The organism is Parvularcula marina, assembly GCF_003399445.1.
Lineage (GTDB): Bacteria > Pseudomonadota > Alphaproteobacteria > Caulobacterales > Parvularculaceae > Parvularcula > Parvularcula marina.
Window position 1 is genome coordinate 57,672 of record NZ_QUQO01000002.1, and the last position, 112,757, is coordinate 170,428.

At 59.9% G+C, this 112,757-nt stretch carries 109 protein-coding genes and 2 tRNA genes (2 of these 111 cut by a window edge); 71 read left to right on the forward strand and 40 right to left on the reverse strand.

What is annotated here, in order from left to right; all coding sequences use genetic code 11:
* Together DX908_RS14160 and DX908_RS14165 are read right to left on the reverse strand one after the other, a co-directional pair.
* On the reverse strand, window positions 1-517 hold the 5' portion of the coding sequence (locus tag DX908_RS14160; RefSeq protein ID WP_116393148.1) for a CHASE2 domain-containing protein. 1,709 nt of this gene lie to the left of the window's left edge; only the first 517 of its 2,226 coding nucleotides appear in the window; its start codon is at window positions 515-517; its stop codon lies off the left edge, out of view.
* Window positions 518-2,761 (reverse strand): FecR domain-containing protein, encoded by a 2,244-nt coding sequence (locus DX908_RS14165; RefSeq protein WP_116393149.1) that lies wholly within the window; start codon window positions 2,759-2,761, stop codon window positions 518-520. It lies immediately after the preceding gene.
* Window positions 2,762-2,989: 228 nt separating this feature from the next.
* Here DX908_RS14165 and DX908_RS14170 point away from each other — a divergent pair, with 228 nt between their 5' ends.
* From DX908_RS14170 to ccoS, 11 genes are all read left to right on the forward strand, one after another.
* A complete protein-coding gene (locus DX908_RS14170) occupies window positions 2,990-4,495 on the forward strand; it encodes a ShlB/FhaC/HecB family hemolysin secretion/activation protein (protein WP_116393150.1) in 1,506 nt (501 codons plus the stop codon).
* Between the two features lie 99 nt (window positions 4,496-4,594).
* Window positions 4,595-5,944 carry an oxygen-independent coproporphyrinogen III oxidase gene (hemN, locus tag DX908_RS14175; protein ID WP_116393151.1) on the forward strand — a complete coding sequence of 450 codons (1,350 nt, stop codon included), beginning with the start codon at window positions 4,595-4,597 and terminating at the stop codon, window positions 5,942-5,944.
* 171 nt (window positions 5,945-6,115) lie between these two features.
* On the forward strand, window positions 6,116-6,703 hold the full coding sequence (locus tag DX908_RS14180; RefSeq protein ID WP_158548824.1) for a cyclic nucleotide-binding domain-containing protein: 588 nt from the start codon (window positions 6,116-6,118) through the stop codon (window positions 6,701-6,703).
* A 381-nt stretch (window positions 6,704-7,084) separates the two neighbouring features.
* A complete protein-coding gene (ccoN, locus tag DX908_RS14185; RefSeq protein WP_233508725.1) occupies window positions 7,085-8,758 on the forward strand; it encodes a cytochrome-c oxidase, cbb3-type subunit I in 1,674 nt (557 codons plus the stop codon).
* Between the two features lie 16 nt (window positions 8,759-8,774).
* The gene (ccoO, locus tag DX908_RS14190) at window positions 8,775-9,509 is read left to right on the forward strand and encodes a cytochrome-c oxidase, cbb3-type subunit II (protein ID WP_116393153.1); all 735 of its coding nucleotides are present in this window, start codon (window positions 8,775-8,777) and stop codon (window positions 9,507-9,509) included.
* A gap of 5 nt (window positions 9,510-9,514) precedes the next feature.
* The gene (locus DX908_RS16820; RefSeq protein WP_116393476.1) at window positions 9,515-9,679 is read left to right on the forward strand and encodes a cbb3-type cytochrome c oxidase subunit 3; all 165 of its coding nucleotides are present in this window, start codon (window positions 9,515-9,517) and stop codon (window positions 9,677-9,679) included.
* Complete coding sequence (gene ccoP, locus DX908_RS14200) at window positions 9,666-10,592, forward strand: cytochrome-c oxidase, cbb3-type subunit III (RefSeq protein WP_116393154.1); 927 nt, start codon at window positions 9,666-9,668, stop codon at window positions 10,590-10,592. Before DX908_RS16820 ends, ccoP begins: the two co-directional genes overlap by 14 nt.
* A 30-nt stretch (window positions 10,593-10,622) precedes the next feature.
* Window positions 10,623-12,047: a cytochrome c oxidase accessory protein CcoG gene (gene ccoG / locus DX908_RS14205; RefSeq protein WP_158548826.1), complete on the forward strand. Its 1,425-nt coding sequence runs from the start codon at window positions 10,623-10,625 to the stop codon at window positions 12,045-12,047.
* A 23-nt stretch (window positions 12,048-12,070) separates the two neighbouring features.
* Window positions 12,071-12,571, forward strand: a complete 501-nt coding sequence (locus DX908_RS14210) for a FixH family protein (RefSeq protein WP_158548828.1) — start codon at window positions 12,071-12,073, stop codon at window positions 12,569-12,571.
* On the forward strand, window positions 12,568-14,790 hold the full coding sequence (locus DX908_RS14215; protein WP_116393157.1) for a heavy metal translocating P-type ATPase: 2,223 nt from the start codon (window positions 12,568-12,570) through the stop codon (window positions 14,788-14,790). The genes DX908_RS14210 and DX908_RS14215 overlap by 4 nt, the downstream gene beginning before the upstream one ends.
* Entirely contained in the window at window positions 14,787-14,975 is a 189-nt protein-coding gene (gene ccoS / locus DX908_RS14220) for a cbb3-type cytochrome oxidase assembly protein CcoS (protein ID WP_116393158.1), read from the forward strand. Before DX908_RS14215 ends, ccoS begins: the two co-directional genes overlap by 4 nt.
* Here ccoS and DX908_RS14225 read toward each other — a convergent pair.
* On the reverse strand, window positions 14,951-15,739 hold the full coding sequence (locus tag DX908_RS14225; protein WP_158548830.1) for a DUF2189 domain-containing protein: 789 nt from the start codon (window positions 15,737-15,739) through the stop codon (window positions 14,951-14,953). The two genes, ccoS and DX908_RS14225, sit on opposite strands and share 25 nt — an antisense overlap.
* A gap of 141 nt (window positions 15,740-15,880) precedes the next feature.
* On the opposite strand from DX908_RS14225, the gene DX908_RS14230 reads away from it, so the two are divergent.
* Both DX908_RS14230 and DX908_RS14235 read left to right on the forward strand, forming a co-directional pair.
* A complete protein-coding gene (locus DX908_RS14230) occupies window positions 15,881-16,531 on the forward strand; it encodes an OmpW/AlkL family protein (protein WP_116393160.1) in 651 nt (216 codons plus the stop codon).
* 131 nt (window positions 16,532-16,662) lie between these two features.
* The gene (locus DX908_RS14235; protein WP_116393161.1) at window positions 16,663-16,920 is read left to right on the forward strand and encodes a DUF6356 family protein; all 258 of its coding nucleotides are present in this window, start codon (window positions 16,663-16,665) and stop codon (window positions 16,918-16,920) included.
* A gap of 6 nt (window positions 16,921-16,926) precedes the next feature.
* On the opposite strand, the gene DX908_RS14240 is transcribed toward DX908_RS14235, so the two are convergent.
* Both DX908_RS14240 and DX908_RS14245 read right to left on the reverse strand, forming a co-directional pair.
* On the reverse strand, window positions 16,927-17,403 hold the full coding sequence (locus DX908_RS14240; RefSeq protein WP_116393162.1) for an Lrp/AsnC family transcriptional regulator: 477 nt from the start codon (window positions 17,401-17,403) through the stop codon (window positions 16,927-16,929).
* Window positions 17,404-17,461: 58 nt separating this feature from the next.
* Window positions 17,462-18,739: a serine hydrolase gene (locus DX908_RS14245; RefSeq protein WP_158548832.1), complete on the reverse strand. Its 1,278-nt coding sequence runs from the start codon at window positions 18,737-18,739 to the stop codon at window positions 17,462-17,464.
* 438 nt (window positions 18,740-19,177) lie between these two features.
* On the opposite strand from DX908_RS14245, the gene DX908_RS14250 reads away from it, so the two are divergent.
* The 13 genes from DX908_RS14250 to DX908_RS14305 all read left to right on the forward strand — a co-directional run bounded on the left by DX908_RS14250 (window position 19,178) and on the right by DX908_RS14305 (window position 30,137).
* Window positions 19,178-19,621 (forward strand): phasin family protein, encoded by a 444-nt coding sequence (locus DX908_RS14250; RefSeq protein WP_116393164.1) that lies wholly within the window; start codon window positions 19,178-19,180, stop codon window positions 19,619-19,621.
* Window positions 19,622-19,801: 180 nt separating this feature from the next.
* Complete coding sequence (gene clpS / locus DX908_RS14255; RefSeq protein ID WP_116393477.1) at window positions 19,802-20,137, forward strand: ATP-dependent Clp protease adapter ClpS; 336 nt, start codon at window positions 19,802-19,804, stop codon at window positions 20,135-20,137.
* Window positions 20,137-22,476 carry an ATP-dependent Clp protease ATP-binding subunit ClpA gene (clpA, locus tag DX908_RS14260; RefSeq protein ID WP_116393478.1) on the forward strand — a complete coding sequence of 780 codons (2,340 nt, stop codon included), beginning with the start codon at window positions 20,137-20,139 and terminating at the stop codon, window positions 22,474-22,476. Before clpS ends, clpA begins: the two co-directional genes overlap by 1 nt.
* Window positions 22,477-22,988: 512 nt before the next feature.
* Window positions 22,989-23,123, forward strand: coding sequence for a hypothetical protein (locus DX908_RS16690; protein WP_267895872.1), 135 nt, complete (start codon window positions 22,989-22,991; stop codon window positions 23,121-23,123).
* Window positions 23,120-23,959, forward strand: coding sequence for a hypothetical protein (locus DX908_RS14270; protein ID WP_116393166.1), 840 nt, complete (start codon window positions 23,120-23,122; stop codon window positions 23,957-23,959). Before DX908_RS16690 ends, DX908_RS14270 begins: the two co-directional genes overlap by 4 nt.
* A 109-nt stretch (window positions 23,960-24,068) precedes the next feature.
* Window positions 24,069-24,596, forward strand: coding sequence for a GNAT family N-acetyltransferase (locus DX908_RS14275; protein WP_116393167.1), 528 nt, complete (start codon window positions 24,069-24,071; stop codon window positions 24,594-24,596).
* Window positions 24,597-24,630: 34 nt separating this feature from the next.
* Entirely contained in the window at window positions 24,631-25,356 is a 726-nt protein-coding gene (locus DX908_RS14280; RefSeq protein ID WP_116393168.1) for a hypothetical protein, read from the forward strand.
* Window positions 25,357-25,422: 66 nt separating this feature from the next.
* Window positions 25,423-25,593, forward strand: coding sequence for a hypothetical protein (locus tag DX908_RS16360; RefSeq protein ID WP_158548834.1), 171 nt, complete (start codon window positions 25,423-25,425; stop codon window positions 25,591-25,593).
* An 84-nt stretch (window positions 25,594-25,677) separates the two neighbouring features.
* Window positions 25,678-25,917, forward strand: a complete 240-nt coding sequence (locus DX908_RS14285) for a GlsB/YeaQ/YmgE family stress response membrane protein (protein WP_116393169.1) — start codon at window positions 25,678-25,680, stop codon at window positions 25,915-25,917.
* A 212-nt stretch (window positions 25,918-26,129) separates the two neighbouring features.
* Window positions 26,130-27,296: a 3-oxoacyl-[acyl-carrier-protein] synthase III C-terminal domain-containing protein gene (locus DX908_RS14290; protein ID WP_233508728.1), complete on the forward strand. Its 1,167-nt coding sequence runs from the start codon at window positions 26,130-26,132 to the stop codon at window positions 27,294-27,296.
* Window positions 27,297-27,308: 12 nt separating this feature from the next.
* Window positions 27,309-27,998: an iron-containing redox enzyme family protein gene (locus tag DX908_RS14295; RefSeq protein ID WP_116393171.1), complete on the forward strand. Its 690-nt coding sequence runs from the start codon at window positions 27,309-27,311 to the stop codon at window positions 27,996-27,998.
* Window positions 27,991-28,896, forward strand: coding sequence for a DUF6999 family protein (locus tag DX908_RS14300; protein WP_116393172.1), 906 nt, complete (start codon window positions 27,991-27,993; stop codon window positions 28,894-28,896). Before DX908_RS14295 ends, DX908_RS14300 begins: the two co-directional genes overlap by 8 nt.
* A 113-nt stretch (window positions 28,897-29,009) precedes the next feature.
* Window positions 29,010-30,137 (forward strand): CAP domain-containing protein, encoded by a 1,128-nt coding sequence (locus DX908_RS14305; protein ID WP_116393173.1) that lies wholly within the window; start codon window positions 29,010-29,012, stop codon window positions 30,135-30,137.
* Here DX908_RS14305 and murD read toward each other — a convergent pair.
* From murD to DX908_RS14330, 4 genes are all read right to left on the reverse strand, one after another.
* Complete coding sequence (gene murD / locus DX908_RS14310) at window positions 30,134-31,435, reverse strand: UDP-N-acetylmuramoyl-L-alanine--D-glutamate ligase (protein WP_116393174.1); 1,302 nt, start codon at window positions 31,433-31,435, stop codon at window positions 30,134-30,136. The two genes, DX908_RS14305 and murD, sit on opposite strands and share 4 nt — an antisense overlap.
* Window positions 31,432-32,775: a MurL-like N-terminal domain-containing gene (locus DX908_RS14315; protein ID WP_116393175.1), complete on the reverse strand. Its 1,344-nt coding sequence runs from the start codon at window positions 32,773-32,775 to the stop codon at window positions 31,432-31,434. Before DX908_RS14315 ends, murD begins: the two co-directional genes overlap by 4 nt.
* A gap of 42 nt (window positions 32,776-32,817) precedes the next feature.
* Window positions 32,818-33,432 (reverse strand): helix-turn-helix domain-containing protein, encoded by a 615-nt coding sequence (locus tag DX908_RS14320; protein WP_116393176.1) that lies wholly within the window; start codon window positions 33,430-33,432, stop codon window positions 32,818-32,820.
* A 436-nt stretch (window positions 33,433-33,868) separates the two neighbouring features.
* Entirely contained in the window at window positions 33,869-34,555 is a 687-nt protein-coding gene (locus DX908_RS14330) for an HAD-IA family hydrolase (protein WP_116393178.1), read from the reverse strand.
* Window positions 34,556-34,709: 154 nt separating this feature from the next.
* Between DX908_RS14330 and glmU the strand changes: the two genes are divergently transcribed.
* The 4 genes from glmU (at window position 34,710) to DX908_RS14350 (ending at window position 39,936) form a co-directional block, all read left to right on the forward strand.
* Window positions 34,710-36,062: a bifunctional UDP-N-acetylglucosamine diphosphorylase/glucosamine-1-phosphate N-acetyltransferase GlmU gene (gene glmU / locus DX908_RS14335; protein WP_116393179.1), complete on the forward strand. Its 1,353-nt coding sequence runs from the start codon at window positions 34,710-34,712 to the stop codon at window positions 36,060-36,062.
* 9 nt (window positions 36,063-36,071) lie between these two features.
* On the forward strand, window positions 36,072-37,901 hold the full coding sequence (gene glmS, locus DX908_RS14340) for a glutamine--fructose-6-phosphate transaminase (isomerizing) (protein ID WP_116393180.1): 1,830 nt from the start codon (window positions 36,072-36,074) through the stop codon (window positions 37,899-37,901).
* A gap of 109 nt (window positions 37,902-38,010) precedes the next feature.
* Window positions 38,011-38,982 carry a UDP-3-O-acyl-N-acetylglucosamine deacetylase gene (lpxC, locus tag DX908_RS14345; RefSeq protein ID WP_199564764.1) on the forward strand — a complete coding sequence of 324 codons (972 nt, stop codon included), beginning with the start codon at window positions 38,011-38,013 and terminating at the stop codon, window positions 38,980-38,982.
* Window positions 38,983-39,090: 108 nt separating this feature from the next.
* Entirely contained in the window at window positions 39,091-39,936 is an 846-nt protein-coding gene (locus DX908_RS14350) for an outer membrane protein assembly factor BamD (protein ID WP_116393181.1), read from the forward strand.
* A 43-nt stretch (window positions 39,937-39,979) separates the two neighbouring features.
* Here DX908_RS14350 and purS read toward each other — a convergent pair whose 3' ends face one another.
* Both purS and purC read right to left on the reverse strand, forming a co-directional pair.
* Complete coding sequence (purS, locus tag DX908_RS14355; RefSeq protein ID WP_116393182.1) at window positions 39,980-40,222, reverse strand: phosphoribosylformylglycinamidine synthase subunit PurS; 243 nt, start codon at window positions 40,220-40,222, stop codon at window positions 39,980-39,982.
* The gene (gene purC, locus DX908_RS14360) at window positions 40,219-41,007 is read right to left on the reverse strand and encodes a phosphoribosylaminoimidazolesuccinocarboxamide synthase (protein WP_116393183.1); all 789 of its coding nucleotides are present in this window, start codon (window positions 41,005-41,007) and stop codon (window positions 40,219-40,221) included. The genes purS and purC overlap by 4 nt, the downstream gene beginning before the upstream one ends.
* A gap of 180 nt (window positions 41,008-41,187) precedes the next feature.
* On the opposite strand from purC, the gene DX908_RS14365 reads away from it, so the two are divergent.
* The 3 genes from DX908_RS14365 to DX908_RS14375 all read left to right on the forward strand — a co-directional run bounded on the left by DX908_RS14365 (window position 41,188) and on the right by DX908_RS14375 (window position 43,934).
* Window positions 41,188-41,511, forward strand: coding sequence for a DUF1476 domain-containing protein (locus DX908_RS14365; RefSeq protein WP_116393184.1), 324 nt, complete (start codon window positions 41,188-41,190; stop codon window positions 41,509-41,511).
* Window positions 41,508-42,266 carry an SDR family oxidoreductase gene (locus tag DX908_RS14370; protein WP_116393185.1) on the forward strand — a complete coding sequence of 253 codons (759 nt, stop codon included), beginning with the start codon at window positions 41,508-41,510 and terminating at the stop codon, window positions 42,264-42,266. Before DX908_RS14365 ends, DX908_RS14370 begins: the two co-directional genes overlap by 4 nt.
* 213 nt (window positions 42,267-42,479) lie before the next feature.
* Entirely contained in the window at window positions 42,480-43,934 is a 1,455-nt protein-coding gene (locus tag DX908_RS14375) for a TadE/TadG family type IV pilus assembly protein (RefSeq protein ID WP_116393186.1), read from the forward strand.
* Window positions 43,935-43,965: 31 nt separating this feature from the next.
* Here DX908_RS14375 and purB read toward each other — a convergent pair whose 3' ends face one another.
* Window positions 43,966-45,270 (reverse strand): adenylosuccinate lyase, encoded by a 1,305-nt coding sequence (purB, locus tag DX908_RS14380; RefSeq protein WP_116393187.1) that lies wholly within the window; start codon window positions 45,268-45,270, stop codon window positions 43,966-43,968.
* A gap of 71 nt (window positions 45,271-45,341) precedes the next feature.
* Between purB and DX908_RS14385 the strand changes: the two genes are divergently transcribed.
* A complete protein-coding gene (locus tag DX908_RS14385; RefSeq protein WP_116393188.1) occupies window positions 45,342-45,725 on the forward strand; it encodes a YkgJ family cysteine cluster protein in 384 nt (127 codons plus the stop codon).
* On the opposite strand, the gene DX908_RS14390 is transcribed toward DX908_RS14385, so the two are convergent.
* Entirely contained in the window at window positions 45,722-46,813 is a 1,092-nt protein-coding gene (locus tag DX908_RS14390; RefSeq protein WP_116393189.1) for a lysozyme, read from the reverse strand. The two genes, DX908_RS14385 and DX908_RS14390, sit on opposite strands and share 4 nt — an antisense overlap.
* A 309-nt stretch (window positions 46,814-47,122) precedes the next feature.
* Here DX908_RS14390 and dksA point away from each other — a divergent pair, with 309 nt between their 5' ends.
* Entirely contained in the window at window positions 47,123-47,488 is a 366-nt protein-coding gene (gene dksA, locus DX908_RS14395) for an RNA polymerase-binding protein DksA (protein WP_116393190.1), read from the forward strand.
* Here dksA and DX908_RS14400 read toward each other — a convergent pair.
* Window positions 47,485-49,644 carry a glycosyltransferase gene (locus tag DX908_RS14400; RefSeq protein ID WP_116393191.1) on the reverse strand — a complete coding sequence of 720 codons (2,160 nt, stop codon included), beginning with the start codon at window positions 49,642-49,644 and terminating at the stop codon, window positions 47,485-47,487. The two genes, dksA and DX908_RS14400, sit on opposite strands and share 4 nt — an antisense overlap.
* A 173-nt stretch (window positions 49,645-49,817) precedes the next feature.
* Here DX908_RS14400 and DX908_RS14405 point away from each other — a divergent pair, with 173 nt between their 5' ends.
* The 12 genes from DX908_RS14405 to DX908_RS14460 all read left to right on the forward strand — a co-directional run bounded on the left by DX908_RS14405 (window position 49,818) and on the right by DX908_RS14460 (window position 64,557).
* Complete coding sequence (locus DX908_RS14405) at window positions 49,818-50,687, forward strand: sugar transferase (protein WP_158548839.1); 870 nt, start codon at window positions 49,818-49,820, stop codon at window positions 50,685-50,687.
* A gap of 38 nt (window positions 50,688-50,725) precedes the next feature.
* Entirely contained in the window at window positions 50,726-53,251 is a 2,526-nt protein-coding gene (locus DX908_RS14410) for a tetratricopeptide repeat protein (RefSeq protein WP_158548841.1), read from the forward strand.
* 158 nt (window positions 53,252-53,409) lie between these two features.
* Window positions 53,410-54,042 carry an XrtA/PEP-CTERM system exopolysaccharide export protein gene (locus DX908_RS14415; protein WP_233508730.1) on the forward strand — a complete coding sequence of 211 codons (633 nt, stop codon included), beginning with the start codon at window positions 53,410-53,412 and terminating at the stop codon, window positions 54,040-54,042.
* A 35-nt stretch (window positions 54,043-54,077) separates the two neighbouring features.
* Window positions 54,078-55,601 carry an XrtA system polysaccharide chain length determinant gene (locus DX908_RS14420; RefSeq protein WP_116393195.1) on the forward strand — a complete coding sequence of 508 codons (1,524 nt, stop codon included), beginning with the start codon at window positions 54,078-54,080 and terminating at the stop codon, window positions 55,599-55,601.
* A gap of 16 nt (window positions 55,602-55,617) precedes the next feature.
* The gene (locus DX908_RS14425) at window positions 55,618-56,484 is read left to right on the forward strand and encodes a P-loop NTPase family protein (RefSeq protein ID WP_158548843.1); all 867 of its coding nucleotides are present in this window, start codon (window positions 55,618-55,620) and stop codon (window positions 56,482-56,484) included.
* 2 nt (window positions 56,485-56,486) lie between these two features.
* Window positions 56,487-58,322: a porin family protein gene (locus DX908_RS14430; protein WP_116393197.1), complete on the forward strand. Its 1,836-nt coding sequence runs from the start codon at window positions 56,487-56,489 to the stop codon at window positions 58,320-58,322.
* Window positions 58,323-58,340: 18 nt separating this feature from the next.
* On the forward strand, window positions 58,341-59,759 hold the full coding sequence (locus tag DX908_RS14435; RefSeq protein ID WP_158548845.1) for an AAA family ATPase: 1,419 nt from the start codon (window positions 58,341-58,343) through the stop codon (window positions 59,757-59,759).
* Window positions 59,760-59,781: 22 nt separating this feature from the next.
* On the forward strand, window positions 59,782-60,612 hold the full coding sequence (locus tag DX908_RS14440) for an XrtA system polysaccharide deacetylase (RefSeq protein WP_116393199.1): 831 nt from the start codon (window positions 59,782-59,784) through the stop codon (window positions 60,610-60,612).
* Complete coding sequence (locus tag DX908_RS14445) at window positions 60,609-61,649, forward strand: FemAB family XrtA/PEP-CTERM system-associated protein (protein ID WP_116393200.1); 1,041 nt, start codon at window positions 60,609-60,611, stop codon at window positions 61,647-61,649. The genes DX908_RS14440 and DX908_RS14445 overlap by 4 nt, the downstream gene beginning before the upstream one ends.
* Window positions 61,646-62,848, forward strand: coding sequence for a TIGR03087 family PEP-CTERM/XrtA system glycosyltransferase (locus DX908_RS14450; protein ID WP_116393201.1), 1,203 nt, complete (start codon window positions 61,646-61,648; stop codon window positions 62,846-62,848). Before DX908_RS14445 ends, DX908_RS14450 begins: the two co-directional genes overlap by 4 nt.
* 76 nt (window positions 62,849-62,924) lie before the next feature.
* Complete coding sequence (locus DX908_RS14455) at window positions 62,925-63,398, forward strand: hypothetical protein (RefSeq protein ID WP_116393202.1); 474 nt, start codon at window positions 62,925-62,927, stop codon at window positions 63,396-63,398.
* A gap of 148 nt (window positions 63,399-63,546) precedes the next feature.
* Window positions 63,547-64,557 (forward strand): hypothetical protein, encoded by a 1,011-nt coding sequence (locus tag DX908_RS14460; RefSeq protein ID WP_116393203.1) that lies wholly within the window; start codon window positions 63,547-63,549, stop codon window positions 64,555-64,557.
* A 9-nt stretch (window positions 64,558-64,566) separates the two neighbouring features.
* Here the strand turns inward: DX908_RS14460 and hemF are convergent, their stop codons facing one another.
* Entirely contained in the window at window positions 64,567-65,448 is an 882-nt protein-coding gene (gene hemF, locus DX908_RS14465; RefSeq protein ID WP_116393480.1) for an oxygen-dependent coproporphyrinogen oxidase, read from the reverse strand.
* 120 nt (window positions 65,449-65,568) lie between these two features.
* Here hemF and DX908_RS14470 point away from each other — a divergent pair, with 120 nt between their 5' ends.
* On the forward strand, window positions 65,569-66,612 hold the full coding sequence (locus DX908_RS14470; protein WP_116393204.1) for an NAD(P)-dependent alcohol dehydrogenase: 1,044 nt from the start codon (window positions 65,569-65,571) through the stop codon (window positions 66,610-66,612).
* 4 nt (window positions 66,613-66,616) lie between these two features.
* On the opposite strand, the gene DX908_RS14475 is transcribed toward DX908_RS14470, so the two are convergent.
* Window positions 66,617-67,009 (reverse strand): tRNA (cytidine(34)-2'-O)-methyltransferase, encoded by a 393-nt coding sequence (locus DX908_RS14475; protein WP_233508740.1) that lies wholly within the window; start codon window positions 67,007-67,009, stop codon window positions 66,617-66,619.
* Window positions 67,010-67,222: 213 nt separating this feature from the next.
* Between DX908_RS14475 and petA the strand changes: the two genes are divergently transcribed.
* The 6 genes from petA to DX908_RS14505 all read left to right on the forward strand — a co-directional run bounded on the left by petA (window position 67,223) and on the right by DX908_RS14505 (window position 71,605).
* Window positions 67,223-67,819 carry a ubiquinol-cytochrome c reductase iron-sulfur subunit gene (gene petA / locus DX908_RS14480; RefSeq protein ID WP_116393206.1) on the forward strand — a complete coding sequence of 199 codons (597 nt, stop codon included), beginning with the start codon at window positions 67,223-67,225 and terminating at the stop codon, window positions 67,817-67,819.
* Between the two features lie 6 nt (window positions 67,820-67,825).
* A complete protein-coding gene (locus DX908_RS14485; RefSeq protein ID WP_116393207.1) occupies window positions 67,826-69,142 on the forward strand; it encodes a cytochrome b in 1,317 nt (438 codons plus the stop codon).
* A 5-nt stretch (window positions 69,143-69,147) separates the two neighbouring features.
* Window positions 69,148-70,059, forward strand: a complete 912-nt coding sequence (locus tag DX908_RS14490; protein WP_116393208.1) for a cytochrome c1 — start codon at window positions 69,148-69,150, stop codon at window positions 70,057-70,059.
* The gene (locus DX908_RS14495; protein ID WP_116393209.1) at window positions 70,059-70,937 is read left to right on the forward strand and encodes an S-methyl-5'-thioadenosine phosphorylase; all 879 of its coding nucleotides are present in this window, start codon (window positions 70,059-70,061) and stop codon (window positions 70,935-70,937) included. Before DX908_RS14490 ends, DX908_RS14495 begins: the two co-directional genes overlap by 1 nt.
* Window positions 70,938-71,042: 105 nt before the next feature.
* Window positions 71,043-71,372 carry a hypothetical protein gene (locus tag DX908_RS14500; protein ID WP_116393210.1) on the forward strand — a complete coding sequence of 110 codons (330 nt, stop codon included), beginning with the start codon at window positions 71,043-71,045 and terminating at the stop codon, window positions 71,370-71,372.
* Between the two features lie 158 nt (window positions 71,373-71,530).
* Window positions 71,531-71,605 (forward strand) — tRNA-Val (locus DX908_RS14505).
* Window positions 71,606-71,617: 12 nt separating this feature from the next.
* On the opposite strand, the gene DX908_RS14510 is transcribed toward DX908_RS14505, so the two are convergent.
* Entirely contained in the window at window positions 71,618-72,346 is a 729-nt protein-coding gene (locus DX908_RS14510; protein WP_116393211.1) for an SDR family NAD(P)-dependent oxidoreductase, read from the reverse strand.
* Complete coding sequence (locus tag DX908_RS14515; RefSeq protein WP_325047977.1) at window positions 72,339-72,584, reverse strand: DUF2256 domain-containing protein; 246 nt, start codon at window positions 72,582-72,584, stop codon at window positions 72,339-72,341. The genes DX908_RS14510 and DX908_RS14515 overlap by 8 nt, the downstream gene beginning before the upstream one ends.
* Window positions 72,585-72,599: 15 nt before the next feature.
* On the opposite strand from DX908_RS14515, the gene DX908_RS14520 reads away from it, so the two are divergent.
* A complete protein-coding gene (locus DX908_RS14520) occupies window positions 72,600-72,845 on the forward strand; it encodes a FeoA family protein (RefSeq protein ID WP_116393213.1) in 246 nt (81 codons plus the stop codon).
* On the forward strand, window positions 72,842-74,683 hold the full coding sequence (feoB, locus tag DX908_RS14525) for a ferrous iron transport protein B (protein WP_116393214.1): 1,842 nt from the start codon (window positions 72,842-72,844) through the stop codon (window positions 74,681-74,683). Before DX908_RS14520 ends, feoB begins: the two co-directional genes overlap by 4 nt.
* Here feoB and DX908_RS14530 read toward each other — a convergent pair whose 3' ends face one another.
* Entirely contained in the window at window positions 74,684-75,313 is a 630-nt protein-coding gene (locus DX908_RS14530; RefSeq protein WP_116393215.1) for a M23 family metallopeptidase, read from the reverse strand.
* A gap of 2 nt (window positions 75,314-75,315) precedes the next feature.
* A complete protein-coding gene (locus tag DX908_RS14535) occupies window positions 75,316-75,960 on the reverse strand; it encodes a J domain-containing protein (protein WP_147303822.1) in 645 nt (214 codons plus the stop codon).
* A 97-nt stretch (window positions 75,961-76,057) separates the two neighbouring features.
* Here DX908_RS14535 and DX908_RS14540 point away from each other — a divergent pair, with 97 nt between their 5' ends.
* On the forward strand, window positions 76,058-76,327 hold the full coding sequence (locus DX908_RS14540) for a BolA family protein (RefSeq protein ID WP_116393481.1): 270 nt from the start codon (window positions 76,058-76,060) through the stop codon (window positions 76,325-76,327).
* Here DX908_RS14540 and DX908_RS14545 read toward each other — a convergent pair.
* From DX908_RS14545 to DX908_RS14560, 4 genes are read right to left on the reverse strand one after another with little or no spacing between them, the layout of a single operon-like run.
* The gene (locus tag DX908_RS14545; RefSeq protein WP_116393217.1) at window positions 76,324-77,583 is read right to left on the reverse strand and encodes a TCR/Tet family MFS transporter; all 1,260 of its coding nucleotides are present in this window, start codon (window positions 77,581-77,583) and stop codon (window positions 76,324-76,326) included. The genes DX908_RS14540 and DX908_RS14545 overlap by 4 nt on opposite strands.
* A 6-nt stretch (window positions 77,584-77,589) precedes the next feature.
* Window positions 77,590-78,846, reverse strand: coding sequence for an HlyC/CorC family transporter (locus DX908_RS14550; protein ID WP_233508731.1), 1,257 nt, complete (start codon window positions 78,844-78,846; stop codon window positions 77,590-77,592).
* Window positions 78,843-79,952: a 3-dehydroquinate synthase gene (aroB, locus tag DX908_RS14555; RefSeq protein ID WP_116393218.1), complete on the reverse strand. Its 1,110-nt coding sequence runs from the start codon at window positions 79,950-79,952 to the stop codon at window positions 78,843-78,845. The genes DX908_RS14550 and aroB overlap by 4 nt, the downstream gene beginning before the upstream one ends.
* Window positions 79,949-80,515, reverse strand: coding sequence for a shikimate kinase (locus tag DX908_RS14560; RefSeq protein ID WP_116393483.1), 567 nt, complete (start codon window positions 80,513-80,515; stop codon window positions 79,949-79,951). The genes aroB and DX908_RS14560 overlap by 4 nt, the downstream gene beginning before the upstream one ends.
* Window positions 80,516-80,627: 112 nt before the next feature.
* On the opposite strand from DX908_RS14560, the gene DX908_RS14565 reads away from it, so the two are divergent.
* From DX908_RS14565 to DX908_RS14575, 3 genes are read left to right on the forward strand one after another with little or no spacing between them, the layout of a single operon-like run.
* Window positions 80,628-80,999 (forward strand): fluoride efflux transporter FluC, encoded by a 372-nt coding sequence (locus DX908_RS14565; RefSeq protein ID WP_158548846.1) that lies wholly within the window; start codon window positions 80,628-80,630, stop codon window positions 80,997-80,999.
* Window positions 80,996-81,958: an RluA family pseudouridine synthase gene (locus DX908_RS14570; RefSeq protein ID WP_116393220.1), complete on the forward strand. Its 963-nt coding sequence runs from the start codon at window positions 80,996-80,998 to the stop codon at window positions 81,956-81,958. The genes DX908_RS14565 and DX908_RS14570 overlap by 4 nt, the downstream gene beginning before the upstream one ends.
* Window positions 81,951-82,658 (forward strand): ATP12 family chaperone protein, encoded by a 708-nt coding sequence (locus DX908_RS14575; RefSeq protein ID WP_158548848.1) that lies wholly within the window; start codon window positions 81,951-81,953, stop codon window positions 82,656-82,658. Before DX908_RS14570 ends, DX908_RS14575 begins: the two co-directional genes overlap by 8 nt.
* Before the next feature lie 94 nt (window positions 82,659-82,752).
* On the opposite strand, the gene alr is transcribed toward DX908_RS14575, so the two are convergent.
* From alr to DX908_RS14610, 9 genes are all read right to left on the reverse strand, one after another.
* Window positions 82,753-83,853: an alanine racemase gene (gene alr, locus DX908_RS14580; protein WP_158548850.1), complete on the reverse strand. Its 1,101-nt coding sequence runs from the start codon at window positions 83,851-83,853 to the stop codon at window positions 82,753-82,755.
* A complete protein-coding gene (locus DX908_RS14585; RefSeq protein ID WP_116393223.1) occupies window positions 83,850-84,542 on the reverse strand; it encodes a 2OG-Fe(II) oxygenase family protein in 693 nt (230 codons plus the stop codon). The genes alr and DX908_RS14585 overlap by 4 nt, the downstream gene beginning before the upstream one ends.
* A 39-nt stretch (window positions 84,543-84,581) precedes the next feature.
* A complete protein-coding gene (locus DX908_RS14590; protein ID WP_116393224.1) occupies window positions 84,582-86,057 on the reverse strand; it encodes a replicative DNA helicase in 1,476 nt (491 codons plus the stop codon).
* A 58-nt stretch (window positions 86,058-86,115) separates the two neighbouring features.
* Window positions 86,116-86,625: a hypothetical protein gene (locus DX908_RS16190; protein WP_147303823.1), complete on the reverse strand. Its 510-nt coding sequence runs from the start codon at window positions 86,623-86,625 to the stop codon at window positions 86,116-86,118.
* Between the two features lie 9 nt (window positions 86,626-86,634).
* Window positions 86,635-87,216, reverse strand: a complete 582-nt coding sequence (locus DX908_RS16365; protein ID WP_158548851.1) for a hypothetical protein — start codon at window positions 87,214-87,216, stop codon at window positions 86,635-86,637.
* Between the two features lie 224 nt (window positions 87,217-87,440).
* Window positions 87,441-88,064, reverse strand: a complete 624-nt coding sequence (locus DX908_RS14595) for an alpha-ketoglutarate-dependent dioxygenase AlkB (protein WP_116393225.1) — start codon at window positions 88,062-88,064, stop codon at window positions 87,441-87,443.
* 153 nt (window positions 88,065-88,217) lie between these two features.
* On the reverse strand, window positions 88,218-89,663 hold the full coding sequence (locus DX908_RS14600; protein WP_116393226.1) for an aldehyde dehydrogenase family protein: 1,446 nt from the start codon (window positions 89,661-89,663) through the stop codon (window positions 88,218-88,220).
* Window positions 89,664-89,742: 79 nt separating this feature from the next.
* On the reverse strand, window positions 89,743-91,395 hold the full coding sequence (locus tag DX908_RS14605; protein WP_116393227.1) for an acetolactate synthase large subunit: 1,653 nt from the start codon (window positions 91,393-91,395) through the stop codon (window positions 89,743-89,745).
* 83 nt (window positions 91,396-91,478) lie between these two features.
* Complete coding sequence (locus DX908_RS14610; RefSeq protein ID WP_116393228.1) at window positions 91,479-92,270, reverse strand: inositol monophosphatase family protein; 792 nt, start codon at window positions 92,268-92,270, stop codon at window positions 91,479-91,481.
* 129 nt (window positions 92,271-92,399) lie between these two features.
* On the opposite strand from DX908_RS14610, the gene DX908_RS14615 reads away from it, so the two are divergent.
* From DX908_RS14615 to DX908_RS14625, 3 genes are read left to right on the forward strand one after another with little or no spacing between them, the layout of a single operon-like run.
* On the forward strand, window positions 92,400-93,692 hold the full coding sequence (locus DX908_RS14615; RefSeq protein WP_116393229.1) for an SDR family oxidoreductase: 1,293 nt from the start codon (window positions 92,400-92,402) through the stop codon (window positions 93,690-93,692).
* A complete protein-coding gene (locus DX908_RS14620; protein ID WP_116393230.1) occupies window positions 93,692-94,162 on the forward strand; it encodes a DUF2269 family protein in 471 nt (156 codons plus the stop codon). The genes DX908_RS14615 and DX908_RS14620 overlap by 1 nt, the downstream gene beginning before the upstream one ends.
* A gap of 49 nt (window positions 94,163-94,211) precedes the next feature.
* Window positions 94,212-94,535 carry a toxin-antitoxin system YwqK family antitoxin gene (locus DX908_RS14625; RefSeq protein WP_116393231.1) on the forward strand — a complete coding sequence of 108 codons (324 nt, stop codon included), beginning with the start codon at window positions 94,212-94,214 and terminating at the stop codon, window positions 94,533-94,535.
* Here DX908_RS14625 and DX908_RS14630 read toward each other — a convergent pair.
* Window positions 94,532-95,674 carry a PepSY-associated TM helix domain-containing protein gene (locus tag DX908_RS14630; RefSeq protein WP_116393232.1) on the reverse strand — a complete coding sequence of 381 codons (1,143 nt, stop codon included), beginning with the start codon at window positions 95,672-95,674 and terminating at the stop codon, window positions 94,532-94,534. The genes DX908_RS14625 and DX908_RS14630 overlap by 4 nt on opposite strands.
* Before the next feature lie 227 nt (window positions 95,675-95,901).
* Here DX908_RS14630 and DX908_RS14635 point away from each other — a divergent pair, with 227 nt between their 5' ends.
* Window positions 95,902-97,620, forward strand: a complete 1,719-nt coding sequence (locus tag DX908_RS14635; protein ID WP_116393233.1) for a class I adenylate-forming enzyme family protein — start codon at window positions 95,902-95,904, stop codon at window positions 97,618-97,620.
* On the opposite strand, the gene murJ is transcribed toward DX908_RS14635, so the two are convergent.
* Both murJ and DX908_RS14645 read right to left on the reverse strand, forming a co-directional pair.
* Complete coding sequence (gene murJ / locus DX908_RS14640; protein WP_116393234.1) at window positions 97,605-99,215, reverse strand: murein biosynthesis integral membrane protein MurJ; 1,611 nt, start codon at window positions 99,213-99,215, stop codon at window positions 97,605-97,607. The two genes, DX908_RS14635 and murJ, sit on opposite strands and share 16 nt — an antisense overlap.
* A gap of 62 nt (window positions 99,216-99,277) precedes the next feature.
* Complete coding sequence (locus DX908_RS14645; protein WP_116393235.1) at window positions 99,278-100,714, reverse strand: alpha/beta hydrolase; 1,437 nt, start codon at window positions 100,712-100,714, stop codon at window positions 99,278-99,280.
* Between the two features lie 134 nt (window positions 100,715-100,848).
* Here DX908_RS14645 and DX908_RS14650 point away from each other — a divergent pair, with 134 nt between their 5' ends.
* Entirely contained in the window at window positions 100,849-102,363 is a 1,515-nt protein-coding gene (locus tag DX908_RS14650; RefSeq protein ID WP_158548853.1) for a LytTR family transcriptional regulator DNA-binding domain-containing protein, read from the forward strand.
* Window positions 102,364-102,397: 34 nt separating this feature from the next.
* Window positions 102,398-103,657: an O-antigen ligase family protein gene (locus tag DX908_RS14655; protein ID WP_116393237.1), complete on the forward strand. Its 1,260-nt coding sequence runs from the start codon at window positions 102,398-102,400 to the stop codon at window positions 103,655-103,657.
* Between the two features lie 37 nt (window positions 103,658-103,694).
* Here DX908_RS14655 and ahpD read toward each other — a convergent pair whose 3' ends face one another.
* Both ahpD and DX908_RS14665 read right to left on the reverse strand, forming a co-directional pair.
* Entirely contained in the window at window positions 103,695-104,228 is a 534-nt protein-coding gene (gene ahpD, locus DX908_RS14660) for an alkylhydroperoxidase, AhpD family (protein ID WP_116393238.1), read from the reverse strand.
* 182 nt (window positions 104,229-104,410) lie between these two features.
* Entirely contained in the window at window positions 104,411-104,956 is a 546-nt protein-coding gene (locus DX908_RS14665) for a peroxiredoxin (RefSeq protein WP_116393239.1), read from the reverse strand.
* Between the two features lie 147 nt (window positions 104,957-105,103).
* Here DX908_RS14665 and DX908_RS14670 point away from each other — a divergent pair, with 147 nt between their 5' ends.
* The gene (locus DX908_RS14670) at window positions 105,104-106,000 is read left to right on the forward strand and encodes a hydrogen peroxide-inducible genes activator (protein WP_116393240.1); all 897 of its coding nucleotides are present in this window, start codon (window positions 105,104-105,106) and stop codon (window positions 105,998-106,000) included.
* A gap of 45 nt (window positions 106,001-106,045) precedes the next feature.
* The gene (locus tag DX908_RS14675) at window positions 106,046-106,633 is read left to right on the forward strand and encodes a hypothetical protein (protein WP_147303824.1); all 588 of its coding nucleotides are present in this window, start codon (window positions 106,046-106,048) and stop codon (window positions 106,631-106,633) included.
* Here the strand turns inward: DX908_RS14675 and DX908_RS14680 are convergent, their stop codons facing one another.
* Both DX908_RS14680 and DX908_RS14685 read right to left on the reverse strand, forming a co-directional pair.
* Window positions 106,634-107,830, reverse strand: coding sequence for an AI-2E family transporter (locus DX908_RS14680; RefSeq protein WP_158548855.1), 1,197 nt, complete (start codon window positions 107,828-107,830; stop codon window positions 106,634-106,636). It abuts the gene before it with no gap.
* Window positions 107,831-107,876: 46 nt separating this feature from the next.
* Window positions 107,877-108,995, reverse strand: a complete 1,119-nt coding sequence (locus tag DX908_RS14685) for a serine hydrolase domain-containing protein (RefSeq protein ID WP_158548857.1) — start codon at window positions 108,993-108,995, stop codon at window positions 107,877-107,879.
* A 108-nt stretch (window positions 108,996-109,103) separates the two neighbouring features.
* Here DX908_RS14685 and DX908_RS14690 point away from each other — a divergent pair.
* From DX908_RS14690 to DX908_RS14700, 3 genes are all read left to right on the forward strand, one after another.
* Window positions 109,104-109,190: transfer RNA gene (locus tag DX908_RS14690), tRNA-Leu, on the forward strand.
* Window positions 109,191-109,858: 668 nt separating this feature from the next.
* A complete protein-coding gene (locus DX908_RS14695) occupies window positions 109,859-110,401 on the forward strand; it encodes an ECF-type sigma factor (protein WP_199564767.1) in 543 nt (180 codons plus the stop codon).
* Between the two features lies 1 nt (window position 110,402).
* Window positions 110,403-112,757, forward strand: the 5' portion of a protein-coding gene (locus tag DX908_RS14700; RefSeq protein WP_116393245.1) for a serine/threonine-protein kinase. 18 nt of this gene lie beyond the right edge of the window; only the first 2,355 of its 2,373 coding nucleotides appear in the window; the start codon lies at window positions 110,403-110,405; the stop codon falls past the right edge of the window.

The window sequence follows — 112,757 nt, forward strand, 5'->3', positions numbered from 1 at the left end:
TCCCGTCTTCATCGATCGGGAAGGTGGTCGTCGCCAGCCGTGCATGACCCTTCAGGGTTGGATTTGGCGAAATCTCGGCGATGACGCCCGGTGCGCCCTGGAATTCCTGACGGAAGGTCGCAAGATAGACGGGGACGGAAGAATTCTCGATCGCCTCGGCAAATCGTTCATCACTCTGGCCGCGTGAGCTGAAGTCGATATCGAAGGCAACCTGTTTTGCGCCGGCTTCATTCAGCCGGTCTAGCAATTCACCATAAAAGCTCCGGGGCCATGGCCAGTCTGGATGGGCCTGAAGGCTCGCCGTGTCGATGGCGATCAATGCTGAATCAAAGTCACGGTTTTGCGGCGTTGCCGAGAACCGTGCATTGAGGATGGAATTATCCAGTGCCCGGAAGAAGGGCGCATTATGGAATGTGAAAGCAGCAGAAACGGCGCTGAGGATCAGCGCCGTTCTCCAAAGCAGGGGGCGTTTGCGGAATGTCGCAATTATGCCCTGCAGATTAAATCCCCCGATCAATTACTTCCCCCCGAGAAGACCTCCGACCAGTCCGCCGACAAGGCCGAGCGGGTCGATCACGATATTTGTGCCGTCGACATCCTGACCGGAATCAGCGACCGTGTTGAGGTCTCCGTCTACTGAATTCTCATCACCCAGGATAAGATTGTCATCTCCAGTGATGTCATTGAGATCCCCGGTGACTTCATTGCGGTCGCCAGTGATATCGTTGAGGTCACCGACCACGATGTTGCTGCTGCCGACGATGGTGTTCTCGTCGCCAGTTACCGAGTTGAAATCACCTTCGACCGAGTTCTTATTGCCCTGAATGTTGTTCCACACACCTCGAACGTCGTTTTCATCAAAGCCTGCGAGAGCGGAGCCAATTGTGTTATTATCTCCGTTCACAACATTCTTCTCGCCATAAATGACCGAGTCAAAGCCGGAGATATCGTTTTCATCACCGGAAACGAAATTCAGGTCCCCGGAAATGACATTTTTTTCGCCAAATAAGTTATTGTACGAGCCGGTTACAATGTTTTCCTGACCTTCGATCTCATTGCCAATGGCTGCTAGGACACCTTCTGCGTTCTCACCGCGATAGATCTCATTCTTGTCGCCACGGATATAGCTCTCATCGCCTTCGATGATGTTCTGTTTGCCCTCAACGTCATTGCTGTCGCCAAAGAATTTGTTGTCATTACCGGAGGTGTAGTTGTCATCACCTTCTGCGTAATGATTGTTACCGGTTAGATCGTTCCGGTTACCGAGGATGGTGTTATTGTTCCCATCAACTCGGTTATCATCACCGCCGAACTGATTATTGTTGCCATCTGCATAGTTGCCGGTGCCGTCGAAAAGGTTGTTCCGACCAAGATCCGTGTTCTGAGCACCATCGTCGTCGCCTTCAGAGCCGTCGTCGTCGCCTTCAGAGCCGTCGTCGTCGCCTTCGGAGCCATCGTCGCCGCCTTCGGAGCCATCGTCGCCACCTTCGGAGCCATCGTCGCCGCCTTCGGAGCCATCGTCGCCACCTTCGGAGCCGTCATCGCCGCCGTCGGAGCCATTGTCGCCGCCTTCGGAGCCATCGTCGCCGCCCTCGGAGCCATCATCGCCGCCTTCGGAGCCATCATCGCCACCCTCGGAGCCATCGTCGCCGCCTTCGGAGCCATCATCGCCACCCTCGGAGCCATCGTCGCCGCCTTCGGAGCCATCATCGCCACCCTCGGAGCCATCGTCGCCGCCTTCGGAGCCATCATCGCCACCCTCGGAGCCATCGTCGCCGCCTTCGGAGCCATCATCGCCACCCTCGGAGCCATCGTCGCCGCCTTCGGAGCCATCATCGCCACCCTCGGAGCCATCGTCGCCGCCTTCGGAGCCATCGTCGCCGCCCTCGGAGCCATCATCGCCGCCCTCGGAGCCATCGTCGTCACCCTCAGAGCCATCGCCGCCATTGCCGTTGTCACGACCATTGCCATTGTCACGACCATTACCGTTGCCGGAGCCGTTATTGTTGCCGCTACCGGCAGGCGTTTCCGACGGGGTCTGACCATTACCGGAATTGCCGTTGCTGACGGGGTCACGGACGAGGACCGAGCTGTTGTCACCAGTGGCTTCGGGGGTTGCGGGAGTGTCGCCACCAGAAGATTCCGACGAAGCATCATTCCCTGAAGCATTGTCTCGGGCTTTGGATGCCGCTCGAGCTCTCTGTGCGGTAAACGAGTTTGAGGCCGGAGCTGCGCTGACAACCAATTTGCCGCCTGGAGTGGAGGTTGCCAAACGACCTTTGCTGACCATCTGGATGTCGCCCGTGTGCTCGGCTGTGACTTCAACGAGGCCTTCCGTGACCTGAACGCTATGGCTCGGCCCGTCTGCACTCACAATGAAGACTGTGCCTTTGACGACAGCCGCAACCTGACGCGTACGGACTTCGAAATGGGGTTGTCTGCGCCTGTCGACACTATAGGCGACCTGACCAGCCGATTGATTGACGGAAGTGCTCTGCTCACTATCGCCTCGACCCAGCGAGATGCGGGCATTCGGCCCAAGCATGATGCGTTGTTCGCCGCGTTCGACGACAGCGTCGCTCTCGTTGCCTGTTGAAATCCAGCCGGAGCGGAAGCTCACGGTCTGGCCTGGATCAATTTTGGTTCCGTTGACGTGGACTTCGCCATTCGCCTCAACGACTTGCCAGACTTGCTGAGCCAGTGCTGGCGAAAATCCAAAAAAAACTGCGATGACGATCGCAGTACGAAGAACACGTAACATGAGCACACTCCAAACAGGAACGTGCAATATGGCATTCAACGGTTAATCGGCTGCCAATAATACCTTGCCCCGTGATGAACAGAAATAAACGAATGTCAGGGTAATCCTCACCATTCATTCACCAGTTATTGCTTCATTAGGACCCTGACGTCTGTTGAAGGAATCAAAGGGTTGGGAAGACGAGTACCTCTTCTCGCGGCCGCGGTAGTTGCGGCCAGCGTGGCTCTCATGCCAGCCGAAGGGGCAGCTGAATCCGCAACTGAGGCAGAATTAGAAGCCGAGATTTCCCAAACCCAGATCCGTTCCGTCCATATTATGGGAGCGCTCACAGTTTCCGGGCACAGCCTGGAGATGCTCGCCCAGCCCTATATTGGTCGACCATTGGCGCGGACTGACCTTCAGGAACTTGCCGACGAAATCTCGCAAGGCTGTCAGGCGAGGGGGCTTTTGCTTTGCCGCGCGGACATCCATCCGCAGGATCTTGATGACGGCGTGCTCGAAGTCACGCTGTCCGAGGGGTATTTCGACCGGATCGAAGCTGACCCCGAGCTGATGCCGCTGCTTGAGGCGAGTTTTGCGCGCACCCTCAAGGAACGCCCCGTCAGTGAAGGGACTTTCCGCCGCGAAGTCGCGATGCTCGATGAAATCCCCGGTCTCAAAATTAAGGCGATCCGTCCGCGCCGTCTGAATGGCGCTGTCTATGTGCTCGAAATCGAAGGCGAGTATGACCGTATCGGCCTGCGGGGCCTTGCGACCAACAGGGGCTCGCGCCGGGATAATCCGTGGAAAGCATTTCTCGGCGGTGAGATCGGCTCAATCCTTTCTCCAGCTGACCGGCTGAGCTTTGGGGTCCTCTTCCGACCGCAAGCGATCGACGAACTGATTTTTGTCCGAGGCCGCTATGATACGGCGCCGTCGTACCGGGGGATGCGTTTCTATACGGAATTTGCGGCATCGAATTCGTCACCGCGAAGTGAACTTGATGATCGCGATGTCGAGGGGGTCCTGTTTCGCGGCAAATCGGGGGTTCGCTTTCCGCTCTACCAGCGAGAGGGCCTGCGCCTTGCTGGCGATATCAGCTTTGAAAGCCTTTATTCGCGCGAAGAGGAAAGCGGCCTCGAGCTTTACGAGGACAGGCTGCATATTTTCCGCGCAGCGCTTCAGGGCAAACGCCGGGTGGGCCGGTTCGGCCTGATGACCGGGGAGCTGGAGTTCAGCCAAGGGCTCGACATCTTTAATGCCGGCGGAGGCTCGCGCCTTGATGGCGAAGCCGAGTTCTCAAAAATCACTTTCTCTGGGCTTTACGCAACGCCGCTTGTCAAAGGCGTCGTTGCCCGCGTGGGAACAGAAGCCCAGTGGGCGAACAATCCGCTGCTGTTCACGGAAGAATTCGGTGTCGGCGGCGGCAAGTTCGGCCGCGGCTACGATTTCGGCGAAGTCCTTGGTGAGAATGGCGTCGCGGCTTATCTCGAGCTTGCACGTCCATTCCAGTTTGATGGGCTTCTGGAGCGGGTCGAGCCCTATATTTATGGCGATGGCGGCACGACCTGGAATGAAGGGGCCGGTCTCACGGCGGACGGAACTGTCCTCTGGTCCGCGGGCGGCGGTATGCGGCTTTATGGTCGGGCTGGGTGGCGTCTTTCATATGAAGCGGCAATGCCGCTCTCTGATGCGCCCTATACGCTGGACGATTACTACGTCCGGCATCGGTTGGACCTTTCCTTCAACCGATAGCAGTAATGTGGATAACTTTGATCTGGAAAACTTCCGGAACTGATACAGTCGTTTGACCTAAATCACGATGAGCTCGGCGGCTTCGTCTAGCTTCCGCATATGCAAACGCACTGGCAAAAATATCTCGGCGCAAACATTCCGCGCTACACGAGCTACCCTTCAGCACTTGGTTTCTCGAGCGATGTGGGTGCCGCTGCGTATGAGAACTCTCTTAAGAAGATCGGCCAGTATGAGCCGATCTCTTTATATATGCATATCCCTTTCTGCCATCAGCTCTGCTGGTACTGCGGCTGCAATATGCGTGTGGAAAACCGCTATGAGCGGATCTCCCCCTATGTCGAAGCGCTGAGCCGCGAAATTGAGATGGTCAGTGAGCGCCTCGGCGGGCGCGGCTATATCAGCCATGTCCATTTCGGGGGCGGCACGCCGAACACGCTCCATGCAGCTGATATAGAACGGCTGATTACCGGCATCGAAGAGCATTTCGGTCTTCGCGACGAGACGCCTGTCGCGATGGAGATCGACCCGCGGCTTTGCTCAGATCTTCAGGTCGCCCAGCTCGTTAAGATGGGGATTAAGCGCTTCAGCATGGGGCTTCAGGACTTTGATCCTGAAGTGCAGACCGCCATCAATCGGGTACAGAGCTATGAGATGGTCAAGAACTGCTTTGACCTTCTGAGAGGGGCCGGCGTTCGCGATATCAGCGTCGATCTCCTTTATGGACTACCCCATCAGCGGCTAGAGACATTCCGCCAAACAGTCGAACAGGTGATCGAGCTAAGGCCTGAGCGAATCTCCCTGTTTGGTTATGCCCATATGCCGGCACGCATTCGTCATCAGCGGATGATACCGGAAGATCACATGCCCAGCCGGGAGATGCGCACCGTCATCTCCGTTGATGCGGCCAAGCTCTTTGAAGAAGCGGGCTACGACCGAATCGGCTTCGATCACTTCGCGCTGCCGGACACGCCGATCGCTATTGCGGCTCGCGAGCAGCGCCTAAACCGGAATTTTCAGGGCTTCACTGAAGACAGGGCGCGGAACGTCCTGGGCTTCGGGGCGAGCGCAATCTCAACTGTGCGCGGCCTTATCGTGCAGAATGCCAAAGAAATCCCGGCATATATGAAGCCGATTGAGCAGGGTGAGCTGCCGACCGAACGCGGCCTTATCGCGACGGAAATCGAAGAAGCGCTCGGGGAATGGCTCAAGCGCCTGCTGTGCGACATGCGCGGAAATCTGAACCAATATCTTAAAATCATTCAGGCGGACGGTCCTGCAAGAGAAGAGATCTTCAGTACACTTACGCCATTTGAGAAGGATGGAATTGTTTACTATGACGGCGATGACATCGTCATTGCCGAGGACGCAAAGGCCCTGGTTCGTTCTGTCGCAGCGGCGCTAGACCCTCATGTTTCCAGTGAAATCCGGTATGCATCACCCGCAGTTTAGTAAGGCTCAGTGGTAGCAAGCATACGCACTTCGCGGTATGATGTGCGGTCAATAGTCATTTGAGTCTTATTAATGAAGCGCGATTGCGGCTTTTCATCTTCGACCCCGAATTTCTGCGCTCTATGTGATGCGCGGGAGCGGTCAGTCTGTGCAGAGCTCACGACAGAAGAGATGAAAGAGGTTTCTCAGACCATGGCGCATTTGCCGGTCAAGGAAGCCCAAACGCTGATCAAGGAAGGTGAGGGGAGTGAATTCCTCTTCGTCGTTGTCAGCGGCAGCTTCCGCATGGTCCGGATGCTCGAAGATGGTCGGCGTCAGATCGTCGGTTTCGCTTTTCCCGGTGATTACATCGGAATGGGTGAAGCTGTGGAAAACGACTACAGCGTCGAGGCTCTCGAACCGTCTCTCGTTTGCCGTTTCAGCCAGAAATATCTCGATGAAATGGCAGGGCGCCATGTCGGCATCAAAGACCGCCTGATTGCGAAAGGCAGGACTGAGCTTCACAAGGCCCAGGACCACATTGTCATTCTCGGCAAGCATAATGCTGAGGAACGGGTGATGACGTTCCTTCATATGCTGCGCAAACAGCTTGGCGGGGACGAGATTTATCTCTCCATGTCCCGTCAGGACATCGCGGACTATCTTGGCCTTAGGCTTGAGACCCTCAGCCGTACCCTGACCAAGCTCAAAAAGTCTGGCGACATTGCCAAACTCGAAGGTCGCATCGTCGAGCTCATCCCGCTGGCGGAGAGCGCCTGAGCAAATCTCCCGGTTTTTTCCGTTCGCACAGGCAAGGTGCATGACATCCTCCTGAGAATACGGGGCGTTCTTCATTTTCCTCTAATGGAAACTGAATATAGGTCGTACGCCCCTCGCTACAGACGGCGATCATGATCGTCCCGTCCGCGCTCACATTCGCGTGAGCGGCGGGGGCAGGCATCAAGATGGCCAGGACTCCCGCCAACCTGCCTATGAGGGGGAAGGAAGGGGCGGACATAAGGCTGGACGGTAAGTGCTTGGCCATGGCCATTCCCTAGCTGACCGTCAGATGCGGCATTTGACATGAGTCAAAACAGGCACTTTCGAGCCGTGGCACCTGAAATTTCAAAGATTGAAATTCGTGCGAAGGGGAACCAGCCCGTGTCATCGACATCAACCAGCCCTGCGCCACGCCCGAAAGGGGCGGTCGGTGTGGAAGTGCCGTTTCTTGCCGTCTTTCTGGGGATCGGCAGTCTCTTTTTCTTCCTGATTGCGGCGAACACGCCGGAAGCCGCGATGGAATTCCATGCGCTGGTCTTCATGGCTGCGTTCATGGCAGGGACATTCTCCCTACTGATGCATATCCAGTCGGGGCGTCAGATCCGGCAGGACGTCTACAATATGAATATCGTGAAGGTGGGGGTCTTCATGTCCGCCTTCTGGGGGATTGCCGGTTTTCTTGTCGGGGTGATCATCGCCAGCCAGCTGGCATTCCCCAACCTACTTTATTTTGAGAACCTTCCCTGGACGAACTTCTCGCGCCTGCGGCCGCTGCATACCTCCGCTGTTATCTTTGCTTTTGGGGGCAGTGTACTGCTGACAACGTCGTTCTATGTGGTGCAGCGGACCTGCCGGGCGCGTCTCTTTGGCGGGATGCTGCCCTGGGCGGTCTTCTGGGGATACCAGCTCTTCATCGTGATTGCCGCAACCGGCTATCTAATGGGGATTACCCAGTCCAAGGAATATGCCGAGCCCGAATGGTATGCGGATTTGTTCCTCACCATTGTCTGGGTCGGCTATTTGCTGGTCTTCCTCGGGACGATGTGGAAGCGCAAAGAGCCTCACATCTATGTCGCGAACTGGTTCTATCTCGCCTTTATCCTGACGATTGCGATGCTGCACATCGTCAACAATCTGGCGATGCCGGTCTCGATGTTTGAAAGCCGATCCTACCAGCTCTTTGCTGGTGTGCAGGATGCGCTGACCCAGTGGTGGTACGGCCATAATGCGGTGGGCTTCTTCCTTACCGCCGGCTTCCTCGGGATCATGTATTACTTCATTCCGAAGCGGGCGGAGCGTCCGGTCTATTCCTACCGTCTGTCGATCGTGCACTTCTGGACCCTGATCTTCATCTATATCTGGGCCGGCCCGCACCACCTTCATTACACCGCGCTGCCCGAATGGGCGCAGACCCTCGGGATGACGTTCTCGGTCATGCTGTGGATGCCCAGCTGGGGCGGCATGATCAACGGCCTGATGACCCTCTCTGGGGCATGGGACAAGCTGCGGACGGATCCTGTCATCCGCATGATGATCGTCTCGGTCGCCTTCTACGGCATGAGTACCTTCGAAGGCCCGTTGATGTCGGTTCGCGCCGTCAACTCGCTCAGCCACTATACCGAATGGGGCATCGGCCACGTGCATTCGGGCTCGCTCGGCTGGGTCGGTTATATCAGCTTCGGCGCGCTTTATTGCCTGACCCAATGGGTGTGGAAGCGCAAACAGCTTTATTCGAACACCCTCGTCGAATGGCATTTTTGGATCTCGACCATCGGCATCCTGCTCTACATCACTGCGATGTGGGTCGCCGGGATCACCGAAGGTCTGTGGTGGCGCGCCTATGACGAGTTCGGCTTCCTTCAGTACTCGTTCATTGAGACCGTCGAAGCCAAGCACATCCCCTATATCATCCGTGCTGTCGGGGGGCTGATGTTCCTCGTGGGTGCCATGATCATGTGTTTCAACCTCTACATGACCGCAAAAGGCCGTGTTCGGAAAAGCGAACGTCATGCAGACGACGTCTCCCCGGATGTCGCCGCGGTCCCGGCAGAATAAGAAGAGGAACAGGTAAATGTTGAACCGTCACAAGTTTCTCGAACGTCACTCTGGTCCACTTATCGCGGCGATCCTGGTCGTCGTATCGATCGGCGGCATCGTGGAAATCGCGCCTCTCTTCTATGTGGAGAACACAATCGAAGAGGTCGAAGGGGTTCGTCCCTATACGCCGCTCGAACTGGCCGGCCGCGACATCTATATCCGGGAGGGCTGCTATGTCTGCCACTCCCAGATGATTCGCCCCCTGCGCGATGAGGTCGAGCGTTATGGTCACTACTCACTCGCCGCGGAGAGCATGTATGACCACCCCTTCCAGTGGGGCTCGAAACGAACGGGGCCTGATCTTGCGCGTGTGGGCAAGAAATATTCAGATGACTGGCATCGTCAGCACCTGATCGATCCGCGCAGCTTGGTGCCGGGCTCTGTCATGCCGCCTTACGCTTTTCTTGAGACAACAACCCTCAATGATAGCCGGATCGGCGCCAAGATGGTCGCCAACCGCCGGGTTGGGGTTCCTTATACGGATGAGCAGATTGAGTCGGCGCAGGACGACCTTCGCCTTCAGGCTGGCTACCCTTACGCAGAAGATTTCGAGGGCTTTGAGGCCCGTTGGCCCGGTGTCGAAACACCGTTCCTTGCGGACAACAAGAAGGTCACCGAAATGGATGCCCTTATCGCCTATCTTCAGGTGCTCGGCACGATGGTGGATTTCTCTACCTTCGATATCGAAACCGTCGACAATCAGCGGTGATCAGCATGCATGTCTTTCTTTCAAACCTCGCCCAGACGTTCGGCCTTTTGCTGTTCATTCTGGCTTTCGTCCTTGTCCTGATTTACGCGCTGGCGCCCGGCAACAAATCCAAATTTGACCGCGCCAGCCAGCTCCCGCTTGAGGAGGATACTGAAAATGACCACGTCTGATAACGGCCATCACGAACCTGACATTGATGATCACAGCGGTATTGAGACGACCGGCCATGAATGGGACGGGATCAAGGAGCTCAACAACCCGCTGCCGCGCTGGTGGCTGATCATCTTTTACGTCACGATTGCGTGGGCGTTCGTCTATTACATCTTCATGCCGAGTTTTCCGGGGCTGAAGGGGATCCGCAATCACTCTGAGCGGGTGAATGTGACCGAAGACCTCGCTACTTTGCGAGAAGCACGTAGCGAGCTGGCATCGCGTCTCCTGACGACCGCGTCGCTGGAGTCGATCGAACAAGACAATGAGCTGCGCCAGTTCGCCATGGCGGCAGGCAAATCAGCATTCGGCGACAATTGCGCGACCTGCCACGGCGTGGGCGGGGTCGGCTATCCCGGTTATCCCAGTCTTGCCGACGATGTCTGGCTCTGGGGCGGTACGCTCGATGATATTCGTCTGACGATCACCCACGGCATTCGGTCTACGGATGAAGATGCTCGTTTTTCTCAGATGCCAGCTTACGGCGAACAGGGGATGTTGTCGGGTGATCAGATCAATGATCTTGCGACATACGTTCTCAATTACTCAGAACCGCAAGTGAATGAGGAAGCTCTGGCCCGTGCGGAGCCGCTCTTCCAGCAACAGTGCTCGATCTGCCACGCAGAAGACGGCACCGGCGACCGGTCACAGGGCGCACCGAACCTGACTGATGCCGAATGGCTCTACGGTGGCGACTATGCGACGATCCGCGCACAGATATGGAATGGCCGCAATGGTATCATGCCGAACTGGGGCGAGCGTCTCGATGACGCGACCATCGCCTCGCTGGCCGTCTATGTGCATTCTCTCGGCGGCGGGGAGACCTCCCCTCAGGCTTCGCTTGAAACCGGCGAGCCGGAGAATATTCAGTAGGCTGTCATGCCTTTTGATGGATCGGAACATATGTCAGAGGTCAGTGCAGCGCCCGAGAGGCTTTATGCGAAGCGTGAGGCGGTGCACCCCCAGCTTGTTCATGGCAAATACCGGTTCACCAAATGGCTGGTCCTGTTTGCGACGCTCGGGGTCTATTACTTCCTGCCTTGGCTACGCTGGCCGCGCGCGGCGCATGAGCCGCAGCAGGCGGTGCTGGTCGATTTCGAAGGCGCGCGGCTCTATTTCTTCAATATCGAGATCTGGCCGGATGAGTTCTATCTCGTCACCGGCATTCTCGTTCTCTCCGCGTTGGCATTGTTCTTTGTCACCTCGGTCTGGGGGCGTCTCTGGTGCGGCTATGCCTGTCCGCAGACAGTGTGGACGGATCTTTTCATCGCGGTTGAGCGCATGGTGGAGGGTGACCGGAATAAACGGCTCCAGCTCGCCAAAAAACCCTGGACCGCGGACAAGATCCTCAAGAAAGTCACCAAGCATTCGCTCTGGCTCCTGATCGCCATGGCGACCGGCGGGGCGTGGGTGCTTTATTTCCATGATGCGCCCACCGTCATCTCGAAATTCTTTGTCGGTCAGGCCCCGGCCAGCTCCTATCTTTTCGTTGGGGTGCTGACCTTCACGACCTATTCGCTGGCCGGCCTGATGCGCGAGCAGGTCTGCACCTATATGTGCCCCTGGCCGCGCATTCAGGGCGCGATGACCGATGATAAGACCTTTGCCGTTGGCTATTACGCCTTGCGCGGGGAGCCGCGCGGCAAGCACAAAAAAGGTCAGGACTGGTCAGAGCTTGGCGACTGCATCGATTGCCATGCCTGCGTCACCGCCTGTCCCATGGGCATCGACATCCGCGACGGGGACCAGCTTGAATGCATCAATTGCGGGCTCTGCGTTGATGCCTGCGACACGATGATGAAAAAGGTCGGCCTGCCCAAGGGACTGATCGCCTATGGTGCCGATTACCGCGACGTGAAGGATCCCAAGGCCCGACGCCGCTGGCCGCAGATCATTCGTCCCCGGACGCTTTTTTATGCTGGCGTGACGATTCTCGCATCCGCGATCATGCTGTTCGGCCTGACCGGCCGGTCGAGCCTTGAATTCGGGGTCGAGCGGGACCGGGCGCCGGCCTTTACCCGCCTGTCCGATGGCTCGATCCGCAATGCGATCACCGCGCGCGTGCTCAACAAGCAGAGTGAGACCCATCCTTTCACCATCGAGATTGACGGGCCCGAAGGGCTGACCACCGCCGCAGTCGGCTACGAGATCGAGGATGGCCAGATCCATTTCGATGTCGCTCCCGACAAGCAGATCCGGCTGCGAATCTTTTTGACAATGCCGAAAGGCGAGGGGGATGGCGATGAGATCACCGTCACCCTCACGGATGACGTCACCGGCGAAACATCGAGCGAAAGCCTCGGCTTCCTTGGTGGCAGCCGGAGATAGGGAAAGCTGTAGGAATGTCCGACATGGCAAAGGCTGAAAAACCATTCGAGCTGACCGGCAGGCATGTGCTCTTTGCGGTGATAGCCTTTTTCGGCATCATCATCGCGGTCAATTTTCTCTTCGTGAAACTCGCGGTACAGAGCTTTCCCGGCGAGCAGGTCGAGAAAAGCTATTATCAGGGTCTCAACTATAATGAGACGCTGGCAGAGAAGGCCCGGCAGGCTGAACTCGGCTGGCGCTTCCAGCTCGTCAACGGCACCGCCGGGGCGGGCGCGCCGCTGGAGATCATCCTTCTCAACCGTGAAGGCCGCCCCGTCGTCGATGCCGTCCTTGAGGGCGAGCTTGCCCGCCCGACCAGCGATGAAGGTCTGCAACAGCTTGGCTTCACCCATCTGGGCGAAGGTCGTTACCGCAGCGATGTTGAAGGGCTTGCCCCCGGCGCGTGGGACCTTACCTTGAAGGCACGAGAAGAAGTGGAAGGCGAGATCATGCTGTCCGCGACCACACGGATGCTCGTGCGATGAAACCGGCTCCCGACACAGGCTGCCCTTCGGGCCTCGCACCGGCAGAAAACGAAACCAGCGCCCCGGACCCGGCGGCTTTCGTGCGCAAGCGCGAGGGCGGCAAGGAGCTGGAGCTTTATGTCCGCGGCGCCAAATGCGCAGGGTGTATCTCCAAGATCGAAAAGGCGGTGACGGCGCTCGACGGTGTTGAAGAGGCCCGCCTCAACCTCTCGACCGGCAAGCTGCATGTCCGCTGGCAGGGCGGCCTTGCGCCCGCCCGCGTGACCTCAGCCGTGGCGGAGCTTGGCTATGGGGTCACCCCCTTTGATCCGGTGGCGGCGGAAGAGGAAAAAGATGCCTACGGACGGCTTCTCATCCGCTCGCTCGCGGTGGCGGGCTTTGCGGCGGCCAATATCATGCTGCTCTCGGTCTCGGTCTGGGCGGCCAATGGCGGCGAGATGGGCGAGGCCACACGGCGGCTCTTCCATCTGATCTCCGGGCTGATCGCGATTCCGGCGGCGCTTTATGCCGGCCGGCCCTTCTTTTCCTCCGCATGGGGCGCGCTCAAGCAGGGCCACGCCAATATGGACGTGCCGATCTCGCTCGCCGTCTTCCTTGCGCTCGGGGTTTCCCTGTCCGAGGCGCTGATGGGCGGCGTCCACGCCTATTTCGATGCAGCGGTGATGCTGCTCTTCTTCCTTCTGATCGGTCGATGGCTCGATCATCATCTGCGCAACAAGGCACGGTCGGCGGCGCGGGATCTGCTGGCGCTTCAGGCAACGACCGCGACCCGGCTGGATGCGGGCGGCCATGCCGTCTCTGTCACGTCCAAGGATATCGCGCCGGGCGACCGGCTGCGGCTTGGCGCGGGCGACCGGGTGCCGGTCGATGTCACCGTGCTCGAAGGTGAATCGGACGTGGACGTTGCATTGCTGACGGGCGAGCCCATCCCGATCACCGCAAAGCCGGGCGACCGGCTGTCAGGCGGCGCGGTCAATCTCTCCCATACCCTGATCGTGCGGGCAGAGGCCGATGTCACAAGCTCGCTGGTCGCTGATCTCGTCCGCCTTGTGGAGGCCGGGCAGCAGACCAAGGGCCGCTTCACGATCCTCGCCGATCGGGCGGCGCGCGCCTATGTGCCGATCGTCCATACGCTCGCGGCCGTGACCTTTGCGGGCTGGCTCTTCTTCGGGGCCGGGGTGCGTGAGGCGATCATGGCGGCGACCGCCGTCCTCATCATCACCTGTCCGTGTGCGCTTGGTCTGGCGACCCCGGCGGTGCAGGTCGTCGCCACGGGTCAGCTTTTCCGCCGCGGCATTCTGGTGAAAAGCGGCGATGCCCTCGAACGTCTCGCCGCTGTCCGGCATGTCGTCTTTGACAAGACCGGCACGCTGACAAGGGGCCAGCTTTCATGGCTCAATCCGGATGCGCTGGATACGGATCAACTGTCGTCTGTGGCCCAGCTTGCGCGCGCCAGCCGCCATCCTATCGCGCGGGCCATCGTCGTCCATGCGGGCGGCGGCCCGGTCGCTGATACGGTCGATGAATATGCCGGTCTCGGCGTCAGAGGGACAGTCGAGGGCCGGGAGATCCTGCTCGGGCGGGCGGAATTTGTCGGGGCCGAAGATCCGGGTCAGGCCGCAGGTCCCATGGCGTGGGTTCGTATTGGCGAGACTGCGCCCATCCAGCTTCGTTTTGCTGATACGCTCCGCAAGGACAGTATCCGGACGATTGAAAATCTCAAAGAAGCGGGCCCTACCGTATCGCTTCTCTCCGGTGACCGCGCGGCCTCGGTCGAGGCGATTGCGCGTGAGACCGGGATTGATGACTGGACCGCCGAAGTCACCCCGCAGGACAAGGCGGAAGTCCTCAAATCCTATGAGACACGCGGCATCATGACCGCCATGGTCGGGGACGGCATCAATGACGCGCCCGCCATGGCCCATGCCGGCGTCTCGCTGTCGCCGGGCACGGCGGCCGATGCCGCTCAATCCGCCGCCGATTTCGTCTTTCAGGGGGAGGAGCTTTCGGCGATTATCGAGGCGCGCGGCATGGCGCTGCGCTCCAAACGGCACATTCTTCAGAATTTCGCCTTCGCCGCAGCCTATAATCTCGTTGCCGCGCCGCTTGCCATGGCGGGGATCGTCACCCCTCTGATTGCCGCGCTCGCCATGTCGGGCTCATCGCTGATCGTCACGCTCAATGCGCTGCGGCTCGCGGGTGGAAAGAAGGCAACATGACCGGGCTTCTCTTCCTTATCCCGATTGCGCTGCTGATGGGCGGTGTTGCGGTGGCGGCCTTCATGTGGTCGCTCAGCAATGGTCAGTATAATGACCCTGAGGGCGCGGCGAGCCGCATCCTGCTCGACGATGACCTCGAAGAGCAGGAGGAGCTGGAGCGTCAGTCGCCGAATGCCTCGCGATAGCCATGCCATGTGGCAAGGCCGATTAGCGGGAAGAGCAGGATAAAGCCTAAGAGGAATGTTGCGGCACTGATCGCAACGCTCGCTGCAATGATCCACGCCCATAACAGCATCGGCTTGGGCTGGGCGATCACCGCATTGACGCTGGCGCCAATAGCGGTGGCAAAATCGACATCCTTATCCATCAGCATGGGGATCGAAAACGCCGTGATCGCAAAGATCGAAAAGGCGATGATCCCGCCGACAATCGTCCCGATGGTCAGGAGTGACAGCCCCGGCAGCGTGCCGAGCGCAAAGCTCGTGAACTCACCGGGCGCGATATACTGGCCGCCGGCGAACATCACGAGCAGCCCCAGCGCGCACAGCGTCCAGATAAAGAGCCCGAAGAGCAGCATGACCCCCAGATAGGCAACTCCGATCGGGGCTGCGGCCTTCACGAACAGAACATCACGCCAGCCGGGCAGTCGGCCTGCCTCGATCTCTCGCGCATAGGCGTAAAGCCCGGCAGCCATCAGCGGGCCAACCAATGCAAAGGCGCCAACTGCGACCGGCACGGCGGCTGTCATGCCCATAAGGCTGAGCCCCAAAACGATGGCATAGCCGAGCGCGACGAAGAGGACGCCATAGCCCGCGGCGAGGAGAGGGCGTTTCTGGTAATCGGCCCACCCCTTTTCCAGCCATCGCCAAGGCGCAGTGGCGGAGAGTTTTTTCGCCATGGGAATGGAGTTACCGGAACTGGAAATCGACTCTGCCGTATTGGGTGTCACCTGTTCCTCCTCAATATTTTTGTCTCGTATTTTTATAGCCGTTTTTTCCGCGAATGTACGCATTTCATTTGATCTGGATCAAATGCTTGCTGCATCGCGGCGTTATCGAGGCGAGGCATTCTTTATGGTTAGGAGAACGAAATGCTTCGTGCAGCACTTATCGGAACAGCGGCCATCGGGGCCATGACCTCAGTTGCAGCCGCAGAGCAAGGGGACTGGATCGTCCGTGGGCGGGCCATTCTCGTTTCGCCACAGGAAGACGCATCCGGCGTCGAGCCGGCCTTCCCGAATGGCTCGGTCGAGGTTGAAGATGCGGTCGTACCGGAGCTTGATTTCACTTATTTCCTGACACGGAATGTCGGGGTGGAACTCATCCTTGCGACCAGCCCGCATGATCTTGAAGGCACAGGTGACCTGGAAGGTCTCGGCAAGATCGGGGATGTCTGGGCGCTGCCGCCGACCCTGACTCTGCAATATCACTTCCAGCCTGAGGCGAAGGTTCGTCCTTACGTTGGTGTCGGGTTCAACTACACCATCTTCTATAATGAGGATGCGACCTCCAGCCTGAACAACGCCATTGGCGATACCTCGATCAGCCTTGACGAGAGCTTTGGCGTCGCCGTGCAGGCAGGTGTCGATGTCGATGTTTCCGAGAACTGGTTCGTCAATGCGGACATCAAATGGATCCAGATCGATACCACCGCGACCCTGAACACCGGCGGGTCGATCAACAAGGTCGATGTCGAGCTTGATCCGATCGTGGCCGGTATTGGTCTCGGCCGCCGATTCTAAGGTCTTAACCTCCCTGACTCACCCAGATTGGGATAATCTCCCAATCTGGGCCTTTTCTTGTGTGGAATTTGGGAGCACAATCGCTGCGGACGGGTGTATGTATGAACCTGATCCAGTGAAGGGGTGGCTCCATGTTCGACAAACTGTTCCGCGAGCATCCGGCGACAGTCGGTGAGTCTTATACGGAGCATTTGCGACAGGCACTCGGATTCTCTCTCAGCCTTCTCTTCGCTGGATTAGCCTGCCTCGTGCATGCTTTCATTCCGGGTCTCTGCAAGACGACCGGCAGCCAGAAAATCCGTGAACTGCATGAGCGGATGGTGACCCACCGGCATGAGCAGACACCCAATCGCCGCGCGGCGCGTCAGGTCTCTCGCGACACGGTGTAGGAGGGCTCAGCTCTCTTCGACCGGCACGGCGGTCGTGTTCTTGATGTCTTCCATAGCAAACGAAGCCGACACATCGAGCAGGGGGCCGATTTTGACGATCTCCTTATAGATCTCGTCATAGTGCCGAACGTCCCGCACCACCAGTTTGGCCATGTAATCGACATCTCCTGACATGCGGTAGAACTCGACGACTTCCGGGCGCGACACGATCTGACTGACGAATTTCTTATACCAGTCGGCGCTGTGCTCACGTACACGGAGGATGGCAAAGACGGTGAGGGGATAACCCAGCTTCTCAGCGTCAAAGACCGCGACACGAGCTTTGAGGACACCCTCATCCTCCATCGTCTTGATGCGCCGCCAGCAGGCATTTTGCGAAAGGCCGACCATCTCGCCGACCTTCTGAATCGAAAGGCTCGCATCCTTCTGCAGGATGTCGATGATGCGGCGGTCGATTGCGTCGAGTTTGGGGGGCGTGCTCATGTCCCCCTCTTAGGCCGATGCGGACCGGATAGGCGAGAGGGGCCGTGCGGCCTAGTCGCTACTCTGCGAGCTGCAGGATCAGGCAATCCGTGCCGGATTTTTTCAGCGCGGTGCAGGAGGCGGAGGCCTCGTTCTCGGTCAGCCGCGTGAAACGGGCGCGATAGACCGGGTCTTTCTCTTTCTGCGCGATATTCACCTCGCGGCCGGCATCGGGCCAGACGGCGCGGATCGTATCCTGCGTCCGGTGGATCTGCTCGATCGCCTGCGGTTGCGATTTGAACGCGCCGACCTGAACGATCCAGTTACGGACGAGATCAAGGTCAGCATCGCCTTCACCGATGGGACCTGTGTCGGCAATGCCGGGCTCGGTCGGCGCCATCAGAGCGGCAAGCTGGGTCGATTGGTCTGCCTGCGCCGTCACTGGCAACAGGCTGGAAACATCGCCGCCAGCGAGAGCGGAGGGCGCGGCGCTCGCTTTGACCGAAGCGAGAAGAACAGGTGCTTCTTCAATCCGGTCCGGGCGCAGGCCCGGAACAGGGCGCACACTGTGAATTGATTTAACGAGGGTCGGGCGCTTCTCGATCGCGTCGAACGCATTCGAGAGGATCAGCTCCATGTGGTTGTTGCGGGTCGTGCCTGAGCGTCCACCAAGCACAATGCCGATCAGGCGATGGCCGTCACGTTCGGCAGTCGTTGAGAGGTTATAGCCCGAGGCGCGGGTATAGCCGGTCTTGATGCCGTCAGCGCCTTTATAATGCTGGGTCACCTTGTTGTGGGATTTATAGGTCCGGCCATCCCACACGAATGAGTCGTCGTCGAAATAATGGAAATATTGCGGGAAGTCCTGAACCAGCCGCTGGGAGAGGGTGGCCATGTCGCGGGCGGTCGTGCGCTGGCGTGTATCGGGCAGGCCTGAGGCGTTCCGGAAGGTCGTGCGGCGCATGCCGATCTGGCGCGCCTTGCTCGTCATCTTGGCGGCGAACTGGCTTTCTGTCCCGCCGAGCTTTTCAGCAACGGCAGTCGCCACGTCATTCGCAGATTTGATGACCAGCGCCTGGATCGCGGTTTCGACATCGATTGTGGTGCCCTGTTTGATGCCGAGCTTGGATGCCGGCTGCAATGCGGCGCGTTTTGAGACAGGGATCTTGTCCGTCAGCTTTATCTCGCCAGTCTCGAGCGCCTCAAACAACATGTAGAGCGTCATCATTTTGGTGAGGGACGCAGGATAACGTGTTTCGTTTGAGTACCGGTCGAAAAGAACGTCGCCTGTCTCTGCATGGATCACATAGGCGGCGTATTTGGGGTTTGCCGAAGCTACGCCCACGCTGCAGGTCATGACAGCGAGGATACTCAGAAGAATTCGGCGGGGCTGAAATCTGTACATAAACCTACGAGTCACGGGTCGCCTGCCACGATGTTACAATATACACAATCACGGCCGGTGGGCATCTGTAAATGCGTCCACAATATGGTCGCGATCCTCACTAAAGGGTTAATCGGGTTTAAGGATTCCCTTCGTCCCTGACATTGCAGGGGCTGTGCCGTGTGACCACCCGCTCTGATTTTTGTGCGCCGCACAATTTCCCTTGACGAGGTGGGGGAAGCGCCTTATGTTGCATTGCAGCATAGCGATGTGGCCTCTCCGACGGGAACTGGGGATCACAACGCTTTGAGTCCCTCAGGTTCCAGTCTGGGGCGAAGAGTAGCGTGATTCACCGGCCGAAAATCATCCATTGATGAGGTTGGCCACAAACGAAATTGAGTGAGGATAACCATGAGCACTACACGGAAAAGCACGAAGGCAGCTTCCGACGCTGCCACCGAAGCCACCAAAACCGCGCAAGCCGCCGTCAATGATGGCATCGAGCGCATGACCCAAGGCATGTCGAAAATCGGCTCCTTCGGTCAGGAAAATGTCGAAGCCATGATCGAATGCGCAACGACCGTCGCCAAAGGCGTCGAGAAAATCGCAGCCGAGAACGTCGAATATGCCAAGTCGCAAATGGACGCCGGCACCGACAAATTCCAGGCGCTCTCGAAAGCCAAGACGCCGCAAGAATTTTTTGAAGCCCAGTCCGAACTGTTCCGCACGTCGATGGAACAGCACATTGGTCAGGTCAACAAGGTCTCTGACATGTGGGTTGCTGCAGCCCGCGACGCCGCTCAGCCGCTTTCCAAGCGCTATTCGGCTTTCGTCGAGATGATGCAGACCCGCTAATCGCGACTGACATCAACGAATTCTAGAGACCCCTGCCGCAGAAATGCGGTGGGGGTTTCTTTTTATTCCGTCACGACCGGACCGGGTTAAACGTGATAAGGTTGCAGGCGAGGGTCGAACCCCCAAATAACCGCTTTCGGGATTGTTCTGACGAAAAGGAATTCGATGACCACCTGGATGATGAGCGATGATGGTGACCAGGATGATGACGGCCGCGGTGGCAGCGGCGTCAGCACGATTACGCGCACCTCACCGCGGACCAAGCGGCCATCCCTCTACAAGGTCCTTTTGCTCAATGATGACTATACGCCCCAGGAATTCGTGGTCTGGCTGCTCGAGGCGGTCTTTCACAAGGGGCATGACGAGGCGCATCAGATCATGATGCATGTCCATAATACCGGCGTCGGGATTTGCGGGGTCTATACCTATGAGGTGGCCGAGACCAAGGTTGCCCAGGTGCTGGAACTTGCACGGCGGAACGAACATCCCCTTCAATGCACGATGGAGCGTGAATGATGGCGACTTTCTCTGAAAACCTCGAACGGTCTATTCACCGCGCCATTGCGCTCGCAACGGAGAAAAAGCAGGAGCTCGCAACGCTTGAGCACCTCCTTTATTCGCTGACGGAGGATCCGGACGCGAAAGCCGTCATGGAAGCCTGTGATGTCGATATCGAGGAGCTGCGCGAACAACTCATCGAATATATCGACGAGGATCTCGAAAAGCTCCGGGTCGAGGATGCGGATGACGCCAAGCCGACGGCCGGGTTCCACCGGGTGGTCCAGCGCGCGCTGATTCATGTCGAAACCTCCGGCCGCTCCGAAGTGACGGGGGCGAACATTCTCGTCGCCATCTTCGCCGAGCGCGAGAGCCATGCGACCTTCTTCCTCAATACCCACGGCATGACCCGCTATGATGCGGTGAACTACATATCACACGGCCTGCCGAAGAATGGCGCGCCTGCGCCGGGCCGCTCGCCGCGCGGTGTCGAAGAGGATGAGGAGTCCGCGACAAAACAGGGTCCGCAGGCGCTTGAGGCGTATACGGTCGATCTCAATGCGAAAGCCCGCAAGGGCAAGATCGACATCCTTGTCGGCCGCGAAAAAGAGGTCGAACGCGCGATCCAGGTGCTGTGCCGCCGTCGCAAGAATAACCCGCTTTTCGTCGGTGACCCCGGTGTCGGCAAGACGGCGATTGCCGAAGGGCTCGCCCGCCGCATCGTCGATGAGGAAGTCCCCGAAGTGCTCGCCGAGGCGACGATCTTCTCGCTCGACATGGGCGCGCTGCTTGCCGGCACGCGCTATCGCGGCGATTTCGAGGAGCGCATGAAGGCGGTCCTCAAAGAACTCGAAGCCCATCATGATGCGATCCTCTTCATTGACGAGATCCACACCATCATCGGCGCGGGCGCGACATCCGGCGGGGCGATGGATGCCTCGAACCTCCTCAAACCGGCGCTGCAGGCGGGCTCGCTCAAATGCATGGGTTCGACCACCTTCAAGGAATACAAGCAGCATTTCGAGAAGGACCGGGCGCTTTCCCGCCGCTTCCAGAAGATCGACATTGTCGAGCCGAGTATTCAGGACACGATTGAAATCCTGCGCGGCCTGCGGCCTGCGTTCGAGGATCATCACAATCTGACCTATTCGGACGAAGCCATCGTCACGGCGGTCGAGCTGTCAGCGAAATACATGACCGACCGGCGCCTGCCGGATAAAGCGATTGACGTGATCGACGAGGCCGGTGCCCGCCAGATGCTTTATAAGCCCGAAGACCGGGTGAAGCAGATCGGCGTGCATGAGGTCGAGGAAATCGTCGCCCAGATGGCGCGTATCCCATCCAAAACCGTCTCGAAATCCGATACCGAGCGCCTCAAAAACATGAATGAGGATCTCAAGCGCGTCGTCTACGGACAGGATAACGCGATTGAGCAGCTGACCGCGGCAATCAAACTCAGCCGCGCAGGGCTTCGCGAGCCTGACAAGCCCATCGGCTCCTATCTCTTTGCGGGCCCGACCGGGGTTGGTAAAACCGAGGTCGCTAAACAGCTCGCCAAAATGATGGGGGTCGAGCTTCTTCGCTTTGACATGTCCGAATATATGGAGCGCCATACGGTCAGTCGTCTGATCGGTGCGCCTCCCGGCTATGTCGGCTTTGATCAGGGCGGCGGGCTTCTCACCGATGCCGTTGACCAGAACCCGCATGCGGTCGTCCTTCTCGATGAGATCGAAAAGGCGCACCCGGAGATTTTCAACATTCTCCTGCAGGTCATGGATAATGGCTCGCTGACTGACACGCATGGCAAGAAGATCGACTTCCGCAATGTCATCATTATCATGACGACCAATGCGGGCGCGTCCGATGCGGCGAAGAACGAGATCGGCTTTGGCCGCGGGAAGGCGACCGACCAGCAGAACCAGGCGATCGAGAAACTCTTCACGCCGGAATTCCGCAACCGCCTCGATGCGATCATCACCTTTGCCGGTCTGTCGAAACCGATTGTCGACCGGATCGTTGCGAAATTCGTCATGCAGCTTGAAGCCCAGCTTGCCGACCGCAATGTGACCTTCGAACTAACGGAGGAGGCGACCCGCTGGCTCTCAGAGCGCGGCTTTGATGAGGAGATGGGTGCACGTCCGCTCTCCCGCACCATTCAGGAACATATCAAAAAGCCGATTGCGGATGAAATCCTCTTCGGCCTTCTGAAAGAGGGCGGTATTGTCCGTGTGATGACCAAGAAAGAGGGCGAGAAAAAAGTTCTCGACTTCGAATTCATCCCCGAAGAGCCCAAGCGCGATCCGTCAACGGATGGCGGCGGCGATGGCGAGAAGGCCGAAGAAGAACGGGTGCGGTAATAATGGGTAGGGCGGCACGCCTAAAGCGATCCGCTCTACGGACGGTGAAACCAATCTCACCGCCCGCTCATCCCCGCGAAAGCGGGGATCTGCCTCTGAGGCGTGGTCTCTCCATCCGTCATCCCGCGGCTTGACCGCGGGACCCATGGGCAAGTCTTTCCAACCAAAACCATCGTCGCCCCGGGCGAAGCCCCGGGGCCCATCTCCGACATAATCCACCAATTCCGGCCGAGCGGTTCTGTGATGGACCCCGGCGTGCGGGCTCACACCCTTGCCGGGGTGACGCGGGCTGGATGAGCATAAGCGGAGAATGAAGCACGCTGGGCGCGCGCAACGCGCTGTGCTAGGTCTTCTCATCGATCATTCCGGGGGAGGCCGGAGGAATAAGGGACGTGCACGTCTTTTGCTGAAAACTGGCCGGCACACGGATCGAAACCGATGCCCGTACCTATATCCTGCTGCCCGCCCACCCGTATGATGCTGACTTCGCGAACGGGCTCCTCAATCAGACGATGGACGATTACGTCCGCGCGACCTGGGACAGTGAGGCCGATATCGAGGCCCAGCACAACCGCATCGCACTTGGCGGCACCCCGCTTTGGCCATATGCTCTGAGTGCACATTGCCTCAGGGGAGGGACATCATGAAAATTCTGCTTGGCGCTGGAGCACTCCTCCTCACCACCACGAACATGGCTGCCGCGCAGCACGACGCGGCCGACCAGTTCCCGCCACTCGTTCAGGCGGCGGTGCAGTCGCCAATCATTTTGCCCGTCTTTCCGGAGACGACCATCTCGCCGGAGGCGGAGCGTGTCCATGCGGCCATTCCGCTGGACCCGGTCAATGTGGCGCTGGTGTCGGTATTCGAGCGAGAGATTCGCCCCCACCGTCCGGCCTCAATCCGGGTGATCGTAATGAGCGGCGGCCGGGTTTCCCCCGACATGCGTCTTGTCGGCGCGTCTGCGGTGGGCGGCGGTCAGGTTTCGGCCGTCACCAATGGCAGTTTTACAGCCACCGTTAACGACATGGAGCAGCGACAATTGCGGCTGCTGCTTCAGTTTGCCGATGACGAGGGGCGCAAATCTTCCCGGGAAGTGCCGCTGGTCGTCCTGCCGCCGCCGCCGCCGAGCTCACGGGTTCTTGCGTTCTCGGGTGCGGAAATCGGCTGGATGTCCGCTGTCAGCGGCAGCACCGGGATGAAACTCTACGCTATCGGCTATTATGATAGCGCGCAGATATCGGAGTATAGTAACGCAGATTTTCCGTATAAGGAATTGCAGTTCTTTGCGACTGACACTCGCTCGCCGACGGGGGCGGAGCGTCTGGCTGGCCGCATGGTGGCAAACAAAAATACTAGCTGGCAGGCAGGGCTCCCCGGCATGGGGGTCAAGCGGGGAGACCTTGTGCGGGTCGTCGCCATATCTCATGAGCGGCGGGGCGCGCGTCCGCCAGAAGAAACCCTGCTCGTCTATCGCGTCCGATAAGCGAAAGCGGTCTGGCTGAGCATGTGCGGAGAATGATGTACGCTGGGCGCGCGCAACGCGCTGTGCTAGGTCTCCTCATCCATCTTTCCGAGGGAGGCAGGAGGAATAAGTGACGGGCACGTCCTTTGCTGAAAAACTGGCTGGCACACGGATCGAAACCGATGCTGGCGCCTATATCCTGCTGCCCGCCCGTCCGGATGATGCTGAATTCGCAAACGGGCTCCTCAAACAGACGATGGACAATTACGTCCGCGCGACCTGGGATGATGAGGCCGATATCGCGGCCTATTACGTCCGCAACGCGTTTGAAGGGCGGGCCGAAGACACGCTTGTTCTCTACCGTCAGGGCAAGGAGGGCCGCGAACCTGTCGGCGCCGTGACCGCGCACGCCCATCTGATATCCGATGGTGAAAAGGCGATCGATCTGGGGGAGATCCACCTTCTCCCCTCCGTGCAGGGACAGGGGCTGGGCCAGGCGATTATCTCCGAAATCATTGCCAAGGCGGCGCCCCTGCCGGTTACGCTGATGGTGCTGGAAGCCAATCCGGCCCGGCACCTTTATGAACGGTTAGGCTTTATCGTCGATCGTCCGGGGGAGGGTGACACGGCCCACCGATTGCATATGATAAGGCGTTAAGGGGCCGAAGGGACGGCTTGAGGGGGACAAGATCATGAACGCGAAACCCAACGCGCCGGCGCGCGCCAAGCGCAGCCGCGAGGATTGCATCCGTCCGTCAAGGAGCTTTTATCTCCGTAAATTCGGTCATCTGATGAATGCCATCCGGACAGAGCTGATCATTGTCGGGCTCTTTGTCGTCCTTATGACCTATGCCGGAAATCTCGCGGGCGATCTGGAATTTGTCGTAAAGGATGCCGTGCTCGCGGCGGTTCTCCTGATGCTGGCGACCGCCTTTACCGCCTATGACGTGATCGCGGGCGAAATTTTCATCACCGGGCGGGCTGGGAATTGTCCGAAGGAATGGCGCGTTAGGCCCATGATCGTTATTGGGCTTTTTATCCTTGAGCTGATGATGTTCATCGTCAATCTTGGCATCCTCTTGATGCCCCTGATGATTGTTCTGGATATCAATTTCATGGATGTCAGCGCGGCACAGATATTCGCGCTCGCGGCGATCTGGCACTTGATCAATGTGCTGTGGTATCTGGTCTCACCGGTTGAGCTGCGGGATTTCATCCGGCATGGCGGCTATGCGCTGATCAATGCAGCGCTGTTCCTCTTGATCTCCACCGATGCCTATAGCGCTCTTCCGATCATCGGCGGCTGGTCGCATGATATGATGACGGTCGCGGGCTACGCGATCATCGTCAGCATGATCTACGTCATCCAGATCCGCGGCTACATTGCTGAAAGCGCTGCTGCCGAAGCGGAGATGTAAGGGAGAAGGAGCGCAAGCGCCCCAACCGCGCCCGGAACTCATGCCCGGCTCGTGCATTGAATGCGCATGAGGAACGAGACACAAACCCGCCATCTTTTCTGGGCCACAAGCTCCGCCATGGCGGTCTTTACCCTGATGAGTTCAGCCCTCGCGCTCTATTTCGGTGCCCAGTCCTTCAGTGACAGCCCTGATCTGGCGCCAAAAGTCATCGCCGCTGCCGAGATCGGCACAGGATAGGGCGAGGAACCATTCACGCCCCCGCACGTTTCATCAACAGCATTTCAAGGAGGCTCCGCGCGATTTTCGCGGGAGATTGAAGACATGAATATTATTCTCTGGATTATTATTGGCGGCGTTGCCGGTTGGGGCGCTGAACAGGTCATGCATTCGAACCACGGTATCCTGATGAATATCCTGCTCGGGATTGTCGGCGCGGTCGTCCTTAACGCGATTCTGGCGCTGGCTGGTCTCGCGCTTGGCGGGATCCTGGGGCAGCTCATCGTTGCCTTTGCCGGTGCGTGCCTCCTGATCTGGCTCGGCCGCAGGCTGCGCCACGCGTAGGACTCTAATTCTACCCTCATGGTGGGCGGGAACCCCGGTGCCTCTGGCGCCGGGGTTTTTTGTCTGCACCCGTCCGCGGTGCGATAGGGTGCAGGCTTTTGCCTGTGCAGAGAAACGGCCCTCTAGTACCGGTTTAACACACTGAATTTCCATCATCTCTCCAATTCTTCATCTAGTGCCGCTTGATATTTTTGCGCTTTTGAACAATGTTCATGAACGATGTTCAATGGCTCGGGGAGAGAGCGATGCAGGATGTCTATCTGACCGCCGCCGGGGCCTGCCTGCCGGGTGCCCCGGTGCCAAATGACCGGATGGTGCGCCATATCGGCGTGCTCGATCCGCAGTCGGAACGGCTCGGCCGGTTGATCCTGCGCCACAACCGGATCGAGACGCGACATTACGCGCTGACCGAAACAGGGGAGGCGACCCATTCCAATGCATCGCTGGCAGCCACGGCCTTGCGCGATGCGATGGGCAATGGCGGCTACGGGATGGAGGAGCTGTCGCTTCTGGCGGCAGCAACGACGCAAGGGGACTTGCTTGTTCCCGGTCATGCCAGTGCCGTGCACGGAGAGCTGGGCGCAGGTCCGCTCGAAATCGCCAGCTTCCAGTCGGTCTGCGCCAGCTCAATGATGGCGGCGAAATATGCCGCGCTGTCGGTCGGCGCAGGCGAGGCGCGTCTGGCTGCCGCGACAGGATCTGAATTCTCTTCGCGCTGGTTCCGCCCGTCTTTTTATACCCCTGCGGAGGAATTGCTGCAGAATAAAGAGCATCGCATGGCGGCGGAGTTCCTGCGCTGGACGCTCTCTGATGGGGGCGGGGCGGTCCTGTTTGCGGACCGTCCGGGCGCAAGAACGCCGTCCTATAAGGTCGAGTGGATCACCCTTACCTCGCTCGCTGACCGGTTCGAGACCTGCATGATCGCAGGGCAGGGGCCGGAGCATCGCGAAGATTTACGGAACAGCTGGTCCTTCCATCCCGGTGGTCCAGCGGCAGCGGCCCGCGATGGCGCCATCATGCTTTATCAGGACATGGTGCTCCTCAAGCGGATCATCCGTGCCTGGGTCGGAGAATATCTCAAACTCGTTGATGGCGGGCGCGTCGATCCCAAAGGAGTCGACTGGCTGCTCTGCCACTATTCAGCGCATTCACTCCGGGAAGAGATCATCTCGCTCCTCAAGACTACGGGCGGCATGATCGATGAGGAGAAATGGTTCACCAATTTGCCAACGGCGGGGAATACGGGCTCGGCCTCGCTCTTCGTCATGCTCGATGAGTTCAACCGCAAGGGGCTTGCGCGGCCCGGCGACAAAATTCTCTGCATCGTGCCCGAAAGCGGGCGCGCCGTGATTTCCTTCATGATGCTGACGGCCCTCTAAAGGAGTAATTCCATGGCCTATGACACATTGCCTGAAGACAGCCTGACACAATCGGTGATGCGCCGTCTTGCGCTGGTCTGGATCGATTTCGAAGGCCGGCTGGAGCAGGTGCCGATCATCCGGCGGCTGAATGCTGGCCGGTTCACGCTCGAGGATTACCGCGCGCTCCTTCTCGATCTGCGCCAGCAAGTCGTTGATGGCGGCTGCTGGATCGCGCGCGCGGCCAGCCATGTCGATGCAAAGCATATTGATCTCCGCTCGCGCTTCATGCGCCACGCTGTCACAGAGCACCGGGATTTTCAGATGCTGGAGGCCAATTACGTGAATGTCGGCGGTGCAGCCGAAGACATCCGCCGGGGTCGGAAGAATATCGGCTCGGAGGCACTCTCCGCCTATATGTTCCATAAGGCGTCCCAACCGAACCCGTTCGATCTCTTGGGCGCGATGTTCATCATCGAAGGTCTGGGCAGCCGCAAGGCGACAGAATGGGGTACCGCCATTCGCGACACGCTCCACCTCCGAGACGATCAGGTCAGCTTCCTTCTCTATCACGGGGAGGAGGATGACGATCACCTTGCTGACTTTGAGAAATGGGTCACCCGGATCGTCCGGACATCGGAGGAGGGCGACGCGCTGGTCCGTACGGCCGAAGTCGTCGCCCGGCTCTATGCGCTGCAATTGGAGGAGGTCGGCCGTGGCTGAGCCGCTCCATGTGAAAACGCATGACCCGAAGGACCCTGATCCCTGGCACGCGCTGCTGCTCGATCAGTCGATCCCGATTGCGCAGGAAGCAAAAACGGCCCTTCTGCGTGGGAACCAGAGCCGGTCTCGGCGTTATCTGTTGCCTATCGTCCGACCGGTCATTTTCGTCTTTTTCCTCCTTGTGCTGTTCTTCCGCATGATCAGTCCGCGCTGGCCGCACTGGCCGAAGACGCTGCACAATGTGATCTATTGGGGGCTGAGGACATTTGCGACGCCCGATGCCAACCGGCTGATCCTCCGGCATTTCATCATCGGCACGGAGATCATGCAGTTCATCCGCGATAATGCCGGGGTTGCGGCACCGACCATCCCCTTGCGTCCCACAACGCTGGAGGATCTGCGGGACAACACCTTCCTCCAGCACGACCTCAATATCTATAATTTCATCATCGGGCTGAATTCAGAACTCAACGCCGCCGGGCGGGAGCTGTCGCCACCGGACCAGATCGATTTCTCTGCCATTTCAGACGGGCCAATCGAGCTTGGGCCACTGCCCAACGGCCGCCTCAATGCCGTTGATGTCCAGACGGCGATTGAAGCCTATACGCCGGTTTACGGCTTCTTCCTTTCCCGGAGGGATTTCGAGCGCGCCGCCAATTCACTCCAGCTTGATGAGACCATCGCGATCTATGTCGCGCAGCTTCTGGGGGATGATCACCATCTGACCTTCGTCAATAATCATCACCCGATGGTGCCCCTGTCTCTTTTTGAGACAGGCTTCCGGCTGATGATGCATGGCTATGACGCGGAGGCGCTGCACGGCTATCTGCGGCAGAAAAAGCGGCTCGCGGGCCAGCAAAAGGGGGCCACCGCCCCCAAAATTTCGGCTGGTAATTGATTGAAATCGCTGAAAAAAGGAAATTGACGCCTTGCACTCTGTCGATCAGGGCGCATGAGGCGTTAACATGGCATGGGCTATGTAGGTCACAAGGACAATTCTGGGAGAAGCCAATGCCCCGCACATCCTTTTTGCTGCTCAGCGCCGCGATGCTCACCGGCTGTTCGTTCAATGGCCTGCCAATGATTGATCAGGCCGAGCCGATGGCCGTGGTCACGCCGCAACATAACGCAGCGTCTGCGGAGGAGTTGGCGTCGCTTGAGGCGAACAATGATCTTCCGGCGGTGACCCCCAAAGCGACGAGTAGCGGAGAGGCCCCGGCGATCCCGTCACCTGATGCGCCTTCGCGCGCGCCGACCGCCATGGTGGCAACGGCGCAGGATGCCGGCCCGCTTGTCACGGCGGCGACGGCCATCCGGCCTGCACCAAAACCCGGTCCCCAGCCGGTCGCCGTGGTGGCAGCTCAGCCGAAACCGGTTGAGGTTCCGAATGTCATTACCGGGGCGCCTGCTCCGGCCCCGAAAAAAGAGCCGGAGGCGGATAAATTCATCTCGGCAGAGGGGCGTACCGGCGCCGATGCCCTGAACGCGGCCCAGATCCGGCCGGCAGCAACGCCAGCGCCGGTCGCAGCGCCCGCGCCCGTGAAAGAACCTGTTGAAGAGCCTGCACCTGCCGCCCCAGTCGCGATGGCAGCGGCGGAGCCTCAAATGAATGCACCGCAGGAAGTGCCCCAAGTGATCAGCGGTGAAGCCGCTGCGCATCTGGAGGCGCAGGCCGCCCCCCGTGTCATCGCCAGCACCCAAGGGGCAGCTGCTCCGGCTCCGGCGGATGACGAGGTCATGCACCTTCTTGCGGCAGAGCGGGTCGTGGCCTCGGTCAATGCCTACCGTGCGGAGAACGGCCTTGCGCCGCTTGCCTATAATGAGGGTCTCAGCGACGTGGCCGAGGCGCATGTCCTCGAGCTTGCCGCACGCGGAGAAGTCACCGCCCTGAATGCCGAAGGGCAGGGGATCGGCGAACGTCTCGCAGCGGTCGGCATGACGCCGGAGGTCGCAGGCAGTCTTGTCTCCGGCGGCTACACGAATTTTGAGAATGCGCTGGCCAGCTGGAAAGCCAATCCGGTCCAGCGCAGCCGACTGCTTATCGAGGGCGCGAAGGAAGTCGGCTTCGGCGTCGTCTCTGACCGTACCTCGACCTACGGCATCTATATGGAACTCATCATCACGGGCGATGAGTCTTAGGCGCTGGCAGCAGCCTCGGTGAATATCCGGGCCCTGACGGTATAATTGTCATGTGGCGGCTCGGATGCTGCGGCGGGTGAGAAGAGTATCACGCCGCCCGGCGGGGTCATCTTCGCGGCGGTTTCAATCGCTGCTTCAAAGCTCTCGCAAGCTGTAAACTTTGTCTTTTGCGCGGTCAGAGCATCGCTCAACCGTGTGGCGGTTGAACCAAAGATCAGCGGTGTGACGCGGGGCACCCGGGAAATTTCGCCTGCCAAAGCGGTGAAATTCTGCTCCCGGTCGGCACCGCCGAGGAGCAGCGTGATCTCGCGATCCGCAAAGCGGGTCAGCGCATGAAGGACGGCCTCGGGCACGGTGGCGAGCGCATCATTGATCCAGTCTCGTCCATCTGTGGACGGTACTTTCTCCTGCCGGGATGGCAGGCTCCTGAAATTTACAGCGGTCGCCAGAACAGCCTCGAGCGGAACCGGCGCACCCGTCACTTTGCGGACCATCGCAACGGCATTGCGCAGCGCTATCAAATTGGGCCCTGCTCGAAAAAAAACAGGCAGTTCGGTGATCGCAAGATGCCGGTCGCCGATGATCAGATGATCATCAGTAATCTGGGCATATTCTTCAATCGCCTGGACTTCCTCGGGCAGACCGTATCGCTCGATGATCCCGGCGGCCGATAGGCCGGGCCGGGGAGGCGTGAAGAAGAACGGGCGGAGCTTCGCTGCGTGATAGTTCTCTTCACTGCCGTGCCAAGGTGTATGCTCACGGAAGAGATTGGTCACAAGATGCGCGTACGGCCCGTCGGGCACGTCATGAAGCATATAGGAGGAAAGCTCGAGCACCGGATAATCGGCGGTGGTGGGCGCTGAATCAAGCGGCGGCAGGCCGATATTGCCGTGCGGGGCGGCGTTCCGGCCCATGGCGCCGAGCAGGCCGACGATTAAGGTGACGGTCGTGCTTTTGCCTTTTGATCCCGTGACCGTGATCGTATTGGCAGGCGCATGATGAGCGAGCCAGTACCCGGTCGGTGTGGTGACGTTTTTACCAGCAGCCAATGCAGCTTTGACCAGATCGTGAAATGGCGGAATGCCGGGCGAGCGCAAAACAAGATCGCTTGTGCTCAGTTCTTTTACGGCTTCGGCCTCGGTCATCCAGCGGAAGGTTGCGTTCCTGGCAAATTCTTCCGGGCACGGTCTGTCACTGGCGGATTTGTCGGCGGCGATGATCTCATCGCCGCGGGCGAGAAAATGCCGGGCGGCGGCGCGGCCCTCGACCCCGAAGCCGATGAGGAGGACGCGGCTCACCGGCTCACCTTTTCTGCGGCGGCAAGAAGGCCGGAGGGCAGGGGGAAAGCGTCATCGCGGGCAAGGCTGTGCGCCCAGGCGGCCTCCAGCCCATCCGTGCCCATCTCATCTATGAGCGGGGGCAGGAATGAGTGGACGGCTTTGGTGTCTGCGAAGGCGCCTTTTGAAGCGCCCCACAGGGCGGCGCGGCATTCCTCAATCGTGCCGACGCAATCCCATGGCTTGTGCTCGGTCAGGCCGAGAAGCTCCCGGTAAAGAGGAAGGAGCGTGTCACGATCAAGGAACTGGCCGTTGAAGATCGTCTCTGCCTCTTCCTTGGTGATGAAAGGGGCAAGGATCAGCGAGGTGAAGGCGCATTTGGCACACGCCCCGCACCAGCGCTTATCGGCATCGCCTGCCAGCCGGAAATTCCGGTTGCAGCTCGTGGAGCGTCCGAAGGCGTCCTTGATCCCCGCAAAACCCCGTCCGATCCACAGCTCCGAATAGGGGCGCAGGATCGAGAAGACAGGCGGCGGGGCCGGATGGGCTTCTTTGAGCGCGGCATTGATCAGCGTCTCGAAATGCGAGGATTTCGAATATTGGTGATTGGCGGGCGCGCTGCCCTCGATCTGCATAGTCGGTTCGTCTGCGGAGCGTTCATTGGCGAAAACGACACTGCCGTAGCCATGGGTGACCGCCGTGACGGCGAGGATCAGCATGTTGATCGCGGTGATCGGCACATGCCCGCCAAAGGCGCGAGGGGCGACTTCGTAAAGCTTGGGGTCGAGCCGCCGGTCGATGAAGAGAACATCTTCGGGCGCGGTCGCGGAAAGGACATCACGGACGGCTTCCCCCAGAACGACGGAGGTGAGCTGGACTTCCTGCTGCGCCTCGCGAAGGATGGCGCGGGCGACGTAGGAATCCTTGCCGCCGCCAAAGGCGACCAGCGCCGGGCCTTCGAGACTCTGCCCGCTGCCCGAAATCCCGGGCAGGTCAGGGCCAAGGAATTCAACATCAGTTGGCCAGGGCAGGTCGTTCCTGACATAGAACTCGGCCAGCCCGTCCGTATAAAGAGCGCGAGCCATATTCTTTCCCGCTGGCGACAGAGGCGGCAGGGTGATCCGCGGCGCGGCGGCAAGTTTATAGCTGCTGACCCCCAGCGCCACGCCGAGCAGGGTCAGGATTTCGCGCCCCTCACTAGTCGCCAATCTGGCTAGCGCCCCATCGGGGCCGGGGAAATCGACCGTCTCCTCGAATGCGCCGTAGACGTCGCAGTCAAAAAGAAAGGCGACCCGGTTCGCCTCCAGGAGGCGCCAGCCGAGGATCTGGAAATGTGTGCCGCGTGGGGGATTCTCACTCATCGGCACCGCTTTGCCAGCCGCCGCTTCTCCCCGCAATGGGGCTCAGAAATAGCGGATTGCGGCGGTCAGCGTGCCGAGGACTTCGCCGCTGGGGAGGGGCGCAAGGCTCGTCGTCCAGCCATGAAGGACGGGGCCGTCCTCAGTCTGAAGCAGGGCAAAGAGATCAGGCTCAGGTGCGATCCGCTCGAAATCGAAAATGAACAGCGGCGTGCCGGGGAATAATGCCTGATAGGGGCCGGGATCCAGCATCACGCCGAACAGGCTCGTCGAATCGAGGCTGACCGGCACATAGTCGATGGCCGTGCAATGCGCGGTCCGGCTTTTCAGGCTCTGCCGGTCGGTCAGGGTTTCGGGCGGCAGCACCGGCACATGGGTGACGCCGCGGGCCAGATAGGTCGCGGCGGGGTGGTCGGGAGAGAGCCGTTCGGTCGAATTGCCGCCCGCGAGCCACCCTAGTGAAACTTCGAGCGCCTCTGAGAGTTTAGCCAGCATGAGCTGCCGGGGATTGTGCACATCGGCTTCCCAATTGGCGACAGTTGGCTGGCTCACCCCCAGCCGCGCGGCCAACCCGCCCTGGTTGAGACCAAGCGATTTTCTCGCGGCACGAATGCGTCCCCCGATGGAATTGGGCAATTGGTCGTCGGGGAGGGCATCCATATCCAAGGGACTGTCCTTTTGTTGCTACCGGAAATTATAGGGTGATATTATATCATATCGTCACGTTTAACGATAAAAACCTTTAATTTTCGGCATTTTATTAACGAGTTCGTTTCCGAATTTTTAACCTTCAACAAGGCTGGCCTATAGACAACTATCGGATGCAGTGCTTAGACATAATTATAGCCATGGAGGTGTCCGATGTCTGACTACTGTTCAAACGATGGGGCCTCGCGCCTGCAGTCCCTCATCCGTGAGTATTGGCGGAAAAAGGGATATGACGTGAGTGTAGAGCTGGTTCATCAGGGATTTGTGTCAACGATGCGATCATCTCGCTTTGATATTCGCAGTGACATGGTGAATGGCATGCCAAGCATTCGCCGAGTAGAAGAGCATCCTCATCACTAACCGGGCTGGTCCGGCAGTGGGGTGAGGCTCAGCTGGCGGACATCAAATCTGAAATCATTTGCGGCAGCGCTTCGAAGTCATCGAAGCGCTGTTCTTTTTTGTGCAGCGGCCCTTCGACATGGCCATAGCCGAAAGTGGCAAGAAAACAGGGCAGGCCGGCATTCCGCGCTGCGCCCAGGTCGGTCACCGTGTCGCCGATCATCACGCCATGGGGCGTCTTCGTCCGGTGCAGGATCTCGGTCAGCGGCACGCCGGACGGCTTATGCTCGGGCAGGCTGTCCCGGGCGATAATCTCCGCAAAGCGCGCGCTTATTTCCAATGTGTCGAGCAGCGGTAGAGTGAGGGCTTCGGGCTTATTGGTGCAGACCGCGAGCGTTGCCCCCCATGAGGATAATGTGTCCATGCAGGCCTCGGCGCCCGGAAAAAGCACCGAATGATCCGCAATATGATCCCGGTAATAGTCGATGAAGCGGCCGACCAGCCGGTCCGCTTCATGCTCATCGGGCAGGCCATGGCCCTGCAGCTCCAGCCCTCGTTCGATCAGCGCGCGGGCCCCTTGGCCGACAAGGCTGCGCACCGTGGCGGGCTCAACGGGGGAGAGCTCTTCTGAGCGCAGGACATGGTTCAGCGCTTCGGTCAGGTCAGGCGCGCTGTCGATCAGCGTGCCGTCGAGATCGAAAATGACGGTGAGGTCGTGAAAATCGGGCGCGGTCATGACGCGCGGGCTAGACCTTGTTGCCCCCGGCGGAAAGGGGGGCTTGCGCTGCACCGCGAAAGCCCTTTCACGAATGCCAATAATTCGTGTGTTCCGGCGGCCCGGCCAATTGGCTAACCGCGTCAGGGGAGAAAGAGGAGATCACCCAGCGCCCATGACCGAGCTCAAAACCGAACTGGCATGCGTCATTCTGGCCGCCGGTCATGGCAGCCGGATGAATTCCTCCCTGCCCAAGGTTCTCCATCAGGTTGGTCACCGCCCGATGCTCCATCACGTCATGGCGCTCGGCCAGACGCTCGGTGCGGCGCGCCAGGTCGTGGTCGTCGGCGCCGGCGGCGAAGCGGTCGCCGCGGCGGCGAAGGAATTTGACGATAATGCTGCCATCGCTGTGCAGGACCCGCCGCAGGGGACGGGCCATGCTGTCCAGATGGCGCTGCCCGCCCTTGAAGGTTTCAATGGCACAGTCCTGATCCTCTATGCCGACACGCCGCTGATGCGGGCCGAAACGGCCGCCGCGCTGATCGGTACCGTCACAGAAGGCGCGGCCTTGAGCGTGCTGGGGTTTGAGACGGATGAGCCCGGCGCCTATGGCCGTCTGATCACGGATGAAAAGGGCGATCTTGACCGCATCGTCGAGTTCAAGGACGCCTCGGAAGATGAACGCGCAGTGACGCTGTGCAATGCCGGCTTGATGGCCGCCCCCGCAACACTTTTGCGCGAGCACCTGCCCAAGCTCTCCAACGACAACGCGCAAGGGGAGTACTACCTCACCGACCTGCCGGCCATGGCAAAGGCCGCGGGTGGACGCTGCGCGATCGTCCGGGCAGGAATTGATGAAACCTCCGGTGTCAACCGGCGCACAGAGCTTGCCGCCGCCGAAGCTGTCTTCCAGCATCGCCGCCGCGAAGAGATGATGGATGCAGGCGTCACGCTGATCGATCCCTCGTCTGTGTGGTTCGCGCATGACACGCAGATCGCACAGGATGTGGTGATCGGCCCGCATGTCGTCTTCGGCCCGGGCGTCACCGTCGGCGAAGGCGTGCGGATCGAGGCTTTCAGCCATCTTGAGGGCTGCACGGTTCAGGCGAGTGCCAGCATCGGCCCTTACGCCCGGCTTCGTCCGGGAACGGATGTTGGGGAAGGCGCGAAGATCGGTAATTTCGTTGAGACCAAAAAGGCCGTGCTCGGCCCCGGCGCCAAGGTCAGCCATCTGACCTATCTTGGCGATGCGCAGATCGGCGCGGAGGCGAATATCGGCGCTGGCACCATCACCTGTAATTATGACGGCTATGACAAGCATCTGACCGTGATCGGCGAGGGCGCTTTTGTCGGTTCGAACTCGTCGCTGGTCGCGCCCGTCACCATCGGCAAAGGCGCCTATGTCGGGTCAGGCTCGGTCGTCACAAAGTCCGTGCCCGATGATGCACTAACCGTCGCGCGCGGGCGTCAGATGACCAAAGAAGACTGGGCGAAATCTTTCCGGGCGCGCAAAGAGCCCAAGGAGTAGGAGCATTCCATGTGCGGTATAGTTGGGATTATCGGCAAGGAAAATGTCAGCGGAAGCCTCGTTGAGGGGCTCTCGCGGCTGGAGTATCGCGGCTATGATTCCGCCGGGATTGCGACCATTGCGGAGGGGCGGCTAGGCCGCCGCCGGGCGGTGGGCAAGCTTGGAAAGCTCCGTGAACGCCTGAATTCAGAACCTCTTGGCGGCAAGATCGGCATCGGCCATACCAGATGGGCAACTCATGGCGCACCGACCGAGGCCAATGCCCACCCGCATGCCACCTCAAAAGTCGCCATCGTCCATAACGGCATCATCGAGAACTTCGCCGAGCTGCGCGAAGAACTGGTCGCGGCAGGCGCAACATTTGAATCCGAGACTGACACCGAAACTGTGGCTCAGCTGGTCGAGCATTATCTCGCCAAGGGCAAACCGCCGGCAGAAGCCTTTTCGTCCGCGCTCGGACGGCTCGAAGGCGCCTTTGCGCTCGCCGTCATGGTCGAGAGTGAAGCGCGCACGCTTTATTGCGCCCGTCGGGGCAGCCCGCTCGCTATTGGCCGGGGGGAGGGCGAAATGTTCGTCGGCTCTGACGCCTATGCGCTGGCGCCCTTCACCCGCCGCGTGACCTATCTTTCCGATGGCGACTGGGCGGTCGTCACGCCGGAGACGGTCTCGATCTTTGATGCCGATGGCGCAGAAGTCCTCCGGCCCGAGCAGCTTTCCGATGCCTCCGCCGCGCTCGTCGACAAGGGCGAGCACCGGCATTTCATGGCCAAGGAAATCCATGAGCAGCCGGAAGTGCTCGGCCATGCCATCTCGGCCTATGTTGATCCGGTCGGCCGGAAAGTGGTCCTGCCCGAAGGCGGCATCGATTTTTCTAAAGTGACCGCGCTGACCATGTCGGCTTGCGGCACGGCCTTTTACGCCACGCTGGTCGCCAAATACTGGTTTGAGACCTATGCCCGCCTGCCGGTCGAAACCGATATCGCCTCCGAGCTGCGCTATCGCGACGTACCTTACCGCGAGGGCGGCGCCGCACTCTTCATCTCGCAATCGGGGGAGACAGCCGACACGTTGGCCGCCCTGCGTGATGCCAAGGAGGCAGGCCAGCAGGTCGGCGCCATCGTGAATGTGCCCGAAAGCACCATCGCGCGGGAAGCTGATGCGCTTTATCCTACCCATGCGGGTCCTGAGATCGGGGTCGCCTCGACCAAGGCTTTCACCTGCCAGCTGGCAACCCTCGCATCGCTTGCTATCGCCGCAGGCGTCGCACGCGGCGTGCTCAGCCGAGAGGATGAGGAACGGCTCACCGGCGTGCTGCTCGAAGCACCGCGCCATGTCGCCGAGATGCTCCATGCTGACAAGAGCCTCGAGGCGATTGCGGCGGAGGTCGCGACAGCGCGGGACGTGCTTTATCTGGGCCGCGGGGGATCTTATCCCCTTGCCTTGGAGGGCGCACTAAAACTGAAAGAAATCAGTTATATCCACGCAGAAGGTTATGCGGCTGGTGAACTCAAACATGGCCCCATCGCGCTGATCGATGAAGCGGTGCCGGTGGTCGTTCTCGCGCCCCGCGACGCGGTCTTCGACAAGACGATTTCCAACATGCACGAAGTCATGGCCCGAGGCGGCAAATGCCTTCTGGTCTCAAGCGCCGAAGGGCTCGCCGAAGCGGCAAGGGGCGGCAAGGTCTGGGGAGAAATCGCTGTGCCGGAGGTCGATCCCCTGATTGCGCCGATTGTCTACTCGGTCCCGGTCCAGCTGCTGGCTTATCACGCCGCTGTCGCGAAGGGCACGGATGTCGACCAGCCAAGGAACCTTGCCAAGTCCGTTACCGTTGAATGACGGGCGGATTACCGCATCGCAACACGGCGTAACATAGCGTTATTTTCCGGTAAGCCTTCCAGCCCCCATAGTATTTACGGGCAGTTACGAATTTTTGGGGTGGCGTAGGATGTTTGACGCAAGCGAGGAGCAGCCGGGCACGATGCTGGCACGCACGATCAAGGCAACCGCTATCTGTGAAGGCATTGGCCTGCACTCGGGCCAGCCTGTGCGCCTGACCGTGCGCCCGGCACCCGCCGGCACGGGCATCCTGTTCCGCCGTATCGACCTTCTCGACAGTGCCGGCCCTGAAGACCAGAGCTCTGGTCTTGAGCGCATCACCATTCCGGCGAGCCCGCTGGCCGTTTGTCAGACGACGCTCGGCACCGTTCTGACCAACCGTTTCGGGGTCACCATTTCAACCGTTGAGCATCTGCTCGCGGCGTTCGCGTCGCTGGGGATCACGCAGGCCATCGTCGAAATCGACGGGCCCGAAGTGCCGATCCTCGATGGCAGTGCCGCGCCCTTCATCGACCTCGTCGAAAGCGTCGGCGTCCGCGAACTTGCTGCCACGGGCCAAGTCTACCGCCTGCGTGAAGCGGTGCGGGTCCAGATCGGCGACAGCATCATCGAAGCCGAACCGCTGGCCGAAGGCGAAGAAGCAACCCTCATGATCGATGCGGTTGTCGAATATGACGATCCCGCCATCGGCCGTCAGGAGCTGGCGCTCGAGAATGCCTATGCCTCTTTCCGCGAGGAACTCTCGGCGGCACGGACCTTCTGTTACCTGCGGGATGTCGAGATGATGCGCGCCAAGGGCCTCGCGCTCGGCGGCTCGATGGATAACGCAATCGTCGTCTCCGAGGGCAAGGTCCTCAATGAGGGTGGGCTGCGCATGGAGCGTGAGTTTGTCCGCCACAAAGTGCTCGACCTTGTCGGAGATCTCTATCTCATGGGTCTGCCGCTTGCGGCGCGGATCACGGCGATCCGTCCTGGTCACGGCATCAATACCGCCTTTGCGCGCAAGGTGATCGAATCTCATGCGGCCGATCTGGTCTCACTTGACGATCTGCCGCTGCCGGCCGAGCAGGCGCGGGCCTGACGAAACCCTAGCGTTACCAATGGTTATGCTGCTGACCCGAGGCGGCATTTGACCCTGACGCCCTCAGGATGCATAGAAATTTCTGAAATTTATCGGCCGGAGTTCTTGATGAGCGCGAACCTGACACGGGTCCTTTTTCTGGGGTGCATTCTGACATTGGGTGCCTGTTCTTCGCTGCGCGGAACGGATGATGACCGTTTTGCCTATGTCGAAGAGCCGGTGGAGATCCTCTATCAGAACGGCGCCCGCGCGATTGAGCGTCGCCGCTATGACGAGGCGATCCTCTATTTCGAGGAAGTCGAACGCCAGCACCCATATTCGGCCTGGGCGCGCCGCGCCATGCTGATGACGGCCTATTCCCAGTATCTGACCAATGACTACGATCAGTCGATCGAGAGCATTGACCGCTTCCTGTCGATCCACCCGGGCAACAAGGACGCAGCCTACGCCTATTACCTCAAGGCGATGAACTATTATGAGCGTATCCGTGACGTTGGCCGGGATCAGGATATCACCGTCAAGGCGATGTCCTCGCTCGAAGACGTTGTGCGGCGTTATCCGGATACGGAATATGCGCGCGATGCCTATCTCAAGCTGGACCTGACCCGTGACCACCTTGCGGGCAAGGAAATGGATATCGGCCGCTATTACCTCAAGAAAGACCAGCACATTGCGGCGCTGAACCGCTTCAACAGCGTGGTGCAGAACTACCCGCAGACGAGCCATGTGCCTGAGGCGCTCTACCGTCAGGTCGAAGCCTATATCGAGCTGGGGGTTGCTTTCGAAGCACAGCGTCAGGCCGCGCTCCTTGCATACAATTATCCGGACTCGGAATGGTATGGTGACGCTTACAAGATCCTTGAGCGCCGTGGTCTGACGGATCTGTCCAAACTGAACGAATGGGCAAATCCGGAAAGCGCACGCCTCGGCATGGCTGCGCCGTCCAGCAACTAACTGGCCTGAAAATCAGTAAGTAGGAGAGAGTGGTGGTGGCCCCTCAGGCCACCAGCTCGATGCGATATTGCTCCATCACCGGATTGGCGAGGAGTTTCTTGCACATCTCTTCGGCCTGTTTCATGGCCTCGGCCTCATCACTGGCCTTGAGATCAAGCTCGATCAGCTTGCCCTGACGGACATTCCCGGCATCTTCAAAACCAAGCCCGTGCAGGGCCGTCTCAATCGCCTTGCCCTGCGGGTCGAGGACCCCATTCTTCAGGTGGATGTGAATCCGCGCTTTCATGCATTCGCTCCGTCATTCGAAGCGACAAGCACCGGGCCCGTCGCATCCGACCGTTCACTCTCGTCGCGAAGGATGCCAAGGCGGCGCGCGACTTCACGATAACCTTCGACGACACCGCCCAGATCCTTGCGGAACCGGTCCTTGTCCATCGACTCATTGCTGCGGGCATCCCACAGGCGGCAGCTGTCCGGGCTCACCTCATCGGCGAGAATGATCCGTACCATGTCGCCTTCATACTGGCGGCCGAATTCAAGCTTGAAGTCGATAAGACGTATACCGACAGCTGAGAAGAGGCCGGAGAGGAAGTCGTTCACACGAAGGGCATAGGCCATCATGTCATCGATTTCTTGCGGGTTCGCCCAGTTGAATGCGGTGATGTGGTCTTCGGAGACCATCGGATCGCCCAGCTTGTCGTCCTTGTAGTAGAACTCGACAATCGAGCGGGGCAGGGCATCGCCCTCATTCAGGCCAAGCCGTTTGACCAGCGAGCCGGCCGCAACGTTCCGCACCACGACTTCCAGCGGAATGATTTCCACATGGCGAATCAGTTGCTCGCGCATATTGATTCGGCGGATGAAGTGAGTCGGCACGCCCACGCGCTCAAGCTCGGACATCACGAATTCGGAGATCCGATTGTTGAGCACGCCCTTGCCCTCAAGGATCGCGTGTTTCTGGTTGTTAAAGGCGGTCGCGTCGTCCTTGAAAAACTGGATCAACGTCCCCGGCTCCGGACCCTCATAGAGAATCTTCGCCTTGCCTTCGTAAATGGGCTTGCCTCTGGCCATTAGGAATTCCTTTAGCTTACGGGGGGCCTTGGCCGCGACAGTCACGCGAGGCACATCATCCCCGAAAGGTTATGCACTCATCCGAGTAGCATGCTGCACCGCCGTTCGCAAAGGCGTTTGCACGTGACAGCCTCATGCTAAGAGGCCAAACAGAATCTAGCTGTAACAAGGAGACGCCCTATGACGACGTTCGATGAACGTGAAAACCGGTTTGAAGCGGAATTCGCCCATGATGCAGATTTGCGTTTCAAGGTTGAAGCCCGACGGGACAAGCTGGTTGGTGCCTGGGCGGCAGAAAAACTCGGACTGACAGGTGCAGATGCGGACGCTTATGCCCGGGCAGTCGTGACGGCAGACCTCGAAGAGGCGGGCGACGACGATGTCTTCCGGAAACTCCGTGCCGATCTTAACGATGCGCGAGACAAAATTACTGACGAAGAAATCCGTGCCAAGATGTCTGAATGCCTCGGGCTTGCGATGGAGCAAGTAAGGTCCGGGACATGACCGGAAGGCTCGAAGGGAAGCGCGCGTTCATCACAGGGGGCGCGCAAGGCCTTGGTCTTGAATTTGCCAAGACCTTTCTCGCCGAGGGCGCAAAAGTCATCATCACCGATATTCAGGCTGAGAAAGTCAAACAGGCCAATGAAGAGATCGGTGGGCAGGGCGGCTACGCCCATGATGTCACTGATCCTGAACAATGGGCGTCTGTTCTGGCTCGCGCAAATGGCATGCTCGGCGGCATTGATGTGCTCGTCCATAATGCCGGCATCGGGATCTGGGGCACGGTCGAATCAGAGACACTTGAGGGATATCGCCGGGTCATGGCGATCGACTGCGACTCTGTCTTCATCGGCACAAATGCGGCGATGCCATACCTCAAGGAAAGCCAGCCCGCTTCCATCATTGTTATCTCGTCCGTGGCCGGACAGAAAGCGGATCCAAATCTGCTCGCCTACAATACGGCGAAGGCGGGTGTCGCGATGATGTCCAAATCTATCGCGCTTCATTGCGCGCGGTCGGGCTATGACATCACCTGTAACTCTGTGCATCCAGTCTTTACCCGCACACCGATCATTGAGCCAATGATTGCACTGAAAGGATCGCAGGAAGAGGGCGAGGCTGCGCTCACAAGAAACATCCCGCTGAAACGGCTTGGTGAGCCTGCAGAGGTTGCTTCAATCGTGACCTATCTTGCGTCCAATGAGAGCCGGTTTGTGACGGGCTCGGCGTTCAACGTCGACGGCGGTATTACTGCCTGAGAATTCACTTATCTGGATTAAGACGGATCATCAGACCCCTTGTGTCAAAACAGGACATGAGGGGTTTTTTGTGAGGGAATTCCAGCGCCTGTCGTGATGAATAATAAAAACTTTCTGAGAATATTTGAATTGTTCGTTTACCTACTTGTTTAAGCGGCAATTAATCGTGCTGCACTATAAAGAGCGTCTGGAAGTGTAAGAAACGAGTCTCTTATGTGGCGCTCATTCTGGCAAAATCGCAAGGGCAACGTCGCTCTCATGACGGCTATCCTCGTCATGCCCGTCACCCTTGTGTTAGGGGCCGGTGTTGATTTCGCGCGTTACGTCACCTTACGTACAGAACTCGATAGTGTCGTTGAATCGGCCGTGCTCGCCGCGGCGTCGCTGACCCAGACGCGTGATACTGATCCGGTCGTAACTGAATTTGTACAGCGGCAGATCAATCGCCGTAATTTTGACTCTGATATCTCCGTCGAGGTTCTTCAGGATACGGCATCGCTGACCAACAAGACGATCCAGGTGCGGGCGACGGGGTCTGCCAATACCTATTTTCTCTCCCTCATTGGGATCAAGGAATTGAAGGTGACGTCTGTGGCGACCGCTATGCAGGCTGCTGACAATCTGGAAATTTCGCTCGTCCTCGACGTATCAGGCTCGATGCGCGGCTCGAAGATCGACAACCTTCATGATGCTGCCAGTGAGTTTGTCGATGCGATCTATGCTGCATCGGACCCGGATACGACATCCATGAACATTGTGCCGTTCTCGGCATCCGTGAACATTGCGCCGATCTTTGATGATTATGCGTATAACTGGTCGTCCGCGAATGTTGATCCTGATCCGGATGAATATCTTCAATATGGAGGGGTTCCGTTCGGGAATTTCAGGTTCAATTCACCGAATAACTCTGACTGTATCGAGCTTCAGAACAACGATTTCGACAGCCTCGACCTGTTGCCATACAGGGCGCGTCCGGAAGTTCGTATCCGGCCGGATCGGAGCACGCGCTATTGCGTCACGACTTCTGCGTCAGAAATTTACATGAACCGGAAAAGCCCCACGGCGTTGAAAAACAAGATCCAGAACCTTAGCGCGGATGGTTACACGGCCATCAATGAAGGGGCGTATTGGGGAGCCGTCGCGCTCTCGCCGGACTGGAAAGGCAAGTTCGGCGGAGATTTCGCCGACAGGCCGGCGGATTATGATGTGGGTTCCTTCAAAGTGCTGATCATCATGACGGATGGTGAGATGAACCAGGGTGTTCGCCCGGCCTCCTATTGGGACACGCGTCGCGGTGATTGTATAGACTATGAGACATATTACGATCGGCGCGGCCGTCGTCGGACCCGGTGTGTCGAGTATGAATATTACACCGTCGAGGAATATTATTCCTGGGATCAGAATATCCGGAATAATGGCCGGGCCTCTGATTCAACTACGACAAACTCTGCACACGGTCAGCTGCAGCGCATCTGCAATGCAGCGAAGGAAGAAGGCATCGTGATCTACACGATCGGCTTTGACATTACGCCGGGTGCTGACTCTGATGAGGCGCTGGAGGCCTGCGCCTCATCGCCAACGAACTATTATCTCGTCGAAGGCCTTGATGTGACAGCGGCGTTCCGCGCGATCGCAGCATCGGTCAACGCGCTGCGGATTACCGGATAAGCCTTGTACGGCTTATCCGGCAACCTAGAAATTACTCACCAAAGACCCGCTTGAAGACCGTGTCCACATGCTTGGTGTGGTAGCCGATATCAAAGAGCGGTTCGAGCTGCTCGCGGGGCAGGGCAGCGGTGACTTCCGGATCGGCTGACAGGTGATCAAGCAACATGCCGCCTTCGGCCCAGACCTTCATCGCATTACGCTGAACTAGGACGTATGCGTCCTCGCGGCTGACGCCGGCTTGGGTCAGGGCAAGCAGCACGCGCTGCGAGTTCACAAGACCACCCAGATGGTCGAGATTTTTCTGCATCGCATCTTCATAAACGACGAGCTTTTCAACGACACCGGCGAGCCTATGGAGGGCAAAGTCGAGATGGATTGTTGAATCCGGCCCGATCCCGCGTTCGACGGAAGAGTGGCTGATATCCCGCTCATGCCACAGCGCGACATTTTCCATGGCCGGCACGACGGCCATGCGGACGAGGCGCGCAAGTCCGGTCAGGTTTTCCGTCAGGACAGGGTTCCGCTTATGCGGCATGGCGGAGGAGCCCTTCTGGCCTTTTGAGAAAAATTCCTCGGCTTCACGAACTTCCGTACGCTGAAGGTGACGGATCTCTGTGGCGAGGCGTTCAACGGAAGAGGCGATGACACCGAGGGCGGCAAAGTATGCTGCGTGCCGGTCACGCGGGATGACTTGCGTTGAAACGGGTTCGGGCGAAAGCCCGAGCTGCTCGCCGACATATTCCTCAACGGACGGATCGACATTGGCGAAGGTCCCGACAGCACCGGAGAGGGCGCAGACAGCGATTTCTTCCCGCGCGGTTTCAAGTCGTTTCTTTGCGCGCTGGAACTCCGCATGGAAACCAGCAAGCTTGAGGCCGAAAGTGATGGGCTCGGCGTGAATGCCGTGGCTGCGCCCGACCATGGGGGTGAATTTGTGTTCCTTCGCCCGCGTCTCAAGCGCCGCAAGGACACGGTCCATCCCTTCCATCAGAAGGTCGGTCGCCCGAACGAGCTGCACGGAAAAGCACGTATCAAGAATATCTGAAGAGGTCAGACCCTGATGAACGAAGCGGGCTTCCGGGCCGACGAGTTCGGCAAGGTGTGTCAGAAAGGCGATGACATCATGCTTTGTGACAGCTTCGATTTCATCGATCCGCTCGGGGCTGAATTTTGCGTCCTTGCCCTTTTCCCAGATGATCGCGGCTGCCTCTTCGGGCACAATCCCGAGACGGGCCATGGCCGTTGCGGCGTGCGCTTCGATTTCGAACCAGATTTTGTATTTGGTTTCCTGGCTCCAGATGGCATCCATTTCGGGGCGGGTGTAACGCGGGATCATGTCGTCTTTGCCTTGTCAGTTTGTGCGGGGCGGTTCATCACATGGTATTCAGATATTGAAGACCGGAGCCCATGGCGGAAAAAAAGTCCTCCCGCAACCGTTACAACTGCCTCAAATGCCCGGCCTATTGCTGCTCTTATCAGCATATTCCGGTGACGGATAAAGATATCAAGCGGCTCGCCAAGCATTTCGGGCTAACAGAGGCGCAGGCGAAAAAGCGGTTTACCAAAAAAGGCGACGAGGAAAGCCCTCGCGTCCTTCGCCACAAGGACGATGAGCATTTCACGACGATTTGCCGCTTCATCGATTCAGAGACGCGCAATTGCACGATCTATCACGCAAGGCCGGAAATCTGCCGGGATTTCCCGAGCCAAAAGCGCTGCGGCTATTATGACTTCCTGACGTTTGAACGCGCCGTGCAGGATGATCCCGACTGGATCGCCACCACCGACTAGCGGCGGTATTTGAACCAGTCGTCGATCCGCGAGAAGATCACGAAAATCGCTGCGAGAACTGCGACGACGCCAGCAATGAGGACAATGGCTTCGGTCCGGTCTTCCGGCGTCAGTTTCTCCATCATCGTGCCGCCATCATCGGCGGTCGATTCTGTTGTCTCGGTACCGGTATCATCATCACCAGTTGTGGTTTCAGCGGCCGTTTCATCGACTGTCTCGTCGGCGGTGTCGGTCCCGCTGTCGGCATCTTCATCACCCGTCGTGCCTGTGTCCGAATCGCCAGCATCTTCGGTATCGCCATCACCCGTATCGGTCATGTCATCGGGCGTGCCAGTATCACCGACGTCGGTGTCGCCAGTATCGGTGTCAGCTGTATCAGTATCTGTGTCTGTCGATCCGGTGTCTGTTGTCCCCGAATCCGAAGTCCCAGAGTCCGTGGTGCCCGTATCGGTCGTGCCGGTATCCGTCGTCGTGCCGTCATCTGCGGCATCATCCTTCTCGTCATCATCGAGAAGGACAGCGCCTGCGCCCGTTGCCCCGGCTGCCCCGGCTGTGCCGGCCCCTGCGGTCGTCCGGCTCGAGACAGGGTTCGAGCGGCGAGGGGAGTTTTCTTCAATCCCGGCACTGGCTGTCGGATTGTCGTCGGTCACATCGCCGAGACCCTCAAGATAGAGGGCTTCTTCGGCGGCGCGGCGCCGGACTAGGCCGGTCAGGACATTGCCGCCCGCCTTGTTCCACCAGGTGATGGCTTCGGAGGCGCCGACATAATCGCGTTTGTTGTGGCGTTTGAGGGCGGTCGATTTCTTGAACGCGCCCGAGCCGATATTGAAGCTGAGCGAAACAAAGGCATCGAACATCGATTGGGCCGTCGGGGCCTTGATGCCTTCATTCACGGCGACTTCGAACCGGTCGAGGTCGCGGCGAAGAATGGCTTCAGCCTCGGCCTCGTTGATCACCTGGCCTTCATAGACGTCATCGCCCGTATGGCCGTATCCGATGGTGAGAATCCCCACAGCGTCCCGATAAGCCTCGAGTTCGAGCCCTTCAAAACGCTTGATCAGCGCAATCCCGTCATTGGAAATCCGCATCGCGGACACCCCTCACATCTTCCACCACATCCCCTTTTAGCACAGGCGAAGGCAAACGGGGATATCTTCGCAATGCAAAACAAATGTGCGGCACAAAAGTCACGATAGATCAGCGAGAAAGCGCACAAAACAACGGCGAACAACTCTCGCTTGTCGGCGGGGAGTGACACGGTTAGAGGGCGGCGGCCCATCCCCTGCAGGGGAGAAAGTAACGCTGGCCCGAAATTAGACGAATTCGGGATCCGGCAATGGGAGGCAAATGTGAGCGACGTAGCTGAAGATTACCGGCCGTCTGAAGACGAGCCCTTCATGAATGAGCGCCAGCAGGCCTATTTCCGGAAGAAACTTCTCGACTGGAAATCGGAAATTCTGAGCCAGAGCAAACTCACCATCGAGCAGATGCAGACCGACAGCCTGCATCTGGCTGATCCTGCGGACCGTGCTTCGAGTGAAACCGATCACTCGCTGGAGCTTCGGACTCGTGACCGCCAGCGCAAGCTGATCTCGAAGATCGATTCTGCGATCCGACGGATCGACAATGGCGAGTATGGCTATTGCGAGGAAACCGGCGAGCCGATCGGCCTGAGACGTCTTGAAGCCCGGCCGACCGCGACCCTGTCGCTCGAAGCGCAGGAACAGCACGAGCGCCGCGAAAAAGTGCACCGCGACGACTAGGCGGTCTCGCTGACCTTTTTGTCGAAGGTTTCAACGCCGAGCGCATCTGCCAGCTCCGGCAAGGTGAGAGGGCTCACGCCCTCTGCCTGAAGCCAGCCAAAATAATCTTTCAGTACACTAAGCAAGCCTGCGACGCTGTTCTCGTCAGCCGAATATGGCGTGGCGCCAGCCGTGATGCTGGTCAGATGAAGTGCCGGCGTCAAAAGGCCAGTCTTCTTATTCAAGAGCTGACGGGAAAGCTTCTGCATATCCGAGAGGCTGTTGCCTTCCGGGGTCAGGCGGATGGGGGCCGTGCTCAGCGTCTGTAGACGGCGTCCGAGACCGCGCGCTTCTGGGCCGATTGGATGCGGCGAGCCGAGCCCGCGAACCCAGCGCGATCCTGAGACCGGGATCACCCATTGGGTGCCATGCGGTGTTTTGCGCGTATGCGGCATGACGCTGAAGGTTGAGAAATCAGGGCCTTGAGTCTTCCGGAAATCGAACCCCGCAGACGGAGAGAAGTCGAGCATCACGCCTTCGCCGGCGAGTTGGTCGAGTACCCAGGGGGCAATGCCGTACCGTCCCGCGCGATGGGCGATGGGTGAGCAGCCGAAGCGGTTGCGATAGGCTGCCGTCAGGGCTCGGAGTTTTTTCTGGTGTTTGTCCGGATCAAGATGAAGCTGATAGGTCCGCGCTGGGCTCAACTCTTCGCCATTGGGCGGCGTCGACCAGCTATGCAGGTGAAGTCCGCAATAGGCGGTCCCCTCTGCATGCCAGCGCGCCAGCCGTCCGCCGATTTCATCATCCTCCATCAGCGGATAGGTGACAAAGTATAGCGGCGTGACACCAGCCTCACGTGCCGCCGCCTGCAGTCGCTCGAGCCCTTCTGCGGGCGGTACTCGCCAGTCGGTGTAATTGCCTTCCCAGTCAAAGAGTTCTTCGGTGTCGACCGTCAGGATGAAGGAAGGGGTTTCAAGCGGCATCTCCTGTGCCTCGCCCCAGCCGATAGAAGAGCTGCGTCGCACTGCCCGCTGCCAGACGGAGGAGACGTCATTTGCGACCTCGTCCCAGCCAAATTGTTCCGCATACCGGCGCGTTGCGCTGCGCTGAGGCGGATCGGAGAGAACCGTCATCGCTGCTGTTGCGAGCGCCATGGGGGTGCGTTCTGCAGTCACGATCCCGGCTTCGGGGGCGGTGATGACTTCGGCCACGCCGCCCGCAGGGGCGGAGACACAAGGCGTGCCGCAGGCCATCGCTTCGAGCAGGACATTGGGCCAGCCCTCGCGGTCAGAGCCCAGCATCAGAAGATCTGCATGCGCATAAAAACCGGCAAGCGCGTGATGCGGCTGCTCACCTGCGAAATGTACCCGGTCAGACAGTTTGAGCGCCTTGACCCGTTGGCGGAGGGCGGGCTCTTCGATGCCGCCGCCCACGATGACCAGATGCGCGCGGGGGATGTGCTCAAGCGCAGAGATGACGAGGTCATGGCCCTTGCGCTGGATCAGATGGCCGACCGAAAGGATCAGCGGCGCCTCTGTTTTGGGCAGGCGCTCAGCGCGGGGCGCATCGGGATGGAAGGTCTTCAGATCGACGCCATTGCGGATGGTCGTGACCTTGGATGGATCCGCACCAAGACCGATAAGGTCTTTGCGTAAGGCTTCTGCGACCGTGATGATGTGGTCTGCATCGGCAACGGCTTCGAGGATCAGCCGCCGCGGCCCCGGATAGCCGGGCAGGAGGGTCACATCGCTGCCGCGCGCGGTCAGAACGACTGGCAGGCCGAGGCGCTTGCCGACGCGGGTCGCGGCAACGCCATCAGGAAAAAGATAATGGGCATCAAGAATGTCCGGCTCGAACCCGTTCTTTCGGGCCTCAAGGACGGCATTTTCAAAAACGCGCTCAAGCTGTCCCACGGCGGCCATCATGCCAAATTTGGGAAACATCAGATAAGGCGGATGGGTAATCGAAATCCCGTGACGCTCTTCCTGCCGAGGGGGGTTGGCATAAGAGGCCCAATCGCCGAAGACTTCGTGCGACAGGGGAAAATAGGGGATTGGCGCAACCACACTAATGTTATTTCCATGCGCGCGCAGGGCGCGAAGGCGATTTTCCACGAAAATTCCGTGGCGTGGCCGCGCTGGATAGGGGTACAAGGTGGTTAGGGCGAGAACATTCATGGTGTGTCCTGTCTAACCAGAGCCTCGTTAATGCGAGGTACGGTTAACAGGAAAAAATCCCCTTATGGGCGAATTTGGCACCCGGTTTGCTTCCTATGCCTTGCGGAGAGAGAGCCGCTGACCCGTTTGTGTACAGGGTCGGTCTTGAGTTGAGTACGATTGGGGTTAGTTCAATGGTGTGGTTGGATGCATTTGTCACCGTGGTCCTGTTTCTTGCGGCCATTGCGGCGGGGGCGATGATCGTCAATCATCGTCTGGCAGCGCAGTCAGATTCTGGGGCTGGATCTTCGGTCGGCGAGAAGTCGACGCAGAGCCCGGCGCTGGTCCTTCAGGACACGGTCAGCAAAGCGGTCTCCGGTCAGACGGGCGCAGCAGACTCAGCGCCTGAGGGCTGGATCGACCCGCTTCTTTATGATCGCGAAAAGACCATGAAGACGCCCCTGGTCCGTAAGGCATTCTTTAGCCGTTTCCTCAAACGGAGCATGGATGTCTTGCTCTCCTTGATGCTGATCATCTTCACGGCGCCGTTGATCATCGCGGTGGCGATCCTGATCAAAATGGATTCCCGTGGACCAGTTTTCTACCAGCAGGCGCGGATGGGCCGTGATGGCAAGGTCTTTCGTATCCTGAAATTCCGGACCATGCGGACCAATGCCGAAGAGAATGGTCCCCGCTGGGCCGAAAAGGGTGACAACCGGATCACCAAGATCGGCTCCTTCCTGCGCCGCTCCCGGATCGATGAGATCCCGCAGGCGATCAACATTCTTCGCGGCGATATGAGCTTTGTCGGCCCGCGTCCCGAACGCCCTGAATTCAGCGAGAAACTGGCCGCCGAAATTCCGAATTTCGAAGCCCGGACGCTCGTTAAGCCGGGCCTGACCGGCTGGGCCCAGGTGAACCTTCCTTATGCGGCATCGGTCAGCGATACCCGCATGAAGCTCGCCTATGATCTTTATTACATCGAAAAACAGAGCGCCTGGCTCGATTTTCTCATTGTTCTTAAGACTTTCCGGGTAGCTCTCTTCTCCGATAGCGCGCACTGAACATGCCGGGCGGCTGGTCCGGACGAGGAATGCCGAACATGACCCGACTGCCCTGCCTGATCGCGGCACTCTTCGGAGTGCTTTGTCTGTCTACTGCTGGCGCCACGCCGGACAAGGAGACAGCGAGCGGGGAGAACCCGCGTGTCGCGATGCTGCGATATGAAGCTGCGATCAAAGACGACCCTGATGATCTTGATGCCCGGTTCGGCCTCGCAGAAGCCCTGCTTCAGCTGGGCGAATATGACCGCGCCGAGAAAATGGCCGAGATCGTCATGCGGCGTGCGAGTGACAAGGAAGCCCGGCTCGTCTTCGCAGAAGCCCTGCTGCGTCAGGGCCGGATCGATGATGCCGCAAAAGCGCTCGATGTTTCCTATGAGCTGTCATCCGATGGGGCGGCGCTCAAATCTGTGATTGATGCCGAACAGGCCCTTTCGGTTGGCAATTACGAGGCCGCGCTTCGGGCGATCGAGCCGACCACGGGGCATCCGCGATATGCGCCGATGGCGCGGGTTGTCGCGGCGCGCGCTTTTTACGCCGTGGGCAATCTCTCCATGGCCAAGCGGTTGATCGACGACATCATCGCCGATGGTGGCGACAGCCTGACGGCGCTTCTCTTTCGTGCGCGGCTTGCCTTGCGGGCAGGCGATCCGGGGACAGCCATGCGGTTGGCCGACGGCATTGATGCGCTCGACAAGGGCAATATTTCGGCAGGCTCAATCGTCATCGAAGCCCTCTTACGCGAAGGCCGCATTGATGAGGCCCGCGCACGCCTTAACAGACTGAAAGCCGTCAGTCTTGATGATCCGCGTCCGGCCTATCTTGAAGGCATCATTCTCGCTGCTGAAGGCAAGACCCGCGACGCGGCCCTCCGCGTTGGCGGCATTGAGGAATGGCTCACCTATAATTCAGGCGGGGCGATTTTCCTTGCCGGCCTTAAATCCGAGCTTGGTTTTTCCAGTCAGGCCGAGGCGATCCTGCGCCAGCGGCTGACGGCGGAGCCCGGCGATCTTGCGGTGATCCGTGAGCTGACGGGCCTGCTCGACCGTGACGGCCGAGCAGATGAGGCCGATGAAGTGATGAAACGCTCGCTGAGCATCATGCCCGGCCATCCGGTGCTGGTGCAGCTTGAAGCCGACCGGCTCGCCGCAAGAGGGGATTTTGATGCCTCGGTGGCCCTCCTTTCCAAACTGCCCGAAGGTGCTGCTCAGACGGGGCTGTGGGATGTGCTGGGACAACAAAATGATGATGTCACGGCGGCCCGTATGTTTGCCTCGATCCGCGCGGGCGATCCGCAGAGCGCGATTGAGATGGCCGAAGCTGCGGGCACGGATGACATCATGGTACAGAACATGCTGGCGGCAGCGCTCGCCGACACGGGCGAGATCGAATCCGCAAAATCCGTCCTTGATCGGCTGATTACCAAAGAGCCTGATTTTCTGGCCGCCATCGTCAACCGGGCAGGGCTGGAGCCGGGGCCGACCGCACTGGTCGACACGCTGACACTGGCCGAGAAGGCCGGGGCGACATCGGCCCGTATTCATCGTCAGCTTGCGATTGAGGCGTTCGTTGTTGGCGATACAGCCAAAGCTCTCGATGCGGCCAGCAAGGCGGCGGAGGCGGAGGACAGTATCGCGTCCGACAAACTGCTCACCGCGCGCATCCACCTTGCCATGGGGCAGGGCGAAGAAGCGGCGGCCTCCCTTATGGCGATCCCCACACGCGAAAATGAACCGGTGTCGGAACAGGTCTACCGTCTCTGGCTCCTCAGCCTTGCAGGCGAAGAGGAGAAGGCAATCGAAGCTGCCGCCAAGATCGCGCTGCCTCAGAACGAGCAGCTTGCCGGTCTTCAGCTTGCGGACATCTTTGATCGGGCGGACGATAAGGAGCGCGAGGCCGGTATTCTGGCGACGCTCCGCCGGTCAGCGCCTGATAATCTCTCCCTGACCGAACGCTATCTGATGGCGCTTGCGGCAGAAGATCTCTCTGCTGCCCAGCGCGCGCTCGCCTCTACTCCCGGACTTTCGCAGGAGCTGCGCGCAGCGCTTGGCGCGCGGCTCTTGATCGAAGCGGGCAGGGTATCGGAGGCCCGGACCGCGCTCGAAAAGATGACACCGTCCGCAGCGGTGTTCGCGACGGAGCTGTCGATTGCCGAGAGCCCTGCGGAGAAACGCGATCTTCTGGGCCGGATGGCCCGCTATTCGGCGGCGACGCCGGGGGATGCAGGCGTGCTGGTTCTCCTCAGCGGTCTTGCCATTGAACTTGGGGATCTGCCGCGTGCCGAGAATGCGCTGAGCGGGGCTTTGGCCGCGATGCCGGGCAATCCGGGGGTGCTCAACAATCTTGCGCTCGCCCGGCAGAAAAAGTCACTGGTCGAAGCCCTTCGTCTTGCGGAGGAAGCCTATCAGGCGGCCCCGGAAGAGCCGGCGTTCGCCGAGACCTATGCCAGCCTGCTCGTTGAGAGCCGGGATCAGGCGCGGGCGGGCCGGGTAGCACGAAGGGCGCTGCTTGCTGACCCGCGTGCCGAGAGCCTCGTGCCGTTCCGTGATCTTGGCCTTCGCGGCTAACCGCCAAGCAATTTTGCTGTGCGTGACCCGGTAAGATAAGGCATTTTTGGATTGTAACCGCGTGATGGAAATTCGTTGAAAGCGATTGTCACCCTTCTTGCACAGGTTGCGGCAAGAAGGGCTCCTGCACCAGCTGAGGGGTGAGAAAGATGTTTCAGATGAAGACAGTGTTCAAAGCATGTGTGGCCGGGGCGGCAGGTTTGCTCCTGCTGGCAGGCTGCGCCACGGATACGACGCCGGCCATCCAGGCGGCATCGGCCATTGATGTGCCGACCGAGGATACCAGCCCGTCCTATCTGATCGGGCCCTATGATGAGCTCGAAGTATTCGTGTGGCGGGCCGATGAGCTCTCGACCGATGTCACCGTCCGTCCGGATGGCCGCATCTCGACGCCGCTGGTCAAGGACATGATGGCCGCCGGCAAGACGCCGTCCGAGCTGTCGCAGGATATCGAGCAGGCGCTGGCCGCTTACGTCAAAGACCCGGAAGTCACCGTCATTGTCGGGCAGTTCTCCTCGACCTTTGACCAGCAGATCCGCGTCATCGGCGAGGCCCAGCAGCCGCGCGCCATTCCCTATCAGACCGGCATGACCGTCCTCGACGTTATGCTTGAGGTCGGGGGGCTGACGGAGTTTGCCTCCGGCAACCGGGCCAAGCTGATCCGGGGCCGTGGCGACAATCAGCAAACCTACCGTGTTCGTCTGAATGACCTCATGCGCCGCGGCGATGTCTCGGCCAATGTGCCGGTCCGTCCGGGCGACGTCATTCTGATCCCGGAAACCCTGTTCTGACGGAAAGCCATTTCGTCCGTTGAGTGAGTACTGATATGCCGAGTTTCATCACCAGTCTTCCGCGGCCCATCGTTCGCAGCCTTGTCGGGATGTGGCGTCACCGCTGGCTTGCCGTGATCCTTGCCTGGATCGCCGCCATTGTGGGCTGGATCATGGTGTCGACCATTCCTGATCTCTATGAGAGCCGGGCGCAGGTCTACATAAATACGGACACGGCACTCGACTCAACGATCTCGGAAGTTGGGGTCCGCCCCAATCTTGAAAAGGGTGTGCGGATTATCCGCCGTCAGCTTCTCAGCCGTGATAATATGGAACGGCTGATCTACAATACGGGCCTCGATGCCGATATTTCGGGCGAGGCCCAGCTCCAGCGCCACATGGACAGTCTGGCCAACCGGATCGATGTCCGCATGGACGAGGAGGGATACTTCACCTTCCGCTTCGCCCATCGCGATCCCAAGACCGCGCAAAAGGTCGTTGCGACCCTGCTGGATATCTTCATTGAGCAGAACCTTGAGACGGCCTCCGCCGATGTGAACAAGGCGATGCAGAATCTTGATCGGGAACTGGCCCTGCGCCGGAGCGAGCTCGATGAAATCGATGGCCGCATCACGGAGTTCCGCCGGGAGAATGCGTCAGAGCTTGCGGGCTCGCGCCGTCTCAACCGGCTACTCGACAACAAGCTCGATGAAGTCGGCCGGATTGATGACATGATCTCTCTGGCCGAAGCCCGGGCCCAGCGCCTGCGCGGTACGCTGAGCGTCACCCCGCGCTATGCGTCTGACAATGATCTTGATGCGCTGAAGCTCCAGCTTGCGACGCTCCAGACGCTCTATACCGATACCTATCCCGATATTGTGCGCCTCAAGGCCCAGATCGCGGAGTTTGAATCGGGCTCGTCCACCCTGCCGGAGAACCCGGTCTATGAAGAGGCCGAGCGCGCGCTGGTCGCGGCCAATGATGAGGTCACATCGCTGCGTAGCCGCAAGAACCGGCTTCAGAACGAAATCGACGAGATGACCCTCGATGCAGCGGAAACGCCGGAGGCCGAAGCCCAGCTCGAAGCCCTGATGCGGGATCGTGACCGGGTCGAGACGACCTACCTCGATCTCTCTCGCGAGCGGACCGAGATGGATGTCTACGCCAACCTCAATCGCGGGGGCGGGGCAATCGAATATACCCGTTTTGAAGCGCCGAAGGTGGCGGCAACGCCAATCTGGCCGCCGCGCGGGCTCTTCATGATCGCTGTCGCCCTGATGGCGACGGGTGCTGCGATCGGTGTTGTCCTGATGCTGACCCTGTTTGACCGGACCTACACCCAGCCTGCTGACCTTGAAGCGTCCTTCGGTCTGCCGGTCCTTGGCGGGATTTCCCCGGCACCAACGGTTGGGAAACGCTTTTGGCTTATAGGAGAGAGAGCTGGGCTTTTTGCGGCCGTTGCGGGGCTCTTCCTCGTGGCCGCTGGTCTCAGCTGGTGGGTCGGCCAGAGTTTCGGGGCCGATGGGGGCAACGCGGTTGCCGAAGTAGAACAGGTAAGGACCCTTGCGGGTCTACGGTAAAGCGATGGATCGACCGATGACCGACAAGGCCAGCGACACGAGTTCGGAGTACAGCCCCGCGGATTCAGACGCGGCGGATGTCTCCGACGAGATCGCTGAAGAGGCCGCTGACGAGGCCGATAATCCCAATGAATTCACGCTGGATGACGAGTTTCTCGCCTCCCGCGGCTTTTTTGCGGCCGCTGACAAGCCGCACCGGGTGGCGCTTGAGATGCGCGGCGTCAAACGCCGCCTGCTGCGCCGACTGGGGTTCTCGCGCCGCCGCGACAGTGACAAGCGCAATGGCAATACTGTGCTCGTCACCTCGACCCGGCCAGCCGAAGGCAAGACCTTCACCGCGATCAATCTCGCGCTGAGCCTCGTCGCAGAAGATGGCATCGGCACGGTCCTGATCGATGCCGATGCGCCGCGTCCGCGCGTCCTGCACCAGCTTGGCATCCCGAATAACCGTCAGGGCCTGATGGAGCTCTTGAGCAAGAAAGAGGGCGTGACCCTCGATGACTGCCTGCTCAATGAGCGCTTCCGGCCGTTCTCGATCCTGCCGGTCGGCACCCCGCCATGCCCGCAGACCGAGCTTTTCGCGCAGAATGAGGCAAAAACCCTGCTGCGTGAGATTTCCAATCGCTTCAGCGACCGGCTGGTTATTGTCGACTCTCCGCCCGTTCTCGCGATGCCGGATGCTGTGCTTCTCGCGCCACTCGTCGACGAAGTCATCTTTGTGGTAGAAGCGAACGCCACATCCGAGCCTGCGGTTGCGACCGCGATCGACGAGCTGCTTGAGGTCAATGAGAAGGTCTCCCTGATCCTCAACAAGTGCCTCGTGCCGGGCGAAGCCGCCCACTATTATTCCTATGAGGAATATTATTCACGGAAAGGGGGATAGCCGTGGTGAGGACATTCCTGAAGACGGGCCTGAAATCAGGCCTACTGCTGTGCACGGCGCTGAGCGCGGCACATGCGCAGCCTTTCCTTGAAGGCACCGAAGAAGACGAAGAAGAAACCGCCATTCGTGGTGGTTCCTGGTTCGCCTCCACCAATGTGACCGCGACGGACAATTACCGCCGGCTGCCGAATGTGCTGGCGCGGTTTGATGTTGATGGAACGACTGGCGACATTACTGCCACCGAAGTCGGCATCGAGCCGATCGAGAATGTCGTCATCTCCTCGACGATCAAAGGGTCGACCTTTGTCCGCTCAAAGTCTCTCACCGGGTTTATCACAGGCACTGTCCGTGTCGGCGGCTATGCGCAGAGTACGGATGATAATGCCGAGCTGATCGCCAATACGATGCCGGCGGCGCCATATCCGAACATGCCGAATGCGGATGGCAGCTTCTCGACATTTGGTCTTGCCGAGCCCGATGACTTCTTCATCATTCCCGACATTGTCGGCGCGGCGACGAAAGAGCTTTCAGAAGGCCGCTGGTATCTCGACATGTCCGCTCTGGCGCAGGAGCGTACCCTTGGCCGGCCGTCGCTGATCAACCGGCGCGGCTCAACCCCCGGCCTTGATACGGTGACCTTCGTTGGCGGCTCACTCAGCCCCTATCTCTACCGCGAATATGCCGACCAGCAGGTGCTGGAGGTGCGCACGCGCGCCTCGGCGATCTTTGTTGCCAATGAGCGCACGGCGCTGGGTGACGAAGTGCCCGGTGTCGCTGATTTTGCCGACGATGATCAGTTTGCGAATAACTCCCTGTCAGGTGAGCTCTCCGCCGATTACAAAACGGGCGGGCAGTTCGATGACGCCTCTTACGGCGTGTCCGGATATATCCGTCACGTCGCCGAAGAGGGCAGTGATATCCTGCCGCATCTTTATGTGACCGAGATTTCGGGCCGCGTGGATGCCGCCTATATGCTCTCAAGCCCGCTCAAGCTGCTCGCGGCGGTCGGGTTCGATGACATCACGGTCAATTTCAACGATGCCGATGAGGCGGGCGAGCGCCGCTTTGAAGAGGACGTCAATGGCGCCTTCTGGAATGTCGGCTTCCGCTATTCGCCGACCCGCAAGGCATTGTTCGAGCTTGTTGCCGGTCAGCGCTATGGCGGCCCCTCGGTTGAGGGGAAGGTTCAGGTCCAGCTCAGCCCACGGATCAGCTTTAACGCTTCCGCAGAGCGCGTTTTTGATACGGGCGGCCAGCGTTTCGGGCGGGCCCTGTCCGGTCTCCAGTCGCGTACCCGGACGATCCTGACGACCCTGACCGAGGCGAAAGACAATTTCGCCGCTGAGTTCCTCGACGATGTCGTTGATCTCAGCCTGCTCGGCGACGGTCTCGATGAAGAGTTCCGCTCGGGCACGTTCGTCTTCAATCAGGTCAGTGCTTCTCTCACGGCGGAGCTGCGCCGCAACACGATTGGCGGCGGCGTTGCCTATACGAATGCCGGGGCGGGCGATATCGACAATGAAGCCTTCAACCTGTCAGTCTTTGCGCGCCGCAAGCTGAGCCGGAAGCTGAGCATCCATGCCTCTGCCCGTTACGGGGAGAGCGAGGGCATCGGGGTCGTCACCGATCTCTTCGGTACGCCGATCGGCACAGGCAATCGCGAGTCGGCGGATCAGATGTATCGCGCAGGCGTCGATTACCGCCTGGCCGAGCGCATCTCGCTGACGTCTGAAGTCTATTATGCAAAGAATGACAGCGATGGCCCTGCGGCGACGCGGGGGCCCGGTTTCGATTTTGACGAAACCGCGATCATCTTCGGTCTGCGCTGGGCGTTCTGAGTGAAATGAATGAGTACCATGAGTGCCACATCGCCTTCGGGCCTGACGGTTTCGCCTTTCACGGATAATCCGGACGCCCCGGTTTTCGTGGAAACCGAGGCCCATCGCCGGGCCGTGGCACAGGCACGATTCGGAATTGAGCAGGGCAGCGGCCTTGTCGTCATTACCGGTGAGCCGGGCAGCGGCAAGACCGCCGTTCTTGATCGCACCGCATTCCTTTGTGCAAGTGATGAGGCCGCGCTGGTCCGGCTCTCTGCCAATGAGGTCGAGGGTGAAAACCTTGAGGCTGTGATCCTCCGTGTCCTGCGGACAGAAGAGCCCGGGATCGATCCCGATGCGAGTCTTGAAGAGTCGCTGCTTTATTGCCGGGAGGGCGGGACTACCCCGGCGCTCCTGATTGATGACGCGGATGACCTTGGCGATGAAGGTCTGGGCGTACTCAAGCGAATTGCCGAGATGGAACAGGACGGCGATCCGCTGTTCCGTATCGTGATCGCCGGGCGTCCGGCCCTGCGCAGTGTTTTCTACCGCGATGACATGGCTGCCTTGCGTCAGGTGATGGCGGCATCTCACCAGCTTGGCGCGCTCTCGCGTGATGAAGTTGGCGAATATGTCGATACCCGCATCCGTAGCGCGGGGTTCTCAAGCGAGGTCATTCCGACCGTCGAATTCCTTGATGCGCTGGCTGAGCAATCGGGCGGCAATCCGGGGCGGATCAACAAACTGGCGAGCCGGGCGATCGCGCAGGCGGGCCTTGCTGGTCGTTCCGAGCTGATGGCTATTGATCTTGAGGCGGAAGATGGTGCTGCGGCATCCCAGGGTGATGACGGTATCGAGGATGCCGAAGTCGTCTCGGCCCTGTCGCGCGAAGAAGTCGCCGCCGCCGCGTCACAAGAGATGGAGACATCTCTGACCGGAAATACGACGTCAGGCCCGAAAGCGCCTGTGACCGTCACGGATCTCAATGCCGCGATCGAGTTGCTGGGGCAGGGCCGGGTGCCGTCGCGAATGAGCCCGGCAGAACAGCCGGATCAGGAAGGTGATGTCTCAACACAGGCCGCCATCGAAGAGGCGCCGGAGACGGTTGAAACAGAAGAGCCTGCCACGGCGGTCGCAGCCGATCCGTCTGTAGACGAAGAAACCGGTGAAGAAATTGATGTCTGGGAGCCGGCATCTGCTCTGACGGAAGAGGAAGAAGAGCGGATCGATACCGCCGATCTCTCTGAGCCCCTGCCGGCGGGCCCGCCCGTGATGGAGGAGATGCAGGCCTTCGTCGACGACATGCGGACCCAGATTGACAGCCTCAGGAACACAATTGAGTCTCTGCGGGCGGAAGCCCAGAAGCTGGACCAGCGGCACAAGGCGGCACGGGAGAAGATCGGTGGACGTATCGACGCCATCCAGGCCAAAATCGACGAATTCCGCCGTGGCGGCTGAGACCGTCCGACCCCTTCACGCTATGTCGGTTGACGTTGAAGACTGGTTCCAGGTCTGGGCCCTCAGCTCCGTCATCTCCCGTGAGGACTGGGACGATCATGCCCTGCGGGTGGAAGACAGCACCAGCCGGTTGCTCGATCTGTTTGCGGCCAAGGGGGCGGGCTGTACCTTCTTTATCCTGGGGTGGGTCGCCGAAAGGCTGCCCGGCCTGATCCGCCGGATGGCCGAAGAGGGCCATGAGATCGCAAGCCATGGCTGGGATCATACCAAGGTGTTCGATCAGACACCGGATGAATTCCGCGAGGATATCCGCAAAACCAAAGCCTGCCTTGAAGATATTGCGCAAGTGACCGTCACGGGCTTTCGCGCGGCCGGATTCTCGATCGATTCCCGCACGCCCTGGGCACATGAGATCCTTGCCGAAGAGGGCCATCTTTATTCTTCCTCCTCGCATCCGATTGCGCATGATCATTATGGCGACCCCGATGCGCCGCTAGGCGTTCATGTCGCGGGCGGGGCGCTGGTTGAAATCCCGGTGGCGGTGCAGGAGATTTTCGGCCGCCGCCAGAGTTGCGCCGGGGGCGGATGGTTCCGCGCCATGCCTTATCCGGTGAGCCGTTCGCTCTGGCGCCGCCTCGAAGGGGCGGGCAGGCAGGGCGTCTTTTATTTCCACCCGTGGGAGGTTGATCCTGACCAGCCAAAAGTGGGCGGGCTCTCGCTCAAATCGCGGCTGCGGCACCGGCTCAATCTGCCGGTCATGGAACGCAAAGTCGGCAGGCTGCTCGATGATTTCCGCTGGGGACGGATCGATCAGGTCTTTGCCGAAGATATCGCTAGGGGAGCGACCCTGTGAGCGGGATCGAGATTCGCCTTTCAACTGCGGACGATGCATTTGCATGGGACAGCTATGTTGCGAGGGCGGGCAGTTTCTTTCACCGCTATGGTTGGGCCGAAGCGATCCATGACACCTATGGTCATGAACCGGTCTATCTTCTTGCCGAACGGGACGGAGAGGTCGCAGGCATCCTGCCCCTGATCGACAGGCGGTCGAGCCTTTTTGGACGTGCCCTGATTTCCGTCGGCTTCACTGTCGGCGGCGGGGTCGTCGCAGAAGACGATGAGACAAGAGCAGCCTTGCTCACGCGGGCTCTTGCCGAAGCGAAAGCTCGCAGCAGCGAATATATCGAGCTGCGCAGCGAGGATGACTCTGAAGAGGGCTGGCACGAAAAAGAGGGCATCTACGATACATTCTCTGTAGGGATTATCGAGAACGAGGATGAACGCCTCAAATCAATCCGCCGGAAGAAGCGCGCCGATATCCGAAAGGCCATCGACTGGGCGGCGGAGGGGGAGCTGACGATCCAGCCTTCCGATGACCTCAAACTGTTCTGGAAAGGCTATGCCATTGCCCAGCGCGATCACGGCACGCCTGTTTTTCCGCACCGTTGGCTTGAAGCGCAGAAATCCCGTTTCGGCGATGACATGGAGCTGATCTTTGTCGAGCAGGCAGGCGAGCCCCTCGCCGGGGTCATCAATTATTATCATCGCGATACGGTGCATCTCTACAGCTCGTTCATCTCACCGGGCGCGCGGCGCAGCCATGCCGGCGATTATCTTTACTGGTGGATGATGGGGCACGCTCTGACGCGCGGCGCGCGTATCTTCGATCTTGGGCGGTCGAAGCGCGGGACGGGCGCTCATGCCTATAAGACCCATTGGGGGTTCGAGCCGCGGGCGCTTTCCTATATGTACAAACTGATGCAGACGGACGAAATGCCCAATGTCAATCCGCAGAACCCCAAATTCGCTTTGATGTCCAAGGTCTGGACCCGGCTGCCGGTGCCAGTTGCCAATCGGCTGGGGCCAATGCTGGCAGGGCATCTCGCATGACCGGCGCCAAAAAACGCGCGCTCCTTCTGACCCACAGAATTCCCTATCCGCCTAACAAAGGGGATAAGATCAGGTCCTGGCACCTGACGAAGTTCCTTGCCGAGAGATATGACCTCGCGCTCGGCACCTTCATCGATGATCCGTCCGACGCCATTCACACCGATGTTCTCGAAAACCTCTGTGCCGCGACCTGCATCCGGCCGCTCGGCGCGATGCAGGGGCGCTGGCGGTCGCTCAAAGGTCTCATGAAAGGCCAGCCGCTCAGTTTTGCGTGGTATGAGGATGAATTGATGCGCAGCTTCGTTGCTCGGGAGCGGGCAAAGGGGCTGGTCGCGGAGATCTATTTCTCTGGCGCGATGACGATCTATGCCGACGGTGCCGAAGCGCCGCTCTTTGTCGATATGGTCGATGCGGACAGTGCCAAATGGCAAAGCTATGCGGCAGACGGGCTTCCATTCATGCGGTCGCTCCACCGGCGCGAGGCGCGGAAAGTGGCCGTTGCCGAAACACGCGCTGCCCAGCTGAGCGAGAAGACCTTCCTTGTCTCACCAGAGGAAGCAGACCTCCTCAAAGAGACGGCGGGCATGCCGCAGGAGCGCGTCGACTGGTACCGCAACGGGATCGATCTTTCCTTCTGGAACCCGGACGGAGAGTTTCCGCATCTCACCCATCCCTTCGATATCGTCTTCACCGGGGCGATGGATTATCGGCCGAATGCCGATGCGGTGATCTGGTTCGTTCGCGAGGTCTGGCCGCAGCTCAAACACCAGCATCCCACGCTGACATTCGGCATTATCGGCCGCGACCCGACAGGCCCCGTCCGCAAGCTTGGCATGGAGCCAGGCGTGACGGTCACGGGCCGGGTTGATGACATCCGGCCGTTCATGGCGGATGCGCAACTCGCCGTTGCGCCACTGCGGATCGCCCGGGGTGTTCAGAATAAAGTTCTTGAGGCCATGGCGATGGGCGTGCCGGTGGTCGCAAGTTCAGGAGCCCTGACAGGCATTTCCGTGACCCCGGGAGAGCACCTTCTTGAGGCCAATAGTGCCGAGGAAACTGCCACTAAGGTGCTGGAACTGCTCGGAGATCCCGAAATGCGCCGCCGTCTGGGAGAGGCCGGACGGACCCTGATGCAGGACGAATACAGGTGGGAGGCGGTTCTGGGCCGGATTGCGGCGCATTTGCCACCCGGAAAATGAACTTGCCCTTTGGGCTTGGCCGAACCTTAAGCGTCCGTTAATCTAGTCCCGTTGGGAATACCTGAAGGGCGTACAGATGATCCGCATTTTACTCTCGCTTGCCATTGCCGCGGCGGCCTATTTCGGCCCCTGGCTGCTCGACAGCACCGGCCAGATCCTTGGCGCAAGCTTCACTGAACCCGTTCTTGGCAGTGCATTTGTCGATAGCACGATCGGCTGCCTCATGGACGGCAAGATTTCGATGTCGGGTGAGTGCGCCCCGGCTTACGGCCTGTTTGGCCAGCTGGTGCTGGCGACTGTGGCGCTTGGCGTATTGTCCGCCGCCCTGTCGGTAATCGGTCTCGTGCCGCTGATCGGCCGTCTGACCAGCCTTGTGACCATTGTGGCCGGTGTTGCTGCGATTGTGACGTTTGGCTGGTTTGCCAAAGAGGTCTTCACGACCGAGCAGGCAGCGTTCTCTGATTTCCGCTGGGGTGCTTATGCGACGGCGGCATTCGGTCTGATCACGATTTTTGCTGGGCTCTCCGGCCTGCGTGGCAATAATGACTGATCCTGCCTTTGGTGCAGGTTATTGAGTAATGGGACGGGCGCTCTGACGGGCGCCCGTTTTTTTATTGCGTGGCAGGTGGATTGAGGCGCGAAGGGGCCTTCGCAGCAGGCCCTGATGGGGGTATCGTTATGGGACGGTAGGGGGTGTCATGGGAATTACGGCAATCGGCTGGATCACGATCCTGTTCGGCGGGATGGCATTAGCCGCCTGTCTCATGGGTTTGCGTCAGATGCAGCAATCTCGACGGCCGAAAGGCGCGTCGATCCAGCGGGTCAGTGGCCGGGTCTTGCCGATTGAAACCTTCTATGCCCCGGGCTCTATGGATCGTGCCGCTGCAGCGGCGGAAGCTGATCTGGGTGTGCCTGAACCGCTGGCCCCCGCGTCCTTTGCGCCGGCCAGTATCGAAGAGGGCGATCTCTCAATTGCCGCGCGTCTCACGACAGGCGCGGTCGGCACCGCCGTTGCGACGATCGCGCTCGATACCGCGACGGTCGGGCTTGATCCCGAAGACCGCCGTCTCAAACCGATGCTGACGGAGCTTGTTGATGTCCGTCGTCCGGCAGAGGTCTCCGATCTTTTTGCGGGCGGGAATGCCGACAGTGTCCCCGGCATGGCCGATGAGTTCCTTGTCGAGATCCGTCGCGCGGTCATTCGCGCTTATCGCAGCACGGGCAAGGGCGCTTGTCTGGTCGTGCCGGTGACGGGCCAGCCGGGCATGTTCTTTGATCTGAGGATTGAGCGCTATTCGCGTGAGCTTGCCGATGTCTGCCACGAGATGTTCGAAGTACTGGGTGAGATCGTTGACTGGAGTGATGCGGGCGACGCCAATTCAACGCCTGTCCGTTATGCCGCCCTGCCGCAGGCTGTCCCGGCGCTCCTCCGGTCTTTGCGCACTGCTGTGAGGGACCTGCAGCTGCCGCCCGCCTTCGATTATATCCGTGGTGAGATTGATGCTTACGCAGGGGCGATGTCTGGCCGGGTCGATGCGCAGAACGTCATGCAGATCGTCAACCGCTATGGCCGTCTCGATCTGAAGTCAGCCGGGATTGCACCGGATGCCAAACCGCCCGCGCGGCTTCTCTGTCTTGTGACCCTGATTGCCGTTTGGGATGCGTTGATTCTCAATTTCGGTTTTTCCGAAGAGGTCACGACGGTCTGACGACCAGGATCACTCCCAAACGGCAAGCGGCGGCAGGCTTGAGAGGATCGAGTCGACATTGCCGCCGGTCTTCAGCCCGAAGGTCGTCCCCCGGTCATAGAGAAGATTGAACTCGGCATAGCGGCCGCGCTGGCGCAGCTGGGCCTGCCGGTCTTCTTCTGTCCATGACATATTCATCCGCTGCCGGACGAGCTGGGGATAGATGTCGAGGAACGTCTTGCCGACATCCTGCGTGAAGGCAAAATCCGCCTCCCAATCTCCAGAATCGAGATGGTCATAAAAGATGCCGCCAACGCCGCGCGGCTCGTCTCTGTGCGGCAGATAGAAATAGGTGTCGCACCATTCCTTGAATTTCGGCCAATAGGCCGGGTCATGAGCGTCGCAGGTCGCCTTGTAGGCGCCGAGGAAGCTTTGCGTGTCATCGTGGCTGTCCGTCCGGTAGGCCGGATGCATTGGGTTGAGATCCCCGCCGCCGCCGAACCAGCCCTTGGTCGTCACGATCATCCGCGTATTCATATGCGCAGCCGGCGCATGCGGGTTGCGGGTATGCGCAATCAGGCTGATCCCGCTCGCCCAGAAGCGCGGGTCTTCCTCCGCGCCGGGAATGGCCTTGCGGAATTCTTCCGAAAACTCTCCGTAGACGGTTGAGGTGTGAATGCCTGCCTTCTCAAAGACGCGGCCCTTCATCATGCCCATGACGCCGCCGCCCTGATCTTCTGATCCGTCTCCGCGGCTCCAGGGTGTCCGCTCGAAACGGCCTCCCTGCATATCGAGATAGAGGGCGGGGTCCGCGTCATCCTCGATCGCTTCGAAGGCCGCGTGGATCTGGTCCCGCAGTGCTTCGAACCATGCACGGGCGCGGGATTTCTTCTCGTCAAACAGGTCTGTCATGGCGACCCCATAAGCTGCCTGTAGGGGCAGCGCAATTCGCCGCGGGCGAGCGCTGCGTTCGTTGCGTGCGGCGGAGGGCATGACCATCTAGCATTGCAAGTCAATATTCAGGAGAGACCCATGTCGACAGCCGCCTTTGCCGCCAAAGCCGCCAATGCCCCTCTCGGGCCTTTCGCCATTGAGCGCAGGGAATTGGGCCCCAAGGATATCCGTATAGAAATCGAGTTTTGCGGGGTCTGCCACTCTGATCTTCACATGGTGAACAATGATTGGGGCTTCTCGCAATATCCATTGGTGCCGGGCCATGAAATCGTCGGGACGATTGCGGAAGTCGGCAGTGAGGTCTCCGGGTTCGCTGTCGGCGACAAGGCGGCAGTGGGCTGCCTCGTCGACAGTTGCCGTCACTGTGCCCAATGCGAAGCGGGCAATGAGCAATACTGCAACGCCTTCACTATGACCTATGGATCAGCCACCAATGATCCGGGCGGCGTCACATATGGCGGCTATTCCAGAGAGATCATTTGTGATCAGGAATTTGTCTTGAGCATTTCCGGCAAGCTCGATCCGGCGGGCGCCGCGCCGCTCCTTTGCGCAGGCATCACGACTTGGTCGCCATTGAAGCACTGGAAGGTAGGGCCGGGACAGACGGTCGGCATCGTCGGGCTTGGCGGTCTTGGCCATATGGGCGTCAAATTCGCCCATGCGCTTGGCGCGCATGTCGTGATGATCACAACGTCCCCTGAGAAGGGTGAAGACGCAAAGGCTCTCGGCGCGGATGAGGTCCTGATCTCCAAGGATGATGACGCCATGGCAAAGAATGCCGGGCGATTCGATTTCATCCTGAATACGATCCCCGTGCGTCACGATCTCAACCCCTATGTCGGGCTCCTCAAGATTGATGGTGTGATGTGCATCGTCGGTGCAGTCGAACAGCTGCCTGAGATCAATAGTGCGCCGATGGTCTTTGGTCGGCGAAGCATTGCGGGCTCGCTGATCGGCGGTCTCAAGGAGACCCAGGAGATGCTCGATTTCTGTGCCGAGCACGGGATCACCTCAGACATCGAGATCATCCAGATGGATGAAATCAATCAGGCCTATGAGCGGATGCAGAAGAGCGATGTGAAATATCGCTTCGTCATCGACATGAGCACATTGCCCGGCTGAGGACTTATCCCCAGCCGATCTGGCGGCGCGCTTCGGCCATGCCGATCGCGCCCGCCATTGCCATATTGAGGGAGCGTGCGCCGGGGGCGAGGGGGATTCGCAGGCGGATATCCGCTTCATTGTGGATATCTTCCGGCACACCGGCGCTCTCTTGCCCGAGGAGCAATATGTCGCCCCTTTGCCAGTCATGCTCGTGATAGGCGGTCTCGGCCTTCGTGGTCATCAGGATGATCCGGCCGGGAACGCCTTCCCGGAATGCCCGCCAATCCGCATGCCGGTGGGGCGGGGCGAGGGCGCCGTAATCAAGTGACACTCTCTCTATGTCCCTTGTTTTCCAAGGGAAACCGCACGGCTCGATGACATGAAGCTCGGCCCCGAAACAGGCCGCAGCCCGGATGGCGGCGCCGACATTGGCGGCGATCTCTGGCTGGAAGAGAGCAAGATGGAGCATGACACCGGCCATTGATCAGGCCGGATTTGTCGTCAAGTCGTCAAAAAGATACAGGCCTGTGCCAACCTGCCCGCTGGACGTGGGCCAAGACGCGTGGCAGACGCATCCGGAAATTCTCAAACGACTTCCATGCAAGGGGCCCGTCTCGCGGGTTTTTCAATGAGTTCCAACGATCAAAACGACGGTAGCGGTCTGGAAGATCAAGGCCGCCGCGACTTCATCCATCTTCTCGCTGTCGGCACTGCCGGGGCAGCCGCCGTGGGGATCGCCATCCCGATGGTGCACCAGATGAACCCCGCCGCAGACGTCCGGGCCTTGGCCACAAAGGAAGTCTCCATTGCCGGGATCGAGCCGGGGCAGGCTGTGAAGGTTGTCTGGCAGGGCAAGCCGGTCTTCATCCGCCGCCTGACGGAACGCGAGATCACCGCGACCGAAGAAGAACCCACAAGCATTCTGAAAGACACGGATAGCCGGAACCCGGACAAGCCGGGCGCTGCTGATTTCGACACGCGGGTGACCGGTCCCGAGAGCGGGGCAAAGGACTTCGTCGTCGTTCTTGGTGTCTGTACGCACCTTGGCTGTATCCCGCTCGGCACCGAGCAGGGTGAAACCAAAGGCGATTATGGCGGATGGTTCTGCCCCTGCCACGGCAGCCACTACGATCCGTTCGGCCGCATCATCAAAGGTCCGGCGCCAGAGAACCTTCCGGTGCCGCCGCTCCAATTCGTCTCAGACACGACCATCCGGCTGGGGTAATCTGACATGTCACACGAAAGCAATTACGTCCCCGGATCCGGTCTTGAGCGCTGGCTCGACAAGCGCCTGCCGATCATCCGCCTTGGCTATGACACAGGGGTCGATTTCCCCTGTCCGAAGAACCTGAACTACTGGTGGACGTTTGGCGGGATCCTCGCCGTCTGCCTGATGGTCCAGATCATCACCGGCATCGTTCTCGCGATGCACTATGTGGCTGACTCCCAGCTTGCGTTTAAAAGCGTCGAGCACATCATGCGCGATGTAAACTATGGCTGGTTGATCCGCTACGTGCACATGAACGGCGCGTCGATGTTCTTCCTCGCCGTCTATCTGCACATTGCCCGCGGCCTTTATTATGGCTCCTACAAAGAACCGCGTGAGGTTCTGTGGATGATCGGTGTCCTTATCTTCCTGCTGATGATGGGCACAGCGTTCATGGGTTACGTGCTGCCATGGGGTCAGATGTCATTCTGGGGCGCGACCGTGATTTCAGGCCTCGTCACCGCGCTGCCGATCATCGGTGATCCGATCCACACGCTTCTTCTGGGTGGTTTCACTGTCGACAGCCCGACGCTGAACCGCTTTTTTGCGCTGCATTACCTGCTGCCATTCGTGATTGCGGGCCTTGTGATCCTTCACATCTGGGCGCTGCACATTCCGGGCAACTCCAACCCGACGGGCGTCGAAGCTCAGTCGAAGAAGGACACCGTGCCGTTCCACCCGTATTATACGGTCAAGGACGGGTTCGCGATCATCCTCTTCCTGATCCTCTTTGCGGCCTTTGTGTATTTCAACCCGAATGCGCTGGGTCACCCGGACAATTATATCCCGGCGGATCCCCTCGTGACGCCGGCGCATATCGTGCCCGAATGGTACTTCCTGCCGTTCTATGCGATGCTGCGCGCCATCAACTTCAATATCGGCATTCCGTTCACGGATATCGTCCTGATCAACTCCAAGCTCGGCGGCTTCCTCGTGATGATGGGCTCGATCCTCATCTGGTTCATCCTGCCATGGCTTGATCGCTCCAAAGTGAAGTCCATGCGCTATCGCCCGATTGCGAAGCTCTGGTTCTTCCTTCTGGTCATCGACTTTTTCATCCTTGGCTGGCTCGGCGGCAAACCGGCGGAACAGCCCTTCGTCTTCTTCTCGCTGGTGGGGACGATCTACTATTTCGCCTATTTCCTCATGATCTTGCCGATCCTCTCGGTCATGGAGACCCCGACGGAAATGCCCAAATCGATTTCGGAAGCGGTGCTAGCCGACAAGAAGAAATCTGGAACGGGTGAAACCCCGATCGCCAGCCCGAGCCCTGCGGAGTAATCGAGATGCGGAAAGTACTTATCCAGCTTAGCGCTGCTCTCGTCGTTCTCGGTGGAGCGACCGCTGTCGCCGCGGAAGGGGAGACCAAGCCCCTCCTGCACCACCACTGGCATTCCGATGGGCTCTTTGGCGAATATGACAAGGCCCAGCTGCAACGCGGCTATCAGGTCTATCGCGAAGTCTGTGCCGCTTGCCACTCCATGGAACTCGTTGCCTTCCGGCATCTGGGGGACAAGGGTGGCCCGTATTATCTCGCCAAATGCCCGGAAGGTCTGGGGCTGCCGGAATCAACCGATTGTTCGAACCCGGTCCAGAACCCGATCATCAAGTCGCTGGCCGCGAGCTTTCAGGTGACGGACGGTCCGGATGATGCTGGCGACATGTTCCAGCGGCCCGGCTTGCCGGCGGATTATTTCCCGTCACCATACGAGAACAAGAACCAGGCAAAGGCTGCCAATGGCGGCGCCTATCCGCCGGATATGAGCCTTCTGGCGAAAGCCCGTCACCATGGGCCGAGCTACATCTACAGCCTGATGCTGGGTTATGAAGAGCCGCCTGCCACGATCGAAGTGCCGGCTAGCCAGTACTACAACGTGTTCTATCCGGGGGACACGAGCTCGCTCGTCAAAGAAGAGTATCTCGACGACCACGGACATATTCTCGAAGATCACGAACTGCCGCCGGGCGGCGTCTTCAAGATGGCTCCGCCGCTGTCTGAAGGGGTCATTACTTATGAGGACGGCTCGCCGGAAACGGTTGAGCAGTATGCGGCTGATGTTGCGGCCTTCCTGACATGGGCGGCCGAGCCGAAAATGGACCAGCGCAAGGCGCAGGGCCGTTTCGTGCTCCTCTTCCTGATCATCTTTGCCGGGATCGTTTATGCGAGCTACCGGCAGATCTGGCGGGACGTCCACTGATGAGCGGGGCCGCTGAGACATCCCTTGCCGTTATCGGCGGCAGTGGGCTTTATGATCTCGACGGCCTCGAAATCGTCGGTGAGCACGATATCGAAACGCCCTGGGGCAAGCCCTCGGACCCGATTCTCGCGGGCCGCCTTTCAGGCGTTCGGATGCTGTTCCTGCCGCGCCACGGCAAGGGCCACCGCATCCCGCCATCTGACCTCAATTACCGGGCGAATATCGCCGCGCTGAAAATGCTCGGCGCGACGGATGTTCTGTCCATCTCCGCCTGCGGATCATTCAAGGAAGAGCTAAAGCCCGGCTCCTTCGTCATCGTTGACCAGTTCATCGACCGGACGCGGGGGAGGGCATCGAGCTTTTTCGGCCCCGGTCTCGTGGCCCATGTCTCGATGGCGCATCCGGTTTGCCCCCGCCTGTCGGAGCTTGCCTTCGAAACGGTCAAGGAAATCGGTGTTGAGGTTGCATATGGCGGCACTTACCTCGCGATGGAGGGGCCGCAATTCTCGTCCCTCGCCGAATCAAAACTCTACCGCTCATGGGGCTGTGACGTCATCGGCATGACGGCGATGCCGGAAGCCAAGCTCGCCCGTGAGGCAGAGCTGCCTTATGCGCTCGTCGCTATGGTGACCGATTATGATTGCTGGCACGAGGAAGTGGGTCCGGTCGAGGTGCATAACGTCCTCGAAGTCCTCATGACCAATGCGGATCATGCCCGGAATATGCTCAAATCGCTCGCGCCGAAGATCGGTCCGGAACGCAAAGCGTGTCCGCAAGGTATTGAAAATGTTCTTGATTTTGCGCTGATCACAGCGCCGGATGCCCGTGACCCCGCGATGGTCGAGAAGCTGCGCTCGATTGCCTCGCGCGTCCTCTAAATGACCTCTTCACATTAGCCTTGCCAAAAGGTAACGTAACTCGTTGCAATGCCGCAATAATGCGGAGACAATGCACGTTGAGGGGCACCTTTAGGAGGTAAGAACATGGGTAAACTGATTGCTGCGATCGTCGTGATCGCTGCTGCTGTGGCAGCTTGGTGGTTTTTGTTCAAAGGCGACGAAGCCGAAGTGGCTGATGAGCCGGAAGCTACGGTCGAAGAGGTCGTTGAAGGCGCTGAAGAAGCCATGGAAGAGGCTGATGAAGCCATGGATGACGCCGGCGAAGCAATGGAAGACGCTGCCGGTGACATGATGGACGAAGCCGAAGAAGTCATGGACGACATGGAAGAAGCCGCAGAAGAAATGGCTGATGACATGGAAGAAGCCATGGACGAAGGCGAAGAAGAAATGATGGAAGAAGAGCCCCAGCGCTAAGCGGTTCTTGATCCATTGATTGAATGAGAAACCCGCCTTGAAAGAGGCGGGTTTTTTCATGCGCAGGCCTGATCGCATATTTTCCAAAATTGCCGCTTGAAAGGTTTGCGCGGGGTGGGTATTCCCCGCCTCTCGCAAGGGCGTCAGCCCGGCAGGATGGGCGTATAGCTCAGTGGTAGAGCACTACGTTGACATCGTAGGGGTCCCAAGTTCGAACCTTGGTACGCCCACCATCCTCCAAGTCTTCAGGGCAGTATTTCCCGACCGGCATAGTCAAAGCATTTGCCGCTGTCGGCTGGGCTGAGACCGGCGAGCACTTCGACGAGACAGTCCGCGGCTTTGTCAGGCTCAAAGAGTTTTCCTTCCGGGACATTGGCCTGAAATGGGGCGGACAGCGCCGTATCGACCGTTCCCGGATGAAGCGCGACGGCGATGGCCTCCTTGTTCACTCGCCCGGCTTCAATCGCGATATTTCGGATGAGCATATTCAGGGCAGCTTTTGAGGCGCGATAGCTATGCCATCCGCCCAGCCGATTATCGGAGATGCTGCCGACACGCGCAGAAAGCGCGGCAAATTTCAGCGGGCGTTTTTTCATGAGGGGCATCAGTGCCTTGCCGATCAGCGTCGGCAAAACGGCGTTGACCCGCATCACATCCAGAAAACGCTCGCTATCGAATTGCTGGATGCTTTTCTCTGGTCCGTGGCTCTCGTCATGCAATGTGCCGATGGCGACGATGACGAGGCCAACCTTCTCAAGCGGGAGGCCATCAAGAACGGCTGCAATGCCGCTCTCATTGGGCTCATAGTGATGGGGGAGGATACCCTCCTGGGGCTCCAGGGGACGGCGGGAGATCGCATGTACCCGGCGGTAGGTGGAAGAGCGGGCAATCGAGCGGACAAGTGCTGCACCGATCCCGCCAGAAGCGCCGAAGACGACGGCTTCGTCATATGGAGCCTGTGAGACATCACTCATGGCCGGACCTTTGTTGCCGAGATTGCTGCCGGCATCTCTGAGAGCAATATTTCACCTCGTCCCAGTCTTCGGCCCATTTTCTGCGCCAGCTGAATGGTCGTCCGCACGTCACGCAGTCCTTCTGCGGGAGATCAGCTTTCTGGACGGTTTTCCCATGACGCTTCATGCGGGAAAAATAGTCGCATGAGGCGGGTGAAACGATGCGGCATGATAGTCCATTCTTGCAAATCATTCGCATTCATGGTGAGGGCGCATGATGAATAATACGCATCGCCTTGATAGCTGGCCCAGAAGCCGTCCGGCCCGAGTGACCGGTCTCCAAACCGAAGATCAGGACCTTCTCGAAGGCCTGCAGGAGCAGGGCTTCCTTGTGGGAGCCGTGGTTGAAGTTCTCGAGAAGGGCATGTTTGGCGGAACGCCGATCTCGGTGCGGGTTGGGCGCGCCATCGTCGCTGTACGGGCTCGCGAAGCGCAGGCAGTGGAGGTCGGTGAGCTATGACAGTTCTCAATCCGGTGACGGACGATCCGATCTCTCCTGAAGCTATTGATGGCGCAGGGCCCGTCATCGCGCTGGTTGGTCCGCCCAATGCGGGCAAGTCGACCCTCTTTAACGGTCTGACCGGCGGGCGCGCCAAGGTCGGCAACTATCCGGGCGTAACGGTCGAGCTGCGCGAAGGGCGCCTCAAGGGTGGACCTGCAGCGACCATTGTCGATCTACCGGGGATCACCGGGCTTCATCCGCGTTCCGCCGATGCCCGCGTCACGGTGGAGGTGCTGGAAGGCCGTTCAAAGGTTGTACCGCAGCCGGATCTTCTGATCGCTGTCATCGATGCGGGCCAGCTCCGCCGCCAGTTGCCTTTCATTGGCATGCTGACGGGGCTCGGCATCCCGATGATCGTTTCGCTTAACATGTATGACTTGGCTGAGCGCGACGGGGTGAAGCTCAATCCTGAGGTGCTGAGCGCTGCGCTGGGTGTGCCGGTCGTGCCGACGACGGCACCGCGAGGCGCCGGGCGCCGAGCGCTCATGGCCGCGATTGAAGGCGGGCAGGCCGCCGTGCCGCAACCGCTGTCGCGTGAAGCCGCCGTCAGCCTTGCTGATGAGATCATCCTTGAAGAGCCGGGGCTCAACAAATTCACCAAGGCCGTCGACAGCGTCGTCCTGCATCCTGTCTTTGGCATCCTGCTGCTGCTCGGGCTGCTCTTTGTGATCTTCCAGGCGGTCTTTGCCTGGGCAGAAACACCGATGAACTGGATCGATGCCGGGGTCGCCCAGACCGCTGAGTGGGTGCAGGCGATTTTGCCCGATAACTGGTTTGAGGGGCTGATCGTTGACGGCATCATCGCCGGGGTCGGCTCGGTCATCATCTTCCTGCCCCAGATCATCATCCTCTTCTTCTTCATCCTGATCCTTGAGATGTCAGGCTATATGGCGCGGGCGGCGTTCCTTGCTGATGAGCTGATGCTCCGCACGGGGCTCAATGGCCGAGCCTTCATTCCGCTGCTCTCGAGCTTTGCCTGCGCGATCCCCGGCATGATGGCAGCAAGGACGCTCGACAATGAGCGCGACCGGCTGACGACGATCCTTGTTGCCCCGCTGATGACCTGCTCGGCACGACTGCCGGTCTATACGGTGCTGATCGGGGCTTTCGTTCCCGCGACCAAGGTCGGGCCGTTCGGCACGCAAGGGCTCGTCATGTTCGGGCTTTATATCGCTGCCATCATCTTCGGCGTGCTGGTTGCCTTCGTTCTGCGCAAGACCGTGACCAAGGGCGGCACACAGCATCTCCTGATGGAGCTGCCGACCTATAAGCGGCCGCATGTCACCGAGCTTTTCCTTGGCCTGTGGCAGCGCTCAAAGATCTTCCTGCGGCGCGCCGGTACGGTGATCTTCACCGTCTCGGTTATCCTGTGGTTCCTGCTCAGTTATCCCTCGAACGAGATCCGTGAGAGTTATGCGGGCAAGCTCGGCTCGATCCTTGAGCCGATCTTCAAGCCCATCGGCTTCACTCTCGAAATGGTGATTGCGCTCGTCCCCGGCATTGCCGCGCGGGAAGTTGCGGTCGGCGCGCTCGGCACGGTCTATGCCGTTCAGAATGCGGATGAAGAACTGGGGCAGATGTCAGATGTCCTGGCGTCCGAATGGACACTAGCCCCGGCGCTCGCTTTCCTCGCCTGGTATGTTTTCGCCCCGCAATGCATCTCGACCATCGCGGTCGCGCGGCGCGAGACCAACTCGGCGAAATGGACCTGGTTCATGGTGATCTATCTTTTCGCGCTGGCCTATATCGCTGCGGGGATCACTTACTGGACGACGATCGCGCTGGGCGGCAGCTGATCAGCGATCACGCAAAGCCGCCTTGGCTTTCAGATCATAGCGGATCTGGTGCGGAGTGCGGCCCTGCCATGCGCCGATATGGACATGCGGGCTGCGTGAGAAGCCGTTATTGGCGACGACAGCAAAGGGCTCGCCGGCCTTGATGTCGTCATTCACATTGACCGTGATCGAGCCGACATGAGCAATCAGTACACGTAAGCCGTCACTGTTCTCGAAGACGACGAAGCCGGCCGGCGGCTCACCGGGAAATCCCGGCTCATTCTCTCCATCCTCACGAGGCGAGACACGGGTCACTTTGCCGTTAAAGGGGGCCAGTACCGGCACCTTCCACGTGAACCAGTCGCCATTGGTCCGGCCGTCCGTGGCAAAGGAACGGGAAAAGGCGCGGCCTTCTTCGTTGGAGACAACTTGCGTGACGAAACAGTCGCTGCCCAGCGCATCGCCGAGCGACAGGAGCTGTCCGGCCCAGTGCTCTGTGCAGGCATATTCTGCGGCAAAGGGGGGATGGATCACGACCTCAGGAATCGGACCTTCGAATTCCTCGAGGCTCAACGAGCCGGCGCTCGTGCAGGCACACACCAGCGCCGAGATCCCAAACATCAGGCCTCGGCTGGCGAGCTTGCCCGTCATGCTCAGATGAAGTTCGCTTTTTTGAGAAGCTGGTGCGCCTTGATGACGTCCTGCAACTGGTTTTCCGCCGAGCGGTCCCCTTCATTCGAGTCAGGGTGGAAGCGCTTGACCAGCTCCGCATAGCGTTTTCGGATCTCCGCCGAGGAAGCCGTCGGCTTGAGGTTCATTGTACGGAAGGCCTGCACCTGCAGCCGGGTCAGGCGGCGGCCTTCGCGATAGACGCCATCATCGATATTGCTGCGGCGTTCTTCGCCGAGACCCATTTGCTCGTCGATTGCATCCTTGGCGCCGCCCATCGCTGCACGGGCGGCAGCGGAGGCGCGGCCGTTCTTGGACATCTTCCAGGTCGGCCGGTCACCATAGCGGGCCTGATCGCGCAAGGCCGCTGCCTGAGCGTCGGTTTTTCCTTCGAAGAAGTTCCAGTTCTTGTTGTGCTCGCGCGCATGAGCGGTGCACAGCCAGAGAAATTCGTTCGGTGCGTCGGGCGATTTAGGCACCTTGACGGCAGCCTTGTCCTCGCACTCATCATGCTCGCAAACCCGCTGCTCGGCGTCCTGATCGACACGCCGGGTCTTGCGGGCGCCCTTGGTGGGCTTCACACGAATGTCGAACCCCATCCGGGGCTTGTACCTGTAATCGGTGGCCATTTCGCAATTATGGCGATTGCGAAGAGGGATCGCCAGACTTGACAGAAAAGCCAATCGGGTGCCCTCTAAGCGATTTTCTTTTTATGGAGCCGAATTCATGTCCGTGGCCGAAACCATCCGCGAGAAACTGACCGCCGCATTCGCGCCTCTCAAGCTCGAGGTGGTCGATCAGAGCCATCTTCATGCGGGACATGCAGGCGCGCGGCCCGAGGGTGAGACGCATTTCCGCGTGCGAATCATTTCCGAGGCTTTTGCGGGGCTGTCCCGTGTTGAGACACAGCGGGCCGTGAACAAGGCGCTGGCGGATGAAATCGCAGGGCCCGTCCATGCGCTGGCGATTGACGCGAGGCCCCCCGAAGAGGGTTAGATCATCGCGCGTTCTTCTTCGGTCTTCTCGATGATCTTCCTTGTCGTGAGGAAGAAGATGATTCCCGAAATGAAGATCAGGACCGCCGAAAGCGCGAAAGGCGCGCCGGGGAAATCGCGGCCGGTGCCGGGCTCGGTGAAATAGGCGAAGAGCTTGCTCATCATCAGTGGGCTGAAGGCCATGGAAATGCTCATCAGGCAGGCAATCGCCCCCTGTAGCTCGCCCTGCGCATCGGGCGGGGTGGCCTCCGACATTTTCGACTGCATGCCCGGCATCATGAAGCCGCCGAGTGCGCCGATCGTGACCCACACGAACACCCATTCGCCGCTGGGGGTGAAGAAGGCATAGCCGATGAAGGACGCGGTCATCGACGCCATGCCGATGAGGACCGCTTTTACATCCCCGATCAGGGGCACGACTTTGCGGATCAGCCCGCCCTGTACGATGGCGGCAGTCACCCCGACATAAGCGAGCGAGAGGCCAATCTGGCTCTGGCTCCAGCCGAACTTCACGCCGGCAAAGAACGCCCAGATGCCGGGCAGGGAGTAATGCGCGACCTGCATGATGAAATAGGCGGTGAGCACGCCAGCGAGGAGCGGGCGGCTGCCGACCGTAAAGAGCCCCCCAAAGGGGTTGGCGCGGCGCCAGTCGAATTTGCGGCGGCGCTCTTCGGTCAGAGTCTCGGGAAAGACGAAATAGCCGAAAATGAAATTCGACATGATGACCGCGCTGGCAAGAAAGAACGGCGCACGGACCCCGAAGTGATCGCCGACAAATCCGCCGAGTGCCGGTCCGATGATGAAGCCAAGCCCGAACGCGGCGCCCAGAATGCCGAAATTCGCGGCGCGCTTATCCGGCGGGGTGATGTCCGCGATGAAGGCGTTGGCGGTCGAATATGTGGCGGCTGTTGCGCCGGAGAGGAGCCGGCCAGCAAAGAGCCACGCATAGGTCGGGGCAATCGCCATCAGAAGGAAGTCGAGCGAATAGGCAAAGAGCGAGACGAGGATCACGGGCCTGCGCCCGAACCGGTCCGAGAGGGCCCCCAGTATCGGTGACATGACGAACTGCATCCCCGCATAGGCGAACAGCAGAACGCCATTGAGTTCCGCTGCATGGCTTTTCGTCTCGCCTGTCAGCTCGACCAGCAGGTCAGGCATCACGGGCATAATTATGCCAAGCCCGACAAGGCTCAGAAACACCGTGATGAAGACAAATAGCATGGCGCGGCCGTCAGGCTTGGGCGCGGGGCGAAACATCAGGGATCAGGCCTCCACAGGTACGATCTTGAGGGAGGTGACCTGGTTCCGGCGTTTCTTGAGGACCTCGAAACGGTAGCCGAAGAAAGAGAAGACCTGCCCGACATCAGGGATACAGCGTCCCTCATGGATCACAAGCCCCGCAATGGTGACGGCTTCCTCATCGGGCAAACGCCAGTCCATCATGCGGTTGAGATCGCGAATGGTGACGGTGCCGTCGACCGTGACCGAGCCATCGGGCTGTTTGCGGACACCGACGACGGGCGCGTCATATTCGTCTTCGATCTCGCCGACGATTTCCTCGAGAATGTCCTCGAGCGTCACAAGACCCTGCAACGCACCATATTCATCGACGATGAGGGCAAAGTGCTGCTGGTTCGCCTTGAAGGCATCGAGCTGTTCCTGAAGCGTCGTCGTCTCCGGCACGAAATAGGGCTCCATGGCGAGGGCCTGCATGTCGATCCGGTCGGGCGCATTCTCATTCGCCCAGAGCGCGCGCAGGAGGTCTTTGGCGTGCAAAACCCCGATAATGTTGTCCGGCTCATCCTTATAAAGAGGGATCCGCGTGTGCTTTGACTGGAGTACCGCCTCGATAATCTCGCGATTATCCGTGTCGATATCGAGCATCTCGATATTCTTGCGGTGGATCATGATCTCCTCGACCTCGATATCGTCGAGTTCGAGCGCACCGCGGATGATGTCGCGGGCTTCCTTCTCCATCGAGCCTTCTTCGTGGTGAAGGTCGATCGCGCCTTTGAGTTCCTCATGCGCGGAGAGGACCGGCTGGTTCGAGACATCAAGCCCGAAGGCTTTGAGCGTATTGCGCACGATGAACTGCACGACGGCGGTGACCGGCGCGAAGATCCGCACAAGGACGCTCATTGGCCGTGAGACGACCATGGCAAAGCTTTCAGGCCCCGCAATGGCGGCCGTCTTAGGCAGGACTTCGGCAAAGACGAGGACGAGGATTGTCATCACGGCGGTGGCAATCGCCACGCCAGCCCCGCCGGGGAAGAGGCTCGCAAAAAGGCTGGTCGCCAGTGCTGAGGCGAGGATGTTCACAAGGTTGTTGCCGAGAAGGATCGCGCCGATCAGCCGCTCTTTATCTTCGGTCAGCTTGATGACGGAGGTTGCAGCTGCGCTGCCCTTTTGTTCAAGCGAGCGCATCCGTGCGCGGGAGGTGGCGGTCAGCGCTGTCTCCGAGCCGGAGAAGAAGGCGGAGAAACAGAGCAGCGAAGCGATAAGAATAATGGTCAGGGTCATGAGGGCTGGATGCCGGGCTCTTGCTTGAGGAAGGAAAGGAGATGGTCGGGGTCAACGTCGTCGGTGATGTAGGTATCGCCTATGCCGCGGGCGAGGATAAGTTTGAGGCGTCCACCGACATTCTTTTTATCTTGCCCCATCCAGGAGAGGAGCGCCTCTGCGGTGCCCTTCGCGCCCGGATGATCAGCAAGACTTGCGGGCATGCCGGCGGATTTCAGATGTGCCTCGACACGGCCGGTATCCTGTCCAGGACAGCGCCCGAGCGCCGTCGAATAACGGAACGCCATGGCCATGCCGATGGCGACCCCTTCGCCATGAAGGACATCACCGCCATAGCCAGCCTCAGCCTCGATAGCGTGGCCGAACGTATGGCCGAGATTAAGGAGCGCACGGACGCTCGCTTCCTGCTCATCGGCGGCAACAAGGCGCGCTTTCTCTCGGCAGGAGGTTTCGATCGCGCGGGTCACGGCCAGCGGATCAAGCTCAAGAATGTCCTTATACGCTGTTTCCAGCCAGCCGAAGAATACCTCATCGCCGAGCAGGCCGTATTTGAGGACTTCCGCATATCCGGCCTTCAGCTCCCGTTCGGGCAGGGTCTTGAGAAGATCCGTGTCGATGATGACGAGTTTGGGTTGGTAGAAAGCGCCGACAAGGTTCTTGCCGGCTGCCGAATTGATCGCGGTCTTGCCGCCGACCGAGCTGTCGACTTGGGCCAGAAGGGTGGTCGGCACCTGCACGAACTGGCAGCCGCGCTTGAGGGTTGCCGCGCAGAACCCCGCAAGGTCGCCGACGACGCCGCCGCCAAAAGCGATGATCGTGCCGTCACGCCCCAGATCCGCTGCCAGCAGCGCCTCCATGACGCGCTCATAGGAAGCAAAGCTTTTGGAGGCTTCGCCGGAGGGCACCGTGATGACGGGCACGTCGCCTGTGACGGCGAGCAGCGCGTCCTTGTGCAGCCCCCAGACTTTCTCATCGGCGATGATGGCGGGCTGGCCCTTGCCGATGATGCCGGTCAGTCGCTCCGCCGTTGCGGAGAGGGCGCCAGTGCCGATGACGATGTCATAGCTGCGAGGCCCCAGCGCGACATTTACGGTGGTCAGTGTCATTTGTTCGATCCCCGCCGCTGGAAGACGGCCAGTTTCTTCAGGATACGGTCGACCGTCCGGTTATGCGGCCCTTCCATACTGTCGACGGCCAGATCGGCCTTTGCATAGGTCGGCGCGCGCTCTTTGAGGAGATTTTCGAGGATCTCACGCGGATCCCCGTTCTGCAGAAGCGGCCGGGTGTTCCTCAACGCCGTACGTTTGACGAGAAGGTCGAGATCGGCGCGCAGCCAGACGGAGATCGCCTTCTCCTTCACCAGCGCGCGGGTCTCGTCATTCATGAAGGCGCCGCCGCCGGTGGCGAGCACATGAGGCGGGCCGGAGAGGAGCCGCTCAATGACTTTCCGCTCGCCATCGCGGAAGGCGGGCTCGCCATAGGTCTCGAAGAATTCCGAGATCCGCATATTGGCGGCCTTCTCGATTTCCTCATCTGCATCATAGAAGGGCACGCGCAGTTTCGAGGCCAGCCGCCGGCCGACGGTCGTCTTGCCGACCCCCATCAGTCCAACGAGGACGATAGGCCGGTTAATCCGCAAGGAGGAGGGACGGGTAAGTGAAGGAATCATCGAAAAAGGCAGGTCTCCGGGCACGTTGATAGCTGACCCGTTTGGGGAGCGCAAAGGGCGAGGGCCAATCTGGCCAGCCGCAGCCGAAGCGGCTATGGCCGCCGCCATGAACATGGCTTCTTTACTTGCAGTTGGCGCAGGCGGCGCAATTGGTGCGATGGCGCGCTACGCGGTCCATCGCGGTCTTTCGGCCTGGCATGGCGCGGAGGCGGCGTGGTCGACGCTCGGCGTCAATGTCGCGGGCTCGCTCGCGCTCGGGCTGGCAGCGGGGCTTTTGTCGAACAAGGATAGCGCCGTCGCGCTCTTCATCATGATGGGGATCTGCGGCGCGTTCACGACCTTCTCGACCTTCGCGCTCGATATTGTGGTCTTGTTCCGGGACCGAGGGATCGGGATCGCCGCGCTTTATATGGCGCTGTCGGTATCCTTATCGGTGATGGCGTTCCTTCTCGGGCTCCTGATGTCGCGGGGGTCTCTGTCTTGAGCGGCGTACAGAACATCACGGTGAAGGAAGCCGATTCGGGCCAGCGCCTTGATCGCTGGTTCAAGCAGCATTTCCCCGCGCTCGGCCATGGCCAGCTGCAAAAGCTCCTGCGCAAGGGGCAGGTGCGTGTCGATGGGGGCCGAGCGAAGGCTGACCGACGGGTTGAGGCGGGCGAGGTGATCCGCATTCCGCCGCTCGAGGAAAAAGCCGCGCGGCCACCCAAAGCCAAATCCGCACCAGATGCCGAGGACAAGGCCTTTGTCCGCTCGCTGGTCCTGTTTGAAGACCGGGACATCCTTGTCCTGAACAAACCCTTCGGGCTGGCCGTGCAGGGCGGGGCGAAGACGACCCGGCATATCGACGGCATGCTCGGCGCCTTTGGTGAGGGCGAGGACCGGCCGCGGCTCGTCCACCGGCTCGACCGTGATACGGGCGGGGTGCTGGTGCTCGCCAAATCGCGCAAATCGGCGGCCTTCCTGATGGAGGCATTTCAGAAACACCGTGTCCTCAAGACCTATTGGGCGCTGACAAGCGGTGTGCCGCAGCCTGACAAAGGCCGGATCGATATGGCGCTTGAGAAAAGCGGCGCCGAGGGCCGCGAGAAAATGCGCGGCACGAAAGACGGCAAAAAGGCGCTGACGGATTATCAGGTGGTCGAGACGGCGGGACAGAAGGCAGCCTTTGTCGCCCTTCGCCCCCATACCGGGCGGACCCACCAGATCCGGGTGCATCTCTCCGCGCTCAACACGCCGATTGTCGGTGACCGGAAATATGGCGGCGAGCATGCCGTGATGGAGGGGCTTGCCCACAAGATGCATCTTTTCTGCCGGGAGATGATCGTGCCGCGTCCGGGCGGACGCCCCGTCACGCTGACCGCGCCGCTGACCGGGCATATGGATGAGACGTGGAAGCTTTTCTCCTTTGAGCAGCCCGAAGCTTTGGAATGGCCCGATGAGTGAGAGTAAACCCAAACGGTTCTATACGGATGTTACCTTAAGCGAGGGCGAGGGGGGATATCTGATCGCCCTTGATGGCCGGATAGCGAAAACCGCCGGACGTGCTCCACTTGGCGCCCCACAAAAACCGCTGGCCGAGGCGATTGCGGCTGAATGGACAGCGCAGGATGAAGTGATCGATCTTGCGACCATGCCGCTGACCCGGCTTCAGGGCTTTGCGCTTGATGGCGGGGCGGCGGGCCGGACGCAATGGACGGACACGGTGCTTTCTTATCTGGGCTCGGATCTTCTTTGCTACCGCGCGCCGGATGCGGAGCTTGCCAAGCGTCAGGCCGATCTCTGGCAACCCGTGCTCGATCGGCTGGGCGCGCGTTGGGGCGAGCGCTTTACCGTGACCGAAGGGATCATGGCGGTCGAGCAGCCCGACGGGCTCAAACGCTGTGCCGGGGAGCGGTTGTCCCAGCTTGCCGCCGGGGAGCTTTACGCAGTCAAACTGCTGACCGAGATCACGGGCTCCGCCGCGCTGGCGTTCGCGCTTGAGGGCGGGGAGGCGAATGCCGAAGAGGTCTTTGCGGCGGCGCGTCTCGATGAGACGTATCAGGAAGAAAAATGGGGCGTCGATGAAGAAGCCGCCGCACGTGCCGCCAATATCCGCCGGGATTTTGATGACGTGGTGCGGTTTCTGGAATTGAGCCGCGCCTAACGCCTCGCCCTTCGAGGCTCGCTTCGCTCGCACCTCAGGGTGAGGCTGTCCTCATTCTGAGATGGCCGAAGGGCCCTCGAAGAACGAGGACCAATTACATCGTATAGACGCGCTCGACGCGGTTACCGACGGCGGTGAGAAGCTCATAGCCGATGGTGTCAGCAAGCCCTGCCAGCCGGTCGAGTTTTATGTGCTCGCCGAAAAGCTCCGCCCTGTCGCCGGGGGAGATGGGCGCTGGCGCATCGGTGATATCGATGGTGACAAGGTCCATCGAGACAATGCCCGCCACGGGGCATTCTGCACCGCCGAGCCAGACGACGCCCTTATTGCTCAGGGCACGCATATATCCATCGGCATAGCCTGCGCCGATTGTTGCCAGCCGCGAGGGGCGTTTCGCCGTCCATGTGCCGCCATAGCCTGCGGTCTCGCCGGGGGTAACCTCGCGGGTCATGATGACGGGGGCGGTAAAGCTCGCCACGGATTCAAGCGCATGGTCAGGGTTGCCGTCCGGCGCGCCACCATAAAGCGCGTAGCCGGGGCGCACGACCTGCTGGGCGGCAGGCAGGTCCATCATCAGCCCGCCAGAATTCGAAAGACTGAACCGCGCCTGCGGATAGGCGGCCTCAAGCGCGCCCGACCATTTGGCAAAAAGCTCCGCCTGCGCCGCATTCTCCTTCGCCGCCGGCTCGCCCGCATGGGAGAGGTGCATGACGACCAGCGTGATGCTGTGCGGATCAAGCCCGGCAGAGGCGGGCAGGGCCAGCGCCTCGTCAATCGACATGCCGAGCCGGTTCATCCCGATATCAAGCGCGATGCCGCAAGGGCCCCCGCCGCTTTCCTGCCATGCGCGAGCCTGAGCGGGCGAAGAGAGGACCGGCGTTGCCTCCCATTCGGCGCGGCGCGGCTCCCCGGCATAGCCGTTCAGCGCATAGACCGTGATCTCCTGGCCTGACCGGCCACTGGTCAGCATCAGGCTCGTTGCCTCGGCAAAGGTCGCGACAAAGATCGTGCGGACATTTTTGTGCGTGTAAAGATAATCGGTAACTGGCGTTCTGACCTGACTGCCAATCCCGTAAGCATCGGCCTTCAGAACCGGCGCGACTTCGGCGTCCCCGGCATGGGACTGGAGGGCATCGAAATTGCGGCCCATGGCGGCCAGATCGACCGTCAGCCGGGCAAGGGGGGAGGCGGTCACGAAGGCTCTCCTGCGCGAAACCATCCGGTCACGGACAGCCTGTCGGCTCCTGCAAAGGGCGTCACATAGGTCACTGAATGGATATGCCGGACATTGAACATCGACAAAATATTCCAGCCCGGCGCCCAGGCATCTCGCGGGCGGCCATCATTCTCAAAGAACTGCAGAAGCCCGCCCCAGTCAGGATGCCAGTTTTTCGTGAGACTGAGGACATAGGCAATCCGGCGCTGCTGGCCGCCGGGGTCATCCTTGTGCCGGGTCAGAAAATGCCCGCCGCGATAGCGCGTCGCCTGCCCATCGGCATGTGTGATGTCGGTGATGCCTGTCAGCTCGCGCACCCGCTCCAGCGTTTCGGGCGCATTGATCCGTGCAAGGATGCCCTGCATCGCGGGGTCCGATGAACCGGCGAGCTGGTGGCCATCATATAAAAAGCCCGAGCCATGCCCGGCATCTTTGTAGACATCCCTGATCAATTGCGTTCGCTGCTCCGGCGTCATGCTGGAGATATCGCCCTCGCCGAGGGCAACACCCTGACCATTCCGGGCCAGCATTGTGGCAAAGCTCGCATGGCTGAGCAGACCGTGGATGTCTTCGGCCAGCGCTTCGGGCAGGGCGCCCGGCAGGCGCAGGCGGTCATCGACCGCAAAGCGGGCTTTCTGCTCTTCCCAGTCTTCTCGTGGTGCAAACATGTCCCGTTCAAAGCGCCGACCGGGGATCGGCGCAAGGGCCTACATGCCCGGATCGGGATAGTGGTCTTCCTGCGCAAGGTCGCCAAAGCGGGTGCGCTTGGCGTCGAAGGCCAGCTTAACCGAGCCGATGGGACCGTGACGCTGCTTGCCGAGGATGACCTCGCCCTGACCCATGACCTGGCTGATCTGCTCCTGCCATTCGATATGCTCGGGCGTGTTCTCCTTGGGCTCCTGACGGCCAAGGTAGTATTCCTCGCGATAGACGAACATCACGACGTCGGCGTCCTGCTCGATCGAGCCCGATTCCCTCAGGTCGGAGAGCTGGGGGCGCTTGTCCTCTCGGGCCTCAACCTGCCGCGACAGCTGGGAGAGGGCGAGGATCGGCACGTTCAGTTCCTTGGCCAGCGCCTTCATGCCGGTCGTGATCTCGGTCAGCTCCTGCACCCGGTTCTCGCCGGCCTTTTTGGAGCCCGAGAGAAGCTGGAGGTAGTCGATGACAAGAAGGCCAAGGCCGTGCTGGCGCTTGAGGCGCCGGGCACGGGCGGCGACCTGCCCGATGGAAAGGCCGCCCGTATCGTCAATATGCAGCGGCAGATCATTGAGCTCCCGCGCGGCGTCATAAATGCGCTCGAAATCGGCCTGATCGATATCGCCCCGGCGGATACGCTCGGAGGGCACGCCAGAGAATTCCGACAGGATCCGGCCGGCGAGCTGCTCGGCTGACATCTCGAGCGAGAACATGCCGACAATCGCGCCTTCCTTTGCCTTGATCGTGCCGTCAGGCAGCGTCTCCGGCACATAGGCGCGGGCAGCGTTCACCGCGATATTGGTGGCAAGCGCTGTCTTCCCCATGGAGGGACGCCCGGCGAGGATGATGAGGTCGGAGGGGTGAAGGCCACCCATTTTCTGGTCGAGATCGCGAAAGCCCGATGACACCCCGGCAAGGCCGCCGCCCCGCTGATAGGCGGCATTGGTCAGCTCGATCGCGACTTTCAGCGCATTCTCGAATTTCTCAAAGCCCGAGCCATAACGGCCGGTCTCGGCAAGGGCGTAAAGCTCGGCCTCGGCGCTGGCGAGCTGGGCTTGCGGATCCTCGTCAATATCGGCGGCGCGGGCCTTCTCGATCATGTCCGTGCCCAGACGGATGAGCCCGCGCGAGGTCGCAAGATCGAAGACGACACGGGCATAATCGGCCGCGCCCACGGTCGAGGGGACCGAGCGGGCCAGCGTCGTCAGATATTGCTCGCCGCCGACATCCTTGAAGGCCGGCTCATCGCCCAGATAGGTGTTGAGCATGACCGGTGAGGCGAGCTTCCCCTTGAGGATCAGCTTGTCGATCGCCTCATAGAGCATGGCGTGGACGGGGTCGTAGAAATGCTCGGGCTTGAGGAAGCTGGAGACCCGGTAGAAGACTTCATTGTCAAAGAGGATCGCCCCGAGCACGGCCTGTTCGGCCTCGATCGAGTAGGGGATCTTCTCTTCCTGCGGCGGGGTGAGGGCGCTTCCATCGGGCATAACCGAGTCATAGTGAGGTGATTCGGATTTCACGAGAGCGAGTTATCGACAGGGATTGTCAATCTAGCACGGCCAGCACTTGGTCCGAGGTTAGTGTCTCCTCGTAGCTTTTTGATAATTCCGTGCCGCTGAATGTGATCGTCTTCAAAAGGAAGCCATAGCCGAGGGCGGTGTCGGTTCGTTTTGTTCTTTTTAGGAGAATGGATATCGTTAGGAAGTCAGTGCCTTCGGCGCATTCAGGAATGACCTCTATGATTTTGTCAGTTGAGGGGAGGGTTAGAAAATCAGATGGTACACTGATTTTTTGTTCCTTGTGCCATATAGAAAGTGAATCGATTTCCGATTTGCTTCTCCATCCCTCAGGATGCGTTCTGACATGTGAACCTGCTATGTGAAAGCGGTAGTTCTGGCAATTGCCGGAAGAGGAGAATTGATGAACGAGCGGTGGCCTTGGGTCAGAGGTTGAGAGAGGCTGGGACATTGAAATACTTGTTTCCGACGAGCTTGCTGCACAAGCATTAGCCGAAAGGACCAAGCATATTGCTCCTATGATGATCTTAGTGTGCATGGATTTCTCTCAATCACTTGAAGTTGGACAGCTGACTAATTGCTTCATATTTTGGCCGGTTGAATTCGTAGCGATCAATCGAATTCTCGTGTTGCCCGATAATGACGCGATATCATCTAGCATTTCAATATCAAGCGCCATACTGCCGTCAGTGATATTTCCACTCGGATGGCAATGGACGACGGCCTCTACGTCAGACCACGTAATATTGTGATCTGATGGTCTATGTGTTATACTACTTTGCAATCCGTCAGTATATATACTTGTTGTCTGTAATACCCCATTTGAGTCACGATAGACAAGGAAGCCGTGCTCATTACCGTTTAAGCATTTGCTCCAGAGCTCTGGTAGTTTCGAGTTGACTATTAGTTCTACTGCTTGATTGGTCTGCTGACACGGGGTGAGTGGTCCTGTATCAGAATCGACTGGTGGATCTAGTGGAGTTGGGCCTCCTCCTCCCGGTAAACCTGATCCACCTGGATCGCCTATTGGCTCATCAGGCGAGGAAGAAGGGCATGTTTCTTCTCCATAAAGGCCTCCATCTGGATTGCTCGTACACGTATCTTCCCAGCTTTGCGATGCCATCAGCATACTAGCCATCATGATTTCTATGAACCTGTGCCCCTCCACCCCCCCCCCATCCAAATGGTTGTGCGTATCAGATTGCACAACTATTTATTCAAGGCAAGACTGTCCTGGAAGACTGGCAAGAGAGGGAGATATGCGAGGTGAATGGTCTGCCTCCATATTTGAAATGAGAATGCGATCCCAGACTAGCAGCCCCCTTCTCGCCCGGGGATGAGCGGGTACAGAGATCAGTCTCGCGTCACCCGCCGCAGGGTGAGATTGAGGCGGCCGTCAAAACCAAGGTCAGGGGCGAAGAGATCATCGGCGGGCAGGAGGCGGTCAATGCCGTGATAGAAACGCCGCGAAGGACCCGACAGAATGATGACATCGCCAGTGCCGAGAACGACGCTGCGGGTCGGCCCGCCGCGTTTGGCCCCGCCAATGCGGAAACGGGCTGGGGCACCGAGTGAAACCGACAGGATCGGGGTGTCCTGATCCTTCTCATCTGCATCGCGGTGAAGGCCCATTTTGGCCGTGTCCTGATAATGATTAAGGAGACAGCATTGTGGGGGCGGGGCGCCGGGGAGGAGGTCCGCCCAGAGTTTGCGCATTGTCGCGGGCATATCCGGCCAAGGGACGCCGACGTCGGGGTGGTGGGGCTGGTAGCGATAGCCCTGCCGGTCAGAGACCCAGCCCAATGGTCCGAAATTCATCTGGCGGACAGAGAAAGGTTGGCCGCCCGGCGTGACGGGCGAGAGCCACAGGTGTTCTGCACGGGTGAAGACATCCTGCGCCAGTTCTCTTTGGATATCGGCCTCAAGGTAGTGCGGGTAATGACGGATACCGTCGCCGAGGTCGGCAAATTGTTTCATTCAGAACCAATCTTTCTTCCCCCTGTGGGGGAAGTCCCGAGCAAAGCGAGGGGATGGGGGCGTGTCATCCCCAGATCATCGCTGGATGTTGTGCCCCCTCCGTCGGCTGCGCCGATACCTCCGCCACGGGGGAGGAAGCGCACTCTCCTTATATCACGGCGTCCTGATCGCCATCAGGCGGATTTCGGTCATGTCTTCGATGGCAAAGCGGATGCCCTCGCGGCCGAGGCCGGATTCTTTCACCCCGCCATAGGGCATGTGATCGACCCGCCAGGACGGCACATCGCCGATGATCACGCCGCCGACATCCAGCGTATCCCAAGCCTTGTGCGCCTTGTAGAGATCCCGGGTGAAGATCCCGGCTTGCAAGCCGAACTGGCTGTCATTAGTGCGGGCCAGCGCTTCGTCATAGTCCTTATACTTATCGATCACGAGGACGGGGCCGAAGGCCTCTTCGCTGACAATGTCGCAATCGGCGGGGACATTCTCAAGGATCGTCGCTTCGATGACATTGCCTTCGCGCTTGCCGCCGGTCAGGACGGTTGCGCCTTTTTCCTTTGCCTGTTCGATCCAGCTTTCGATCCGGTCGGCTTCTTTTTTCGAGATGATCGGGCCGACAAAAGTATCTTCCTTGCGCGGGTCGCCGGATTTCAGCTGACTGACTTTTTTGACAAGCGCGGCTTTTGTCTCGTCATAAAGCTCATCGCGGATGAGGCAGCGCTGGGCCGAGATGCAGCTTTGCCCTGACTGATAGAAGGCACCGAAGATGATCCGGTCAACGGCGTCGGTAATATCCCAGTCCTCGACAATGACGGCCGCATTGCCGCCCAATTCCAGAATGATCGGCTTCTTGCCGGCTTTGGCTTTGAGATCCCAGCCGACACCGGGCGAACCTGTAAAGGAGATAAGCTTGAAGCGGGGGTCTTCCGTGAACAGAGCGGCGCCTTCGCGATGCGCGGGCAGGATCGAGAACGCGCCTTTCGGCAGGTCCGTTTCGGCCAGCACTTCACCGATGATGAGCGCGCCAATCGGGGTCAGGCTCGCTGGTTTGAGGACAAAGGGGCAGCCGACAGCCAGCGCCGGGGCGACCTTATGCGCGGCAAGATTGAGGGGGAAGTTGAAGGGCGAAATGAAGGAGCACGGACCAATCGGCACGCGCTTCCACATGCCCTGATAATTGGCCGCGCGCGCAGCATTGTCGAGCGGCATGACCTCGCCATAGATGCGCTCCGCCTCGCCTGCGGCAATGCGGAAGGTTTCGATCAGGCGGGTGACTTCGCCGCGGCTGTCATTGATTGGCTTTCCTGCTTCGACGGTCAGGGCCGCGGCCAATTCGTCAAAGCGCTCGGTGAAGCGGGCGACACAATGGTCGAGCACTTCGCGGCGCTGATAGGATTTAAGGGCAGCCATCGGTTCGGCGGCGGTGACGGCATGGGCAATCGCCTCATCGATCGCCGCTTCGTCCGCCATGGCGACGCGGGTTGCGACCTCGCCTGTATATTTGTCCGTGACGTCAAGATCGGTATTGGGCTGCCGCGCCTCATTGGCGAGATAATACGGATACGTCTCTTTAAGCGAAAAGGCGGTGTCGGCAGGCATCGGGGAACTCCTCTTTGACGTCCCCCAGAATGTACGGACTCGGCGGTGAAAGCCGAGCCCTTTTCGCAGTCAAATTGTCTCAGACGTGAACTTCAATGCCGCCAAGGCGCTTGGTCAGTTTGAGGTTCTCTGTATAATCAATCGGGATCATCACCATGGACGGCCCCTTATAGGCGAGGGCTTCTTTCAAGCCGCCCTGCAGGTCTTCTGAATTCTCAACCCAGATACCGTGCCAGCCAAAGGCTTCGGCGAGTTTGAGCCAATCAGGATTGCCGAAGGCAAGGTCCGTATGCTTCCCAAACTGGTTGTGCTGTTTCCACGCAATCAGGCCATAGCCACCATCGACCCAGACCATGATGTTCACATTGGCATTATAGCGCCGAATGGTCTCCATCTCCTGCACATTCATCATGAAGTCGCCATCGCCCGCGACGCCGAAAATATTGACGTCATCGGGCAGGCAATAACGGGCGCCCAGGATCCCGGGGAGGGGCAGGCCCATTGAGCAGAACCCGTTCGGCACGAGGCAGGTGTTGGGTTCGTGGCACTGGTAATAGCGGGACATCCACATTTTGTGCGCGCCGACGCCAGAAATGGCGACGTCATGCGGCCCCATCACCTGCCGCAAATCCCAGATGGCTTTCTGGGGGCGAATGATGCCCTTGGTGCGGTCGTCTTTATGCGCCTCGAAATCATCAACCATCCGCTTGCGGACTTTATGCTGATAGGAGAGGTCATATTTTGGCAGGCCGTTGGCCTTGATCCGTTCATTCAAGGACCAGAGCGTGTGGGCGATGTCGCCGACACATTCGAGACATGGCGCGTAATAGCGGTCGATCTCGGCCGGGATGAAGTCGACATGCACGACCTTGTGGTCCTGGTTCGGGTTCCACAGGATCGGGTGGTACTCGACCATGTCATAGCCGAGCGTGATGATGACATCGGCGCCGTCAATCGCATCTGCCACGAAATCGCGACTGCCGAGGCCCACCGTGAAGAGGCAATAGGGGGCGTCCATGTCGACCGCGCCCTTGCCCATGAAGGTCGAGATGACCCCGATGCCGGTCGCTTCGCACAGCTCACGGAGCTGTTTGGACGCACGTTTCCGGATCGCGCCATTGCCCGCGATGATCACCGGGCGTTTCGAGCTTTTGAGGAGCTCATAGAGCTGGTCGGCATTCTTGTCGTCGATGGAGGGGCGGCGGAAGCGTGTTACCTTCATCGGGCCGAAAGACGTGTCCTGCTTTGCCACGTCTTCGGGCAGTTCGATCAGCACGGCACCGGGCTTTTCGGTACGGGCAATACGGAAGGCTTTGCGGATGACTTCCGGGATGCTTTCGGCATTGACGATCTGGTGCGCCCATTTGGTGACCGGCTCGAACATGCCGACCACATCCATGATCTGGTGGCTTTCCTTGTGGAGCCGGGAGCTGGAGCCCTGACCCGTCAGCACTATCATCGGCGCACGGTCCATATTTGAGTCGCCGACCCCGGTGATCAGGTTCGTCGCGCCCGGCCCGAGTGTTGCCAGACAGCCCGCCGGCTCGCCCGTCAGGCGGCCATAAACCTCGGCCATGAAGGCGGCGCCCTGTTCGTGGCGGGTCAGAATGAACTGGATGGATGACCCCTCAAGGGACATCATGAAATCGGCATTTTCCTCGCCGGGCACGCCGAAAATATATTTAAGTCCCTCATTTTCGAGGCACTTCACCATCAGGTCGGAAGCTTTCATCGGTCTCATCCCCTCCGAGACATCTCATGGGGCAGAGAGTGACCTGACTGCGACCGTTTAGCAAGGCGAGGAGTCCTGAAAGCTCAGCCCCGGATGAGGTCGCGGACCGCGCTGTGCAGGTGGTGGTTCGAGGCGAGGATCGAGGGCGTGAGGTGCGGGCGCTCCTTGCTCTCCTCGATGGTCGAGACCTCGCCGCCCGCTTCGCGGACCATGACGATGCCGGCGGCGACATCCCACGGGTGAAGCCCGCGCTCCCAATAGGCATCGAGCCGGCCCATCGCGGTCATGCAGAGATCATAGGCGGCCGAGCCGAAGCGGCGGATGCCTGCTGTCTTTGACAGGACGCGGTCGCATTCCTGCAGCGCCAGCTCGCGGCCCGCACGGCCCTGATAGGGCAGGCCTGTGCCGATCAGCGATTCCGAGAGGTCATTGCGGCCCGACACGCGCAGGCGGCGATCATTCAGATACGCGCCAAAGCCGTGTTCGGCATAGAAAAGCTCATCCGTGATCGGACAGAAGATCACCCCGGCATAGGGCTCACGATCCCGCTCCAGCGCAATCGAGATGCAGAATTGGGGAATGCCGTGCAGGAAGTTCGTCGTGCCATCGAGCGGGTCGATGATGAAGCGGTTCGAATTGTCCGCGCCTTCAATGTCATCGCCTTCCTCAAGGATGAAGCCGAATTTCGGGCGTGCCTTCGAGAGCGTGCGGACAATGGCTTCTTCGGCGGCAGTGTCGGCCTTGGAGACGAAATCCGAGGCGCCTTTCTTGCGCACCTGCAGGGCCTCGACCTCGTAGAAATCGCGGCGGAGGACCTTCGCGCCATCACGGGCGGCGTCGATCATGACTTTGAGCAGGGGAGAGACATGCGGCATGGGCGCGTCCTAACGGATGGGGCGGATGAGGTGAAGCGCGCGCCTTTAGGGCAAAGCAGCGGGCGAGGGAAGGGGGCTGTGGCAACAGAGCGGCTGGCCGGTTTTGGCGAATTGGGGCAGTCGTAAATCATGCGTGTTCTTGTTCTTGGCGGGTATGGGCTGATCGGCTCATCGGTGACCCGGCGGCTGCTTGCCGCGGGGCATGAGGTGACAGGGTTGGGACGCGATCCCGGTTTTGGGCGGCGGCTGATCCCGGAGGCCGCGTGGTTTGGCGCAGACCTGCGCCGGATGACGGCATCTGAAAACTGGCGGGATATCCTGTCCGGTGTGGAGGCGGTGGTGAATGCGGCTGGCGCGTTGCAGACCGGCGGGCAGGATGATGTGTCTCTTGTGCAGGAGGCCGCCATCACTGCGATTATTGAGGCATGCGCGGAGGCGGGCGTAAGCCGCTTTGTGCAGATTTCCGCGCCGGGCGTTTCGGAAAAGGCGGAGACGGCATTCTACCGGAGCAAGGCGGGAGCCGATGCGGCGCTCAAATCCTCCGCCCTCGAATGGACGATCCTGAAGCCCGGGCTGGTCCTGTCGCCGCAAGCTTATGGCGGCACTAGCCTGTTGCGGATGCTAGCGGCCTTCCCATGGGTTCAGCCGATCGCGCTGGACAAGTCACCCGTGCAGACGGTGCATGTCAATCACGTCGCTGATGCCGTGCTGCTGGCGGTCGAAGGCGGCGCGGTCAGGATTGAGGCGGACCTCGTCGAAGAGGAGAGCCACAGCTTAGAAGATGTCGTGCTGGCCTTTCGTTCATGGCTGGGTTTTTCACCGCCCAGAGCCGTGATCCGTGTACCGAGATGGCTTGGTGGGGGCGTTGCAAAAATGGCAGATGTGGCCGGTCATCTGGGCTGGCGTTCGCCGCTCCGGACGACGGCAATGAAAGTCCTTGATGAAGGCGTGCGCGGAGACCCGGCCATCTGGAGAGCCCATACAGGCCGCGAGATGAGTTCTCTCGATGCCTCGCTGCGCCAGTTGCCATCGACGATACAGGAACGGTTTTATGCGCGGATGATCTTGCTTTTTCCTGTCCTTCTACTGACGTTTTCTGTCTTCTGGATGGTCTCGGGGGTGATCGGGCTTGTGCGTCTGGAGGCGGCGTCAGCAGTGCTTGCCGGGGCCTTCCCGCCGGCGCTGGCAAAAGCGTCGGTCATCGGTGGCGGGTTTGCGGATATCGCCATCGGCGTGAGCGCCCTGTTCCGCAGGACGGTGCGCGGGGCAGCTGTGGCGGCCATCATGCTGTCTCTGGGGTATCTTGCGGCGGCAACTTTATTCGTGCCTGAGCTATGGGGTGATCCGATGGGGCCGCTGGTCAAGATTTTCCCGTCCCTCGCGCTTGCCCTGACAGTCTTTGTGCTGACGGAGAAAAGATAATGCTCTGGATTGAGCTTCTGCGCTGGGCGCATGTAATTGGGGCGACCGTCTTGTTAGGCACAGGGGCTGGCATCGCCTTCTTCATGGTCATGGCGCATCGGACAAAAGACGCGGCACTCATCGCGCATGTTGCAGGCACAGTCGTGGTCGCAGACTGGATTTTTACAGCGTCAGCAGTCGTCCTGCAGCCGATCACCGGGCTTCTGCTCGCGAAGGCGATTGGCTGGCCGCTGACGCAAGGCTGGCTGATGCTTTCCATCGGGCTTTATGTCCTGACAGGAATGTTCTGGCTGCCGGTCGTGTGGATACAGGCACAACTGCGTGATTTGGCGCGGGCGGCGGCCAAGTCAGGTGAGCCGCTGCCGCCTCGGTACCACAAGCTCTACCGGATCTGGTTTGCCTGCGGCTTCCCAGCTTTCTTTGCCGTGCTGTGGATCGTCTGGCTGATGACCGCGCGCCCCAGCTTCTGACCGCGCCCGAATCCGGGCAGGAGGCTCCGGCACAATAAGGAGCTTCCCCATGCCCACTGCCTGGCATCCCGATGGCCGGATCGCGTTCAAGGACGGGACCGTCTGGCATGAGAATGGTGGTTTAGCCGTGAAAGGCAATCAGGCATGGCATGCCGATGGCCGATTGGCATTCTCCGGCGATGTCGCGTGGTACGGCAATGGTCGGATCGCCAAAAAAGGCGAGAATAGCTGGCACGCAAATGGACGAATGGCCGGGCAGGGCGCGGAAGCTTTTGAGCTTTCGATTGGTCCTTCGGTGACGCTATTGATCGATACGGATGGCATCTTCGCCGTCCGTATCCATGGCAGCACTTATTCGGACGCGGAAAGCTAGGCTTTCTTCCGTTTGCGGAACAGCGGCAGGATGAGCCGCCGGAAGGCGAGCGCGATACCCGTATAGGCAAGGAAACAGGCGGCGAGCGAGGCGAGTGTCGCAATCGTCACGCCGATGATCCCATATTGCTCACCAGTATGGATGTAACGCAGCCAGATGCGCGCCTTTCGGGCCGACGACATTTCTTCATAGCCTTCGGTACGCGTGATCTCGCCCAAAGTGCGGTCGTAGTGAAGGGTGACCCGCTGTTCGGGCAGATAGCCGTTGCCATTATGCAGCGTCATCTGGACCATCTGTGACGAAGGGGCCGGGACATCGACAACAATCAACGTCCAGCCAGCGTCAGTCTCACGAACGGTTTCAAAGGCAGTCTGCAGTGAAACCAGATCACCTTCGGGCTCGGCTGCCGGCTCTTCACTTGGTCCGCCACCACGGCGTCCGCGCTGGGGCGGTTCTTCGCCGAAGGCCTTGTAGACGAGATTATTCGCCCAGGAATAATTGAACACGGTCGCCGAGGTCGCGATCAGGAAGAGCGGGATCAGCGCCCAGATCCCCATGACATGGTGCCAGTTATAGTCACGCGCTTTGGCGGTCGGGTATTTCTTCAGGAAAAAGAGATGCTGGCGGAAGAACACCCATTTGAAGACTTTAGGGATCCACAGATATAGCCCGCTGACGATCAGGAAGATGAAGATGAGGTTCGAGACGCCCGTCAGCATACGGCCGGTATCTCGCGCATCTCCTTCGAGGGCGAGCCAGCGGTGGAATTCCTCAATCTTGTGAAACCACTCACCTGCTTTTGCGGAGAGATCGGGCAGTTCTTCGCCCGTATAGGGATCAAGAATAACGCGCCCTTGGCGGCCCATCTGGGCAATGACTGTCCTGTCTTCTTTTGGCAGGAAGCGGAGAGATGGATTGGTTCCCTCAGGAGCTTTCTCTCGAGCGATGACCGCTAGCTCATCGACCGTGAGCTGAGCTTCGCCGTCTTGGGGGCTGACCGTCTGGCTCGCATCGATCGCGCCGAGGATCGAGCGCTCATATGCGATCAGGACCCCGGTCGCGGACATCAGGAAAATGAAGATCGCCGCGGGTATAGCGAGGGTCAGATGGGTCCAGAACAGGGCCTTGCGGAATGTCATGATGTCGGGATCTCTTGGCGCCACTATTTGCGAGTTATTCGCAATTTGTAATCATGTGCCCGAGCGCCAATTGCGAGTCAATCGCGGGAGTTAACCGGATCAGATATCCGACATGGGGAATGAGACCCCCGAAATGCGAGCTTCTGCCACATCCACTGTGGTGGAAGCGCAAAGCATGCTTCTCTAAATAGAATGACCGTTCCGGAAAATGGCCAAGGAGGGCCCCTATGACTGCTCCCGCCCCGATCACCAGTGAAGAATTCGCCGAAGGGGTGGAGGCGCTGCTCGCAGAAAAAGGGCTCTTCGCGGTTGAGCCGAAAACGGTGCGCGGTGTGGATTATGACCGCAGCTTTCTACTCTCGAACATGTCCGTCCGCGATATGTTCGCGGCCAAGGCGGCGGAATTCGCGGATCGGGATTTCCTTGTCTATGGCGAAGAGCGGTTGACGACGGCGGAGGCCTGGTCGCAGGCCATGCGCTTCGCCAACTGGCTGGTCACTGAAAAAGGGGTGAAGCCGGGGGACCGGGTCGCCATCGCGATGCGGAACTATCCGGAATGGTGCATCGCTTATTTAGGTATTGCGGCTGCCGGTGCGGTCATCGTGCCGATCAATTCTTTCTGGCAGGCCGAGGAGCTGCGTCAGGGGCTGACGCGGGCAGGCGCAAAGATCGTCGTCTGTGACGCCAAACGCGGGGCCGCCTTTGCGCCGTGCAAGGAAGAGCTGGGGCTGACTTTTGTCGGCGCGCGAGAAGAAGTCGAAGCGGCAGACGTGACCTTCGCGGAGATTGTCAACGATAGCGCGATATCGGCGACACCGCCCCAGGTCCAGATTGATCCTGATAGTGATTATTGCCTTATCTATACATCTGGCACGACGGGTAAGCCAAAGGGCGTGTTGTTGACCCACCGAAGCTGCATCAACTCGGTGATGTCCTTTTCCTTTCTGCTGAATGTGGCCCAGCGCCTGCGGCCGGAATTTCCGTTCGTGCCTGAGAACCCTTCTGTCCTTGTGACCTTGCCGCTGTTCCATGTCACCGCATCGCACACGGTGCTTCTGCTCTCCTTCCTCACCGGCAAGAAGCTGGTCTTCCTTTATCGCTGGGATCCCGTCGAGGCAGGCAAACTTATTGCTAAGGAACAGATCACTAATTTCATCGGTGTACCGACCATGGCCCATGACCTGACCCGGCATGCCGATCCAGAGGATCTTGTCAGTCTGGTTGATATTGCGACCGGCGGGGCAAAGCGACCCGAGACCCAGCTCGCAGAACAGGCCGAGACCTTCCCGGGCAAGTCGATGTCTTCAGGCTATGGTCTTACCGAAACCAATGCGCTCGGCACGCATATCACCCTGCAGGATTTTCTCGACAATCCGTCTGCGGCTGGCCGCGTCGTGCCGCCGGTCACGCAGATTGAGGCCTTTAGCGAGGATGGCACGCAGCTTTCCCGAGGCGAGAAAGGGGAAATCTGCATCAAGAGCCCGGCAAATTTCCGTGCGTATCTCGAAGATGAGGCAGCGACGGAAGCGGCCTTTTTCGATGGCGGATGGTTCCGCACAGGCGATCTCGGTTATGTCGATGAGGAGGGGATTTTATACATCCTCGACCGGGCGAAGGATCTCATCATTCGGGGTGGCGAGAACATCTCCTGTCTTGAGGTTGAGAACATGCTGCTGTCCTTTCCGGATGTCGATGAAGCATGCGTCTTCGCCGTACCCGACGAGAAATATGGTGAGATTGTCGGGGCGACGGTCTGGTCGGCCGCAGGTCAAGTTGATCTGGAAAAGCTCCGTGCACACGCCGCTGAAAAGCTCGCCGCTTTCAAGGTGCCGCAGCGGCTCTGGGCGTCACCCCAGTCTCTGCCGCGCGGCACAACGGGCAAGATCGACAAGCGAATGATCCGTCAGGTGACGGCCATGTATCCAGCTCATTATTCGGTGGATTGAGCCGGGGCCGGGCCACCGCCTCGCCATTCGCGCGGGTCTACCCCGCCGATCAGGACAGTGATCCCGGCATAAAGGACGACACTGATCCCGACAAGGACGATCAGGAGGAGCCAGTCCTGCCCCAGCGCAAAGCCGCGCAGCATCTCCCATTCGAGCTTGCAGCCATAAAGAAGGGCGCCAAGCAGGGCGGCGGCGAGGATGACGCGAATCGTGCGGGTCAGGAATTTTGCGCCGGGCGCGAGGTGCCCGCGCCTTGCCAGTGTGAAGGAGAGGAGCGTGACCTCCGTCCAGCTCGCGCAAATCGTCCCCAGCGGTACGGAGAGAAAGCCGATAACGGGGAAGAGCGAGATCGAGATGATCGCATTAAGGGCGATGCCGATGAGGGCGAACTTCATCGGTGTCTTGGTGTCCTCACGAGCAAAATAGGCCGCATTCAACACTTTTTGCAGGACAAAGGCGGGTAGGCCGATGCCGAAGAGCATGATGGCAAGGCCCGTCATCTCGACATCGTGATCATTGAAGGCTGACCCGCCCGCGCCGATCAGGCGGGTGACGTCGCCTGCGAGATCCTGAAACAGCGCCGCACACACCCTGTCCGGAATGACGATCAGGGCGGCGGCGGCGGGCAGGGCGAAGAAGAGCGCAACCTCGATCCCCCGGCTCAGTGTACGGATCGCGCCTTTCTCATTGCCGGATTTCACCGACCGGCTGATTGCAGGCATGAGGACGATGCCGAGCGCAATGCCGATCATCGAGAGGGGGAGCTGGTAGAGCTGGTCGGCATAGGCAAGCCAGCTATTCGCGCCAGCTTGCCGCGAGGCGACATTGGTGCCGACGATGAGATTGATCTGCAGTGCCCCTGCCGCAATGAAACCGGGTGTGCCGAGCAGGATCAGGCGTTTGACCCCTTGGGTCAGGCGCGGCAGGCGCAGGCGCAGGAGAAGCTTTGAGCGGTGCCCGGCAATCAGCAGCATGATGAGCTGGAGTACCCCGCCCGCCATGACGGCACCCGCGGCAGCGCGGCCGATTTCTTCTTCCGGGCGATGGGCGAAGGCCAGAAGCCCGGCGATCCATACGACATTGAGAAGGAGTGGCGCGGCGGCAGCGGCGGCAAACCGGTGCAGCGCGTTCAGCATCCCGCCATAGATGCCGACCATCGACATGCAGGCGAGATAGGGGAACATGATGCGGGTATATTCGACCGTCAGGGTGAAGCGCTCGGCATCATCCCGGAAGCCGGTCGCAAGCACGCTGACGAAAAGCGGTGTAAAGATCATCGCCGCCGCCGAGAGAGCGGTCAGGATGACGATCAGCCAGGCGAGGACATCCTCGGCAAATCGTTTGGCCTCGCCCATGTCGTCATTGACGGTCTTGCCCTGAAAGAGCGGCACGAAGGCGGCCTGAAAAGCGCCTTCGGCGAGCAGGCGGCGGAACATGTTGGGCAGGCGGAAGGCGACGTTGAAGGCATCCGCGACCGGCGTACCCGACGCGCCGACGAGCCCGGCGAGCAGGAGCTGGCGCGCAAAGCCGAGCAGGCGGCTGAGCAGGGTCAGCCCCGACACTGTCGCCATGGATTTAAGAATGTTCCGCGCCATCACTCGCCGCCTAAGAGCCAATCATGGCCCTTAAGCGGCGCCGTGGGGGGACGTCCAGCCGATCAATAAGGCAGGAAGTCCGGCAAGGGCACGGTGATCTCGTCGGTTGTGATGTCCTCGCCGTCGAGGAAGCGCGCCATCACCTCACCGACTTCCGGTGAGACCATGAAGAGATTGTGCCCGGCATTCACGACCGTCACGATATGGGCGTTCGAGAGGCCGGCCACGGCTTCGCGCTGACTTTCCGGGAAGGTCCGGCCATCAAGCGTGCCCGAGAAAACAAGGGTCGGGATGGCGTTTTCCGGCATCTGACGGAAAGCGTCCCCGAGATCGAGATCACGCGCGGCGCTCGCAAGCTGGGGCATCGGGAAATTATGCCACTGGCCGTTGAGCGCGGTTTTCGCCTGGCCCTCGAACGCAGCAAGTCGCTCTGCGCCGATGCCGGAGGCGATATCCATTCCGGACGACATACCGTTAAACCTCATCATCTCCTCTGGCCGGCGGTATCGCGCAAGAGCTCCTTCGAGGGGGGAGAAGTCCCCCTGATCGGCGGCAAGATAGATGCCGAGGAGATAGGCGGCCGAGCCCGGATCGGCGACCAGCCCTGCATTGACCCGCTGCATGTCGCGCCGTGTCCAGATGATCTCCTGGCTTCCGTTTTCGAGCGGGATGCTGAGCGTGACGGGCTCATCTTCGAGGCGTGCCAGCACGCGCCGCATCATCCCGGCGATATCCGGCATCGCGGCGGCGGCCTTGTCCTGTGTCAGCACAGCCGCCTGAAGCCGGGTGTAGTAGGCATCGGTCCGGGCGGGCATTTTGACCGTCTGGTCGAGCCCCTCGACGCTGGCGAGGATCGCGCGGTCGATCCGCTCCGGCATTTCCTTCATCGCGGCGAGTGCCAGATGGGTGCCGTAGGAGATGCCCCACAGGCTGACTTTCTCTGTGCCCAGATGAGCGCGCAGCGCGTCGATATCGCGCGCGCTATCGATGGTGTTGTAGCCCGCAATGTCGATGCCTTCGTCTTCCCAGAAGGCAAGGCACTCGGCGAAGGCGGTGCGGGTGAGGGCGATATAGGCCTCATCACTGATCGCTGTGACGGGCTCGGGCGTATCCGAGATACAGCCCGGGAACTGGTCGGAAAGCCCGGTGCCTCGCTGATCAAAGGCAATGACATCGGCCTGTTCGCGGAGCGCCATGAAGAGGGGGAAACGCCGCCCCTTTGCCGTGCCGGTTCCAGAGCCACCGGGGCCGCCGGCAAGATAGACGATCGGCGCGCCGGGTGTCTTGGTTGTCGCGGGGAAGCGGACATAGCCAAGGGTGAGCGTCCGGCTATTCGGATCCGCCCTGTTCTCCGGCACTTCGAATGTGCCCTCATAGGCTTCAACCGAAGTGCCGTCCTGTGCGGTGAACGTGATCTCTTTCTCATTGGGCGGCGCGGCGATGGCCTCCCCGATGAAGAGAAGAGGCAGGAAGAGGAGCGGGCTGAAGCGAGAAAACATGAGCGGTCTTTCCGGGATTGCGATGAGCCCATGCTGGGCGCTCCCGGTGGGCACCGCGTGCAATGATCGGTGAGCGGGGCAAGGAAATCGGCCAGCGGGCCTCTCATCTTCGGCGAGCGGGCGTAGGGTGGGATATGATTCGGCTTCTCTTGTTCCTCGTAGTCCTTCTCCTTCTGCCAATGGCGCGGGCTGCCGCCGCGCCGGAGGACGGCTATCTGGTGCTGACGAGAGAAGAGATGACCGTCTGCCCGGCGAGCAGCCTTGAGATCGGGGACGCCGATTTCGAGGCGGCGGCTTGCGAGCAGATGAACGCATGGGACATGGATCCGCAGGGCCATGTGATATGGGTCCGGACGGAGTTCGAGGTGCCGGCCGGCTATACCGAGGCGGCCGCGCCGCTTGGTCTTTTCCTCTCGATCAAGGCATCTAGCGAGGTCTGGCTGAACGGGGCGCCTCTGGGGCAGAACGGGATGCCGGGGCTCAGTGCTTCGACCGAAGTTGCGGGCCGTCAGGATGCGGTCTTCTTCATCCCGCCGGGGGCGCTGCGGACTGGGCAGAATGAGCTCGTGTTCCTGATGTCCGGGCATCACAGCCTGATCCGGCTCGCCCATCCTCTCCATGTTGCGGGAATTGCGCCCTACGGCCCGCCGCGGTTTCGGATGATCTCCAAATACTGGCTCTCGCTTCTGACCTTCGGGCTGTTCCTTGCGGGGTTTCTCTATTTCGGCAGTTTTGCAGCCTTGGGGCAGGACCGGCTTGGCTCTCTAATTCTGGCGGCGGCGTCGGTCGCTGCGGGCGGGCAGCTTCTTTCTGAAGTTTCGCGCGGGCTATGGAGCTATCCTTACTGGTTCCAGGATGTGCGACTGGTCCTCTTATTGTTCTTTGCCGGGAGTTTCGGCCTCGCCATGCTGGCGCATACCGCGCACCGATTTGCCGTCCCAAGACGCGGATGGATCATCGCAGGCACGGTCGTTCTGACCCTTCTCATGATCATTTACGCCGGGGGCTTTGACCGCAAGACCATGCTGGCGATCATGACGCCTTGCCTTGGGGCGGCTGTCATGGCGGGCATGGCTGCATTCCGGGGTGACAGAGAGGCGCGCTATCATCTGGCAGCGTTTCTCAGCTTTCTCGTCCTCGTTGTCGTTGCGCCCTTCATCTTCCTTGATATCGGTTTTTACTTCCTCGTGGCGGGGCTTCTCGGCTTTCTCTTCCTTGTGCAGGCGCGGGCCTACCGGGCCATCAGCCTTGAGCAGCAGGAGACCGAGCGCCGCCGCCACAAGCTCGAACAGGCGCTCAAAGAGCGAGAGCAGACCGAGGCCGCCTCGATCACCATCCGCAGCAATGGCCGGATGCAGAAGGTCAAAGCGGCGGAAATCGCCAGCGCCAGCGGGGCGGGCGATTATGTCGAGCTGCACCTGACCAGCGGCGATGAGATGCTGCATTCGGCGACGCTGAACGCGCTCGAAGCCGAGCTGCCGGGGCAGTTCCTGCGGGTCCACCGCTCGCATATCGTCAACACGCATCTGATTTCAGAATTACGGCGGCTGCCTTCTGGCACGGGCGAGCTGGTGCTCAGCTCCGGCCATCAGGTGCCGGTCAGCAAGCGGATCATGCCGCGCGTGCGCGAGGCGCTTGACGCCGTTTAACCTTTCCAAAGTGTTGCGCGGTAGAAGGGGCGTCATGGCAAAGACGCTTCTTCTGGCTGGACCCGTTCTCTTCCTGCTCGTCCTCGCAACGGCCTTGTTCGGCGCCGACAGGCCGGCCTTTGCGCTGTTCCTGTCCGGGGCATTCCTCAGCGTGGGAGCCGTTGCGGCATGGGTCACCCCGCGCATTCGGCTGACCCCGGCGATCTGGCTGGGTCTCTGGGGCGGCGCAATCGTGGTTCTTGGACAGAGCCTCGGGCCGCATCCCGCCATCAGCCTGCCGGACCTTGCGGTCCTGCTCGCGGCTGGTGCGGTCTATCTGACCATGGCGGGGGCAGTCTCGACGGGGCGTCAGGCGGAGCATGTCTTCCGGGCCATGAGTATCGCGGTCCTGCTGGTCGGCATTGCCGCCTTTTTCAATTTCATCGCGTCGCCTGACACGGTGTATGGCCAATCCAAAGCCTTTCATGAGGGGCGGCTGACAGCAGCTTTCCTGTCCGCAAATACGGCGGCGACCCTCTTCGGGATGTTTTCTCTCTTCGGGCTAGCAGGTGTGCTGCGCGTCTTGGGCGGCGGGGGGCTTGCCGGGATATTCGACCGGCTGGGGAAGGGCGCGACTCTGCCGCTCCTTGTTCTGATCTTCTCACTCACCTGCCTGATGCTGACCGGCTCACGCGGGGGGATTGCCGCAACGATTGTTGCAGGCGCGGGTCTCATTTTCTGGGACCGTCAGGAGGCGAAGAGCAAACTCCCTTTCTGGGTGCCGGTGCTGGCGATCCTGATCGTCGGGGCGGGGCTGACGGCGGCGAGCGGCAGCGTGCTTGGCGATCGGCTGACAGAGGGGGCGATAGATGGAAACGGCCGTATGCTGATCTGGCAGGTCTCGCTGGCGGCGTTTCAGGGCGCGCCTCTCTTCGGGCATGGATTTGGCCGCTTTGAGGAGGCGATAGCGCCGCATATCACGCTGGAGACAGCTCCGATCCTGATCCAGCAGGGGGCGGCGCATAACCTCCTCCTGCAATGGCTCGTACAGGGAGGAATTGTCGGTGTGGCAGGCGGGCTTGCGATCCTGACAGCTGCCATTCTGCCGCTTCGGGCGGGTCTTGCGCGCCGCCGTCGGCAGCGGGGCATGATGAAGCTCGCGGGCGCAATGATGCTCCTCGTCCTGCTTCATGGCATGCTCGATTATGGGCTGGAGATTCCGGCTGTTGTCTGGTGGCTCTCGGCCTTTCTCGGCCTTGGCGCCGGGGTCGCAGCCGCGGAGAAAACAGCAAAAAAGAAAAGCCCCGGCCAGTGACCGGGGCTCCTCAGAAGACGGAATTTCAGTTTAACGCTTAGCTCGCAAGCGCAGCTTCCCCATCGAGGGTCGCAGCAGCAGCGTGGACTGTCGAGGCGATGCGGACAGCGGCCTGGACCTGCTCGGTCGAGAGCCCGCCCTTGCGCACGACCGCATCATGGCTGTCGAGGCACATGCCGCAGCCGTTGATGGCGGAGACCGCCAGCGACCACAGCTCGAAATCGACCTTGTCGACACCCGGATTGGCAATCACCTGCATACGGAGTTTTGCCGGCAGAGTCTGGTAGGTCTTCTCCGACACGAGGTGGGAGAAGCGATAATAGATATTGTTCATGCCCATGATGGAGGCGGCGGCCTTGGCGGCAGTCACTGCTTCCGGGCTCAGCTTCTCCTGGGCCTCGGCTGCAATGGCGCGGATCACATCGGCGTTCCGGCTGGCCAGCGCGGTCGCAAGGAAAGTGCCGTATTTCTGCTGATCATTCAGGAGTGTCTCATTGACGAGACTGCTGAGGTTCAGGCGGATGTCTTTGGCGTAGTCGGGCAGTTGCTCGCGCAGGGATTCAATCGACATGGTTTCTCTCCATCCGGCAGCGTGGGATCGCGCCGGTCTCTGTCTAGGCTGATTTCTCGAAGAATGTGGAGAAGCACCGGACAACGGCATTTGGGCAGGGGGGGGAGGCAGTTGCCCGGTACTTCTCTAACAAGCGCGCGCTTTAAGCAGGGGGGAATGCGCGCAGCTTTTCAGGGGACGATTTAGAGCGTGTCGCCGCCGAGGGGGCGGTTACACGGACAAAGCTCGTCCGTTTGCAGTCCATCAAGAACGCGCAGGGTGTCTTGCGGGTTCCGACCGACATTCAGATTGTTCACATAAACGTGCTGAATGACGTTGTGCGGGTCGACGATGAAGGTCGCGCGCAGGGCAACGCCTTCTGGCGAGCGAATGCCGAGGCCGTCGATCAGGGCACCGGTCGTGTCGGCAAACTGCCAGGCCGGGTGCTTGTCGAGGTCAGCATGGTCGCGGCGCCATGCCAGTTTCACGAATTCGTTGTCCGAGGAGCCGCCAAGGACGACAGCGTCACGGTCTTCGAATTCTTTTGCGAGGCGGCCGAACTCGGCAATCTCGGTCGGGCAGACGAAGGTGAAATCCTTCGGATAGAAATAGATGACTTTCCATTTGCCCGAGAAGCTGTCCTGAGTGACGTCCTCAAAAGCGCTCTCGCCGTTTTCTTCGATCTGGTTGAAGCCGGGCTTCACGCCCGTCACTTTGAATTCCGGCAGTTTGTCGCCAACGCCAAGCATCGCAATCTCCAATATCTCTCAAGTGTTCGTGTGTCGCGCAGCCGAAGTTACGCCCTCGCTGCAAGGGGGATATGGGCTGTTGCATGCCTGCGGGCAAATAGATTATGCGGTATGTTAGTATCGAAATAGTCGATAGGAGAGCCGCCCTTGCTGCCGACCCTCAGACAGTTGCAGTTTTTCACAAGCCTTGTCCGGAATGAAAGCTTTTCGCGTGCCGCGGAGGAGTGCTGTGTCTCACAATCGACTCTCTCCGCCGGGATCAAGGAGCTTGAGGGCGTTCTTGATGCACCGCTGGTCGACCGCAGCTCGCGCAGCTTCATCCTGACCCCGCTGGGGGAGGATATGGCCAAACGCGCCGAAGAGATCATCGGGTTGTCGCAAGACATGGTGCGCGCTGCCGCCGGTCGCCCGCCGCTGACCGGCGATCTGCGGCTCGGGCTGATCCCGACCATCGGGCCTTATCTGTTGCCCGAGCTGATGCCGAAACTCGCCAAGGCCTATCCCGAATTACGGCTCTACTTACGCGAAGAGCTGACCGATCATCTGATTGACGGTTTGCGTGCGGGCCGGATCGATATTGCGGTCCTTGCCATGCCGGTCGAGACCGAAGGGCTCGATACGCTGATCTTCGGGGAGGACCCTTTCGTCTTCGCCTGTTCAAAGAACCATCCGTTTGCGGACAAGCCTTCGATCACCAGCAAAGAGCTGAGCGGTGAGAAGCTTCTCCTGCTTGAGGATGGGCACTGCCTGCGCGATCATGCGCTAGATGCCTGCGCCCTGCGCCAGCGCGATACGGCGGACGCGTTCGGTGCAACGAGCCTCTTCACCCTTGCGCAGATGGTCGCGAGCGATGTTGGGACGACCCTGATGCCGCAGCTCGCTGTTGATCATGGGTTAGCGAAAATGTCCGGGGTCGTCACAATTCCCGTCATCGACAAGGGCGGACACCGGCCGAGCCGCGATCTGGGGCTCGCGTGGCGGCATGGCTCCGGACGTGAGGCAGAGGCGCGGGCCCTAGCCGAACTGCTCGCGATTGAGGGGTAGGGGGCAAAGCTGTGTCATAGTGGCGAGCAAAAAGGGGACGAGACGATGAAAAAGAGCCTTCTGACTGCCGCTTGTACAATGGGCCTCGGGCTAGTGCCTGCCTTGGCGCAAAGTGACCTTGCGCCGCCGCGCTGTGACTATGGCGCGCCGAATGAGAACGCGCCCGAAGAGTTGTCGCAGTTCGCTTTCCTGATCGGGGATTACACGATCTCGGCCCATGCCTGGCAGAATGGTGCTTGGTCGCCTCCGCGCCCCGGCACGCCTGCACGCTGGAACGGCTATTATGGTCTTGAGGGCATGGCGATCGTCGATGAATGGTATGGCCGCGATCCCGGCATCGAGCCCGAGACAGGCAGAGGCATCAATGTACGCTTGTGGGATGCCGAAGAGGGCGAATGGGACATGATGTGGATCGCCACCGCCGGTCGACAGGTTCAGGATCTGCGTGCAAAGGTGATGGATGGTGTGCTGACCATGTGGCAGGTCTATCCCGAACGGCCTGAGTTCAAGGCGACCTTCCATATTGAAGATGAAGACCACTGGGCGCGCATCAGCTACGTCCCTGATGAGAATGGCGAATGGCAACCACAATTCAAACTGGCCGCCACGCGCATTCCGTGCGGGGAGGAGTAGTCAGGCAGCACTTTCTTCGTCATGGCTGGCGAGGGGCGCAATTTCTCCGTTATCGGACAGCATGATCGCGATGGGCCGCGTTGCTTCGAATTGTGACAGTGTAATCAATGCAACGACTGTGAGCGGTACGGAAAGCAGCATCCCGGCAAAACCCCAGATTGATCCCCATGTCGCCAGCGAAATGAGGATGACGAGGGGCGAGAGGTTAAGGCTCTTGCCCATCACCCGCGGCTCGACAAACGAGCTGATCGACTGTTCCGCCCCGGCAAGAAGGAGGAGGGTGAGGGCAGCTTTCCCCAAGCCCCCATCTGGCGCCAGCAAAGTGAGAAGGACTGGCAGGGAAATCGCGATCACTGCCCCGACAATCGGCACATAGCCAAAGACGAAAATCAGCAATGCCCAGAATCCGGCAAAGTCCGTGCCCAGCGCCAGCATGAGGACAAAGGAGATGCTCGCGACCGTCAGATTGATCAGCGTTTTCATCGTCACATAGGTGCGGATGAGGCGGGTGACATCGTCGATCGCGTTGTCGATCCGGTGACGCACGGCGACCGAGCCGGCCATGCGGGTCAGCTTGCGCGAGAACCGTCCCCGCTCGATCAGGATAAAGGCCGTATAAAGAAAGACGGTAACGATATTGCCCAGCAATGTGCTGGCCGCCGTGGTGGCCGACGCAATCGCGCCACGCGCCGCAGCGAAAGCCTGAGAGCGCAAGCCCGAGCCGGCGTCAGCAGGAATGTCCTCCCCGTCGATTGCCGCCATGCCGCCCCGTAGGCCGTCAAGGAAGTCGGCCATGGCCTCGACGGCGTCCTGCGGCATCCATGACCGCCCCTCTGCCCAGCCGACAAAACCAGTCGCCAGCTCGCCCAGCCGGGCCTGATATTCAGGTGCCTTCTCAAGAACAGCTTGAGCATTCTCTCGTACGATCAGGCTGATCACGAGGAGGATGCCAACAATGATGACAAAGGAGAGGCCGAAATTGACCGCCCCCGGCATGAACCGGCCGATAACGGGCAACCGGTCGAGACCATTCTTTACCGAGACGATCAGGAAGGAAAGCAATGCCGCCACGATCAGCGGCACGAGAATGCCCTGCGCCACCCAGAGGATGAAAAAGACGATGATCGTCAGACCCAGCCCGTAAAAAGCGGCTGCGACACTGCGGGGCGGTCCGGGCTGTTTTTTCTTTTCCGTCATGGTGTTGAGGGTGGACGCGCTTTGGCTCCCATGTCCAGCCTCCCCCTCAGGGGGTGAGGTCGAAATCCTGCGCGATGCGGGCGGCCAGCTTCTGGAAGGCGGGCTCGGCGTTCTCGAGATCCCCGTCATTGGTGACCAGTGCGATCACCGCGCGCTCATCGGGTACGAGGATCAGGAGCGCATACCAATATGTGTTCGAACCATTGTGCCAGATGATCGGCCCGGCGCCATAGCCGCCGCCCGAGGGGTCCGAGACCCAGCCATAGGCATAGCCGAAGCCTGTCTCTTCATTCCGGCTGGGCGGGGTATGCAGAAGATCATAGCTTGCGCGGGAGAGAAGGGCGGGGTCTTGGGAGAGATGCGCCTGTCCGTATCGCAACAGATCGGCGAGGGGCAGGGCGGCCGTCCCCGCCGGGCCGATAAAGGCGGGGTTGTCGGCGCGGGCGGCCGGGTTCCTGGGCGATTTGCCGAAGATCCCCTTGGCGTGACCCCAAGGGGCTGCCTCGCCGGTCGGCGGGCCGAAACTGATCTCAATCCCCAGCGGGGTGAAGACGCGCTCTGAGAGGAGCTCTTCCCAGGGTGTTCCGTCTGCGGCCTTTTCCGCCATTGCCCCGGCAATGGTGAAGCCGACATTCGAGTAAAGAAACTCACCGCTCTTACCCGGCAGGGGGGCGCTGATCATCTTCTCAACCTTGGCCTGACGCTGGCGCGAGATACCTGTCCGGGTTTCCGGATTATCAGACAGCATATCGATCAGGGAGAAATTGCCCGGCGCGCCCGACGTGTGGGTGAGAAGCTGGCTCAGCGTGACACCGCGCCAGCTTTCGTCTGCGGCATCGCCATAGATATCACCGATCGTCGTCTCAAAGCTCAGCGTGCCGTCTTCGACCATGGTCGCGATCAGCGTACCTGTCATGGATTTCGTGATCGAGCCGAGATGCCAGGCATCGTCACGAGAGAGCATGCCGCCCTTGCCCTTGATGCGCTCGCCATCGACGGCCAGCGCGACAATCTCGCCCTCGACCATCACCGCGGCGCCCATGCCGATGAGGCCGGCTTCCTCGCGGGCGTCCGACAGGAGGTCGGCGAGGGTGCTGTCCTGCGCGCGGGCAGGCAGGGGCAGAAGGAAGAAGAGCGCGGCCAGCGCGGCGGTAATGCGGGGCATAGGGCGGGTCTCCCTCAGGGGTTTCGAGCCGGACGCTAATATAGCGTCGGGCTGAAAACTAGGGTTTGACAGCGCGCCTGCGAGAGCATATTCCCCGCGGCTCGGCATGCCCAGATGGCGGAATTGGTAGACGCGCCAGCTTCAGGTGCTGGTGTCCGTATGGACGTGGAGGTTCGAGTCCTCTTCTGGGCACCATTTCAGGGTTTGAGACCCTCCGGAAAATCCAAAAATTCAATAAAAACAAAGAAATTAGCATGGGTGTCGTCCGGCGCGGTCCGGGGGCATGCTAGGTAAGCCGACATAATTGGGTGCACATTTGAGGGCATCGCAATTCAGAAGCCAATGTGGTGCCCCCAGAAAATCCCCCTGACAGATATTCGAGTCCGTTCCGCAAAGCCCGGAGCGAAGCCTTACAAAATGGCTGACGGAGAGGGGCTGCACCTCCCCGTGAAACCGTTGAGGTAAGGACTTGTGAGACATAAAACTGGGGCCGGGGGGATGATGGCAGAGAACCAGTTCTACAAGATCGAAAACATCAAGGATGTAGATATTCGCGCCCATCTCACTTCTTCATTGGACACGCCATTCTTTCACTCAACATGGCTGCGTTCAAAGGGGACGGGTCACGTCTGTCATCCGAGATGAAGACACGACAGGGTTTGTTGAAGGGATGCCTTGATGATGGTTCAGGGGCCAAACCCAACCGGAATAACCGAAAATCGCCTGAAACAGATATCGAGCGTGAACGCCGCTTTCCATCGCCCCCGTCTCTATCTAGGTTTGATCGAAACTGACCACACGCCTTGCCGCCACAACAGCGCCAATCTTCAGCCAGCCGGAGGTCGAATGCGATGAATACGGACATGCAGCAGACCAGAATGCTGCTCGGAGACTGGCGCCGCGGCGATATTGGTGCTCGCGACCAGCTGTTCGACCGGCTCTACGGTGAACTACGACAAGTATCCGCCGCCCTCCTGCGCCGGGAGAGTAATAATTCTCTGGCGACGGAAGACCTCGTTAACGAGGCGGCCATGCGACTGATGGAAATGGACAGCATCGACTGGGCTGACCGAAGCCATTTCCTCGCGCTCTCGGCCCGTGCCATGCGCCGGATCCTGATCGATCATGCCCGCAAGAAGAAGTCCGAAAAGCGTTCCCATGAAAAGGTGACGCTGATGACCCGTTTCGAGGGCGGACAGCAGCGACTCGATCTCGAAGAACTTGAAACGGCGCTCATCCGACTTCAGGCCATCGACGAGGAAAAGGCCAAGATCGTAGAACTGCGGTTTTTTGGCGGTCTGACGCCGGCCGAGATCGGCGAAGTTCTGGGTACGTCTGAATCCACTGTCAAACGCCAATGGCAAATCGCGCGGACCTGGCTTCTCGACGCCATGGGAGGACCATAAGGTGGCAGACAATCGGGAACTAGAGATCGAGGCGATGAAGGCCCTCGAAGAAGCCTTCGACAAGCCTGAGGCAGACCGAGAGAGCTGGGCGAAAACGCGGTACTCATCTGATCCCGCGCTTCTGACGAGGGTACTCAAACTCCTGAAGACCGACGCGTCGATGAGCATGGCCTTGCGTACCGGTGGCGCTCGGGATGCGCTCGAAGACGAAGTTTCGCCCGAACGCGCCGGCCAATATCGGATCACCGACCTTATCGGCCGCGGCGGCATGGGGGCTGTCTACATCGCCGAACGCGACGCCGGCGACTTCGATCATAAAGTCGCCGTCAAGATCATTCGCCCCGGCGTACTGAGCGATGTCCTGATCGGCCGCTTCGAAACCGAGCGTCAGATCCTGGCGAGCCTCAACCACCCAAATATCGCACGACTTTTCGATGGCGGTACACTGACGGATGGATCGCCTTACATTGTCATGGAGTATGTCGATGGAATTCCGATCAGCGAGTGGGTCAGGAAAAAGGACCTCTCCCTCGAAGCGCGGCTGGAGGTGTTCTGCGAGGTTTGCTCGGCGGTCGAACACGCTCACCAGAACCTCATTATCCACCGCGATATCACCCCGACGAATGTGCTCGTCACCAAGGACGGTGCCGTCAAACTGATCGATTTCGGGATTGCCAAACCGCAGGTGCTTGAAGACGACGTGGCATCGGCGGCCCAGAAGGCGATTGACTCGCGCACCTACACTCCAGGCTTTGCTGCGCCCGAACGCATGGAGGGAGCGCCGACCAACACTCTTTCGGATGTCTATTCTCTGGGCAAGCTCCTCGCTGCGATGCTCGGCGGGCTGACCATCCCTCAGGATGTGTCCGCGATCATTGCCAAAGCGACCCGGACCGACCCGGCCGACCGATATCGATCCGTCCTCGCCCTTTTCGAGGATGTCGAGAATTTTCTTTCCGGCCACTCCGTCGAGGCACGAGGCGGCGGCCGGTTCTACCGATTCGGCAAATATTTCCACAGGCACTGGCTGGCCGTGAGTGTCAGCTCCCTCGCCGCCATCGGCCTCATTATCGCCTTCGCGGTCACATTGTTCCAGTATCAGCGCGCCGAAACGGCGCTCGACAGTGCGAATGCTCGCTTCGAACAGGCGCGCAGCTTAAGCCGTAGCCTGATTTTCGACACCTATGACGAATTCGAACAGGTCGCCGGCACGCTGGAGCCTCGGCGGAAACTTGCCAATCTGGTCAGTGACTATGTCGATGACCTTGCCGGCGGCGAGAATGTTCCCAACGATATCCTCTTTGATATCGGCACCATGAGCATGCGGCTCGCTAATCTCTATGGCGCCGTGGGTCTCGCCAATCTGGGCGACACGGAGAAATCCGAGGAACTGCTGCTCAAAGCGGAAGTCGCGCTCGAAAAACTTCTGGCCGACGAGCCGACGAATACAAAAGCGCTTGCCGAACTCGCCATGGTGAAGCGGAACCTCTCCATGCAGCACCTTCTTTACAATGAAGATATCGATATGGCGGCCCGCTACAATGCTGAAGTGCTGGATATGGCGGCCAAAGGCACCGCGCTCGGCGACGAGAACGAACGTACGCTGCTGCGGCATTTCTGGAGTGGCCGCACCGACAGGCTGCAAATTCTTTATCAGCAGGAAGACTATGAGACCGCACTGAACGAGGTCCAGTCCTGGCGCGCGGAGCTCGACGACGAGATGTTCGAACGGCTTGGCGGTGGTGAAGAGATGGCCGCCTACATGGCCATGCAGGAGGGCGAACTCCTGATAGATCTGGGTCGGCCCGCAGAAGCCGTCGCCCCTCTCGGCTATGCCAGAGCCTACCGCCTCGGCCAGCTTCAAGGCGAGCCCGACAATTACTATCAGAAGACCCAGCTGCTGACGGCCAGCATGATCATCGCGCGTGCCCATACCGCGGCCGGCGATCTTGAGGCGGCTCTTGAGGCCAATGGCGACGCACTCACCGCAGCACGTGAACTATTTGCGCTGGATACGGAAGATGCAGGCGGACCTGAGGGTCTGAACAAGGTCCTTCAGGATCGTGTTCTTTACCTCAACGAACTCGGGCGGCACGATGAGGCGCGTGAGGCTGCGAGCGAGGCAGTCGATCTTGCCGCGCTCCTCGACGAAAAATTTCCACAGACCCCATATTACCAGAGACTTCTGGTGGATTCTTACCTCACGCAGGCGGGCATTCCCGGATCGCCCGCTCTGTCGTGCCGGGCCATTGCCGAGGCCCGCGCGTTGAACGCGCAGCTCGGCACAGGCGTGATCAACGGTGGAGAAGAAAAATCTCCGGAGACTGACGAAAAAATAGCCGGCCTCGAAGGCCGG

Bases quoted from the DNA above. Each gene is read 5' to 3' on its own strand.
- DX908_RS14215 (WP_116393157.1), top strand. From the start codon at position 12,568: ATGAAACCGGCTCCCGACACAGGCTGCCCTTCGGGCCTCGCACCGGCA.
- DX908_RS14645 (WP_116393235.1), bottom strand. From the start codon at position 100,714: ATGTTTTCTCGCTTCAGCCCGCTCCTCTTCCTGCCTCTTCTCTTCATC.
- DX908_RS14375 (WP_116393186.1), top strand. From the start codon at position 42,480: ATGTGGCGCTCATTCTGGCAAAATCGCAAGGGCAACGTCGCTCTCATG.
- aroB (WP_116393218.1), bottom strand. From the start codon at position 79,952: ATGACACTGACCACCGTAAATGTCGCGCTGGGGCCTCGCAGCTATGAC.
- petA (WP_116393206.1), top strand. From the start codon at position 67,223: ATGAGTTCCAACGATCAAAACGACGGTAGCGGTCTGGAAGATCAAGGC.
- hemF (WP_116393480.1), bottom strand. From the start codon at position 65,448: ATGACAGACCTGTTTGACGAGAAGAAATCCCGCGCCCGTGCATGGTTC.
- DX908_RS14440 (WP_116393199.1), top strand. From the start codon at position 59,782: ATGTCGGTTGACGTTGAAGACTGGTTCCAGGTCTGGGCCCTCAGCTCC.
- DX908_RS14240 (WP_116393162.1), bottom strand. From the start codon at position 17,403: ATGAGCACGCCCCCCAAACTCGACGCAATCGACCGCCGCATCATCGAC.
- DX908_RS14350 (WP_116393181.1), top strand. From the start codon at position 39,091: ATGAGCGCGAACCTGACACGGGTCCTTTTTCTGGGGTGCATTCTGACA.
- DX908_RS14685 (WP_158548857.1), bottom strand. From the start codon at position 108,995: ATGCCCCGCATTACCGCCGCGCTGGCCGCGCTCTTCTTCCTTCTGCCC.
- DX908_RS14605 (WP_116393227.1), bottom strand. From the start codon at position 91,395: ATGAAAGCTTCCGACCTGATGGTGAAGTGCCTCGAAAATGAGGGACTT.
- DX908_RS14535 (WP_147303822.1), bottom strand. From the start codon at position 75,960: ATGGCCACCGATTACAGGTACAAGCCCCGGATGGGGTTCGACATTCGT.
- DX908_RS14675 (WP_147303824.1), top strand. From the start codon at position 106,046: ATGAAAAAGAGCCTTCTGACTGCCGCTTGTACAATGGGCCTCGGGCTA.
- DX908_RS14370 (WP_116393185.1), top strand. From the start codon at position 41,508: ATGACCGGAAGGCTCGAAGGGAAGCGCGCGTTCATCACAGGGGGCGCG.
- DX908_RS14170 (WP_116393150.1), top strand. From the start codon at position 2,990: ATGCCAGCCGAAGGGGCAGCTGAATCCGCAACTGAGGCAGAATTAGAA.
- DX908_RS14615 (WP_116393229.1), top strand. From the start codon at position 92,400: ATGCGTGTTCTTGTTCTTGGCGGGTATGGGCTGATCGGCTCATCGGTG.
- DX908_RS14365 (WP_116393184.1), top strand. From the start codon at position 41,188: ATGACGACGTTCGATGAACGTGAAAACCGGTTTGAAGCGGAATTCGCC.
- DX908_RS14590 (WP_116393224.1), bottom strand. From the start codon at position 86,057: ATGCCCGATGGAAGCGCCCTCACCCCGCCGCAGGAAGAGAAGATCCCC.
- DX908_RS14410 (WP_158548841.1), top strand. From the start codon at position 50,726: ATGACCCGACTGCCCTGCCTGATCGCGGCACTCTTCGGAGTGCTTTGT.
- DX908_RS16820 (WP_116393476.1), top strand. From the start codon at position 9,515: ATGCATGTCTTTCTTTCAAACCTCGCCCAGACGTTCGGCCTTTTGCTG.
- clpA (WP_116393478.1), top strand. From the start codon at position 20,137: ATGGCGACTTTCTCTGAAAACCTCGAACGGTCTATTCACCGCGCCATT.
- glmU (WP_116393179.1), top strand. From the start codon at position 34,710: ATGACCGAGCTCAAAACCGAACTGGCATGCGTCATTCTGGCCGCCGGT.
- DX908_RS14390 (WP_116393189.1), bottom strand. From the start codon at position 46,813: ATGCGGATTTCCAATGACGGGATTGCGCTGATCAAGCGTTTTGAAGGG.
- DX908_RS14450 (WP_116393201.1), top strand. From the start codon at position 61,646: ATGACCGGCGCCAAAAAACGCGCGCTCCTTCTGACCCACAGAATTCCC.
- DX908_RS14435 (WP_158548845.1), top strand. From the start codon at position 58,341: ATGAGTGCCACATCGCCTTCGGGCCTGACGGTTTCGCCTTTCACGGAT.
- DX908_RS14635 (WP_116393233.1), top strand. From the start codon at position 95,902: ATGACTGCTCCCGCCCCGATCACCAGTGAAGAATTCGCCGAAGGGGTG.
- DX908_RS16190 (WP_147303823.1), bottom strand. From the start codon at position 86,625: ATGCACACTAAGATCATCATAGGAGCAATATGCTTGGTCCTTTCGGCT.
- DX908_RS14485 (WP_116393207.1), top strand. From the start codon at position 67,826: ATGTCACACGAAAGCAATTACGTCCCCGGATCCGGTCTTGAGCGCTGG.
- purC (WP_116393183.1), bottom strand. From the start codon at position 41,007: ATGGCCAGAGGCAAGCCCATTTACGAAGGCAAGGCGAAGATTCTCTAT.
- DX908_RS16690 (WP_267895872.1), top strand. From the start codon at position 22,989: ATGGACGATTACGTCCGCGCGACCTGGGACAGTGAGGCCGATATCGAG.
- DX908_RS14595 (WP_116393225.1), bottom strand. From the start codon at position 88,064: ATGAAACAATTTGCCGACCTCGGCGACGGTATCCGTCATTACCCGCAC.
- DX908_RS14515 (WP_325047977.1), bottom strand. From the start codon at position 72,584: ATGCGAATGATTTGCAAGAATGGACTATCATGCCGCATCGTTTCACCC.
- DX908_RS14575 (WP_158548848.1), top strand. From the start codon at position 81,951: ATGAGTGAGAGTAAACCCAAACGGTTCTATACGGATGTTACCTTAAGC.
- DX908_RS14305 (WP_116393173.1), top strand. From the start codon at position 29,010: ATGCCCCGCACATCCTTTTTGCTGCTCAGCGCCGCGATGCTCACCGGC.
- ccoP (WP_116393154.1), top strand. From the start codon at position 9,666: ATGACCACGTCTGATAACGGCCATCACGAACCTGACATTGATGATCAC.
- hemN (WP_116393151.1), top strand. From the start codon at position 4,595: ATGCAAACGCACTGGCAAAAATATCTCGGCGCAAACATTCCGCGCTAC.
- DX908_RS14650 (WP_158548853.1), top strand. From the start codon at position 100,849: ATGATTCGGCTTCTCTTGTTCCTCGTAGTCCTTCTCCTTCTGCCAATG.
- DX908_RS14385 (WP_116393188.1), top strand. From the start codon at position 45,342: ATGGCGGAAAAAAAGTCCTCCCGCAACCGTTACAACTGCCTCAAATGC.
- DX908_RS14510 (WP_116393211.1), bottom strand. From the start codon at position 72,346: ATGAGTGATGTCTCACAGGCTCCATATGACGAAGCCGTCGTCTTCGGC.
- purS (WP_116393182.1), bottom strand. From the start codon at position 40,222: ATGAAAGCGCGGATTCACATCCACCTGAAGAATGGGGTCCTCGACCCG.
- murJ (WP_116393234.1), bottom strand. From the start codon at position 99,215: ATGGCGCGGAACATTCTTAAATCCATGGCGACAGTGTCGGGGCTGACC.
- DX908_RS14420 (WP_116393195.1), top strand. From the start codon at position 54,078: ATGCCGAGTTTCATCACCAGTCTTCCGCGGCCCATCGTTCGCAGCCTT.
- DX908_RS14235 (WP_116393161.1), top strand. From the start codon at position 16,663: ATGTTCGACAAACTGTTCCGCGAGCATCCGGCGACAGTCGGTGAGTCT.
- DX908_RS14665 (WP_116393239.1), bottom strand. From the start codon at position 104,956: ATGCTTGGCGTTGGCGACAAACTGCCGGAATTCAAAGTGACGGGCGTG.
- clpS (WP_116393477.1), top strand. From the start codon at position 19,802: ATGAGCGATGATGGTGACCAGGATGATGACGGCCGCGGTGGCAGCGGC.
- DX908_RS14470 (WP_116393204.1), top strand. From the start codon at position 65,569: ATGTCGACAGCCGCCTTTGCCGCCAAAGCCGCCAATGCCCCTCTCGGG.
- DX908_RS14585 (WP_116393223.1), bottom strand. From the start codon at position 84,542: ATGTTTGCACCACGAGAAGACTGGGAAGAGCAGAAAGCCCGCTTTGCG.
- ccoO (WP_116393153.1), top strand. From the start codon at position 8,775: ATGTTGAACCGTCACAAGTTTCTCGAACGTCACTCTGGTCCACTTATC.
- DX908_RS14565 (WP_158548846.1), top strand. From the start codon at position 80,628: ATGGCTTCTTTACTTGCAGTTGGCGCAGGCGGCGCAATTGGTGCGATG.
- DX908_RS14620 (WP_116393230.1), top strand. From the start codon at position 93,692: ATGCTCTGGATTGAGCTTCTGCGCTGGGCGCATGTAATTGGGGCGACC.
- ahpD (WP_116393238.1), bottom strand. From the start codon at position 104,228: ATGTCGATTGAATCCCTGCGCGAGCAACTGCCCGACTACGCCAAAGAC.
- ccoS (WP_116393158.1), top strand. From the start codon at position 14,787: ATGACCGGGCTTCTCTTCCTTATCCCGATTGCGCTGCTGATGGGCGGT.
- DX908_RS14165 (WP_116393149.1), bottom strand. From the start codon at position 2,761: ATGTTACGTGTTCTTCGTACTGCGATCGTCATCGCAGTTTTTTTTGGA.
- DX908_RS14610 (WP_116393228.1), bottom strand. From the start codon at position 92,270: ATGCCGCATGTCTCTCCCCTGCTCAAAGTCATGATCGACGCCGCCCGT.
- DX908_RS14295 (WP_116393171.1), top strand. From the start codon at position 27,309: ATGGCCTATGACACATTGCCTGAAGACAGCCTGACACAATCGGTGATG.
- DX908_RS14285 (WP_116393169.1), top strand. From the start codon at position 25,678: ATGAATATTATTCTCTGGATTATTATTGGCGGCGTTGCCGGTTGGGGC.
- glmS (WP_116393180.1), top strand. From the start codon at position 36,072: ATGTGCGGTATAGTTGGGATTATCGGCAAGGAAAATGTCAGCGGAAGC.
- DX908_RS14680 (WP_158548855.1), bottom strand. From the start codon at position 107,830: ATGACGGAAAAGAAAAAACAGCCCGGACCGCCCCGCAGTGTCGCAGCC.
- DX908_RS14695 (WP_199564767.1), top strand. From the start codon at position 109,859: ATGCAGCAGACCAGAATGCTGCTCGGAGACTGGCGCCGCGGCGATATT.
- DX908_RS14320 (WP_116393176.1), bottom strand. From the start codon at position 33,432: ATGGATGCCCTCCCCGACGACCAATTGCCCAATTCCATCGGGGGACGC.
- DX908_RS14330 (WP_116393178.1), bottom strand. From the start codon at position 34,555: ATGACCGCGCCCGATTTTCACGACCTCACCGTCATTTTCGATCTCGAC.
- DX908_RS16365 (WP_158548851.1), bottom strand. From the start codon at position 87,216: ATGCTGATGGCATCGCAAAGCTGGGAAGATACGTGTACGAGCAATCCA.
- DX908_RS14495 (WP_116393209.1), top strand. From the start codon at position 70,059: ATGAGCGGGGCCGCTGAGACATCCCTTGCCGTTATCGGCGGCAGTGGG.
- DX908_RS14500 (WP_116393210.1), top strand. From the start codon at position 71,043: ATGGGTAAACTGATTGCTGCGATCGTCGTGATCGCTGCTGCTGTGGCA.
- DX908_RS14545 (WP_116393217.1), bottom strand. From the start codon at position 77,583: ATGTTTCGCCCCGCGCCCAAGCCTGACGGCCGCGCCATGCTATTTGTC.
- DX908_RS14270 (WP_116393166.1), top strand. From the start codon at position 23,120: ATGAAAATTCTGCTTGGCGCTGGAGCACTCCTCCTCACCACCACGAAC.
- DX908_RS14540 (WP_116393481.1), top strand. From the start codon at position 76,058: ATGTCCGTGGCCGAAACCATCCGCGAGAAACTGACCGCCGCATTCGCG.
- DX908_RS14405 (WP_158548839.1), top strand. From the start codon at position 49,818: ATGGTGTGGTTGGATGCATTTGTCACCGTGGTCCTGTTTCTTGCGGCC.
- DX908_RS14280 (WP_116393168.1), top strand. From the start codon at position 24,631: ATGAACGCGAAACCCAACGCGCCGGCGCGCGCCAAGCGCAGCCGCGAG.
- DX908_RS14230 (WP_116393160.1), top strand. From the start codon at position 15,881: ATGCTTCGTGCAGCACTTATCGGAACAGCGGCCATCGGGGCCATGACC.
- DX908_RS14425 (WP_158548843.1), top strand. From the start codon at position 55,618: ATGACCGACAAGGCCAGCGACACGAGTTCGGAGTACAGCCCCGCGGAT.
- DX908_RS14210 (WP_158548828.1), top strand. From the start codon at position 12,071: ATGGCAAAGGCTGAAAAACCATTCGAGCTGACCGGCAGGCATGTGCTC.
- DX908_RS14655 (WP_116393237.1), top strand. From the start codon at position 102,398: ATGGCAAAGACGCTTCTTCTGGCTGGACCCGTTCTCTTCCTGCTCGTC.
- DX908_RS14460 (WP_116393203.1), top strand. From the start codon at position 63,547: ATGGGAATTACGGCAATCGGCTGGATCACGATCCTGTTCGGCGGGATG.
- DX908_RS14245 (WP_158548832.1), bottom strand. From the start codon at position 18,739: ATGACCTGCAGCGTGGGCGTAGCTTCGGCAAACCCCAAATACGCCGCC.
- DX908_RS14490 (WP_116393208.1), top strand. From the start codon at position 69,148: ATGCGGAAAGTACTTATCCAGCTTAGCGCTGCTCTCGTCGTTCTCGGT.
- dksA (WP_116393190.1), top strand. From the start codon at position 47,123: ATGAATGAGCGCCAGCAGGCCTATTTCCGGAAGAAACTTCTCGACTGG.
- DX908_RS14600 (WP_116393226.1), bottom strand. From the start codon at position 89,663: ATGCCTGCCGACACCGCCTTTTCGCTTAAAGAGACGTATCCGTATTAT.
- feoB (WP_116393214.1), top strand. From the start codon at position 72,842: ATGACAGTTCTCAATCCGGTGACGGACGATCCGATCTCTCCTGAAGCT.
- DX908_RS14625 (WP_116393231.1), top strand. From the start codon at position 94,212: ATGCCCACTGCCTGGCATCCCGATGGCCGGATCGCGTTCAAGGACGGG.
- DX908_RS14400 (WP_116393191.1), bottom strand. From the start codon at position 49,644: ATGAATGTTCTCGCCCTAACCACCTTGTACCCCTATCCAGCGCGGCCA.
- DX908_RS16360 (WP_158548834.1), top strand. From the start codon at position 25,423: ATGAGGAACGAGACACAAACCCGCCATCTTTTCTGGGCCACAAGCTCC.
- DX908_RS14630 (WP_116393232.1), bottom strand. From the start codon at position 95,674: ATGACATTCCGCAAGGCCCTGTTCTGGACCCATCTGACCCTCGCTATA.
- DX908_RS14290 (WP_233508728.1), top strand. From the start codon at position 26,130: ATGAACGATGTTCAATGGCTCGGGGAGAGAGCGATGCAGGATGTCTAT.
- DX908_RS14250 (WP_116393164.1), top strand. From the start codon at position 19,178: ATGAGCACTACACGGAAAAGCACGAAGGCAGCTTCCGACGCTGCCACC.
- DX908_RS14455 (WP_116393202.1), top strand. From the start codon at position 62,925: ATGATCCGCATTTTACTCTCGCTTGCCATTGCCGCGGCGGCCTATTTC.
- DX908_RS14550 (WP_233508731.1), bottom strand. From the start codon at position 78,846: ATGACCCTGACCATTATTCTTATCGCTTCGCTGCTCTGTTTCTCCGCC.
- DX908_RS14560 (WP_116393483.1), bottom strand. From the start codon at position 80,515: ATGATTCCTTCACTTACCCGTCCCTCCTCCTTGCGGATTAACCGGCCT.
- purB (WP_116393187.1), bottom strand. From the start codon at position 45,270: ATGATCCCGCGTTACACCCGCCCCGAAATGGATGCCATCTGGAGCCAG.
- DX908_RS14415 (WP_233508730.1), top strand. From the start codon at position 53,410: ATGAAGACAGTGTTCAAAGCATGTGTGGCCGGGGCGGCAGGTTTGCTC.
- lpxC (WP_199564764.1), top strand. From the start codon at position 38,011: ATGTTTGACGCAAGCGAGGAGCAGCCGGGCACGATGCTGGCACGCACG.
- DX908_RS14180 (WP_158548824.1), top strand. From the start codon at position 6,116: ATGAAAGAGGTTTCTCAGACCATGGCGCATTTGCCGGTCAAGGAAGCC.
- DX908_RS14520 (WP_116393213.1), top strand. From the start codon at position 72,600: ATGATGAATAATACGCATCGCCTTGATAGCTGGCCCAGAAGCCGTCCG.
- ccoG (WP_158548826.1), top strand. From the start codon at position 10,623: ATGTCAGAGGTCAGTGCAGCGCCCGAGAGGCTTTATGCGAAGCGTGAG.
- DX908_RS14530 (WP_116393215.1), bottom strand. From the start codon at position 75,313: ATGACGGGCAAGCTCGCCAGCCGAGGCCTGATGTTTGGGATCTCGGCG.
- DX908_RS14315 (WP_116393175.1), bottom strand. From the start codon at position 32,775: ATGAGTGAGAATCCCCCACGCGGCACACATTTCCAGATCCTCGGCTGG.